This is a genomic window from Gemmatimonas sp., assembly GCF_027531815.1.
GTDB lineage: Bacteria > Gemmatimonadota > Gemmatimonadetes > Gemmatimonadales > Gemmatimonadaceae > Gemmatimonas.
Genome location: NZ_JAPZSK010000002.1, coordinates 173015 through 288357 on the forward strand (window position 1 = coordinate 173015; position 115343 = coordinate 288357).

The 115343-nt window shown below is 67.8% G+C and carries 90 protein-coding genes and 1 tRNA gene (2 of these 91 running past the window's edge); 46 read left to right on the top strand and 45 right to left on the bottom strand.

The genetic code is table 11. The annotated features are described in order from the left end of the window. Both O9271_RS01985 and O9271_RS01990 read left to right on the top strand, forming a co-directional pair. Positions 1-1803, top strand: partial view of a prolyl oligopeptidase family serine peptidase gene (locus O9271_RS01985; RefSeq protein ID WP_298265684.1) — the 3' portion only. 648 nt of this gene lie to the left of the window's left edge; only the last 1803 of its 2451 coding nucleotides appear in the window; its start codon lies beyond the left edge, outside the window; the stop codon is at positions 1801-1803. A gap of 92 nt (positions 1804-1895) precedes the next feature. After that, a complete protein-coding gene (locus tag O9271_RS01990; RefSeq protein WP_298265686.1) occupies positions 1896-3140 on the top strand; it encodes an MFS transporter in 1245 nt (414 codons plus the stop codon). A 63-nt stretch (positions 3141-3203) separates the two neighbouring features. On the opposite strand, the gene O9271_RS01995 is transcribed toward O9271_RS01990, so the two are convergent. The 11 genes from O9271_RS01995 to O9271_RS02045 form a co-directional block, all read right to left on the bottom strand. Beyond that, positions 3204-3779: a sarcosine oxidase subunit gamma family protein gene (locus O9271_RS01995; protein WP_298265688.1), complete on the bottom strand. Its 576-nt coding sequence runs from the start codon at positions 3777-3779 to the stop codon at positions 3204-3206. Further along, the gene (locus O9271_RS02000) at positions 3776-6694 is read right to left on the bottom strand and encodes a 2Fe-2S iron-sulfur cluster-binding protein (protein WP_343213858.1); all 2919 of its coding nucleotides are present in this window, start codon (positions 6692-6694) and stop codon (positions 3776-3778) included. Before O9271_RS02000 ends, O9271_RS01995 begins: the two co-directional genes overlap by 4 nt. Beyond that, positions 6607-6876 (bottom strand): sarcosine oxidase subunit delta, encoded by a 270-nt coding sequence (locus O9271_RS02005; RefSeq protein WP_298265692.1) that lies wholly within the window; start codon positions 6874-6876, stop codon positions 6607-6609. The genes O9271_RS02000 and O9271_RS02005 overlap by 88 nt, the downstream gene beginning before the upstream one ends. Position 6877: 1 nt before the next feature. Further along, positions 6878-8092 carry a sarcosine oxidase subunit beta family protein gene (locus tag O9271_RS02010; protein ID WP_298265694.1) on the bottom strand — a complete coding sequence of 405 codons (1215 nt, stop codon included), beginning with the start codon at positions 8090-8092 and terminating at the stop codon, positions 6878-6880. A 7-nt stretch (positions 8093-8099) separates the two neighbouring features. Next, positions 8100-9266 (bottom strand): alpha/beta hydrolase, encoded by a 1167-nt coding sequence (locus O9271_RS02015; protein ID WP_298265695.1) that lies wholly within the window; start codon positions 9264-9266, stop codon positions 8100-8102. Beyond that, entirely contained in the window at positions 9266-10591 is a 1326-nt protein-coding gene (locus O9271_RS02020; protein WP_298265697.1) for a dipeptidase, read from the bottom strand. The genes O9271_RS02015 and O9271_RS02020 overlap by 1 nt, the downstream gene beginning before the upstream one ends. Beyond that, on the bottom strand, positions 10588-12048 hold the full coding sequence (locus O9271_RS02025) for an alpha/beta hydrolase (protein ID WP_298265699.1): 1461 nt from the start codon (positions 12046-12048) through the stop codon (positions 10588-10590). Before O9271_RS02025 ends, O9271_RS02020 begins: the two co-directional genes overlap by 4 nt. Before the next feature lie 18 nt (positions 12049-12066). Then, on the bottom strand, positions 12067-14325 hold the full coding sequence (locus O9271_RS02030) for a DPP IV N-terminal domain-containing protein (protein ID WP_298265702.1): 2259 nt from the start codon (positions 14323-14325) through the stop codon (positions 12067-12069). Positions 14326-14441: 116 nt separating this feature from the next. Beyond that, positions 14442-16298, bottom strand: a complete 1857-nt coding sequence (locus O9271_RS02035) for a DUF885 domain-containing protein (RefSeq protein ID WP_298265704.1) — start codon at positions 16296-16298, stop codon at positions 14442-14444. Next, on the bottom strand, positions 16298-17575 hold the full coding sequence (locus O9271_RS02040; RefSeq protein ID WP_298265706.1) for a RagB/SusD family nutrient uptake outer membrane protein: 1278 nt from the start codon (positions 17573-17575) through the stop codon (positions 16298-16300). Before O9271_RS02040 ends, O9271_RS02035 begins: the two co-directional genes overlap by 1 nt. Positions 17576-17595: 20 nt before the next feature. Then, positions 17596-20616 (bottom strand): SusC/RagA family TonB-linked outer membrane protein, encoded by a 3021-nt coding sequence (locus tag O9271_RS02045; RefSeq protein ID WP_298265708.1) that lies wholly within the window; start codon positions 20614-20616, stop codon positions 17596-17598. 160 nt (positions 20617-20776) lie between these two features. On the opposite strand from O9271_RS02045, the gene O9271_RS02050 reads away from it, so the two are divergent. The 5 genes from O9271_RS02050 (at position 20777) to O9271_RS02070 (ending at position 26332) form a co-directional block, all read left to right on the top strand. Then, on the top strand, positions 20777-21955 hold the full coding sequence (locus O9271_RS02050) for a cytochrome P450 (RefSeq protein WP_298265710.1): 1179 nt from the start codon (positions 20777-20779) through the stop codon (positions 21953-21955). Between the two features lie 127 nt (positions 21956-22082). Further along, complete coding sequence (locus O9271_RS02055) at positions 22083-22913, top strand: IclR family transcriptional regulator (RefSeq protein ID WP_298265713.1); 831 nt, start codon at positions 22083-22085, stop codon at positions 22911-22913. 548 nt (positions 22914-23461) lie between these two features. Beyond that, positions 23462-24109, top strand: a complete 648-nt coding sequence (locus O9271_RS02060; protein WP_298265714.1) for a hypothetical protein — start codon at positions 23462-23464, stop codon at positions 24107-24109. 143 nt (positions 24110-24252) lie between these two features. Next, on the top strand, positions 24253-24975 hold the full coding sequence (locus tag O9271_RS02065; RefSeq protein WP_298265717.1) for a PEP-CTERM sorting domain-containing protein: 723 nt from the start codon (positions 24253-24255) through the stop codon (positions 24973-24975). A gap of 235 nt (positions 24976-25210) precedes the next feature. Next, on the top strand, positions 25211-26332 hold the full coding sequence (locus O9271_RS02070; RefSeq protein ID WP_298265719.1) for a serine hydrolase: 1122 nt from the start codon (positions 25211-25213) through the stop codon (positions 26330-26332). Between the two features lie 7 nt (positions 26333-26339). Here the strand turns inward: O9271_RS02070 and O9271_RS02075 are convergent, their stop codons facing one another. Continuing rightward, the gene (locus O9271_RS02075; protein WP_298265721.1) at positions 26340-27701 is read right to left on the bottom strand and encodes a hypothetical protein; all 1362 of its coding nucleotides are present in this window, start codon (positions 27699-27701) and stop codon (positions 26340-26342) included. A gap of 98 nt (positions 27702-27799) precedes the next feature. Between O9271_RS02075 and O9271_RS02080 the strand changes: the two genes are divergently transcribed. From O9271_RS02080 to O9271_RS02090, 3 genes are all read left to right on the top strand, one after another. Further along, positions 27800-29185 carry an FAD-linked oxidase C-terminal domain-containing protein gene (locus O9271_RS02080; protein WP_298265723.1) on the top strand — a complete coding sequence of 462 codons (1386 nt, stop codon included), beginning with the start codon at positions 27800-27802 and terminating at the stop codon, positions 29183-29185. A 217-nt stretch (positions 29186-29402) separates the two neighbouring features. Further along, positions 29403-29900 (top strand): thermonuclease family protein, encoded by a 498-nt coding sequence (locus O9271_RS02085; protein WP_298265725.1) that lies wholly within the window; start codon positions 29403-29405, stop codon positions 29898-29900. Positions 29901-30320: 420 nt separating this feature from the next. Further along, positions 30321-30596 carry a hypothetical protein gene (locus O9271_RS02090; protein WP_298265727.1) on the top strand — a complete coding sequence of 92 codons (276 nt, stop codon included), beginning with the start codon at positions 30321-30323 and terminating at the stop codon, positions 30594-30596. A gap of 694 nt (positions 30597-31290) precedes the next feature. On the opposite strand, the gene O9271_RS02095 is transcribed toward O9271_RS02090, so the two are convergent. The 6 genes from O9271_RS02095 to O9271_RS02120 all read right to left on the bottom strand — a co-directional run bounded on the left by O9271_RS02095 (position 31291) and on the right by O9271_RS02120 (position 39627). Next, a complete protein-coding gene (locus tag O9271_RS02095) occupies positions 31291-32955 on the bottom strand; it encodes a hypothetical protein (RefSeq protein ID WP_298265729.1) in 1665 nt (554 codons plus the stop codon). Between the two features lie 336 nt (positions 32956-33291). Then, the gene (locus O9271_RS02100) at positions 33292-35442 is read right to left on the bottom strand and encodes a DUF5916 domain-containing protein (RefSeq protein WP_298266282.1); all 2151 of its coding nucleotides are present in this window, start codon (positions 35440-35442) and stop codon (positions 33292-33294) included. Continuing rightward, positions 35442-35900, bottom strand: a complete 459-nt coding sequence (locus tag O9271_RS02105) for a DoxX family protein (protein WP_298265731.1) — start codon at positions 35898-35900, stop codon at positions 35442-35444. Before O9271_RS02105 ends, O9271_RS02100 begins: the two co-directional genes overlap by 1 nt. Before the next feature lie 145 nt (positions 35901-36045). Continuing rightward, on the bottom strand, positions 36046-36804 hold the full coding sequence (locus O9271_RS02110; RefSeq protein WP_298265734.1) for a LytTR family DNA-binding domain-containing protein: 759 nt from the start codon (positions 36802-36804) through the stop codon (positions 36046-36048). Beyond that, positions 36801-37895, bottom strand: coding sequence for a histidine kinase (locus O9271_RS02115; RefSeq protein ID WP_298265736.1), 1095 nt, complete (start codon positions 37893-37895; stop codon positions 36801-36803). Before O9271_RS02115 ends, O9271_RS02110 begins: the two co-directional genes overlap by 4 nt. A gap of 184 nt (positions 37896-38079) precedes the next feature. After that, on the bottom strand, positions 38080-39627 hold the full coding sequence (locus tag O9271_RS02120) for a TonB-dependent receptor (protein WP_298265738.1): 1548 nt from the start codon (positions 39625-39627) through the stop codon (positions 38080-38082). Positions 39628-40493: 866 nt separating this feature from the next. Between O9271_RS02120 and O9271_RS02125 the strand changes: the two genes are divergently transcribed. Beyond that, on the top strand, positions 40494-41057 hold the full coding sequence (locus O9271_RS02125; protein ID WP_298265741.1) for a TetR/AcrR family transcriptional regulator: 564 nt from the start codon (positions 40494-40496) through the stop codon (positions 41055-41057). Between the two features lie 233 nt (positions 41058-41290). Continuing rightward, on the top strand, positions 41291-41785 hold the full coding sequence (locus O9271_RS02130) for a thermonuclease family protein (RefSeq protein ID WP_298265743.1): 495 nt from the start codon (positions 41291-41293) through the stop codon (positions 41783-41785). Between the two features lie 85 nt (positions 41786-41870). Here the strand turns inward: O9271_RS02130 and O9271_RS02135 are convergent, their stop codons facing one another. The 3 genes from O9271_RS02135 to O9271_RS02145 are packed head-to-tail and all read right to left on the bottom strand — an operon-like array spanning position 41871 to position 44391. Further along, positions 41871-42839, bottom strand: a complete 969-nt coding sequence (locus tag O9271_RS02135) for an alpha/beta hydrolase-fold protein (protein WP_298265745.1) — start codon at positions 42837-42839, stop codon at positions 41871-41873. Next, positions 42836-43822, bottom strand: a complete 987-nt coding sequence (locus O9271_RS02140) for a hypothetical protein (RefSeq protein WP_298265747.1) — start codon at positions 43820-43822, stop codon at positions 42836-42838. Before O9271_RS02140 ends, O9271_RS02135 begins: the two co-directional genes overlap by 4 nt. 14 nt (positions 43823-43836) lie before the next feature. Further along, positions 43837-44391, bottom strand: coding sequence for a hypothetical protein (locus tag O9271_RS02145; RefSeq protein WP_298265749.1), 555 nt, complete (start codon positions 44389-44391; stop codon positions 43837-43839). Positions 44392-44871: 480 nt separating this feature from the next. Between O9271_RS02145 and O9271_RS02150 the strand changes: the two genes are divergently transcribed. Together O9271_RS02150 and O9271_RS02155 are read left to right on the top strand one after the other, a co-directional pair. Further along, entirely contained in the window at positions 44872-45099 is a 228-nt protein-coding gene (locus O9271_RS02150) for a ribbon-helix-helix protein, CopG family (RefSeq protein ID WP_298265751.1), read from the top strand. After that, positions 45100-45543 carry a TA system VapC family ribonuclease toxin gene (locus O9271_RS02155; protein ID WP_298265753.1) on the top strand — a complete coding sequence of 148 codons (444 nt, stop codon included), beginning with the start codon at positions 45100-45102 and terminating at the stop codon, positions 45541-45543. Positions 45544-45956: 413 nt separating this feature from the next. Here O9271_RS02155 and O9271_RS02160 read toward each other — a convergent pair whose 3' ends face one another. The 4 genes from O9271_RS02160 to O9271_RS02170 all read right to left on the bottom strand — a co-directional run bounded on the left by O9271_RS02160 (position 45957) and on the right by O9271_RS02170 (position 49451). Continuing rightward, a complete protein-coding gene (locus O9271_RS02160) occupies positions 45957-46433 on the bottom strand; it encodes a protein-export chaperone SecB (RefSeq protein ID WP_298265755.1) in 477 nt (158 codons plus the stop codon). After that, the gene (locus O9271_RS02165) at positions 46423-46986 is read right to left on the bottom strand and encodes a type II toxin-antitoxin system HicB family antitoxin (protein ID WP_298265757.1); all 564 of its coding nucleotides are present in this window, start codon (positions 46984-46986) and stop codon (positions 46423-46425) included. The genes O9271_RS02160 and O9271_RS02165 overlap by 11 nt, the downstream gene beginning before the upstream one ends. Next, entirely contained in the window at positions 46983-47237 is a 255-nt protein-coding gene (locus tag O9271_RS18430) for a type II toxin-antitoxin system HicA family toxin (RefSeq protein WP_343213861.1), read from the bottom strand. Before O9271_RS18430 ends, O9271_RS02165 begins: the two co-directional genes overlap by 4 nt. Before the next feature lie 447 nt (positions 47238-47684). Further along, the gene (locus tag O9271_RS02170) at positions 47685-49451 is read right to left on the bottom strand and encodes a hypothetical protein (protein ID WP_298265759.1); all 1767 of its coding nucleotides are present in this window, start codon (positions 49449-49451) and stop codon (positions 47685-47687) included. Between the two features lie 563 nt (positions 49452-50014). On the opposite strand from O9271_RS02170, the gene O9271_RS02175 reads away from it, so the two are divergent. From O9271_RS02175 to O9271_RS02240, 14 genes are all read left to right on the top strand, one after another. Further along, a complete protein-coding gene (locus O9271_RS02175) occupies positions 50015-50269 on the top strand; it encodes a hypothetical protein (protein ID WP_298265761.1) in 255 nt (84 codons plus the stop codon). 207 nt (positions 50270-50476) lie between these two features. Further along, positions 50477-51988, top strand: a complete 1512-nt coding sequence (locus O9271_RS02180) for an ATP-binding protein (RefSeq protein WP_298265763.1) — start codon at positions 50477-50479, stop codon at positions 51986-51988. A 64-nt stretch (positions 51989-52052) separates the two neighbouring features. Next, complete coding sequence (locus tag O9271_RS02185) at positions 52053-55250, top strand: helicase-related protein (protein ID WP_343213859.1); 3198 nt, start codon at positions 52053-52055, stop codon at positions 55248-55250. Continuing rightward, a complete protein-coding gene (locus O9271_RS02190) occupies positions 55247-56002 on the top strand; it encodes a DUF4391 domain-containing protein (protein WP_298265767.1) in 756 nt (251 codons plus the stop codon). The genes O9271_RS02185 and O9271_RS02190 overlap by 4 nt, the downstream gene beginning before the upstream one ends. A 17-nt stretch (positions 56003-56019) precedes the next feature. Next, entirely contained in the window at positions 56020-58005 is a 1986-nt protein-coding gene (locus O9271_RS02195; protein WP_343213862.1) for a site-specific DNA-methyltransferase, read from the top strand. Positions 58006-58018: 13 nt separating this feature from the next. Next, the gene (locus O9271_RS02200; RefSeq protein WP_298265770.1) at positions 58019-60991 is read left to right on the top strand and encodes a DEAD/DEAH box helicase family protein; all 2973 of its coding nucleotides are present in this window, start codon (positions 58019-58021) and stop codon (positions 60989-60991) included. Positions 60992-61440: 449 nt separating this feature from the next. Beyond that, positions 61441-62445, top strand: a complete 1005-nt coding sequence (locus tag O9271_RS02205) for a hypothetical protein (RefSeq protein ID WP_298265773.1) — start codon at positions 61441-61443, stop codon at positions 62443-62445. Further along, entirely contained in the window at positions 62445-63305 is an 861-nt protein-coding gene (locus O9271_RS02210; RefSeq protein ID WP_298265775.1) for a hypothetical protein, read from the top strand. The genes O9271_RS02205 and O9271_RS02210 overlap by 1 nt, the downstream gene beginning before the upstream one ends. Further along, positions 63302-63631: a hypothetical protein gene (locus tag O9271_RS02215; RefSeq protein WP_298265777.1), complete on the top strand. Its 330-nt coding sequence runs from the start codon at positions 63302-63304 to the stop codon at positions 63629-63631. The genes O9271_RS02210 and O9271_RS02215 overlap by 4 nt, the downstream gene beginning before the upstream one ends. After that, complete coding sequence (locus O9271_RS02220) at positions 63628-65115, top strand: type IV secretion system DNA-binding domain-containing protein (protein WP_298265779.1); 1488 nt, start codon at positions 63628-63630, stop codon at positions 65113-65115. Before O9271_RS02215 ends, O9271_RS02220 begins: the two co-directional genes overlap by 4 nt. Before the next feature lie 32 nt (positions 65116-65147). After that, entirely contained in the window at positions 65148-65942 is a 795-nt protein-coding gene (locus O9271_RS02225) for a helix-turn-helix domain-containing protein (RefSeq protein ID WP_298265781.1), read from the top strand. A gap of 306 nt (positions 65943-66248) precedes the next feature. Then, a complete protein-coding gene (locus O9271_RS02230; RefSeq protein WP_298265783.1) occupies positions 66249-66560 on the top strand; it encodes a hypothetical protein in 312 nt (103 codons plus the stop codon). Positions 66561-66570: 10 nt separating this feature from the next. Further along, complete coding sequence (locus O9271_RS02235) at positions 66571-67803, top strand: tyrosine-type recombinase/integrase (RefSeq protein WP_298265784.1); 1233 nt, start codon at positions 66571-66573, stop codon at positions 67801-67803. Between the two features lie 4 nt (positions 67804-67807). Next, positions 67808-68041: a hypothetical protein gene (locus O9271_RS02240; protein ID WP_298265786.1), complete on the top strand. Its 234-nt coding sequence runs from the start codon at positions 67808-67810 to the stop codon at positions 68039-68041. A gap of 65 nt (positions 68042-68106) precedes the next feature. Here the strand turns inward: O9271_RS02240 and O9271_RS02245 are convergent, their stop codons facing one another. From O9271_RS02245 to O9271_RS02265, 5 genes are all read right to left on the bottom strand, one after another. Beyond that, positions 68107-68595 carry a DUF4411 family protein gene (locus tag O9271_RS02245; protein ID WP_298265788.1) on the bottom strand — a complete coding sequence of 163 codons (489 nt, stop codon included), beginning with the start codon at positions 68593-68595 and terminating at the stop codon, positions 68107-68109. Then, on the bottom strand, positions 68595-69719 hold the full coding sequence (locus O9271_RS02250) for an XRE family transcriptional regulator (protein WP_298265790.1): 1125 nt from the start codon (positions 69717-69719) through the stop codon (positions 68595-68597). The genes O9271_RS02245 and O9271_RS02250 overlap by 1 nt, the downstream gene beginning before the upstream one ends. A gap of 353 nt (positions 69720-70072) precedes the next feature. Next, positions 70073-70156: transfer RNA gene (locus tag O9271_RS02255), tRNA-Leu, on the bottom strand. A 66-nt stretch (positions 70157-70222) separates the two neighbouring features. Beyond that, positions 70223-71110: a CoA transferase gene (locus tag O9271_RS02260; RefSeq protein ID WP_298265792.1), complete on the bottom strand. Its 888-nt coding sequence runs from the start codon at positions 71108-71110 to the stop codon at positions 70223-70225. Positions 71111-71171: 61 nt separating this feature from the next. Further along, positions 71172-72644 (bottom strand): aminotransferase class I/II-fold pyridoxal phosphate-dependent enzyme, encoded by a 1473-nt coding sequence (locus O9271_RS02265; protein WP_298265794.1) that lies wholly within the window; start codon positions 72642-72644, stop codon positions 71172-71174. 45 nt (positions 72645-72689) lie between these two features. Here O9271_RS02265 and O9271_RS02270 point away from each other — a divergent pair, with 45 nt between their 5' ends. Genes O9271_RS02270 through O9271_RS02280 form a run of 3 tightly spaced genes read left to right on the top strand, consistent with a single transcriptional unit; the run spans position 72690 to position 75797 of the window. After that, on the top strand, positions 72690-74279 hold the full coding sequence (locus O9271_RS02270) for a hypothetical protein (protein WP_298265796.1): 1590 nt from the start codon (positions 72690-72692) through the stop codon (positions 74277-74279). 43 nt (positions 74280-74322) lie between these two features. Further along, on the top strand, positions 74323-75210 hold the full coding sequence (locus O9271_RS02275) for a M55 family metallopeptidase (RefSeq protein WP_298265798.1): 888 nt from the start codon (positions 74323-74325) through the stop codon (positions 75208-75210). Between the two features lie 14 nt (positions 75211-75224). Continuing rightward, positions 75225-75797, top strand: a complete 573-nt coding sequence (locus O9271_RS02280; RefSeq protein ID WP_298265800.1) for an outer membrane beta-barrel protein — start codon at positions 75225-75227, stop codon at positions 75795-75797. 214 nt (positions 75798-76011) lie between these two features. Here O9271_RS02280 and O9271_RS02285 read toward each other — a convergent pair whose 3' ends face one another. Together O9271_RS02285 and dnaK are read right to left on the bottom strand one after the other, a co-directional pair. Continuing rightward, complete coding sequence (locus tag O9271_RS02285; RefSeq protein ID WP_298265802.1) at positions 76012-77541, bottom strand: trypsin-like peptidase domain-containing protein; 1530 nt, start codon at positions 77539-77541, stop codon at positions 76012-76014. 114 nt (positions 77542-77655) lie between these two features. After that, positions 77656-79596 (bottom strand): molecular chaperone DnaK, encoded by a 1941-nt coding sequence (gene dnaK / locus O9271_RS02290; RefSeq protein WP_298265804.1) that lies wholly within the window; start codon positions 79594-79596, stop codon positions 77656-77658. A gap of 189 nt (positions 79597-79785) precedes the next feature. On the opposite strand from dnaK, the gene O9271_RS02295 reads away from it, so the two are divergent. From O9271_RS02295 to ppk1, 4 genes are all read left to right on the top strand, one after another. Further along, a complete protein-coding gene (locus O9271_RS02295; RefSeq protein WP_298265806.1) occupies positions 79786-80556 on the top strand; it encodes a rhomboid family intramembrane serine protease in 771 nt (256 codons plus the stop codon). A gap of 201 nt (positions 80557-80757) precedes the next feature. After that, positions 80758-81369 (top strand): DUF47 family protein, encoded by a 612-nt coding sequence (locus O9271_RS02300; protein WP_298265808.1) that lies wholly within the window; start codon positions 80758-80760, stop codon positions 81367-81369. 18 nt (positions 81370-81387) lie between these two features. After that, positions 81388-82425, top strand: a complete 1038-nt coding sequence (locus O9271_RS02305; protein ID WP_298265810.1) for an inorganic phosphate transporter — start codon at positions 81388-81390, stop codon at positions 82423-82425. Positions 82426-82471: 46 nt separating this feature from the next. Beyond that, on the top strand, positions 82472-84592 hold the full coding sequence (gene ppk1, locus O9271_RS02310; protein WP_298265812.1) for a polyphosphate kinase 1: 2121 nt from the start codon (positions 82472-82474) through the stop codon (positions 84590-84592). 21 nt (positions 84593-84613) lie between these two features. Here ppk1 and O9271_RS02315 read toward each other — a convergent pair whose 3' ends face one another. The 5 genes from O9271_RS02315 to O9271_RS02335 all read right to left on the bottom strand — a co-directional run bounded on the left by O9271_RS02315 (position 84614) and on the right by O9271_RS02335 (position 92916). Further along, positions 84614-86206, bottom strand: a complete 1593-nt coding sequence (locus O9271_RS02315; protein ID WP_298265814.1) for a Ppx/GppA phosphatase family protein — start codon at positions 86204-86206, stop codon at positions 84614-84616. A gap of 76 nt (positions 86207-86282) precedes the next feature. After that, positions 86283-87416 (bottom strand): phosphate ABC transporter substrate-binding protein PstS, encoded by a 1134-nt coding sequence (pstS, locus tag O9271_RS02320; protein ID WP_298265817.1) that lies wholly within the window; start codon positions 87414-87416, stop codon positions 86283-86285. Positions 87417-87451: 35 nt separating this feature from the next. Beyond that, entirely contained in the window at positions 87452-88093 is a 642-nt protein-coding gene (locus O9271_RS02325) for a hypothetical protein (RefSeq protein ID WP_298265818.1), read from the bottom strand. A 126-nt stretch (positions 88094-88219) separates the two neighbouring features. After that, positions 88220-89962 (bottom strand): hypothetical protein, encoded by a 1743-nt coding sequence (locus O9271_RS02330; RefSeq protein WP_298265820.1) that lies wholly within the window; start codon positions 89960-89962, stop codon positions 88220-88222. A 152-nt stretch (positions 89963-90114) separates the two neighbouring features. Then, positions 90115-92916, bottom strand: a complete 2802-nt coding sequence (locus O9271_RS02335) for a TonB-dependent receptor (RefSeq protein WP_298265823.1) — start codon at positions 92914-92916, stop codon at positions 90115-90117. Between the two features lie 209 nt (positions 92917-93125). Here O9271_RS02335 and O9271_RS02340 point away from each other — a divergent pair, with 209 nt between their 5' ends. After that, complete coding sequence (locus O9271_RS02340; RefSeq protein WP_298265825.1) at positions 93126-93971, top strand: NAD-dependent deacylase; 846 nt, start codon at positions 93126-93128, stop codon at positions 93969-93971. A gap of 52 nt (positions 93972-94023) precedes the next feature. Here the strand turns inward: O9271_RS02340 and O9271_RS02345 are convergent, their stop codons facing one another. The 3 genes from O9271_RS02345 to udk are packed head-to-tail and all read right to left on the bottom strand — an operon-like array spanning position 94024 to position 96910. After that, complete coding sequence (locus O9271_RS02345) at positions 94024-95463, bottom strand: HAMP domain-containing sensor histidine kinase (protein ID WP_298265827.1); 1440 nt, start codon at positions 95461-95463, stop codon at positions 94024-94026. Continuing rightward, complete coding sequence (locus tag O9271_RS02350) at positions 95464-96186, bottom strand: response regulator transcription factor (RefSeq protein ID WP_298265829.1); 723 nt, start codon at positions 96184-96186, stop codon at positions 95464-95466. It abuts the gene before it with no gap. A 7-nt stretch (positions 96187-96193) separates the two neighbouring features. Next, positions 96194-96910 carry a uridine kinase gene (gene udk / locus O9271_RS02355; protein WP_298265831.1) on the bottom strand — a complete coding sequence of 239 codons (717 nt, stop codon included), beginning with the start codon at positions 96908-96910 and terminating at the stop codon, positions 96194-96196. A gap of 175 nt (positions 96911-97085) precedes the next feature. Between udk and O9271_RS02360 the strand changes: the two genes are divergently transcribed. Genes O9271_RS02360 through O9271_RS02375 form a run of 4 tightly spaced genes read left to right on the top strand, consistent with a single transcriptional unit; the run spans position 97086 to position 102515 of the window. Continuing rightward, positions 97086-100340, top strand: coding sequence for a 5'-nucleotidase C-terminal domain-containing protein (locus tag O9271_RS02360; protein ID WP_298265833.1), 3255 nt, complete (start codon positions 97086-97088; stop codon positions 100338-100340). Continuing rightward, positions 100340-100579 (top strand): hypothetical protein, encoded by a 240-nt coding sequence (locus O9271_RS02365; RefSeq protein WP_298265835.1) that lies wholly within the window; start codon positions 100340-100342, stop codon positions 100577-100579. The genes O9271_RS02360 and O9271_RS02365 overlap by 1 nt, the downstream gene beginning before the upstream one ends. Then, positions 100576-101673 carry an adenosine deaminase gene (gene add, locus O9271_RS02370; RefSeq protein WP_298265837.1) on the top strand — a complete coding sequence of 366 codons (1098 nt, stop codon included), beginning with the start codon at positions 100576-100578 and terminating at the stop codon, positions 101671-101673. The genes O9271_RS02365 and add overlap by 4 nt, the downstream gene beginning before the upstream one ends. Next, complete coding sequence (locus O9271_RS02375) at positions 101670-102515, top strand: purine-nucleoside phosphorylase (RefSeq protein ID WP_298265839.1); 846 nt, start codon at positions 101670-101672, stop codon at positions 102513-102515. The genes add and O9271_RS02375 overlap by 4 nt, the downstream gene beginning before the upstream one ends. Positions 102516-102517: 2 nt before the next feature. Here the strand turns inward: O9271_RS02375 and O9271_RS02380 are convergent, their stop codons facing one another. Next, entirely contained in the window at positions 102518-103372 is an 855-nt protein-coding gene (locus O9271_RS02380) for a M48 family metallopeptidase (protein WP_298265841.1), read from the bottom strand. Positions 103373-103475: 103 nt separating this feature from the next. Between O9271_RS02380 and O9271_RS02385 the strand changes: the two genes are divergently transcribed. Genes O9271_RS02385 through O9271_RS02400 form a run of 4 tightly spaced genes read left to right on the top strand, consistent with a single transcriptional unit; the run spans position 103476 to position 107863 of the window. Next, complete coding sequence (locus O9271_RS02385) at positions 103476-104261, top strand: RNA methyltransferase (RefSeq protein ID WP_298265843.1); 786 nt, start codon at positions 103476-103478, stop codon at positions 104259-104261. Between the two features lie 4 nt (positions 104262-104265). Continuing rightward, entirely contained in the window at positions 104266-105186 is a 921-nt protein-coding gene (locus O9271_RS02390) for an A24 family peptidase (RefSeq protein WP_298265845.1), read from the top strand. Between the two features lie 8 nt (positions 105187-105194). Further along, on the top strand, positions 105195-106514 hold the full coding sequence (locus O9271_RS02395) for a hypothetical protein (protein ID WP_298265848.1): 1320 nt from the start codon (positions 105195-105197) through the stop codon (positions 106512-106514). A 32-nt stretch (positions 106515-106546) separates the two neighbouring features. Then, positions 106547-107863 carry a DUF445 domain-containing protein gene (locus tag O9271_RS02400; RefSeq protein WP_298265850.1) on the top strand — a complete coding sequence of 439 codons (1317 nt, stop codon included), beginning with the start codon at positions 106547-106549 and terminating at the stop codon, positions 107861-107863. Between the two features lie 4 nt (positions 107864-107867). Here O9271_RS02400 and lon read toward each other — a convergent pair whose 3' ends face one another. Next, positions 107868-110318, bottom strand: a complete 2451-nt coding sequence (gene lon, locus O9271_RS02405; protein WP_298265852.1) for an endopeptidase La — start codon at positions 110316-110318, stop codon at positions 107868-107870. A 255-nt stretch (positions 110319-110573) separates the two neighbouring features. Between lon and ffh the strand changes: the two genes are divergently transcribed. Then, positions 110574-111932: a signal recognition particle protein gene (gene ffh / locus O9271_RS02410; protein WP_298265854.1), complete on the top strand. Its 1359-nt coding sequence runs from the start codon at positions 110574-110576 to the stop codon at positions 111930-111932. Positions 111933-112031: 99 nt separating this feature from the next. Here ffh and O9271_RS02415 read toward each other — a convergent pair whose 3' ends face one another. Genes O9271_RS02415 through O9271_RS02425 form a run of 3 tightly spaced genes read right to left on the bottom strand, consistent with a single transcriptional unit; the run spans position 112032 to position 114883 of the window. Then, entirely contained in the window at positions 112032-112514 is a 483-nt protein-coding gene (locus O9271_RS02415; protein WP_298265856.1) for a hypothetical protein, read from the bottom strand. Between the two features lie 12 nt (positions 112515-112526). Further along, positions 112527-113297, bottom strand: a complete 771-nt coding sequence (locus tag O9271_RS02420; RefSeq protein WP_298265857.1) for a carbonic anhydrase — start codon at positions 113295-113297, stop codon at positions 112527-112529. Positions 113298-113308: 11 nt separating this feature from the next. Continuing rightward, a complete protein-coding gene (locus O9271_RS02425; protein ID WP_298265859.1) occupies positions 113309-114883 on the bottom strand; it encodes a SulP family inorganic anion transporter in 1575 nt (524 codons plus the stop codon). 127 nt (positions 114884-115010) lie between these two features. Here O9271_RS02425 and O9271_RS02430 point away from each other — a divergent pair, with 127 nt between their 5' ends. Next, a protein-coding gene (locus O9271_RS02430; RefSeq protein WP_298265861.1) for a D-aminoacylase crosses the window boundary here: on the top strand, positions 115011-115343 show its start. Its footprint extends 1386 nt past the window's final position; 333 of the gene's 1719 nt are visible here — the first part of the coding sequence; it begins with the start codon at positions 115011-115013; the stop codon falls past the right edge of the window.

Below are 115343 nucleotides of genomic sequence, written 5' to 3' on the forward strand. Positions count from 1 at the left end.
GAACGGGCCGCGACCTATCAGGATCTGCTCAAGAGTCCGTACGACGAGCGGGTCTTCGAGCACTTCGCCACGAGCCAGCTGGCCCTCGTTGCGCTCGACGGAACGGTGACGCCCCTCGGCCCACCGGCCATGCGCACCGGCGTCGATCCGTCGCCCGACGGGCGCTTCCTGCTGGTGAGCACCGTCTCGCGCCCGTTTTCGTACACGGTGCCCCTGGAGTACTTCCCCACCCGCACCGACGTGTGGGCCGTGGACGGTCGGGTGGTGAAGACCGTGGCCGACCGCCCGCTCATCGAACGGGTCCCGTGGGGTGGCGGCTCAGCGCTCACCGGGCCACGTACCATCGGGTGGCGCAGCGACGCCGACGCGACCCTCGCGTGGATCGAGGCCCTCGATGGCGGCGATCCCGCCGCGAAGGTCGCGAAGCGGGACCGCGTGCTGCTGCTGCCGGCGCCCTTCGCGAGCGGAGCGACGACGCTGGTGGAGACGGAATACCGCGCGACCAGCATCACGTGGGACTCGCCGACCCGGGCGATCGCTCGCGAGCTCGACGCGCGTACGCGCCGGACCCGCACCTGGCTCATTGACCCGTCGGGTGCGGCCGCGCCGCGCCAGCTGTGGGAGCGCAGCAGCGAAGACCGGTACGGCGATCCCGGTGAGTTCCTCACCACCCGCGATGCGCGTGGCCGGGTGCGACTGCTCACCACACCGGACGGACGCCACGCCTTCCTGACCGGACCCGGGGCCAGCCCCGCGGGCGACCAACCGTTCCTCGATCGGTATGAGCTCGCCAACGGGCAATCCACGCGCCTCTTCCGCAGTGCGGCGCCGTACTTCGAGCAGGTGACCAGCGTGCTGGACGCGACCGGCACGCGCGTGGTCACGCGGCGGGAGTCCAAGTCGGAGCCGCCCAACTACTTCGTGCGCGAACTCGGGCGGAAGGGGGCGCCGCGCGCGCTCACGGCGTTCACCGATCCGGCGCCGCAGTTCGCCGGCGTCACGAGCCAGCGCATCACGTACAAGCGCAAGGATGGCGTGCAGCTGTCGGCCACCGTGCACCTCCCGCCGGGCTACGACAAGGCAAAGGACGGGGCGTTGCCATTCCTGCTGTGGGCGTACCCCCTCGAATTCCGTTCCGCCGAGGCGGCCTCGCAGGTCACGGGGTCGCCCTATCGCTTCACGCGTCCCGCCGGGATGTCGCACTTGTTCATGCTGACCCAGGGGTACGGCGTGATGGACGATCCGACGATGCCGATCGTGGCCTTCGACGGAAAGGAGCCCAACGACACGTACGTGGAGCAGCTCACCGCGAGTGCGCAGGCCGCCGTGGATACGCTCGTGGCCATGGGGGTGGCCGATCGTGATCGCATCGCCGTGGGCGGACACTCCTACGGCGCCTTCATGACGGCCAACCTGCTGGCGCACACGCGGCTGTTCAAGGCCGGCATCGCGCGCAGCGGGGCCTACAATCGTACCCTCACGCCGTTTGGCTTCCAGGGCGAGGAGCGTTCGTACTGGGAGGCGCCAGAGCTGTACGAGCGCATGTCGCCGTTCACGTATGCCAACCGGATCAAGGATCCGATCCTGCTCATTCACGGCATGGCCGACAACAACACCGGCACGTTCCCCATGCAGAGCGAGCGCATGTACCAGGCGCTCAAGGGGAACGGGGCCACCGTGCGCTATGTGCAACTCCCCGCTGAATCGCACGGCTACCTCGCGCGCGAGAGTGTGGGGCACACGCTGGCCGAGATGGCGGCGTGGCTCGACCGCTATTTGAAGAAGTCGAAGACGGCGATGTAGCCGGGTGCGTGGCGCAGCGGCGGCCCGTGCCGTATTCTCGCCGGCGTGATCTGCGCGGCCTGCCCGCGCGGTTTCCCCTCTTCCCTGCGCCAATGCCCGCCTCCGATTCCCCGCCGTCCTCGCGCCGCGTCGTCTGGTTGCTGGCCCTCATGGGGCTCGTGGCCTACGCGCTGCGCACCAACATCGCCATCGCGCAGGAGTACATGGCCCCGGAGCTGGGGCTCACCATGGTGCAGATGGGGGTGATCTCCGCGTGGGGATTCCAACTGGCCTACACGATTGGGCAAGTCCCCGGCGGCGCCATGGGCGATCGCCACGGGGCGCGGCTGGTGTTGGCGGTGGCGGGGGTGGGCTGGGCCGTGGCGTCGCTGGCGTCGGGCGCAGTCGTGGGGTCGGGTATGGTGGCATTCACGGGGCTCTTTGCCGCCCGGCTGTTGCTTGGTGCGTCGCAGGCGGCCACCTACCCGGTGTCGGCCGTGGCCGTGGCGCGCCACGTCCCCGAGGGCGGTCGCACCGCCGCCAGCGCGATCTATCTGGCGGCCTCCACGCTGGGGGCTGCGCTGGCCCCGCTGACCCTCACGCCGCTCATGGCGAAGGCCGGCTGGCGGGCGGTGTTCCTCGTCAGCGCCGCGGTCGGCATGGGAGCGGCGGGCGTGTGGTACCTGCTTGCCCCACGGGACCGGGTCATTCCGTTGGGCGTCACGGCCACGGACCACGCCCCGTCGCTCTGGCAGCAGACAGGGCGACTCCTGCAGAATCCAGCGCTCCGACGGCTGTGCGCCGCGTATCTCCTGCACTCGGCCGTGCTGTACGTGTTCTTCTTCTGGTTCTTCCGCTACCTCATCGAGGCGCGCGGCTTCACGCTGCTCGAGACTGGCGTGTGGGCCAGTCTGCCGTATCTGCTGGCCACCGTCGCGGCCCCCCTCGCCGGCATGCTGGCCGACCGGCTGGCCCGGCAGGTCGGGCTGGCCACCGCGCGCCGTCGGGTGGCCATCAGCGGGCTCACCCTCGCGTCCCTGCTGGTCCTCACGGGGGCGTGGATTCCCACCCCCACGTTGGCCATCGTCGCGCTCAGTCTGTCGGCGGCGTGCCTGATCAGCTGTGAAGCGCCCTTCTGGACCACGGCGGCGGCACTGGGGCGTGAAGGGGAAGGGGCCGCCACCGGCGTCCTCAATCTCATGGGGAACGTGGGGGGCATCCTCTCCATCTGGCTGGTGCCGCTGATGAAGGACGCCTGGGGGTGGTTCGCCATGCTGGCCTTCTGGGCGGCGGTGGCGCTCGTGGCCGCCGCCCTCTTCGCCTCCACGGGACGGGACGAACGCATGCGCTCGACCTGAGTCGCCGTCGCACGCGGCGGGCGGGTTCGGCTGCGCCCAGGGGTCAGCACCCCACAGCTGGGGCTATGCCCCCTCCATCGCGTCTGCCAGCCACTCGACCACGTACGATACGAACGACGGGCGTACCAGCAGGCGCCACGTGGGGGTGGCATCGACCAGCTGCAGCAGCACCGGTGCGCGCGCGAGCAGCGTCTGGGTGGCGTGCCCCACGGGGAAGGTGCGCGGGTGCAGGTCCAGCGTGCACACGGCCGCCAACAGGTCGCGTGCGCGCGGGCCCGACAGCTCCAGGACATGCCGGCTGGCCGACAGCTCCACCACGGCGCCGTCGGTATCCGGTGTCCCGTCGCCCACGGCCTGCGACAGCGCGGTCAGCAGCGCGTCACGCGACGCGGTTGGTGCTTCCACCAGCCACTCGTCGGGCCGGAGCCACGTCACGCGCCCCGCCGGTGACGACACCATGGGGCCGTGACCAGGCAGCGCCTCCACCGCGAGCGCGGCAGCCACGCGAGAGCAGGCGCCTCCACGGGCGCGCACACTGATCAGCAGGGTCAACGGCAACGCCCGCAGCGTGGCGGCCGGCGACGACACCGCCGCCATGCGGGCCCGGAGCGCCGGATCGACGGGGATACGGTCACTCATTGGTGATCTGCGCCATCCCGCCGCGCCCCCTCGGGATCGTAATGCACCGGGTCCACCAGGGTCACCGATGCCACCCGCCCGTCGAGGAGCGGGGCGTGCAGCACCTCGCCCAGCCGCGCGCGTCCGTCGCGCACCAGCGCGAGCCCGAGGGCACACGCCAGCGTGGGACTGTAGCGACTGCTGGACACATGCCCGTCGATGGGCATTGGCGGGGCCCCCAGCGCGCTGGTGAGGGCGACGCCTTCGGGAATCACCAGCTGCGGGTCGTTGGCGCGGAAGCCCACCAGCTGCGCCCGCCCGCCCGCCCGCGGTGCGACACGTTCCAGTGAGCGGCGCCCCACAAACGTTTTGCGCGCGGGCACCATCCACCCGAGCCCCGCGTCGTGCGGTGTGGTAAGTGCCTCGGTGTCCTGCCCCACAATGAGGTACCCCTTTTCGATGCGCAGCACCTGTAGTGCGTCGAGGCCATACGGCGTCACCCCCAGTGGCGCGCCCGCGGCCAGCAGCGCCCGCCAGAGGGCGGGCCCGTCGTGCCACGGGACGCTCACTTCGTAGGCCAGCTCGCCCGAGAAGGAGACGCGCGCCACCTGCGCGTTTGCGATGCCGGCCACCGTGGCGGTGCGCACCGCAAGAAACGGGAACGCGTCACGGTCCACCGCCAGGCCCGGGGCGACATGCGCGAGCAGCGTGCGCGAGGCGGGTCCGACCACGGCGACGGTGGTGAACTGTTCGGTGACGGGGGTCACCCAGCAGCGCTTGTCGGGCCACTCCGTCTGCAACCACTCCTCCATCCACTCGGCCACCGCGGCGGCGTGCCCGGTGGACGTGGTCACGAAGTACCGGTGCGCGCCGGTGCGCATGACCACGCCATCGTCCAGAATGGACCCGTCGAGATGACAGAGGACCGCGTAGCGCGCCTTCCCCTCGGGGAGCGACGCCAGCGGGGTGACATAGAGCTGGTCCAGCACCCAGGCGGCATCGGGGCCGCGCACGTCCAGCTTGCCCAACGTGGAGACATCGGCCAGGGCCACGCCGGTGCGCGCCGCGCGCACCTCGCGCCGCACGGTGTCGTCGATCGATTCGCCTTCGCGCGGATAGCGCGACGCGCGCAGCCATTGCCCCGCCGGTTCGAAGACGGCGCCCAGCGCCTCGTGTTCCGCATGCAGGGCGGTGGTGCGCACGGGGTCGAACCGCGTGCCCTGCGCGCGGCCGGCCACCAGGTGAAAGGGGATCGGCTCCACCGGTGGCCGGCTCCCCGATGTGCCCACCACGGCGGCCGCGTGTCCAGCGCGCGCGGCCACCAGCGCGGCCGCCAGCACCTTCGCGGCGCGTCCCTGCTCCACGCCGGTCCCGACGAGCGTGTAGCGCTTCACGTGCTCCACATGCGTGGCGCCGGCATCCACCGCGCGCACGATGCCGGCCACGGTCGCATCGCGATGCAAGTCCACGAAGCTGCGCGACTCGTCGCCATCGGGGGCGGGCACCTGCCACGTCAGTCCAGGCGGGTCCTCGTCCACGTCGTCGGTCGTTGGGGCGGCGGCCTCGCCATCCAGCCCCAACGCCGCGCGCGCCGCGGTCGCTCCCTGGGCGAGCGCATCCGCGAGTGTCAATCGACCAGTCACGGCGCCGGCGAGCCATTGCCCGGGGAGCGGCGCGGACGGCACGGCCGTGCCCAACCGTTCGTCGTACGTACTCGTGCCACCCAGATGCAGATGCAGGTGCAGGTTGGGATCCACGCCGGCGGAGGTGGCAAGCAGGTCGGTCTCGAGCGTGAGTGTGGTGTCGCCGGTCTGTACGTGAACAGCGCACAGGGTGCCGTACGCGTCGGCGTCGGTGCCCACCACCTGGGCCTTGTCGAGCACGCGGACGCCCGCCGCACGCACCGCGGACCGCAGCGGACTGGTGCCGGGAGGGCGCATGTCCACGACAGCGGCGACCGACACGCCGGCCTCGTGCCACGCCAGCGCCGTGCGATAGGCATCATCGTGCGCGGTGAACAGCACGCCGCGCGCGGGGGCGAGCGCATGCTGCCGCAGGTAGTGGCGCGCGGCGCCCGCCAGCATGATGCCGGGGCGATCGTTGTCGGGGAACACCAGCGGGCGCTCCAGCGTGCCGGTGGCCAGCACGATGGCCTGCGCGCGCACTTGCCAGAGCCGCTGCTCGGGTAGCGCGCCGCGCGCCGCCTCGGGGAGGGCGCCCCCCACGCGCTGGGCCAGCCACATGCCGTTTTGGTCGAGGGGCATGACGGCGGTGGTACCGGTGAGCACCGTGACGTCGGGCGCGGCGCGCAGTTCGTGTTCGACGGCCGCCAGCCACGCCTCGGCGGGAGCGCCATCGATACGACGCGCCTCGCGCCGCAACGCGCCGCCCACCACCGGCGCGCAGTCGGCGAGAAGGACCCGCGCGCCGGCGCGCGCGCCTTCCAGGGCCGCCGCCAGTCCCGCTGGCCCGGCGCCCACCACCAGCAGGTCGCAGTGGGCGTACCGCCAGTCGAAGCGGGAGGGGTCACGTGCGGGGACCAGCGTCCCCTTCACGATGCGACCCTGGGCCGACAGCCCCTCGTACAACGGCAGCGCCGTGGTGCGCACCAGCGGCTCCTCCACCGGCGCCCTCGCCACCTGGGCGAAACCGGTGGCTTCCTCGAGCCCCGCGCTCATGATGCCGCGCGGGCGCCCCGCCGACACGCTCGTGCCGAGCACCCGCACCCCGGCTCCGAGCAGCGCCGATGCCAGCGTGTCGCCGGCGAAGCCGCTGAGTCGTGTGCCGTTCCAGGTGAACGCGAGCGGCCGGGTGCGGTCGATGCCGAGTCCACCCGTAGCGAGGCGCTTCACGAGGTCGGCTCCGCCGGCGGCGCGCTCACCGGCCGCGTCGCCACGATCGCGTGTGTGCGGGTATCGCGCACCACGTGAAGCCATTGCCGACAGCCGTGCACGTGCACCCACTGCTCGGTCAGCGGGCCCAGCGGGGTGTCGCGCAGGTACAGCACGCGTGCCCACTCCTCGTCGGTGGCGTGCTCGGGGAGAGGCACGCCGGAGCCCGCGTGACGGAACTCCACTTCGTCGCGCGGGCCACAGTGGGGGCAGGGAATGCGCAACATCTCAGTGTGCCACTCCTGCGGCGCCGTGCTCGTCCACGAGGGCGCCGGTGGTGAAGCGTTCGAGACCGAAGGCGGCACTCAACGGGTGCGGCGTGCCCGTGGCGAGTGTGTGCGCGAAGACCACCCCCGAGCCGGGCGTGGCCTTGAAGCCACCGGTCCCCCAGCCGCAATTGAGGAAGAGTCCGTCACGCGGCGTGGCGCCGATGATGGGGGCGGCGTCGGGGGAGACATCCACCGTTCCCGCCCACACGCGCAGCAGGTGCGCGCGCGCCATGATCGGGTACAGCTCCATGGCCGCCTGGAGTTGCTGTTCGAGAATGTGCGACGAGCCGCGCTGTGCGTACGACCGATAGGGATCGCGCGCGGCGCCCATGACCAGCTCCCCCTTGTGTGCCTGGCTCACGTACATGTGCAGACGCCCCGAGAGCGCCACGCAGGGCAGGAACGGCTCGTGAATATCCGAGACGAGCGCCTGCAGCGGGTAGCTCTGCACGGGCACCTCGATGCCGGCGAGACGGGCCAGGAGCGGGGTGCGCCCCGCGCTCACGAGCCCGACGCGGCCAGCGCCAATGTCGCCGCGTGTGGTCCGCACGCCGGTGATGCGGTTGCCGCTGCGCACGAACCCGGTGACCTCGCACCCCTGCAGGAGGTGCACCCCCGCCGCATCGCAGGCGCGCGCAAGGTGGAAGACCACCGCATCGTGACGCGCAATCCCGCCGCGCGGCTGCAGCGCCGCGCCGTAGACCGGATAGCGCGGCGCGTCGGAGATATCGAGGATGGGGCAGAGACGGGGCAGGTCCTCCCGCGTGACCCAGTCGGCGTCGATGCCGGCCATGCGATTCGCGTACACCACGCGCTGCGCCGCCGCCGCTTCCGCCTGCGAGTGTGCAAGGGTCAGCAGCGAGCGCTGGTCGAAGAGGATCTCCGGGCCCAGCTCCTCCGGCCATCGCTCCCACCGGCGCACGCAAAACTCGTAGAGCGGCATGCTCTCCTCGCGCAGGTAATTGGAGCGGATGATCGTGGTGTTGCGCACCGCGTTGCCGTTGCCCAGCCAGCCGCGCTCCACCACGGCCACGTTGGTGAGGCCGTGCTCACGCGCGAGATGGTAGGCGGTGGAGAGCCCGTGCAGCCCGCCGCCCACCACCACGATGTCGTACTGGGCGCGGGGTTCGGGGTGACGCCACAGGACAGGCGGATTGCGAAAGGCGTGTTCCACGGTGGGGCTAGCGGGCGGAGTCGGGCGGCACGGCCACAGCGAGGGCACGGCGCACGGCGCCGAGCACGGTGTCCGGATACTCGTACGGGAAGTTATGCGACGCGCCGTCAGGCGGATGGATGAGTTCCGCCCGGTTCGAGACCGCAAGATAGCGCACGCGGGACCGCAGGAAGAAATTCAACGCGCGCCGCTCGAGCGCCGGCGGCAGCCGCAGCGGCCGGATCTCCGCCTCCGGGCCCCCGCGCGGGATCACCACGAACACCGGCAGGCTGTCCAGCTCCCCGTCGTAGACCACCAGATCGGGGGCTTCACGCCCCACGACCGGGGCGGTGAATTCCTCGAAGATCGACGCAGTCGCGAAGCTGTTGGCGGCACGGGCCGCTCCTGCCGACATGGCCTCTCGCACCTCGGCTAGCAGCGTATCGCGGGCGCGCACGAAGGGCGGGGCATTGGGGCCAGGGCGCGGCGGCGGCGCCCAGAGGCCGAACGCACTGCGCAGCCCCAATTCGCGCCCCAACTGCACCAGCCCCTGCGCTGCCGCCGCCCCGAATACGGGGGCGTACACGAAGGCATCGGGGGGTGTGGCGTCCAGCAGCACGACCGCTGCCGTGCGCGCGGGATAGCGCCGCGCGTAGTTGGCCGCCAACAGGCCCCCGTATGAATGCCCGACGAGCACGAAGGGCCCCGGCTCGCCCGCACGACGAAGCAGCGTCTCCAGCTCTTCCGCCTCCACCCGCGTGCGCCGCGGAAAGGGGCCGGGGTCGCTCCACCCGGTGCCCGCGCGATCGAACAGAATGGACCGGGTCTCGCCGCGCATGGCCCGATGCAGGTGGTACAGTGCGTTCCCCTGCTCGTGCGCGCCGGGGATCCACACCACCGTCGCGCCACCGCGCGCGTTCCCTTCGGCGAGCAGGTGCAGCCGGTACCCGCCGACATCCACCAGCGTCCCCGGCGCCGGCGCCGCTGCCATGGCGCGCTGCTGGTCGAGTCCCCCCTTGGTGCCCATGGCGGTGAGCACCACCCCGATCAGCACGGGAGCCAGCGCCACCAGGCGCAGCACCCGCCCGCGGCGACGCGCGGCCAGCGCCACCAGCCCGCCCAGCACCAGCAGGACGCCGCCCAACAGCGCCCCACCAAACGGCTGCGACAGCAGCGTATAGAGCCCGTTCAGCATCAGTGGCCTCCCGGCGGTGTGGCGGGACGTTTCGCCCCGTCCAGCGCCTCGATGGTGGCGGTAGAGGGCTCAAGGGTGCGCTGTAGCCGCGCTGCCACCCGCTCCACCTCGGTGAACACCCGCAGGACGTTTCCGCCGGCAAGCTTGCGGAGCTCCGCGTCGCTCCAGCCACGGCGAATCAACTCGGCAAAGAGCGCCGGATAGCGCGAGACGTCCTCGATCCCCTCCACCACATTCATCGGGCCGGTCGCGCCATAAAAGTCCGCCCCAATCCCCACATGGTCGACGCCCGCCACGCGGCGGATGTGCTCTATGTGGTCCGCCACGTCCTTGAGAGTGGCGCGCGGCATCGGGCCGTGCGTGGCGGTCCACTCGCGAAGCAGTCGCTCGGCCGCGCTGTCGCTCGTGGCCCGCTGCAACCGCGGAATGAGCGCCTCCGACCAGCGCCGCAGCGGCTCGGACACGAACACCGTGACGAAGTTCACCTGCACCACGCCACCGTTGCGCGCCATGCGCTGCAGAATCGAATCGGGCACGTTGCGCACATGGTCGGTGAGGGCGCGCGCCGACGAGTGCGAAAAAATCACCGGGGCCTCCGACCCATCCAGCACGGCGCTCATCGCCGCTGGCGACACATGCGAGATATCCACCATCATGCCGAGGCGGTTCATCTCGCGTACCACCTCGCGGCCGAAGGGGGTGAGGCCTCCGTGGCGCGGCAGCTCCGTTGCCGCGTCGGCCCAGTCGGTGGAGTGGAAGTGGGTGAGCGTCATGTAGCGCACGCCGAGGTCGTAATACGCCCGCAGCGCTCCCAGGGAGTTGGCAATGACGTGCCCGCCCTCGATTCCCAGGAGCGAGGCAATCCGTCCACTCGCGCGCACGCGCCGGATGTCGGCCGAACTCGCGGCGAACCCCAGATCGCGCGGATAGCGCGCGATGAGGCGCCGGGTCAGGTCGATCTGTTCCAGCTGGGCGCGCATGGCGTTCAGCGGTGAGAGGTCACTTGGCACGTAGACCGACCAGAACTGCGTCCCCACCCCGCCGTCCCGCAGCTTCGGCAAGTCCGTGTCGCCGGCGCCGCGCGCGCGCAGATCGCGCGCGGTGAGGTCCATGGGATGCGTGGGGTCGAGGCGCAGCACCCACGGCAGGTCGTTGTGGGTGTCCACCAGCCCCACCTCGCGCAGGAGCGCCCGCGCGCGGCGCAGCGCCGCGTCGTCGGTGGCTGCCCTCTGCGCCGGCAGGGCGGTGAATGGCGCGCTCCACAGGCCCGCGATGGTCAGACCGGCCGCGGTGATCCGTGACAAGGCGTTGCGTGGGGCGATCATGGGGCCTTCGCCGCTGGCGCCCTGGGCACTGCCGCGGCGCCCGTGGGCCAACCGCCGTCGAGGAAGGCGCGCAGCGCCGCGAGCAACTCGGCCGGGCGTTCATACTGCGGCCAGTGCCCCATGCCGGGCATCACCAGCAGGCGCCCCTGCGCCATGCCGGCTACCCACTCCTCGCTCCCGCCCAGTGGCGGATTGTCGCGGTCACCATGCACGACCAGCAGGGGCAGCCGAAAGCGGGACAGTCCTTCGCGGAAGTCAAACAGCCCCAGCTTGGCAATGAGCCGAGGCACGAAATCGTTGTAGCGCGACCCGACCTCGTTGGGGGAGTCGCACACGTCCGGCGCACGATACCACTGGGTGGAGTCGGGCCAGTTGGTGCGCAGCCCCATCCACGCCCCGTTCCGACACCGACCCACCTCGTCGCCGGCAAACTCGCCGGCGGCGACGCGGGCGGCCATCCGCTTCTGCAGTGCCGGATCCATGCGGGGCGCCGAGTTCTTGCGCATGTCTTCCCACCAGGGTGAAAAGCGCGGCCCCACCGGGGTCAGGAGCACCAGCCGCGAGACGCGCGCCGGGAACTGCTCGGCGTAGCGATAGGCCGCCAGCGCGCCGCCCGACCACCCCACCATGGTCACCTTGTCCGCGCCTACGGCCTGGCGAATCACCTCCGGGTCGATGGCATCGAATTCGAGAATTCCCATCTTGTCCGGTGGCACCGAGTCGGTACGTCCGCGTCCGCGGATGTCGTAGGTCACCACACGCCGCGTGTCGGAGGCCAGGGCGTCCAGACTGGCGGCGAAGTAGTTGGCCGCGTTCACCAGCACGACGTCGGGGCCACGCCCCACTTCGCGGTACCAGAGCCGCACGCCGTCGGGGGTCGTGGCGTATCCCGTGCGCTCCGGGGGCCCCGCCTCCACCAGCCGCTTGAGGGCCGCCAGCTCCGCGTCGAAACGCTGCGCCGAGGAGCGCTGTCCCGCCGCGGCGCGCGCCCGCGCGGTGTCCGCCGCCCCGGGCGTCAGCCCGGCCGGTAGTCGCGTTTCCGCGAAGACATCGTAGCGCACCGTGGTGCGCCCATCGTGCTCCTCGAGCGAATAGGTCGCGAACCCCATGAGCGTGCCATCCGTACCCACCAGCTTCATGGTGCGACGGCGGTAGGGCACGAGTTCCGCGTTTACCAGGTAGTAGTCCGGCGCGCCCCCGGCCGCCGGGCGTGCGGCGAATACTTCGCCGGCAGCGCCCCACGGTCCCCCCGCGTGCGTGAGACGGTTCCCTTGCTTCCACGCCGACGGCTCCACGATGTGCGGCCACACCGCCATCGCCGTGCGTGCGATGGTGATGCTGCGCTGCGCCACCAGATGGGTGGCGTCGGGCACCTGCCCGGGTGACGAGGAGGGCGCCATGGTCGCCACCACGGCGACGAACGGAAGCGTGCAACGCACGCGGCGGGCGACGGTCATGAACAAGTCAGTAAAGGGTCACGGGCGCAGGTGTCGCACGAAGAACTGCGTGCGCTGCTCGTCGTTGTAGCGGGCCGTCTGTCCAACCTGACCATGGCCCGAGTTGGCGAAGATCGACAGCTCGTGCTGGAAGCCCAGCCGCACCAGCTCCTCGGACATGCGCATCGTTTCGGGGAAGGTGGCCACATCGCTGAGGGCGCTCATGAGTCGCAGGTGGCCGCGCACCTTCGGGGCCAGCAGGATGGCGTTGGCCTGGTCGTACAGCGCTGCGTTCTGCTGCGGCAGCCCGAGATAGGTCTCGTACAGCTGGTTCCCCACGGGATCGAAGCCGGGGACCTCCACCGAGGCCGCCACGTAGAGGTCGGGGGCCTGCGCCAGCGCGCGCAGCGCGTAGTGCCCGCCCCACGAGCGTCCCCAGATGCCCACGCGGGTGAGATCCATGAAGGGGAGCCGGGCCCCCAACTGGCGAATGGCGCCCGCATGGTCGGCGATCTCGAACGTACCCCACTTCCGGAACACGACATCGTGGAACGCCTTCGATCGTCCGGGGGTCCCGCGCGCGTCGAGCGTGACCACTACGAACCCCAGATTGGCAAGTGCGCGGTTGTACTGCGCCGGTCCGGGTTCGGTGAAGGTGGTGGGGCGCACCGCGATCTGCGGCCCCGCGTAGAGGAACTCCACCACGGGATACGTGCGCGTGCTGTCGAAGTCGAAGGGGAGGTACATGGTGACCCACAGGTCGGTACTCCCGTCGGCGGCCTTCACGACGTATTCGCGCGGCGGGGTCCACCCCACGCGACGCAGGCGATCGAGGCTGGCCTCCCCCAGCGTCGTGACCAGTGTGCCGTCGGCCCGCCGCAGCGCCGTGCGCGGCGCACCCGCGGGGGACGACCACGTGTCCACGAAGCAGTCGGCCAGCGGGCACATCGTCACCTCGTGCATCCCCGACCCCTCGGTGAGGCGCTGGGCCGCGCCGCCGCCCGCGAGCGGCACCCGATACAGATGCCGATCGTACGGACGCGCCGGATCACCCTGCGCCAGGAAGTACACCCACCCGCGCGGCTGGTCCACGCGCACCACCGCGGTCACAGGAAAGCTGCCCTGCGTGAGGCGCGCCACCACGCGGCCATTCAGGTCGTAGCGGTACAGGTGGTCCCATCCGTCGCGCTCCGAGCGCCAGAGAAACCCGGTGCCGTCGGGAAGGATCGTCCACGGAAAATCGTCGCCCCACACCACCTCGTGGTGGTTGGTGAGGAAGGTGGGGGAGCGCTCGCTCATGATGACGCGGGCCTCGCCCGTGGATGGGTCCGCGGCCCATACCTCCACGCTGTGCAGCAGGCGGTCGTACTTGGCCACCAGCACGCGCGATTCGTCGGGCAGCCACCCCATGACCTCGAGGTAGCTGTCGCGGGTGTCCCCGAGCTGCAACGCCACCGGACGCCCCCACACCACATCCAGAACATACAGCGAGGGCACCTGCAGCACGCCGCCCGCCCGCGTCCACCGCGTCTCCAGCGGCTCCACGAACATCTTGAGCCATTGCGCGCCGAGCATCTTCTGCATGCCGCGCACATCGTTGCGTTGCGCCACAAAGCGCGTGCCGCTGGGGGACCACGGTTCCCAGCGGCGCGTCTCCACGGTCCACAGTGAATCGGCGGTGCCGTCGGTGGTACGCATGAGGGTGCGCCCGTCGGTCGCCGAGCGCAGGGCGATGTCATGCCCCTGCACGCCGAGGTACCAGCGGCCGTCGGGCGAGCGGCGCTCGAGATTGCGCGTTTCGCCGCCGCCGGTGAAGGACTCCTGCCAGAAGGGCTGCGGCCGCTGGCGGGTCAGTTCGCTGGTGGCCAGTCGATCGCCCTCGTTCGCGGTGGGGCGCGGTAGCCGCGTCAGCGCATAGGTGGCGAGCTCCAGCTGCCAGTTGTCCCCCTCCAGCTCGAAGCGCAGCTGCTGCGGCGCGGTGAACGCCACCTGGGCAAACGGCACCCCACGGCCGGCGGGCTCGTGGCCCAGCCGTTCGACGAGGGCGCGGCGCAGCCGCTCGGCATCCAGCAGCGGCGTCGTGCGTCCGGTGGCCAGCTCCACGCGCTGCAGCACCCGGTCGTTGGGGCCGCCGTCGGCGTACCAGAGACTCGTGCCCCCCGGGATCCACCCCGGCACCACCCGCCCGCCCTGAACGAGCTGATCGAAATCGAGGTAGGCGTCGTAGACCGCGCGACGCGCCGGGCTGATCGGGGCCGTCTGCGCCACCACTGGCGTGGCCAGCGATGATGCAGCCACGAGGGCGCCAACGAACACCGCGGCGGTACGCGCGCGGGGGGCTGCAGGACGATGAGGAGACGGTGGCACGGACACGACCGGTGGTGAGGGTGAGGGCTGGCTGGGCCCCCGGGGAATCAGCGCGCGCCCTGCTGCTGCGCCAGCCACGCGTCTACACGCTGTTCAAGCGCGAAGAAGGGCAGCGGACCGTCGGCCAGGATTACCCGGTGGAAGGCGCGCGGGTCGAAGCGCGGCCCCAACGCCTGCTCGGCGCGCGTCCGCAGGCGCTGGAACGTCAGCATGCCCATGCGGTAGCCCAGCGCCTGGCCGGGAATGTCGCAGCAGTAGCGCAACACCTCCGACGCCACTTCGGCGTCGGAGATCACCGAGTTGGCGCGCAGGTAGGCCAGCCCGCGCTCGTGGCTCCATCCGAGCAGATTGAGCCCGGTATCGAGCACCAGGCGCGCGGCGCTGTAGAGTTCCATGATGCGGCGCCCATAGCGGTCGTACGGATCCCGATAGCCCCCCATCAGCTCGGCCAGCGCGGCCGCGTATTCCCCCCACCCCTCGGTGTAGGCGGTGCTGGCGTAGTTGCGGCGCAGTGGGTGCTTGTTCGCCAGCACCTCCTGCACCAGCGCGAGGTGAAAGTGATGCCCCGGGTGGATCTCGTGGTACGCCAACCCCTCGAACCACACGGTGGTTTTCTGCGCGAGCTGCCCGCCGTTGAAGAAGTACACCCCGGTCGAGTCGGCGGCCGATGGCTGGCGGTAGTAGCCGTAGGTCATCCCCGCCTCCAGCGCCGGGTCCAGCCGGCGCACGTCGTACGGGGCGCGGGCCAAGTCGGCGAACTGCTCCCCCAACCGGGGGCGCAGAGTGGCCAGATGCCCCAGCATCTTGTCGCGCATCACGTCGGGGGAGGCGGGCACGAAGCGTGGGGCCGTGCGCAGGTACCGATGAAACGCCTCCCGGGTGCGCGTATGCTCCGCCGCCTCCCCTCCCGCATTCCCGAGCGTCTGACGGATGGAGTCCAGTTCGGCGGTGATGCGCGCGATCTCACGGAGCCCCAGCTCGTGGATCTGCTCGGGGGTCCGGTCGAAGGTGAGCGAGGCGCGCACCAGCCGACGATAGTGGGCCTCTCCCCCGGGGTACTGCGCGAGCCCCACAGTGACGGGGGCCTGCGCCAGGTACGGCCCCTCCAGCCACGATAGGAGCCGGTCGAACGCCGGGTTCACCCGCTCGACCACCTCGGCTTGCAGCTGCTCCTGAAAACGCGCCACGGCCGCGCTGTCCTGCGCGCGAAGTCCACGCAGCCGAGGCTCGGCTACGGCCAGCGGGCTGCGCGCGGGCTCGGTGCGGAACTGCCGCAGCAGCGTGACGGCCGCCGCCACCTCGGGCTTCGGCATGCGGTACCCGTGCCGCGCCTGCCCCCGCAGGTACCCGTGCACCGCGTCCACGACCCCGGCATACTGCCCGGCCAGGTCGAGGTAGCGCGTCAGGTCGTCCGGGGTCGAAAAGCGCTGGGCGCCCAGGATCGCGTGCACGCCAACGAACCCGTTGCCATAGGGGGAGACGGGGTTGCGGAACCAGAAGGCGTCCGCCTCGTCGGCCATCTCCATGGCGCGCGCCCGCGTGACCGCCGCCAGGCTCCAGGCCTCGCTCCCCACGGGGAGCGCCCCGATGCTGTCCAGCCGCGCCAGGATGCGCCGCCCGAATGCGGCATCCTGCTCCGCTTCCTCTTGCGAGGGAATCGGCAGCTGCCGCACCGGCACCCCGGTACGCAGGCGCACGCCCGCCTCCGTGGCCACGATGCGCGCCCACAGGGCGTCGGCGATGGCGGTGACGCGGGCACTGTCCCCCATCGCCACGCCACCGGACGCACGCTCCCGACCCCGTCCCTGCGCATTGGCCCGGGTCGGCAGCAGCGCCGGCGGCAGGGTAAACGCGAGCAGGAGGATGGCGGTGGCGAGCGCCCGGGGACGTGAGTGACAGGTCATTACCGGCCGTTCAGGTTGGGGTTGGTCGTGCGCTCCAGATCGGGGAGCGGGAAGCAGCGATTGGTGCCGTAGAAGCCGCCACCGAAGGGGAACGGTGCGCCCGTGGCCGGCACAAACGGAAGGGACAGGCGCTGATAGTCGCCAAGATGCTGCGACTCGAGGAACAGCTCCGCCCTGCGCTCGTAGATGAGCTGGGCCCGCACCTCGGCCGCCGACGTGGAGGCGAACGGCGGCAGGGCGGGGGTGGTGCGAGCGTGCAGCGTGTTGATGATCGCCACGGCCGCCGCCACGTTGCCTGCCGCCAACTCCGCTTCGGCGATGATCAGCTGCGCCTCCGCCCACTTGGCAATGGGAATGGGGGCGGCGAAGCTCGCGTACTTGGTTTGCACGAACAGGGAGTCCGAGTTGTTTGCCCCCGTACGGTTGGCGTTGGTCACCGGCACCCGGGGGTCGCGCACGCCGGCGAAGGTCAAGGTCCGGTACACCGGTCCCACCGTGAGCCCCGCCCCTTGGTTGTTGTTGTTGAACACCGGGTTGAAGCGGCGGGGGTCCGCGCTGGAGTACGTGGCGTTCCGCACGAAGTTCGCGGGCACCTGCCGGGCGTCAGCCGCCGCCTCCGCAAGGCGCGTCAGGTTGAGGCGGGCGCGGGCGCGGCCGAGGTAGGCCATGGCGAGAATGTCCGCGGTGTTGCTGGCCTGCGCGTCGGCGATCGCCGCCGTGAAACGCTCCTCGGCCCGCGTCCACACCTGCGCCTTGGGCAGTTCCGGGCCCGTGGCGATGGTGGCGGTGCACATCTGCTCTCCCAGCAGGAGGAGCGCATAGCCGGCGTACGCCGCGTTGGTGGCCAGCAGCTGGCGGCGATTGGTGACCTGGGTATCGGTCCATGACTCGAGCCCCTTCTGCAACTCACCGGAGAGCCAGAGCGTGACGTTGAGGGCACCGAAGGGGCCGAGCCCGCCACAGCCACCGTTGCTGATGGTGGAGCTGGTGGCGATGTCGCGGCGATCCACCTGCCAGGTGGTGTTGCCGGTGGAGGAGTTGGCGAGTTCGTCGCCCAGCGTACCGCCACTCACGACGGCGCCGCCGAAGGCGCATTCGAACTCGCCGACCACGGAGTTCATGAGGATAGCGGCGTTCGCCGGGACGATGGCGTCATCGGCGGGGACGCGGCTGGGCACGTCCACGTCCAGGAGGGAGCCGCACGCCGTAGTTGCGGCGAAGAAGGCGAGGGCGCTGGCGCGCACGGTCGCTCGCGCGGCGCGGGAACGAGGGGTCATGGAGATAGGCACCGGGCGCCTCAGAAGGTCAGGTTGAGGGAGAACCGCAGCTGCCGCGGGAGGGGCAGGTTGGCCTGCTCGCTGGCGGTGAGCTCGCCGAAGCCGCCCGGCTGTTCCGTCTCCGGGTCGAGCCCCGACCAGCGGGTCCACGTGTAGAGATTGCGGCCGGCCAGCAGCAGCGAAGCGCGCGAGGCGCGCACCTGCCGGGCGAGGGCGTCGGGGAGGTCGTAGGACACCGAGACCTCGCGCAGCTTGGCGAAGGAGGCGTCGTTGATGAATCCGCTGGTGAGCACGAGCGCACTGCCGCGCTGCGCGTACGCCACGTCACGTGGATCGAACTCCTGCGGGAAGTAGTTCTGGCGGCACAGCCGGAACACGGTGCAGCGCGCCCAGAGGTTCGTGTCGAAGCGGCGCATTCCTTCCCGGAAGTCGACCATGGTATAGAGCCGGAGCCGTTGGCCAAGGCGCACGGTGGACGTGACGGCGCCTTCGTACTTGGGGGTGGAGCGCCCCAAATAGGTGAGCGGCGCGGTGGCGCAGGGGGCAGGCCCGGTGGGGGTTTCGCACTGCAGGTTGGTGGCCTGTCCGTTGCCGTCCAGCGTGGCGCTGGTCAGCCGCTGGCCGAAGAAGGCCGCCACCGGGAACCCCACGCGGTGCTGCTGGGCGCGCGGGAAGGTGCCAACGAAGATCGGTGGCTGTCCGCCCAGATCGGTGATCTCGTTTTCGTTCGAGTTGAGCGTGGCCGTGAGATCCCAGCCGAGCCGTTCGCCCGTGAGTACGGCCACCGTGGTGCGGAGCTCGAAGCCGTCGTTGCGGATGGCGCCCAGGTTGGTGAAGCGGGTGCCAATGAACCCGCTCGAGGGGGATACCGGTGCCAGCACGATGGCGTCGCGCCGGTCCTGGCGGAACCAGGTGAACTCCAGCGCCACGCGGTCCTGGAAGAGCCCTGCATCAAAGCCCAGCTCCAGCTCGGTGCCGAGTTCCGGCTTGAGGTCGGGGTTGCCCACCGCCTGGGTGGTGAGGGCCGGTTGATCGCCGGGGCCAGTCACGGGCCCCAGCGTGCGCAGCGCTGCGAACGCATCCGGCTGCTGCCCTGCTGCGCCGTACGCGGTGCGCAGCTTGAAGGTGTTCACCACGCCCTTCTTCCACCACCCTTCCTCGCTGGCCACCCAGCTGCCGCTGATCTTCGGGTAGGTGGCCGCCTGAAAGTCGGTGCCGAAGGCGCTGTTGTTGTCCACGCGGACGGCGCCGGTCACGAAGAGCCGGTTGCGCCATCCCAGCTGCTGCTGGGCATAGGTCCCGATGGTGGTGTTCTCGATGAAGTCGTCGCCCCCGGTGCGCACCGACGTACCCAGAATGGTGCTGAGTCCCGGCGCGGGGAACTGCTGGCCGCTGACGGTGGTAAGGCGCGTGAGGCGGCCAAAGTACTGGGCGCCCACGCTGGTCTGGCTGGTCAGCCCCTCCCGGAGCGTGGCGGTGTAGGTGGCGCTGTAGTCCAGCGTGTTGGTGCGTGCGTCGCGCAGCTGCACATCCTTGCGCCCCGCCGCAACCGCCGGGCTGAAGAAGCGGGCCTGCTGCGGGGTCATGCGGCGCACAATGTTCTGGTTGTTCTCCTGCACCATGTCCGTGCCGATGTTGAGCCGCTGGGTGAGGCGGCTGCCCAACTGGTGCTGCAGCTGCGCGGAAACGGTGGTGCGCTGCAGCAGCTGGAAGACGTCGTTGACGCCGTAGAGCACCTCAGGGGGCGCGGCAAAGAAGCCGCGGCTGGGGGAGCTCGCGGTCAGCGGGTTGGCGTTGAGCGCGCTGAAGAGCGGCGCGCCGCCCCCTTCCTGCGGGGCGAAGCTGGTCTTGCCGGTCACCACGCCCAGGTCGAGACGGGCCGTCAGCGAGGGGCGCGGCAGGAACTGCAGGTTGGCGCGGAGCGACGACTGCTGCTGCCGGTTGTTGAGGTCGATGCCTTCGTCATCCTGCAGCACCCCGCCCACGCGATAGCTGACCGGCCCCGAGCCACCATCGATGCCGAGCGCATACCGCTGGAACTGGCCGGTGCGCCAGATGCTGTTGCCCAGCGTCCGCTCATTCTCCACGGCATTGAAGGAGAGGATCTGCCCCTGCGGCGAGCGCGCATAATTGGTGGGGATGCGTCCGGCCGGGTCTGCGAACTCGTTGGTTCCCTGATCTGCCGTGAAGGTGAGCCGGGCTTTCTCGCCGGCGCGCCCGGACTTGGTGATGATCTGGATCACGCCGTTGGAGGCCTCGGTACCGTAGAGCGTGGCGGCGGCGGGACCCTTGATGATCTCGATGGACTCGATGTCGGCCGGATTGATGTCGTTGAGGCGGGAGACGACGTTGGCCCCCTGGATCGCCGGGCCGGAGGCCTGCGCGGCGTCCATGCGAATACCGTCCACATAGACGAGCGGTGCGCCGGTGAGGGCGAGGCTGTTGCGGCCGCGGATGTTGACCTTGGTCCCCGCACCAGCCATGCCGGAGTTGGCGGTGAGGACCACGTTCGAGGCGCGACCGTTCATCAGCTGCGACACGTCGGTTACCGGCGCCCGCTCCAGGGTGCCGCGGGCATCGATCTTGGTGATCGCATTGCCCACCGCGCGGCGCTCGACGGTGCCCGCCGTGCCGGTGACCACCACCTCATCGAGATTCACCGACAGCTCGCTGAGCGTGAACGCGAGCGTGGCGCTCCCCGCGCCGATCGTTCGGGACTGTGCCTGGTAGCCGATGGCGGTGACCCGCACGGTCCGATCGGTGCCGCCGACGCCGGTCAGGCGGAAGCGCCCGCGGGGGTCGGTAAGTGCCGTGGTGCTGGTGCCCACGACGAGGACCCGCGCGCCTTGCACGGGACGGCCGCGGGTATCGGTCACGGTACCGCTGATGGAGTCGGCCTGCAGGCGCGGGACGACCGTTGGGGAAGCCCCCGGGGCGGCCGGCGAGGCGGCGAGGGCTGGGGCCGCGGTGGCCGCGAGGACGGCCAACCCGCCGCCCCAGAGCAGGGCGGTGACGTGGGGGTGTGGGCTGGGACGGGGCATGGGGGGAATCGGTGGGGGCGCGCGACCAAAGAATCTCATATATTGAGATCCAGTCTCATATCATGCACCATATCGTACCGATGGGGACTCACTTCGGCAAGCAAGTGTCGCCGCCCTCCACTCGGCGGCCCCGCGCGGCCTCCTTCCACCCCCGCTTCCCATGACCGCGTACCCCGCGTTCCCCATTGGGGCCACTGTCACGCTCGACCAGCTGGCCGACGATCCCTACCCCATCTTCCACCGCCTGCGGGCCACTGAGCCGGTAACCTGGGCGCCAGCCATCGGGCAGTGGCTGGTCACCAGCCGCGATCTGGTCATGGAGGTGCTGCGCGACACGATGCGCTTCCGCACCGACGATCCTCTGTCGCCTATTCGTGCGACGTTTGGGCCACAGATGCTGTCCGCCGAGGGAGCGATGCAGCGGCGCTTCAAGTCGGCGTGTGCCCCTCCGTTCAACGCCAAGGCGGTGGACGCGCTCACACCCCTCGTGCATGAGGTGGTCGCGGCACACGTCGGGGCGCTCCCGGCCACGGGCGCAGAGCTGCGGTCCACCTATGCCGCGCCGGTGGCAGTCGCCACCGTCGCGCGCGTGTTGGGGCTGGACCCGGCGGGGGATGGGCTGTTGCGCGAGTGGTACGACACCTTCGCCGACGCGCTCATCAACTACGCGGGGGACCCGGAGACGCGCACCCGTGCCGAGGCGGCCGTGCGCGCCTTTCGCGCCACGCTGCAGCCAATTCTGCACGACCCCGACGCCGCGTCGAGCGCACTCCTGCACACCCTCGCGCGGGCGCATCCGCGGTTGCTGGATGACGAGGAAATCGCTGCCAACGCGCTCATCGTACTCTTCGGTGGCATCGAAACCACCGAGGCCTCGATTGCCAACACCACTTGGGCGATCCTCGCGCATCCGACGGCGCAGGGGGTCGGCCACCTCGACGCCGACGCCGTGGACCGGTGCGTGGAGGAAACCTTCCGCTGGGAACCGGCCGTGCAGACGTGCAGCCGCTATGCACCGGAGGCGGTCCTGCTTGGCGGGGTGCCACTGCCGGCAGGAGCGATCGTGCAGTGCATGCTGGGGGCGGCCAACCGCGACCCGACCTACTTTCGCGTGCCGGACCTCTGGAATCCGGCGCGTGCGGATCCCACGCCGCATCTGGCGTTCGGATTTGGCCGGCACTTCTGCCTCGGGGCGGCCTTGGCTCGCCTGGAAGCGCGCACCGCGCTCCTCGCGCTCTTCCGCCGCCATCCGCACAGTCGCCTCGACCCCGAGCGTCCGAGCCGCCCCCACGGCCACGAATTCCGCAAACCGCGTCGCCTCGACGTGCTGTGGGCGTGACGAGTGGCCGTGTCGCGTGCGCTCGCCCCCACCGTTCCCCCGCCATTCCCCCGCCATTCCCCGCTGCTTCCCGGACCTCTAGCTTGCCTGCGCACCGCGCCTGTGCGCCGGCCTCCCATCCTCCACCATGCTCGCCACCCTCAACACGGTGCTCGCGCTGTTCAGCGAGCGCACCCCCGAGCTCGCTGCGCTCGACATCGCCGAGCGACTGGGGCGGCCCCGCAGTTCGGTCTACCGGCTGCTCCGCACCTTCGAGCAGGCCGGGTTTCTCGATTATGACGAGCGCTCCGGTCGGTATCGGCTGGGGATCCGCCTGGCCGCGCTTGGCGCACTCGCCCAGCAATCCTCGCCGCTCCAGCGGGCGTTGCATCCGGTCCTGATCCGTCTTGCCCGCGATTCGGGCGAGTGCGCCACGCTGGTTGTTCGGTCCGGTGCCATCGCGACCACGGTCGACATCGTCTACGCGCCGCAGCCGCTGGTGGTGCCGGGCGTGCTCGGGGGCCATCCGCCTTTGCACGCCTCCGCCGGTGGCAAGGTGCTCACGGCGTGGCTCGCCGGCGGGGAGCGGCGCGCGCTGCTGGGGGAGACGCTGACGCGCTACACGGCCGCGACCATCACCGACCTGCCGACGCTCATGGAGCAGCTCGACGAGGTCCGGCGGTCGGGGGTCGCCATCGCCCGCGGGGAGTGGTACGCCGACGTGTACGGTATGGGCGCGCCCGTGTGGGATCACACCGGGGGGGCCGCCGCCGCCGTCACCATTGGCTTTCCCTCGGTGCGTGCCGGCGCCGCACGGCTGCGCCAGCTGCAGCCGCTCGTGGCGCGGGCTGGCGCCGAGGGGACGGCCGTATTGGGCGGGACGCCACGGGTGACCGATGTGGAGGAGGCGCCGGCCCCGGTTGGGGCGTTGCCGCACCGGTCCGTGGCGTCAGATCGTCGCCGTCGCCGGCGCGACTGAGTCGCGCACCAGAGTCGCGCATCAGAGTCGCGCGGCGGAGTCCGACGCGGGCCGTCCCGCCCGGGAGACGCGTGCGCCGCCGCGAAAGACGACGCACGCGCGGCCCCCGGGTCGCCCGTTGCTGGGCGATGGGAGGAGGTCCCGCGTCTTGTGTTGCGGCAGTGAGTCATTGTGTTGCGTTGATGCAACTTTCGCGGTGTGCGCTGCGCCGTCGCCATAGCCCCCCCGTGGCGTCCGAATTCACCGTCGGGCAATCCATCCAGAAACGCGGCAAGCGCCAATAAATCAAGGTCTTGCGTGGGGAGTGCCATGATCAGCCGGCTGCGTGCACGCCGGCGCGTCGGCGGCGGTTGGTGTCGGGTATGGACCGGCGCGTTATTTGCGAGGGTGGAAAGTGTGGCGCTCATCCAACTGCGTCACGTGGTCCCCCCAATAACGGAGCAAGCATTGTGAACAAGCATGTCACGAGATTGGCCGCGGCCCCCTTCGCCATCCTGGCGCTGGCCGCGTGCGCCGCAGACACCCCAGCCGCTCCGGAGATGGAGCTCGTGGGCCCGGCGTTCAGCGTTTCAAATGATGTGGGATTCAACGCGATCACGAATACTGCCGGCTTCGGGACCGGTGACATGGCCGTGATTGGTGTCACTGGCAGGCCGAACGCGATCCAGGTGCGGTATGCCGACGGCTCGCAGTGGTGCCGTTCGAACGGCCCCGGCGACGACCCGGGCGCGGGGAGCCTGCGCGCAATCTACGAGGACGCGAACGGCAATCCCGCGGCGCTCGCCTACATGGGCTCCGCGCTCAAGGTGTACAGCCGCATCGCGACGGTCGGCAACTTCGTGTGCCAGAACCTGAACGCGAAGGTCGGGGGAGACGATATCAAGCTTGGTCAACTGGACCTTACGGTGGAGTGGCCGTTTGTGTATGTCGTGCAGAACGAAGCGAACGGACGCGTCGAGTTCCGGAGGAACGGTATTGCCGGCCCCATCATCGGCCGTACGAACGGCAATGGCATTGGCGCAGGCGACAACGGCAAGCTCATCGCCGGATGGATCGGTTCCGATGGCAAGCCCTACGCCCTGATTGGCCGCGGCAACGCCACCAACGGCGAATATCGCGTCATCACGCCGACGTTCGTGCAGCCGCCTGGCGTTGGCTTTTTCCCCGTGAACACGGTCGGCCGCGTCGTGCACTGAGCGCGCCGCGCCGGCTCACGGCGCAGGACGGAGGGCCGCCCTGTCGGGGCGGCCCTCACCCGGTCGCCCGCCAGGGCGAGGTGGCGGGGATGAGCCGTACGCCATTCCGGTAGCGCAATACCGTCACCCCAACCATGCGGACCATGCGATTGCGAATCTCTCTCCTTGTCGGCTCGTTGCTCCTGGCGTCCAGTGCGCTCGAGGCCCAGGGCGGTTTCTTCACCTCCGGCACGCCCGATCAGGGCGGCGGCTTCCGTATCCGGCGGGAAGGCTCAGACCGCGAAGTGCTCTACGGCACCCGGACCAGCCTGGCGGATTGCCGACCGGGGAACGGCTGCCAGTCATCGGCCGATGCGTCGGGGTTCCACAGCGTCGGGTACCAGCCGTTCTCCATTGCCTACACCGCCAGCGCCGGTGGGTCCATGTCGCTGGGCTGGGACGCGTTCGGCACTGCCAGCTACGCGCTCGCCAACACGGGCAACACCTTCAGCGCCATCATGTTCAATGTGAAGGGGTTCGGCACCAGCGAGTTCGTCGGACTGCGCAACGTCCTGTTCAACGGGCTCGCAATCCCTGCGCTCGGCGATTTCACCTCCACGGGCACCGACAGCTATTTCGCCTTCTCCGGCGTAAACGCCGCGAGCGACTTCACGATCACCGGTGAACTGGCGTTCGGTACGGCCGGGGGGAGCAACCCGGAGGGACAGCGGTTCGGGTTCTTCTACGGCAACTGCAACAACACGCAGGGAACGGCCTGCGTGCCGCTCCCCACGGCCGCCGTCCCGGAACCGGCCTCCGCGGCGCTGCTGGCCGCCGGGCTTGCCGGCCTGCTGGCCGTCGGTCGCCGTCGTCGCGTGACGGCATGAACCGGTGGTCGGCGCGGTTCGCGCCCTGAGCACTCCGCGCTGATGCACAAATCGGCGCCCCCGCCAGACTCGGTGGGGGCGCCGACGCGTTTCCGGACGTGGCGCCCTGCGCGAGCGGTGCGCGCACCACGGGTAGGGGCACGGCGCCGGCTGCGTGTCTCCCGCATGGTCTGGCCGATCGCCGTGGCCGCGAGCCCCACACGTTGCCCTGTCCATTCGCTCCCTGGAGGTCCAAATGTCGATGAGGCGCCGCGTCCCGGTGTCACGAATGCTGCGTATTGGCGGTGCCCTGCTCGGGGTGGCCCTCGTCGGTGCCGCCTGTGGCGCCTCCGGCGGTCCGGCCGCGCCCGCACCACCGGACGCCACACCACCGGCTGCCCCATCCCCGGCTGCCGGCCCCACGCCCGAGGCGATCGCCGCCGCCAAGGCGTACAGCACGTCGATGGGCGGCCAGACGTTCCTCGTGTTGCATCGTGGGCAGCTGCTCGACGAGTCGTATACGAACGGCGGAAGCGCCGACCGCATCCAACTGCTCGCCAGTGCCACCAAGGGCTTCACCGGCATGCTGGGAGCGATCGCCGCGGCCGACGGGCTGTTCGACCTCGATGAGCCAGTGGCACAACGCGCAATCACCGAATGGCGCGGTGATGCCATGAAGTCCCGCATCACCTATCGGCACTTGCTCACCATGACGAGCGGGCTCCGCGAACTGAACGATCTGTCCGGGTGGCTCGATTACCTGCCGGCACCCGTGGATTATCCGGGCGGCAGCACGTTCGTCTACAGCGGCGATCCCAACATCTTCGGCCTGGCGCTCGAGCGTCGACTCGGCGGCGAAGCCGTCGTGGACTACCTGGCGCGGCGCCTGCTGCAGCCGCTGGGCATCACCTCGCTGCGCTGGGCCTCGAACTTCACCGACGGCCGCCCCAACCTGTCGGGCAGTGCGTACGTGACCGCGCGCGACTGGGCGAAGTTCGGCGAGTTCATTCGCCTCACCATGGTTTCACGGTGGACCGGTCCCGTCATCCTGCCGCGCCCGTTCTTCGACCAGGTGTTCAGGGGTAATCCGGCGCACCCCGCCTACGGCTTCTACTGGTGGCTCAAGAAGCCGGTGCCCACGGCGCTGGCGGCGACGATCGACGCGAACAACAAGCGGCAATACTCGCTGCAGATCAAGCCGATTGTCGATCAGCCGATGATCCCGGACGACTTCGTGATGGCCAAAGGGGCCTATGGGCAGCAGTTGTACGTGATCCCCTCCCTCGAACTGACCGTCGTGCGCAACGGGCCGGCCCAGCGGAACAACTTCGACGATGTGGAGTTCCTGACGCGGCTGCTCACGGGGTTCCGGCGTTGAGGTCGCGCTACGCCCCCACGAGGTTCTTGCGCGGGTCGATGATGCGCAGCACGCCGTCGATGCCGGGCTGATTGAACCCCTTGAACCCCTCGTTGCGCTCGAGGTTCTCGAGGTGCGAGCCAATGGCCCCGTTCAGTCGGAAGTCCTCCGCCTGTTCGGCGGTCACCAGCCCCGCCCGCTCCAATGCGTCCACCCGGGCGGGATCCACGGCCCACCACTCACCTTCGGTGAGCGCCTGATACAGGTGCGGGAAGTCGGAGAATGGCGGCATAAACGACACCCCGGCCTGCTCCAGCCGCGTCTGCATGCGCACGTGGTCGTACATGCACTCGAGATGGTTGATGCCCGCCTCGAACACCGACTCGCCATGCAGGGCACACCAGAGCCCTGCGCGACGCAGGAACGGCAATGGCGCGAGGTGGAGATGCGCGAAGTCGATATCGAGCTCCTCCGGGGCGAGGTCGATGTCGGCGAAAATCACGCTGCCGAGCGCCGGCTGCTCGAGAATCTGTGACCCCCACCCGGCCGCGTGCCCGGCGTAGAAGAGTTCGCGGCACTCGAACCCCAGCGTCTCCAGCACCCCGACGCACCGGTGGAACCACTCGCGCGTGCTGTCGTAGGTGTGATGATCCTGGTTGGCCCAGCCAATGCCATGCGCATCCTGCCGCGCCTTCTGCACGCGCCCGGCGCGGCACCGCGTCTCCCAGTACTCGCGCTCGGCGCGCAGCCACAGCCAGCACGCCCACGACGCGCCGAGCCCGCCCACCGCGGCGCCCACCAGCGCGTCCGTGTGATCGTACCCGCGCCCCAGGTCATCGAACGCCCGACGACGCGCCCGGAAGGCCTGCAGCGCCAGCCGTGACTCGCGCAGCGTCACCGCCGACACCGCCTCCGGGGCAAAGCCGGTCGATCCGCGCCGTTCAATGGCCCAACACTCCACACCGTCGGCAGACCACGCCAGTACACGGCGAAACGGGGCGTGCAACGCGCCGTCCACCGGCACTGCCAGCCCCTGCGCCGTCAGGAACTCGTGCACGTACTCGACCTTGAAGCCAAGCCCCGCGCGCTCGGCGCCCGTGAGCACCGCAGGAAAGAGCCCGGTCGGATTGCGCAGGACCTCGGGATGCGCGCCCTCGGCCACCCATCCGGCCGCGCGGAACGCCGCGGCTTCGGCGTGATCGACGACCGCGACGAAGTCGAGGATGTCGAGGAGGCGAACGCCGATGTCGTCGAGCAAGCGCGCCGCGAAGGCCGCACAACCGGGCACCCGGGCCAGCCGGTCGTCGAGGGCGCGCCGGACGACCGCGGCGGCGTCGGGCTGTACGGTCCACGTCCGGTCGGCGTGGGCGGGGCGGGCAGGGGCGGGCATGCGGGGGTCCGGTCAGGGGCGGTTGGCGTCCGCTCGCGCGGCGGAGTTATCATAACAGCTGTGATGATAACCAGCCATCCCCACTGGCCCATCGGTCCATGAGTGTCTCCCCCGCGCCGGTCGAGGCCGCGATCGCCGACCTGCGTCGCCAGCTCGGTGACCGCCTGTCCACCAGCGAGTCCGTACGCGATCTCCACAGCCACGACGAGTCGTGGCACGCGCCCCACCGACCGGACGCGGTGGTCTTTCCGGAGTCCACCGAGGAGGTGGCCACGGTCGTGCGGGTGTGCGCCGCGCATGGCGTTCCCGTGGTCGCGTACGGCACCGGAACGGCGCTCGAAGGTGGCGTGATTCCGGAGCGCGGTGGCGTGGTCGTCAGTCTGCAACGCCTCGACCGGGTGTTGCGGGTGAGCGCCGAGGATCTCGATGCGACGGTGCAGGCCGGCGTCACGCACGAAACGCTGAACGCGCAGCTGCGTGATCTTGGCCTGTTCTTTCCGATCGATCCGGGTGCCGACTGCTCGTTGGGCGGCATGGCGGCCACACGCGCGTCCGGTACGAACGCCGTGCGCTATGGCACGATGCGCGAGAACGTGCTCGGGCTCACGGTCGTGCTGGCCGACGGCCGCCTCGTGCGCACCGCCCGTCGCGCCCGAAAATCCTCCGCCGGCTACGATCTCACGCGCCTGTTCGTGGGCAGCGAGGGGACACTCGGCATCATCACCGAGGTCACCGTGCGCCTCTGCGGGGTGCCGGAGACGGTCGCCGCGGCGGTGTGCTCCTTCGACTCGTTGGCGGGGGCCGTCAACACGGTCATCCGCACCATCCAGCTTGGTGTCCCCATCGCGCGCGTCGAACTGCTCGATGACGTGCAGATGGACGCCGTCAACCGGTACTCGGGGCTCACGCACCCGGTGCAGGACACGCTCTTTCTCGAGTTTCACGGGTCGGCATCGTCGGTGCGGGAAGACGCCGAGGTGGTGCAGCAGATCGCCGCGGAACTGGGCGGCGGCGCGTTCGCCTGGGCCGCCGGCCACGAGGAGCGCCGGGCGCTCTGGGCGGCGCGTCATGACGCGGCCTACGCCACCAAGGCGCTGCGCCCCGGGTGTGGCCTGTGGGCGACTGATGTGTGTGTGCCGATCTCGCGGCTGGCGGAGTGCATTCTCGAGACCAAGCAGGATTTGCGCGAAAGCTTTCTCGTGGCGCCGCTCATCGGCCACGTGGGCGACGGCAACTTCCACCTCGGCTTGCTCGTGCGGCGCGATGATCCGCGGGAAGTGGCCGAGGCGGAGCGGTTGCACGACCGGCTCGTGCAGCGCGCGCTGGCGATGGACGGCACCTGCACCGGCGAGCACGGCGTCGGCACGGGGAAGGCGCGCTACCTCGCGGCCGAGCATGGGGACGCCCTTGATGTGATGCGCGCCATCAAGCAGGCGCTCGACCCGCTCGGCATCATGAACCCGGGGAAGGTGCTGCCCCCGTAGTCGGGCGCCACCCGTCTTGGGTCGGCACCCGTGCCAGCCGTTGTCGGGGCTGGCGACGGACCGCCGTTCGCGGACTGCCCTCCGCGCCGTCGCATGCGGCGCGGGCGGCACGCGTCTCCCTCGCGTGTCACCCTCGAGTGTCGGAACCCGGCCATATGCTTCGGGGGCAATGGTCATTGGTGCTCCCCGACGCGGCGAAATGCCCGAGGTCCCATTCATGGTGATGCGCACGCTGCTTGGCGTATTGGTGCTGCTGCTGGTGTGTGGTGTGAATCCCGTGGCCCCTTTTGAGGAGTGGCAGAGCTGCCGCATCATCCGCATCGTCGACGGCGACACCGTGGACTGCGACGCGCAGCGCATTCGGCTGCTGCTCATCGACACCCCCGAGCGCGATCTGCCCCCCTTCGGCGCCCAGACCGCGGCCGCCCTGGAGCAGCTCATCCCCGTGGGGAGCGTGGGGCGGATCGAATTCGACGTGCGCCGCTCCGACCGGTACAATCGCACGCTGGCCTACCTGCACACCAAGCGCGGCGTGTTCGTGAACGAAGCGCTCACGCGCGCCGGGTATGCCGTGCCGGCGGTCTACCCACCCAACGTGCGTCATGTGGAGCGCATCCGCGCGGCCCCCGAGCAGGCCACGGAGGTGCGCGCCGGGTTGTGGACCGTTGACGGTTTTGCCCGCCTGCCTGGGGAGGCGCGGGCGGGTCGCTGTTGAGCCCCGTTGCATGCGGGCGCCCGGACTTGAACCGGGACGGATTACCCCACAGCTCCCCGGGCTAGAACGCTGGGAAGTGCAGGGGGCTAATCAGAGGGGCGCGAGACGGCAGAAGGGGGCAGGTCAGGGCGGTAGGACAGTCGGTACAACAGTCGGTACAACAGTCGGCACAACAGTCGGTACAACAGTCGGTACAACAGCACTCGGCGCTCCGCAGTCGGCTCGGTCATCCGCTCCCCGCCGACACCTTCCTTGTCGTGCCACTCCACCTGAAGTACGTTGATGACCGTGCCCGCGCACGTCCGTCCGGCGCTGGTCGATCGGCAGATGGAGCAGGCCAAGCTGCGACATCTGGCTGATTCCCCCAGAAGGCGAGCCGTCTTTCGGCTCTAGGCAGATCTCGCGAAGGACGAGCCGCTGGTGGTGGTGCTGGACGAGCTCGAGTTCCTCATGGCGATGGAAGACGACCGCGTATCGTACCTCGTGGCCGTGTGGGACCGTGTGTCGCGCGGGCGTTCACGGAAGCTGGTGTTGCGCGGGTCCGAAGTGGACACGAAGGGAATCCGCGCGCTCGCGACGTACCGCGCCCTCCTGGCGGCAGTTGCCGGCGGCAAGGCACAGCTCGAGGAACGTGCGCATAGCACAGGCCCCGGCGATCGGGGCAGTGCGGCGCGTGGTATCGCCAAACTTGAGTGACCCAGGCGCATCGCCCGCGAACGCTACTGCGATACGCATGAGTGGGCGGCGTGGCCACATCGCGTTGCCGACCGTGGCCGGTGCGTCGCGAAAGATGATCCAGATGGTACTGCAGGGGACGCACGCGGTACTGTTCGCGATGCCCCGGCCGGCGCCGTCGAGTTGCTCAGGTCGCAGGGGCAGTCCCGCGCCCTCGCTGAACAGCGCAGCCTGTAGTGGGAGCACATGAGAACAGGAGGTCGATCTTCAGACCCCTAGCCCGGATTTCTCACCACGCTGTTGCATAACGGCCGCTCCGCATGGCATAAGGTGTTTGTCGAGAGCAACCTGTGCGCACACGAGGAGACGGCCGTTGTGTCTGCAGCGTGTATCCCCAGGGCGCTGGGGTTTCACGCCGCGGCCGAGCGGCCATCGAAAGTGTCCCGGACGCCGACGCGACGTCCGCTCGGCGGGCTGCCACGACGTCGGCCGGCCGCTTTGCGTCGTTCGAGCGTGCCATCGTTGGTCGAGTTTGAGCACGGTCTACGGTCCACGAAAGTCCGGTAACTCGACCGAACTCCTGGATGCCCCACGTTACGGAAGCGCCGGAGGCCGCCTGCATGGCATGGCGCACGCCTGCGTCGCCCCACCCCGGCGGAGATGCCAATCCCGGAACGTTCGGCCACGATCGCGAGCGATGCTCCCGCGACCACGATCAGGGCGAGCGCGGCGTCACCGGTCCCCCCGGCCGGAATCGCGGCCCCGGCAGCCAGCTGTCGGAGCGCGCCCACGCGGCCTCGAACTCCCGTTGCACGCGCGCCGCGTCCGGGACCTTGCCTTGCGTCGCGAGCGCCTGCTGCAGCCCGCGCAGCGCCCAGCCGTTGCGCGGACGCCGGGCGAGATCGGCGTGCAGGACACGCTCGGCGTCGGGCGCACGTCCTGCGTCGAGCAGCACGCCCGCCAGAACGTGGCGCGGCGGCAGCAGCCACCGGTCGTGCTCCTCATACTCCAGGGAGTCCTCGCTGGCGACCGCCGCCTCGAGTGCTGCCACGGCGCTGTCCACTTGCCCCCGCGCCGCCAGGAGTTCACCCGCCAGCACGCCCCGCGCGATAGCGATCGTGTGCCGATCCTGCGCCGCGAACCGGATCGCCCATGGATCACGCCCGCTGATCACCGGTGGCGGCGCGCGTCGTGCAGCCTCCAGCGTTGCCTCGATCAGCTCAAGCTGACGGCGCGCCGGTCCCGCCTCGGCCGCGTCGAGCAGCGCCAGACCGTAGGCGGCTGCTGACATGGCCGTAGTGACGGGCGTGTCCGTGCGGGGGCGCATCGCGCGGATCTCCGTCCACCGGCCGAAGCGGGCGAGCGCGACCATCACCATCGCCTCCTCCGACGGCGCGGCCCGCGCCAGCCTCTGCAAGGCATCGATGGCGACGGCACGCTGCCCGTCCATGACGGCACCGCCGGTCAGCATCGCCACGTTGTGGAACGGATACACGCCCGGGACCCCGCCCGCCCGACCGTGCTGGTCGGCGATGATCGCGCGCTGGTTCGCCCGCACCGCATCCCCCCAGCGGCCGATCCGGTGATAGACGTGCGACGGCATGTGCAGCATGTGGCTGGCACCCGGCATCATGTCGGCGAGTTGATCGGCGCACGCCTCCGACTTGGCCGGTTCGGGGCCGGCCTCGGTCGCGTGGATGTACAGGTGACAGGCGCCCGGGTGCCGCAGGTTCCGCGCCAGCACCGTCTCGAGCGGCGCCAGCGTCGCGGCCGCGCGCGGGAGCGGGCGTCGGTCGCGGGTGTACAAGTCGTCCCATCCGGCGAGGATCAGCCGCGCCTCGCCAAGCAGGGTCTGCACCTCGTCGTCGTTGGGGAACCGGGCGGCGACCGCCGCCATCGCCAGCGCATAGGCCGTGTCGAGCGCACGTCGGCGCGCGGGATCCGGCACGGGCGCATACCGGGTCGCCATCGCGTCAATGAGGGCGCGATCGGCAGGGCGCGCCGATGCGGCGAGCTCCTGTGCCCGTCGGATCGCCACGTGCGCCGCGGCCAGGCGTGTGCTGTCGGAGGCGGGGTCATTCAGGTACGGGCCACTGGCCCACGCCACCCCCCACCAGCACATCGCACAGGTCGAGTCGGCGGCGATCCCCATCGTGAAGCTCTGGACCGCCTCGCCGTGCCCGAAGGCCCACGTCAACCGCAACCCCTGGTCGAACCACCGCTGCGCCGCAGCCGTGACGTTCCCCAACGGGCGGCTGTGGGCGCCCAGGTTGTCGAACAGGGCGATGGACGGCGCCGCCGGCGGCGGGGTGACGGCAGCCCGTGTGGTGGTCTGCGGGGCGGCGTGCTCGTGCGCCTGCGACCGAAGGTCCGCAGGCATGACGGAGAGCGAGGAGACGAGGAGCAGGAGCCGAAGGGTGCGCACGGGAGGGAACGGTTGAGGATGCGAAAGGCGGCCATGGGTGGCGCAATGGCGAAGGTGCCACGACGCGCCGCTGAACGGACACGGCTCCGCGCTTGGTGGTCGAAGGTGTCGACAGGCGGCGCGCTCGGCCGACGAACGGATTGCTGGCGTGCGTCTCTTCCTTCGGGTCACTGCGCTGCCGCCTCCAAGGCCCCACCGCGGGAGGCGGGTGCCCCGGGCGGCGGGTGGTCAGCTGTCTTCCGAGCCTCCGGGGTGTTCCCGGAGGACGCGAGGGTCCCGCAGTGCCCGGCCTCAGCGCCGCAGAAGGTACGCGAACTTGACCGAGATCTGATCGCCCCCGACTGGACGGCGCACGGCAGGCAGTCCCTGCACGGCGCGCTCCCCGTTCCAGATGACGTACAGGAAGCTCAGGGGCGCGAGCTCCCACGCGAAGCGCAGATTCATGCTGCCCCGACGCGCGGCGGTGTTGAATTGGTAGAACGTGGCCAGCTGCACGCGTGGATTGAGCGCCAGGCGCAGTTCAGGCACGAGGAGGTGGGTGGTCACCGCCGCAGCGAGGCTGTCGAATCCGCTGAGGCGGTTGGCCGAATAGCGCGCCGCGATCGCTATGCGGGGATCCGGCGTCCAGTTGAAGCGCCCGTCGAGACTCGCCAAACGCCCGTTGAAGTAGCCCCCGAGGCCACCGTCAACGCCCCACGAGACCTCGGCGGCCGGATTGCTCGCCAGGCCGGCCGTCACGCGGGGAAAGACGGTCGAGCCCGCCGAGGTGGTGGCCCCGGGCACCAGCTGGAACGGCTCGTCGAGCTGCTGCCAGTTGACCTCAAGCCCGATGTCGGCCGACGCCGCCGTCTGCGACCGGAACGACAACGGACTGACCCGCACGCGGGCCTCGAGGAAGTCGAAACGCGAGGCCGTGCGGATGACGGACACATCGAGATTGGGCTGGTAGCTGCGAACGCCCCGCGGGAGCCAGCGCGGCCGGAGGTCGAGGATCCCGCCGCCCGACATTTCGACGTAGTTCTGCCTGGCGATGAATCCCGCCTCCGGCGCAAAGCCGTCGTCGACGAACTCCACCGACATACCGCCCATCAGGGAGGAGGTGCTCTGCTGAAGGGAGACATGCCCGGCCAGCCCGTCCCCACCAACGGTCGAGCGGCGCGTGGCCGCCAGCGAGCCGTCGAGCGCCAGTGTTGGCGTCAGTTGGCTGAACCCGTCCAGCGCCATGGTCCCGTGCCACTGTGCCGCGTCGCCGACCCGCCGATCGTGACGACCAACGAGCATCGCGCCCACGCGGGAGCGCTCGCCGAGGTTGCGCGTACTTCGCGCGACGCCGATCTCCGAGCTGGCCAACGCCTCCGACGCGCCCTGTCGCACGACGAGCACCCCCGAGCTGCTCGTCGCCGTGCGCCGGATGACGCGACCCCCGAATTCGAGCGGGACGGGGACCCCATCGCTCCCCAACCCGACACGCCGAGAGAAGAACGGCTGCAGTCGGCCATCGACCCCGGTGGAGAAAAGGGCCCGGTTCTCGAGGAAGAACGGCCGACGTTCGGGAAAGAAGGGGGAGAATCGGGACAGGTTCACGACCTGACGGTCGACCTCGGCCTGCGCGAAGTCCGTGTTGACCGTGACATCGACGACCGTGCTCGCCGACGGCTGCCATTTGACCTCTCCGCCGATCGCCTGGGTCGTCCGGTTGCCTCCGGAGGCCCGCAGCCGGCCACTTTGGGCCAGCAGATAGGGTTGCAGCTGTACGGGCGAAGCCGCACGCGGCGGCTCCAGGCCATCGACGATGCCGGCGTAGTCCGTGCGCATGGTAGGAATGGCGCGCGGGACCGGCGACCACGAGCTGACCTCGTCGCGCCGACGCAGACCACGATAGAAGTTCACGCGCCACGACCGTGGTCCGTCGGGGTAGCGCAGGGCGCTCCAGGGGATGGCCAGTTCGGCCGTCCACCCGCTGTCGGTAACCACGGTCCGGGCCCGCCAGGGAGCGTCCCAGTCCTCGTCGAGCCCCTGTCCGTTGAGAAACAGCGCGTCGCGCTGGTTGCCGGCCGCTGTCACCTGGAAGAGGAAACCGGTGCGCTGATCGTCGAACGGGTCGAAGACCACGGCCACGACGTCGTTCTCGTCGAAGCGGAAGTCCCGCCGGAGGTTCCGCACGCTGGGTGCCGGCGCGCCGGCACTGTCGCGGGCGACGAACGCCACGTAGATGTGCCGGGCGTCGAACGTGATGCGGGCGTCGGTGCCGACCGTGGCCGCGGCGCCCTGGTCCGGATCGACCTGGCGCCATCCGCCGGCCACCGGCGCCGACTGCCATGCCGCCTCATCGAGCTTCCCATCCACCACCAGCGGCGTCGGGGTGCGCACCGCGGTCGTGCGAGGCGGTGCCGCCGGCGGCGGAAACACGGGGACGCTCTGGAGCAGCAGCAGGGGCCACATCACCGGCGATCAATCCCCGCATCCAACCCCAGGCGACCGCCTCCGGTGATGGTCAGAACGAGAAACCCGATCAGGTACAGGAAAGCCAGTTCGCCGCTCTCCTCGCCGGTCAGCGCCGCGCCGTGCACGAAGAAAAAGGCCACGGCCATCGTCGCGGTGGCTGCGGCGGCGGCCCATCGGGTGGCAATCCCGGCCATCACCAGCACCGGCGCGACCCCCTCGGTGAGTACCGCCAGCACCAGGGTGGGCAATTCACCCAGCTGCAGGGGATCCGCGAAACGCACCGGGCCGGGCTCGAAGAGCTGGAGCGCCTTGGACCATCCGTGCAGCAGGAGGAGTGATCCCGCCAGCAGGACGCGGAGCACGAGCAACCCCCAATCGATGCGCTGTGCCAACCGCACCGTGGGGGGGGCGGCCGCGGTGGCCGCCAGAACGTCGGAACCAGATGGAGAATTCATGGGAGTGAGGGTTGAGGTCCACCGTCGCGACGCCATGCGCGACGGATGAACCCAACCTCTCGGGGGGCGGCACCACGCCGTGAGAGCAGCCCGGCGACCGGTCGCCAACTCCGGCAAACGGTCGACAGCGCCGATCAGGGGTGTGTTACCCGAGTTGCGCCCGCACCCGCGTGGCGAACCGGCGGCTCATGACCAGCGGCGTGCTCTCCTGCCGCAGGTACACGTGAAAGCTGCCGTGACTCCACTCCTCGACCCGCTGAACCTCGTGGAGATTGACGAGTGCACCACGATGAATCTGCAGGAAATGCTGGTTCGGCAGGCGCGCCACCCACTCGCGCAGCGGCTTGCGCACGCGCCGGCGCCGACCATCGACCGTCAGGACAACGGCCTGATCCCCGTCCGCGAACACCGCACGGATCTGCGCCACCGCCAGGAACCCCATGTGATCGTCCAGCCGCAGGAATAACCGTCCCGTCCATGCGAGTGGCTCAACAGCGCTCTCCGGCTCCACGTCGCCGCGCGCCGCCGGCGCCGCCGTCCCCGACGGCCCCGGGCGCCGGCCAAGGCGCTCCAGGGCCGCCGCGAGGCGCGCCGGGGAGACCGGCTTGAGCAGGTAGTCCAGCGCATGGACCTCGAACGCCTGCACGGCAAAGCGGTCATAGGCCGTGACGAAGACCACCGCGATGTCCTCCGGCAGCCGTGGCAGGAGGTCGAACCCGCTCTCCCCCTTCAGCATGATGTCGAGGAACACGAGCGTGGCGCCCGTCAGGCGCACCTGCTCGGCGGCGGCGGCCACGGTCGACGCCTCACCCACAATCTCGACCCCGTCGTGCGCCCCCAGCAGCGTCCGCAGTTCCGCGCGCGCCAACCGTTCATCGTCCACGAGGATGGCCTGCCATGTCATGACCCGGACTCCGGAAGGTCGATCGGCAGGACGAGGCGCGCCACGACGGCATCCTGCTCCGTCGTCAACACCAACGATGCCCGATCGGCATGGAGATGCGCGAGGCGCTCGCGTACGTTCTGCAGACCGAGGCCCATCCCGGAGGGAGTGGCCGATGGCAGCGTCCCGCTATTCGTCACCTCGATGACGAGTTCCTGCCCGCGACGGTGGGCCCGCAGCGTCAGGCGCAGCGGCAGGGACGATACGGTGAAGCCGTGCGTAATGGCGTTCTCGACGAGGGGCATCAGCAGGAAGGCTGGCACACGGGCTGACAGCACCTCCGGCGCCACGTCGAAGGTCACCTGCAGCGCCTCCTCGTGGCGGACCTGCTCGATGTCCAGATAGGCGCGCACGGTGTCCACCTCCGCACCCAGCGGCACGACATCCACCGGCCGATGGATCAGCGTGTGTCGCAGAAAGGCCGACAGCTGCGTAATCATCTCTCTCGCGCGCGCCGCGTCCTCCGTCGCCAGAGCACGCACCGAGTTGAGCGCGTTGAACAGGAAGTGCGGGTTGACCTGGTACGCCAGCATCTGATACCGGGCCTCGCTGGCCAGGCGCTCGGCGCGCAGGCGTGCCTGCTCCTGCTCGGCCGCTCGCTGCAGTTCCGTCACGGCCAGAAACAGCATGCTCCACGTCAGCATCGGCCACATGTGATCGAGCAGGCACCCGACGAGGCAATCGGTGGAGAACACTTCGCGGCCAGGGTCACGCCACGGATGACTGGCGATGCGGTACAGCGGGAACCACAGACTTCCCGCGACCGCAGCCGCCAGCACGGTCAGCACACCCACGCGCCTCGCGTGGGTCCGCGCGCTGGGAAGACGCTGCAGCCGCAACGCAAGTCCACTGCTGATAACGAAACCCAGCGCGATCCGGACCGCCCGAAAGGGGATCGTCGAGAGCATGGTCGGATCCCCGACCTCCCACGCCGCAAAGTCCGAGAGGAACGATCCCGTGGCATAGAGCAGCCACCCGATCACCTGGGCCTTCCAGAACCACGCATGATGCCATGGCTCAGGGATCCGTCGGAAAGCGCGTGCCGTTTGCATCCCGCAACGATGACACTTGCGGTCGCTCGCTGACAATCCGAAACGACGAGCGGCGGGCGGTGACGCTGAGCGGCGCGTATCGGCGATGAGCGGTCCGCGGGACGGCTCAGGCACGCCCTGGGTACCGCTGCGCAGCTCGCTGCGCCGTGACGCCGGTCGTCTGGACGCCGCGCCCCCGCGCGCCTCAGAACTTGAGGTTGAGGCCCAGCACCGGCAGCAACCCGGCCTGCTCGGCCATGGCCAGGCGATTCGTTTTCGGATTCCAGTCCACACCGGCCACGTTCCGGCGATTCGTGACGTTCTGCAGGTCGAGGTAGACCGCCAGCGGGCGGCCGCCGACGGTGAAGCGGCGTTCGCCGCGCACGTCGAACCGGTGGTAGCTGGCGGCCCGGTCGGTGTAGAGCCGCTCGGCGTCGAGGACCAGCCGGCGCTGGGCGGTCGACAGGTCGGTACGGACCGGCGTCGTGGGCCGCCCCGAGGCGACGGAACCGCGCATCGACAGGTCCCACCGTGTGCCAAACCGGCGACCGGCGATCACGGTGGCGGAGAACGGGGCATCGTACGCCCCACGGCGCCAGAGCCCGTCGCCGGCCACATGGCGCACCCGGGTGTGGCTGAGCGCCACCTGCCAGTACAGCCCCTCGAACAGCTGCCGCTGCGCAAACAGCTCGATCCCGCGTACCCGACCTCGCCCCAGGCTCCGCATCGGCACGAGGGCACTCACCACATCGTAGCTGTCGCCGGCGTTGGCCAGCGTGAGTTGCGGGATCCCGGTGGCCACCGGATAGGCCGCATACCGCTTCTCGTACCCCTCCAGGGTGATCTTCAGCGCCGGGGCCGGCGTCCAGCTGACTCCCACAATCGCATGATCGGCGCGCATCGGGGATAGCGAGCGGTTGCCGTCGATGGCGGCGAGATACACGAGCGGCACCTGCTGGTGATAGCGCCCCACCGCCGCCGTCAGGTCGAGGACCGGCGACAGGCGAATGGCCGCCGCCAATCGGGGGGATACCCGAATCGCCTCGGCGAGGTCGAACCGGTCGGCGCGCACCCCCGCCGTGAGCTGGGCCGGTCCGGCATCGCGACTGATCTGCAGGTGCACCCCCTCAATGCCTGACGGCATCGTGGAGTCGATCCGGAACGGCTGCACCCGGCCACTGGGCACCAGCGGCAGGTAGCTGCCGAATGGCGCCTCCATGCGGGTCCGCGTTCCGAGCCTCCGGACGACCGCGCCGGCCGTCAGTTCCCCGAGCGCGCCCAGTTGCGCCGTCAGGTCGTACCGCACCGTCAGCTCGGCTTCACGCGATCGATTGAACCACACCCGCGCGCCGTTCAGGCGGGCTTCGGTCACATCCTCGCCGTAGCCGAGGCTCGCCCGACTGACGGTGAACCGGCCGGCCCCCTGGACACCAATGGGATGCTGCCAGCCCAGCCCCACCATGTGACGATCGCCGCGGACGCGCTCGGTGCCGGTCGGATCGATGTTGCCGACATCGTCGGGCAGGCTGACGAAGTCGATGGCGTCCCGTCCGCCAAGGGCCGAGAGCCACAGCCGATGGCCCGACCCGGATTCCCAGGCCGCGCGCAGCTGGCCGTTCGTGGTACGCGGAATGGCCGTGAGCCCGAATGGCCCTGCGAGGAGGCCGAAGTAGCCTTCGCGAGCCGACGCGATCACGGAGGCGCGACGCCCCAACGGCCCCTCGACAATGGCGCCCACGCCGGCCAGGCTCATGTCGGCCTGTGTGCGCCAGCAGTTCGTTGTGGATCATGCCGATGCCGCCACCCGACGTCCCCTGGGCGCCGAAGTGATTGATGTTCGGGACCTCGAAGCCATCGAGCAGAAAGAGATTCTCGCTCGGTGCGCCCCCCCGGACGATGATGTCGTTCCGCTGGTCATTGCCGGCGGCGACCCCGGGCAGGGCCTGCACCAGGCGACTCACGTCGGCCAGCGCCCCCGGGGCGCGGCGCACCAGGTCGGACGTCAGTGTCGTGACCGACACCGGCGCGTCGTTCGGGGGCGCGAGGGCGGCCGCATCGCGCGCCACCCGGACCGCCGTCAGCATGGCTTCGAGCCGGGCCAGTTCGAAGCGCAACACGGTCGGATATCCGGCGCTGACCGCCACGTCGGGCGCGACCCCAGGGCGGAAGCCCACTCGACTCGCCTGCACCCGGTAGCTCCCGGCCGGCACCCCGCCGATGGCGAAGGCCCCCTCGCCATCGGTCCGCGTGGCCAGTCCGGCACCGATCAGCGTAACCGTCACATCGACCACCGGACGCTGGGACAGGCGATCGACGATCCGTCCGCGGATCATCCGGTGGTGTCCGCCGGGGACACGCGTGGCGATTGGGCGGCGATCGCCGCCAGCGGCGCCCCCTCCAGGACGCCAAGGAACAGCACGAGATGGTACGGGAAGCGCATGGTCAGGCGGGTTGGGGGCGGGGGCGATTCCCGACCTGGGATTGCGCTCCGCCCGACGCGGGCAATATTTGCGAGTGATTACTCGCATACCACTCGCATCCTCACTCATGCGCGGCCGCCGCCGATCCCCTCCGGTCTCCCCTCGGAAAGCCCCGCAACAGGACCGCTCCCGGGCCCTCGTGGAGTGGATCGTCGAGGGCGCTACTCGCATTCTCGCCGCGGACGGACTCACTGGGCTGACCACGAATCGGGTCGCCGAGGTCGCTGGGATCAGCGTCGGTTCGCTGTACCAGTATTTCCCGAACAAGGACGCCATCGTGGTCGCGATCATCGAACGCGCCCAGCGCGAGACGGTCGCGGCGGTGGAGGCGGTCGCCGCGCAGGTGCAGGGCGCGCCGCTGGCCGACAGCGTGGCGGCGCTCGTGGACCTGGCGATCGCGGCGCAATACGATCGCAGCCGACTGGCCGCCGCCCTGGATCACGAGGAGCAGCGCCTCGAACTCGGGGCCGCGCTGGCGCCCGGGCACGAGCGCGTACGCGCGGCCATTGCCAGCGTGATCGGCGGGCACCTGCCCCCCGAGACACCCGACCTGGTGCTCGAGGCCGCGGATGACCTCTTCCTGCTCGTGCGGTCGATGGTCGACCATGCCGGTGCCGCGGGGCTGCCGCGCGACCAGACACGGCGACGTGTCCTGCGGGCGGCGCTCGGCTACCTCGAGGCCTGTCGCCGCACCGACCGCTGACCGCGGCAGCCGCTCTGCGGGTCAGCGCACCGGCCGCGCCAGGCAGTCGGCCCCGGCCAGGTTGGTGCTGTCCCCCCCACCGTTGGAGGTACGGGGGGAGGAGCGCTCATGCCGGGAGGCAACCATTTGCCATTGAGCGCCCATCCTCGGCGATTGTCGGACCCCTGCCGTAAGCTGGGGGATCGAGAGTTCCTGGTGACCCACGACGCGGCGATGTGCCCGAGGTTCGACCAATGACGATGCGTGCCTTGCTTGGAGTATTGCTGTTGCTGGCGTGTAGTGCCAATCCCGTGTCCTCGCTCGAGGAGCGGCAGAGCTGCCGCATTACCCGCATCGTCGACGGCGACACCGTCGACTGCGATGAGCAGCGCATTCGGCTCTTGCTCATCGACACCCCCGAGCGCAATCAGCCCCCCTTTGGCGCCCAGGCCGCGGCTGCCCTGGCGCAACTCATCCCCGTGGGGAGCGTGGTGCGGCTCGAATTCGACGTGCGCCGCACCGACCGGTACGGCCGCACCCTGGCCTATCTCCATACCGAGCGCGGCGTGTTCGTGAACGAAGCGCTCACGCGCGCCGGGTACGCCGTGCCGCTGGTGTACCCGCCCAACGTGCGCCATGTGGAGCGCATCCGCGCCGCCGCCGAACAGGCCAGGGTCGCGCGCGCCGGCCTGTGGTCGGTCGACGGCTTCGCGTGCCTGCCGGCGGATGCGCGCGCGGGTCGGTGTTGAGCCCTGCCGTCATGAAGCGAGCGTTCTTCGCGACGAGCGATAGGGACGGCCGTTCATAATCACACGTACCGGCTGCCTCGCCGCATCACGGGCCGCGGTAGAAGCTCCAGTTCCGTTCCCCGAGCGCCGCGAACAGCGCCATGGTATCGTGGTCCACGTTGGGGAGCAGAATGTACTCGTGCGCCACACCGAGCCCGCGAAGCAGCGTGCTGAATGCCGCGCTGGCCGGCGCCGTGTTGTCGGCATCGCCCACGACGATGCGGAGTCGTACGCGGGCCCCCGCGCGCTGCGCAAACGACTCCGCCACAGTGAGCGGGCTCTGCGCGCGATAGTAGGCCAGATCGTCACTGTACACCTCGCGAAAGATGCGGGCCCGCTCGGCGGGGTTGGCGCGCGCGCGCGGGCCGTCGAAGTCAAGGTCCAACGGACCGGCAGCGAGCATCGAGATGGCGCCGAAGCGTTCGGGGTAGCGCAGCCCGATGCGCGCCACGCCGTACCCGCCCATGCTGAACCCCTCGAGGATCCGCCCCTCGCGGGTGGCCACCGTGCGGAAGCGCGCGTCCACCTCGGCGACCAGGTCACGCGCCACCACCGTCTCCATGGGCGTGCGGCCGTCCTTGGAGTCGGCCCACATGCTCGACGTCATGCCGTTGGCGAACACCACCAGCATGGGCGGGATGCGTCCCGACCGGATGGCCGCGTCGAAGTGCGCGGCGACCGGCGCGATACCACCCAGCCCGCCGCCGGATCCGTGCAGCCAGTACAGCACCGGGAAACGCCGCGCCGGCTCGGCGTCATACTGCGGCGGCTGGTAGATGTGGTACGACACCGCGGTCCGCGCCGCTTCGCTCTGGAAGATGCGGTACACTACGCCAGGCGCATTGACCGTCGTCGTGACCCAGCCCGGTGTTGGCGTTGGCGGTTCGGGAGCCGGTTCCGCAGGGAGCGGCGCACTGCGCCCGCTGCACGCGATGCTCGAGGCGAGCAGTGTCGCTGCCCCGATGGTCCGGAGCGATGGCCAGAGGCCGCTGCGGCGGTGACGGTTGGGCGTCATTGTGGCCTGCCGTGCTTGCGGCGGCGGCCCTGTTCGGTGGTGCTGGCCTGCATGCCTTTCAGGCGGTCCCGCAGCGTTTCCACCAGACGCCGTTCGCCGGGACGCAGTTCGACCAGGATGGCGTCGGCCGCCTGTTCCCAGCGGTCACGATCTGCCACCCGCGCCGCCGAGTCGAGCGTCGTGAGGTGCGGCGTGATCCGACGGGCGAGGGCATCGGCCGCGTTCAGCACCGCAGGCCATGCCCGTTGCGCACCCGGGCGTCCACGTGCCAACCCGCGCCCTTCGCGACCTGTTGTCGAGTCCGTGCGTCGATGCAGCACATCGACGAGGGTGGCCACCAGCTCGAAGCGGGTCACCTCCGCCTCCGTCTGAATCCAGCAGGGATTGGGAAGCGCCCGCCCCGCGGCCATGAGCGGGAGGAAGAAGTTGTTGCCCGCGAACGGACCGTACGGCGACGGCACGAACCACACGTGCAGCATGTGCAGCGTGTTGCCGCTCCCGCCCCCGAGCCCGGGGTGGTCGTGCCATGCCGCCAGCGGGCTCTCGAAGAGCGCCGGCATCGTTGCGTCGGTCGGACCGCGAAAGGCAAAGGCCACGCCCACCAGGCTGTCCCGTCCCGCGATGCGCGTGAACAGCAGGTGATCGGGCGCGTCGGCTTGCACCGCGTCCTGCATGCGGTTCCGGCTGATCCAGTGCACGCCCATGGTGGGGATGTCACCGAATTGCGGGGTGAATCCGGCGGCCGATGCGGCATCCGTGCGGTTCAGCGTACCGGCCGAACGCACGAGCCGATCGATCATGGCGCGGTCGGATGCGGGCAGCCCCGTCCACGGTGGCGCGGCCAGCGCGCGGCAGTCGACCGGGGTGCTGGCGTGGCCCTGATGGCCGGCGTGGTCGTGCTGGGCGCGGAGTGACGCCGGCGAGGCCAGGAGGCCGACGCCGAAGACGGCAGGCAGAAGGCGTTGGAGGGACAAATCACGCATGGTGCAGGTTCCGGTCAGCGTCGCCGCGGTGTGTTGCCCCCGATCGGGACATTCGCGCCGGCGACCAGGCGAAAGCGGGCGCCGTCACGCACGAAGGTCCAGCGCCCCTCCACAAATGGCCGCACCGCGAGGCCGAGCGCCCGCGGTTCGATCCCCACCAGCAGGTTGGGCGCCGCGCGCGTCTCGCGTACGCCCGTGTCGCGGTCGTCGGTGCGCAGCAGCCCCACGCCACCGCCAACGTACACGCCGCGCAGTGGCACGGTGAGGTCCGCGTTGAGCTGCCAGTCGGTGGCGCTATCCCCAAGGAAGACGTCGCCACTTGGCACGAACGCGAGTCGTCGCGCCACGGGCAGCCGCAGTTGGGCCCCCGCGCTCCAGCGCTCGGCGACGAAATCATGGCCACCGCGAATACCAAGGGCGGCGGTGGGGGCGCCGAGGGCGCCGACCGGTAGTCGAGCCCCGCGACCGCCCTGCGTGGGGCCGCGTCGGGGACCGCGCTGCGCGTCGGCGACGTGCGGCAGCAGCGGGATCAGGCAGGCAATCACGGTCGCGTACAGTCGAATACGCATGAGGGCTCCAGAGGGGACACGCATGGGGCGAGCGTTGCCCCTGTCTCAGCGGGTTCGACGACCTGGCCGTCTGATTCGTTAACCGGTGGGAGCGGGGCCGTCGGTCGCCGGGCTGTTCAACCACGAGGACCCGGTGGCGCAGCGGAGATGCAGCATACGCACTACATACTTCACATGTGACATCGCTCGACGCGCATCGCCCGTACGACGTGCGACCGGCAGGAACGCATTGGCCCTGCCAATGCGAACGCCCGGACTCGAACCGGGATGGAGTGCCTCGCCGGCGGCCTGGACGGCATCCCGACAGGCAACGCCGCCACTCTTGCTGCGTGCGCGAACGCTTCCGCCACGGAGCGCGGGCTATGCGCGCGGTGGGACGCGAGGGCGTTGCCGTACACCGCCTGCCTGATGCGGGCGTACCCCCCGTTGCGACGGGCTCCATCCTTGATGGTTAGCCGTACATGCGGTATGGTTATCCATATGAAGACAACCCTGAACATCGACGACACGGTCATGGCCAGTTTGCGTCGCGAGGCCGCGCGCACTGGGCGCACCATGTCCGAATTGGTGGAGACGGCGCTGCGACAGCTGCTGCGACGGGCGCCGGCGGCCGCGGAGCTGCCGCCCCTGCCCAGCTTCCAGTCCGGCGGGGCGTTGGTGGATGTGTCCGACCGCGAGGCGCTGTACCGCCAGATGGAGGGGCGGTAGGTGTTCGTGGTCGACACCAACGTGCTGGTGTATGCCGCCGATGCCAACGCGCCCGAGCACCTGCGCTGCCGAGCACTGCTGGAGCGGTGGCGGCGTCAGGCCGGTGCCTGGTACCTCACATGGGGCAACTGCTACGAGTTCCTGCGCATCGTGACGCACCCGCGCGTCTTTCGGCAGCCGTGGAGCAGCGAGGCGGCGAACGAGTTCCTGACGGCGATCCAGCGGTCTCCGGGGCTGTCCATGCTGGTGCCTACCGAGCGCCATGCGGCCGTACTGGCAGAAGCGGTGGCCGAGGTCCCCGTGATTGGTGGCAATCTGTGGCACGACGCCGAAACAGCGGTGCTGATGCGTGAGCACGGCATTCGTCGGATCTGCACCCGCGATACGGACTTTGCCCGCTTTCCGTGGGTGGAGATGGTGGACCCGCTCACGGGGGAGCCGTAGGGCGGCGCCGCGTATCGCATTGCGGCACGCCCATCGCCAGTACGACGTGCGAACGCCCAGGAGCGCGCTGGTGCCGCCAATGCGAACGCCCGGACTCGAACCGGGATGGGTTGCCCCGCCAGCTCCTAAGGCTGAATCCGTAGGGAAGGCGGGGGATCCACCAGAGGGGCGTGAGCGGGCAGAACGGGTCAGGACAGGGCAGGGTGGTACGACAGTTTGTACTACATCCTGCTTCGACAAGCGGCGGTTTGGTTGATAAATCGTAGAGCCGTTGTGCTGCCGATTGTCACATGCGTCCGGATCCTCAAGACTCGTCTACAAGTTGTTCGGTTCCTGGGCATTCAGCTGGCCCTCACGAGCTGAGAGTAATCGCCCCAGCTCGTTGGTTCACGAGCTGGGGCGATTACTCTCAGTTAGTCATTTGCCTTCGGATCTCCGGAGTCCACAAGCTCCGGAAGTGCGATCTGATTTGGATCGAAGACCGATCGAAAGTTCACCACGGGCGGAAGTAACGGCGGTAACCCCGCCTTTACCACGGTGCTGACGACCGTCTCACGAATGAACGGATAGAGAATAGAAGGGCCGACCTGCGCGGCGACAAATCGAAGCTGCTGATCAGTGTCGTTCGGGTCGACGCTATCTTCGAGCTCAAAGACCGCGCGGTAGCTGGCACGGAGTGTAAGTGGCTTGAAGTCTTTGATCTCGATGCTGAGTTCAACGCCAAGAGAATGAGAAGTGATGCGGTTGAGGCCAAGGCCAAAAAGCAGTGGAGGAAACTCCGTGCTGAATGCCTCGCTCAATTCATGGCGGGTAAAGCTGAGCTGCCACAGCTCAGGGGGTGAAACCTTCAACCCTGCGCTGTGCATGTCTTTCGAGGCGTCACGAGACACTGGAGTACTCCCGTCCACGAAACGCAGTGGGCTCCTCATGTTCGGCAGCCATCAGCTGGTTAACCAACGTGAAGTTGTTTTGGCGGAACTGGTTTGGATTGCGCCCCCTCGAGCAATCAGTCCAACGCACAGCGTCGAAAGACAAGCTGCGGGGAATCTCTCGCTGATAGAACGTTTTCGCAGAGTGCCGGTCCACGATGGCAACAGTGACACGATTGACCGTCGGCTGAGGATCTATCTGCCGCTGAAAACACTGTGCCACCCAAGTGTTCAAGCTCTCGCCTGCCAGTGAAGCGGCTGTGGCAACCCGACGGTGCAGCTCAGGATCGATTCGAACGAGAAACTTTCCTGAGAACGGCTTCTCTGGGAGCTCGTTACGTGAGGCGCAAAAGTCGAGGTAATCGTCGATAGACTCCCTGAATGCAGTCCTGAGCTCATCGACGGATGTACCCTGAAAAGTGATGACATCGCGAGTGTGAAGAACCTGGCCGTGGAAAAGGCCTGCCTCGTCGTCAAACTCGACCTTCGCGATGTATCCCTTGTATTCCATCATGGGTTGACTCCTGCTGAGGAGAGAAATTGGCGGACTGACTTCACTGCGCCTTTGTCCGTCTCTTTCTCTGGATGCGGTCGGTGGAAGACCGCTCGAACGCCGTTTAGGGCAACGCGGACTCGTGATCCGTTTCCCTGCGAGATCGCTGCGCCAAGCGCTATGAAAAGACTCTCGATCTGAGTCCACTCGATGTTGGAGCGTACCGGATCTTCAAAAACGGCCTTGAGGGTGGTCCGCTGTCGATTGTTCATGTCGTCGGGGCAAGTCATTACGCTCACCAGCAACGCATGATACTACTACATGGTATCATCGGCAAGAGTTCCGAAAACATTAGGCAGCTTCAGGTTTCCACGGGCGCCTGGTGTTTTAAATGATTGTCGGATAATCGTTTAGCCGTCGATTGTGGCTTTGGGGTGGCCGTGGATCGTGAAGGTCGTCTTGCGAGAGTCGATCTGGCACCAAAGGGACTTGGCCACCAAGTCGAAGGTAGAGGACAACGGGATACCGATCGGGTTGGTGGGGCGCGTCTATTTGGTCTGGCCGCGACCTTAGGTAAATAAGTCCACTCTGAGGGGCCCGCGTCATGACGGCTGAGTTCCGAAGTCGCCAACCAAGACACCGACGCCCCCCCCGGATTTTCGGTGAGGCGTCGTCGGAGATGAACGAGCCTCGACCGACCACAGAGCGTCGCGTGCGGGTCAATCGAAGTTGATGTGGGCCCCGCAGTGGCCAATCACGATCACGCGGGCCTCAGCGTCCCACATGAAGTGGATGCGCAGCGTCTCATATTCGCTGTCTTTGACCCCGATCTTGAGATGCGGCAGCATCTCCACCGGCTGGCCCTTGTAATTGAACGTTCGAAGCTTCCGACCACGCTTGTTGTTGGCCACCGTGTCGGATTCATCGGGGGCGAATTCATTCTTCGTGAACACCTCCTTGGCCTGCGAATCAGGCTTGCCAGACGCCAGGTTCGCCCAGTAATCGCTCCCAAGGCGGCGGAGCAGATCGAAGGCCTTGCGGACCTTTCGAAATCCTTTGGCCGCATCGGCGGACTTCCACGCCGAATCGAGCACGACAAGACGATCGCCGTACAAACACGCCGCTGCCCGAAGCGCATCCACGATCGTTCCAGCGTCTCCCGCAATCGCGACGATGGAATCACGTGTCACCTCGTCCAACACCTGAGCCCCGTCACGGGGGCGATCGCGCAACTGGCTCATGCTCCCCTCAAGTCCGCGCGCCTTACTCTGGGCGGTACTGAGCTGCTCGCGCAGCTCGTCGCGCTCGAATTCCAATTGCTCGAGCTCTGAGTTCTTCTGAGCGATCTCCTGGTCTCGTTCCTCCAGGATGACCTCGAAATCCCTCACATCGGCTTGGAGTTCGTTGATGCTTGCCGTTAGGTCGGCCATCTCCGCCTGCGCGGCGGAGAATGCGGTACGATTTGCCAATGCCTGATGGCGGTCGCGCTCCTTGGCCACGCGCCGCCGAATCTGCTCCTCTCGAACCGCCTCGATGGTAATGTGACGACTGGCGTTCGTACGCGCGGTGCGGGCGGCTACACTCGCGAAGAGCCGACGCGTAGGGTCATCTCCCTCCACACGCCAATCATCGAGATCGACAGGGCGGAACGTCTGCGCCGGCACCTGATCCGCATAGGGACCGCTGGAGGCGGGGTAAAGAATTCGTACACCGCCGCCCCACGGGATCACATCGCGCCCGGCACGGTCCGCGAGCGTGTGCGTATCGACCGTGCCGGCGATTGCATATACGTCGGCAATGCCGCAGGCCAGCACACGAAGCTGTTGGACATCGACGAGCGGGACCCCGCCGGGCGGTGCGCTGATGACGACCAACGGCGCGGTGCGGCGTGGGTCGCGCAGGTGGGCAAGAAAGCTCTCGACGTTGCTGAGGTCGAGCGAGCGGGTCTCGAGACCAGGCGTCCCGACGAGCGGGGCATTCGCCGCCAACAGTCGGCCGACAACGCGTGGGCGGGTCGCGGCGACCTGAGGCAGGGCACTGCTGGCAATGTCCTGGGTGGCCAGCACCACAGTCGCCTGAATCGCGGTCGCCCCCTCTTCTGCCCTGATGCCTATTTCTGTGATCCACAGGCGCCCCGGGATCTTGGCATCAGGATGAGCATACCGAACTGCGTGCAGGTAAGGCGACTGTGAGTCGGTGTAGAGCACGTCGACCACAGCCCCGCTCGGGAGCGGGTACTTGCCGTTATGGGTGAGCGCCTCGGCCGGGATCGCTTCCCGGCGATCTGTCGCGATCCAGTTCGCAATCGAGCGCAGGATGCCAGTTGCCCCGCGGGAGGCGTCGAGGGCTAGACTGACGGCATAAGTGACGCGCAGGTGGCTGTGCGTGAGGGGCGGTTGCCGTGTACCCAACGGGCGTGGAAGGGCGGTCGATGCAGCCGAGGTGCTGGCGACAGCACGAAATGAACGCGGGGTAGGAGTCGTCATTGATTATCGGACGGTTTCAAGGGTCAGAAGGCTGGCGCCGAGGCTGCGGAGGCGCTCCCGCTCATGATGCACCCGCCCCCTGACAGTTCTGCCAGGGGGGCGGTCATGGACTACGGCAACTCACGCGGCATTGCACCCCTGACCTCAGCGCGCCAGAGAAACGTGCACGTGGGCGTCAACCTGATCGAGTACGATTTGCAACAGCGAAAGCGCGACTGCCGACGGAGCCACGAATAGGGGCTCGTCCACGGCCGAAAGCGACCCGTAATCGCCGTATAGGTCCGACGGCGGGCCGGATCCCTCCAGCCACCAGAGTGCGTCTCGGACCTCGGCCCGGAACTGCGGATCCGGCTCACGTGCTCCACCTCCCCGGGTATGTCCACCGGCCCGCCGACCGTTGGCTTGAGCTATACGAGCTGCTGCATCGACTCCCCCCTCAGGAACGGCCCTCACGGGGGCTATTCGCCAAGAACCGCGGTCAGACACTATGGGACTGGGCGTGTGGTCGGCGCGGTCTCTTCCCACCGCCTGGCCGACAGCCATGGGCAACCTTTATTGGCGGATTGCCGGTAGCGATCGTCGCGCGCCTGTTGCCCACCTGGGCGGGCATGGTCGGCTGCGCCCCCGTCGACGCTCGAACGCTGGAGGGGGCCCTCGGGCGGATCGGGATGGCGGCGGTGATCGAGGAACTCGATGCGGCTTGGCTAGACGCGCTGTCGAGCGGTGCCAAGTCCGTCCCCTTCACCCCGTTCACGTGGGTACCAGCGCAGGGGACGTGGTATGCCTTCATGAACGAGCTCGACCGATTGCAGCCGTAGCCCGAGAGGTGCTCCTCGGGCGGTGAGGGATCCGCGGCGAACGCCCGTGAGTGGTAGGGAGGTGGGTGCCCGGCGAGCCGGCGGGCTGGCAAGGCGGTAGGTTAGGGAGTCAGTCGCCCTGTGGCGTCTGGAGTATGATACGCGTGTAGCATATACTGTACGTGTTTCATATCTGCTTCGGCCAACCTTTCCCCGCCGACATCTCTCTTGCCCGCCCGCCCCACCAAGAGGCGCTCCACTGCCGGCGCCCCCGCAAGCGCCGCGCCGCCCGTCCGGCCAGAGCTGGTCGATCGTGAAACGGAGCTGGCCGAGCTGCGCCGTCTGGCCGATGAGCGCCGGCCGGTTCTTGCGCTGCTGTACGGGCGTCGGCGCGTGGGGAAGACCTTCTTGCTCGACCACGCCTGGCGGGGCCACCGGCATTTCTATTTTCTGGCCGCGGACACCACCGCCGAGCTGAACCGGCAGGAGCTGTTGCGGGAGCTGCGCGCGCAGGTGGGTGAGGGCGTCGATACCGATCCGGCCAACTACCCTAGCTGGCGGACGGTCTTTCGGCTGCTGGCCGACCTCGCCACGGACGAGCCGCTGGTGGTGGTGCTGGACGAGTTCCAGTACCTCATGGCCAAGGAAGACGACATCGTGTCGCATCTCGTGGCCGTGTGGGACCGTGAGCTGCGGGGGCGCCCGCTCATGCTGGTGTTGTGCGGCTCCGAGGTGGCCACGATGGAACGTCTCGAAGCCGGTGACGGCCCGCTCTACGGTCGGTGGACCTGGGCGGCTCGGCTGCGCCCCTTCAACTACTACGACGCCGCGGCCATGGTGCCGGACCGGTCGCCCCGCGAGGCCGCGCAGGTGTACGGCATCTTCGGGGGGACCCCGCGCTTCCTGGCGACCATCAAGCCGGGGGAATCGCTGGCCGATCGGGTTGTCGAGTCGGTACTCTCGCCGCGGGGCGAGGTGCACTTGCAGCTCGATCGCATCATCGAGCAGGAGAAGGGCATCCGCGAGCCCGCCGAGTATCGCGCCCTGTTGGCGGCGATTGCCGGCGGCAAGACGCAGCTCGAGGAGATCGTGCAGGCCACGGGGCTTGGCGATCGAGCCAATGCGGTGCGTCGTGTGGCCATTCTCGAAGGGCTTGAGCTCATCGCCCGCGAGCGCAATTTCGACGCGCATGAGAAGGCGGCGTGGCAGCATCGCATCGCAGACCCCGCCGTACGCTTCTGGTATCGCTTCGTGCAGCCGAATCGCAGCCGGCTGGAGACGGGGGGCGCCCGCCAGGTGTGGACAAAGCGCGTCGAACCACTGCTCAACGACTACATGGGGAAGGTCTTCGAAGGAATCTGTCGCGAGGCCTACACGCGCCACCACGAAACGTGGGGACTGCCCGGCGCTGTCGATTGGGCGCGATGGGAGGGAAAGGATCGCAACCGCCGCCCCATCGAGATCGACATTGTGGCACGGTTGGACGACGGCCGCATCCTGACCGGGGAGGTGAAATGGTCATCCAAGCCGGTGGACGCCGCAGTGCATACGGATCTGATGCGCGACCTCGAAGACCTTGCCGCGTCAGGGCAGGGATGGGCGAAGGATGCGCTCGCTGCTACGAAATCCGCTGGGTACATCTACTTCTCGGCGGCAGGCTTTACCGAGGACTTCACTTCGCGTGCAAGCGAGGATGCCCGGATACGATTGATCACCCTCGATGCTATGTACGAACGCTGACAAAGCGAAGTGATCACGCCACAACGTTTACGACCGCCATGCCCAATAGGGGAGTAATCCGACATTGAGACTTGTTCCGAACACGGGCAATGATCGCGTGATCGACCTCGTTCGACCGTTGATCAGCGGTGGCCATCAGCTCGACGTGGTCTCTGGGGCCTTGTCGATCTTTGCGTGCGGTGAGCTACTTGGAAGCGACGCCCTACCACCGACTTGCCGGTTGGTCCTCCCTCGCGATCTGGATGGGCACGCGCTGGTAGGGGCAAGCGAAGATCGTGCTGCGAGGAATCGCCTCGGGGGCCGCTGGCTCGCCGCCAAGCTGCGCTCCGTGATCGAGCGGCATGCCGAGGTACGCCTCGCCAAGAACGGTGTCCCGCAGGGGACGGTGGTCCTCAGGGATGCATCGGGCTCGCCGGTGCAATCGCTGATGGGGGCAGTCGCGCTGTCCTCGGACGGCCTTGGGCTTGCGCCCGGAAACCCGCTCGGCCTGATCCAGGCGACAGAGAACGCGGCGGAGGCCGGTGCACTCGCCCAATGGTTCGATACCCAGTGGGCCGCGCTACCAGATACGCCAGAGTCAAAAGCGTCGCTCTTGGCGTTGCTCGAGGAGATTGCTCGGCATCGCGACCCGCACCTTGTCTATACGACGGTGCTGCACCACCTGCTTTCGGCGCGCGGCGACGAGCTCGACGAAGAGCAGGTCATCAAGTCCGCGACCGGTATTCGGAACACGCAGGTGTGGAAGAAGCTATTCAAGTTCCAGCGCGACGGTGTCGTGGGGGCCATCGACAAGCTCAATCGCTTTGGGGGCTGCATCATCGCCGACAGTGTTGGGCTCGGAAAGACGTTTGAGGCACTCGCCATCATCAAGTACCACGAACTGCGCAACGATCGGGTCCTTGTGTTGTGCCCCAAGCGACTGCGGGACAACTGGACGCTGTACAAGGCGAACGACCGTCGTAATGTGCTCGCGGGCGACCGCTTCAACTACGATGTGCTCAACCACACGGACCTGTCGCGTGACGGGGGGCTCTCCGGCGACATCGATCTGTCGCACGTGAACTGGGGCAACTACGACCTGGTCGTCATCGACGAGTCCCACAACTTCCGGAACAAGAAGACCCCACAAGCGGGCGGAGAGACACGCTACGATCGTCTGATGCGCAAGATCATCCGCGAGGGGGTGAAGACGCGCGTATTGATGCTGTCCGCGACCCCGGTCAATAACCGCATGGCGGACCTTCGGAATCAGATCGTGTTCGCGACCGAGGGCAACGATGCTGCGTTCCTAGAGCATGGTATTGGCAGTATTGATAGCACCACGCGGCTGGCGCAAAAGCAGTTCAACCGCTGGTTGGACTTGGATGAGTCTGAGCGGACGCCCACGCGGTTAATTGAGATGTTGGGCTTCGACTATTTCACGCTCCTCGATCTCCTGACGATCGCCCGTTCGCGCCGGCATATCGAGAAGTACTACGGGCTTTCCGAAACCGGCCGGTTCCCCGACCGCATGAAGCCCATCAACATCAAGGCCGATGTGGACCGGGACCGAACATTCCCGGCTATCCACGATATCAATCTGGAGATTCGCCGCCTCAAGCTCGCGGCGTACGCCCCGCTGCGGTACGTCCTCCCGCACAAGCAGGAAGCCTACGACCGGAAGTACAGTACGCAGGTGAAGGGTGGCACCGGCTTCTTCCGACAGGTAGACCGCGAGGAGAGTCTGATTCACCTGCTCCGCGTCAATCTGCTGAAGCGCATGGAAAGCTCAGTCTTCGCGTTCGCGTTGACCGTTGAGCGCCAGCTCCAGGACGTCCAGGCGACGCTTCGTCGCATCGAAGGAGAGTCGATCGAGCTGGAAGAGATCGATATCGACGACGTTGATGTCGATGACCCGGCCTTCGAGAGCCTGATGGTGGGCCGCAAGGTCAAAGTGCTACTGCAGGACATGGACCTCGTGCGTTGGAAGCAGGACCTGATCGAGGACCGCAATCGGCTCGCTACTCTTGTTGCCGCCGCGCGTGACGTGACGGCCGAGCGCGACGCCAAGCTTGCGGCGCTGCGCGAGGTGATCGCACACAAGCATCGTAGGCCGCTCAACGAAGGGAACCGAAAGGTCCTTGTCTTCACGGCCTTCGCCGATACCGCCCGCTATCTCTACGAGCAGCTGGCGCCGTGGGCGAAGGCGCAGCTGGGTGTGGACACCGCGTTGGTCACGGGGACCGGCAGCAATCAAGCCACCTTGCCGGGGCTGCGCCGGGACTTGGCGTCCATTCTGACCGCGTTCGCGCCCCGCGCGAAGGAAAGACCAGAGGACCTTGCAGCCGAGGGTGAAATTGAACTCCTCATTGCTACCGACTGCATCTCTGAAGGGCAAAACCTCCAGGACTGCGATTGGCTCATCAACTACGACATCCACTGGAACCCGGTTCGCATCATTCAGCGATTCGGGCGCATCGATCGCATTGGCTCTCCCAACGCTCGTATCCAGCTGGTGAACTTCTGGCCCAACATGGAGCTGGAGGAATACATCAACCTGGAGCAGCGGGTCAGCGGGCGCATGGTACTCCTCGATATCTCGGCGACTGGCGAGGAGAACCTGATCGAGCAGCAGTCCGGTAACCAGATGAACGATCTGGAGTATCGCAAGAAGCAGCTGCTGAAGCTGCAGGACGCCGTGATCGACCTCGAGGACCTTTCTACGGGGGTTTCCATTGCTGATCTGACCCTGACGGACTTCCGCATCGATCTGGCCGAGTTCCGGAAGGCGAATCCGGACGTACTGGCGTCGGTCCCCATCGGGGTGTCTGCGGTGACGACGACCAGCGACGTCGAGGTCCCACCAGGGATAATTTATTGCTTGCGAGCCGAAGGCGAGGCGGCGGCACGGCTCCCAGAAGGGGGATATCCGTTGGCCCCGCACTACTTGGTGCACGTGGGGGAAGATGGCGCTGTGCTTCTGCCCTATACGCAGGCAAAACAGATCCTCGACCGACTCAAGCGCGTCTCACATGGCCGAGATCTACCTGATGCGGGGGCGTGCGCACGCCTCGATCGGGAGACGAAAGGCGGCGCTGACATGCGCCACGCCCAGCGGCTGCTTTCCGCGGCCGTCGCCTCCGTTGTGGGAAAGAGCGAAGAGCGTGCGGTTGCGAGCCTGTTCAGCCCAGGGGGGACGCACGCGCTGGCTGGGGAGTTCGCGGGCGCCGATGATTTCGAGGTGTTGGCTTATCTGGTGATCCTTCCCGAGGGCGCGACGTGACAGGCGATGAGGTGGTCGCCGCGCTGGAACTGCCAGCCGCGGCACGAGTGGATCGTCGCATCCCGAAGACGCTGCTTGGGGAGCATGGCGCCCCCACGGCCGCAGATAAGCGTCGGATCAATGAGGGGATCGAGCAGATTCAGTGGGTGGCCGCGCTCAAGCCGACCACCATCGGCGTGGGGGCCTACCACGATGCGGCGCGTGAGTACCTTGAGATAGCGGTCATCCGGGTCACGTTCCGGGGCGAAGGAAAGGCAGACCGGTTGCTCGAGCTGCTCCATCGTGCCATCCCGTACCCAGTACTCGCGGTAGCAGACGCCGACGGGCGGACCCAGGTATCGGTGGCGCATAAGCGCTGGTCGCAGAGCGAAGCGGGTAAGACGGTGCTCGACGGCGACCCCATCACGGTAGACGCACCGCGGGAGAGCGCCGCGCATCGGAGTGACTTCGCTGCTGCGCTGGCCGTAAGCCGGCAGCCGCGGACCTCCCTCCTCGCGCTCTATCACGGCTGGTTGGATGCGTTGCTGGCGCTGGACGCCGCCCGACTGTCAGGGCGCTACTCCATATTGCCCACACAAGAGGGCCGGCAGGCGCGTTGGACTGCCCTTCACGAGATCCTCCGACTCGATGCTGAGATCGCGAGGCTGCGGGCGGCGGCGGCCAAAGAGAAGCAGATGGCGCGGCAGGTGGCGCTGAATCTAGAACTCAAGCGCGCTGAGGCCGAACGGGCCGAGGCGCTCGGAAGACTTTGACGAGGGTTACGATGACGATGGAGAAGCTGACGGCGGCCGACCCCGCGACCCGGTCTCCTGATCTGGTGGCCGAAAACATTGAGCGCCTGAAGGCCATGTTTCCTGAGCTGGTGACGGAAGGCCCGAATGGCGCGGCCGTCAACGTGGATGTGCTCAAGACGCTTGTGGGCGACAAGACCGTGACGGATGCGGAGGAGAAGTTTGGCATCAACTGGCATGGTAAGCGCCGCGCACGGCAGCTGGCGCTCACCCCGTCAACCGGCACGCTGCGGCCGTGCCCAGAGGACAGCGTGGACTGGGATACCACGCAGAACCTGATGATCGAGGGCGACAACCTCGAGGTGCTCAAGCTTCTGCAGAAGAGCTATGCAGGGAAAGTGAAGCTGATCTACATCGATCCGCCCTACAACACGGGCAAGGATTTCGTGTACCCCGACAATTTCCAGGAAAGCATCAAGAACTACCTGGAGCTAACGGGACAGCTGGAGGGAGGAGCGAGAATCAGCAGCAATACGGAGGCCAGCGGGCGTTTTCATACTGACTGGTTGAACATGATGTATCCGAGGCTGAAGCTCGCACAGAGCCTGTTGTCACCCTCAGGTATCATCTTTATCTCAATCGACTCTTCTGAGGCTGCAAACCTTCGCTCTGTGATGGATGACCTCTTCGGTGCGGAGAACTTCATCGGACTCTTGCCGACGATAATGAACTTGAAGGGAAACAACGATGCATTTGCATTCGCAGATACCCACGAGTTCACGGTTGTATACTCGCGAGATAGAAGCAGTTGCTGTGTCCATGAATTGCCTGTTCCCGAAGACTCCCTTGACGACTGGCTCGAGGACGAGCGTGGTCTCTACAAGCGAGCCGACACTCTTAGGCGGACGGGGCAGGATGCCTCGCGCGAACGCCGGCCGAACGGTTGGTTCCCGGTGTTCATCGCTGCCGAGGGGAGCGTATACGCAACCGAAGATGATAAGCCCCGCTCAAAGGCTGACATTGAGCTGTGGCCGCGTAATGAGGCAGGCGAAGAGCTCTCGTGGACGTGGAGCAAGAGGAAGATTAACGAAGAGCCGTATAATCTCATCGTGGTAGACGGTCGAGGCGGGAAGACCATCTACAAGAAGCAGCGCGCATCATTAGGTGATCTTCCGACGAGCAAACCAAAGTCAGTTCTATACAAGCCGGAGTATAGTAGCAGCAATGGTACAGCGGAGCTTTCGTCTCTTCTGGGAAGCAACGTCTTTGATAGCCCTCCTAAACCTCGCTCGCTGATCCGCGACCTTGTGTTGATCGGAGCGGATCCGGATGCAGTCGTCGTCGATTTTTTTGCAGGCACAGGCACCACTGCACACGCCGTTCTCGCCCAGAACGTCGTAGATGGCGGTACGCGACGATTCATATTAGTTCAGCTTCCTCAGCCACTTGATGTAGCGAACAGAGATCAAAAGGCGGCAGCTGAATTCTGCGATAGGCTGGGGAAGCCGCGCACTATTGCGGAGATCACAAAAGAGAGGATCCGGCGCGCTGCCGCGAAGATCAAGGCGGAAAACCCGATGTTCGCTGGCGATCTTGGATTTCGCGTGTTCAAGCTTGATTCCAGCAACATTCGTTCTTGGGCGCCGGATCGCGGCGACCTTGATGGGACACTGCTCGACGCGGTGGAGCACCTCAAGCCAGGACGGACGGAGTCTGACGTCCTTTACGAATTGCTATTGAAGCTGGGCCTTGATCTCTGCGTACCGATCGATTCGAAGGCCCTGGGCGGCCATACCATCCATTCGGTTGGGGGCGGCGTGCTGATGGCTTGCCTGTCTGCACAGATCGGTCGTGAACACGTCGACCACTTGGCGCAGGCCATGGTGGAGTGGCGAGCGGCGTTGAGGCCCGCTGGCGACACCACGTGTGTCTTCAGGGACAGTGCCTTCGCGGATGACGTGGCGAAGACCAACATGGCGGCGATACTGGAGCAACACGGAATCGCAACCGTACGGAGCCTCTGACGGTGGCTTTTCGATGAAACTGCATTTTGAATCGGACCTGGATTACCAGCTCCACGCGATCGAGTCTGTTTGCGACCTGTTCCGTGGGCAGGAGATCTGCCGCACGGAGTTCACCGTCACGCGTGATCCCCATGACGCCCAGATGCGGTTGGGGTTCGCCCACACCGATCTCGGCGTAGGTAATCGGCTCACGCTGCTCGACGACGAGCTGCTGAGAAACCTGAATGTGGTGCAGATTCGAAACGGTCTGGCCCCGTCGGGGACGCTCGCCTCGGGCGACTTCACGGTCGAGATGGAGACGGGGACGGGCAAGACCTACGTGTACCTGCGCACGATCTTTGAGCTCAACAGACGGTTTGGGTTCACCAAGTTCGTGATTGTGGTGCCGTCTATTGCGATCAAGGAGGGCGTATACAAGTCGCTCCAGATCATGGAGGATCACTTCAAGGCGCTCTACTCTGGAGTGCCATTTGAGTTTTTCCTCTACGATTCAGCAAAGCTCGGTCAGGTTCGCAATTTCGCGACAAGTGCGCACATCCAGATCATGGTGGTCACCGTTGGTGCCATCAACAAGCAGGACGTCAACAACCTCTATAAGGACAGCGAGAAGACCGGCGGCGAAAAGCCCATTGATCTGATCAAGGCGACGAGCCCGGTCGTGATCGTCGACGAGCCGCAGAGCGTAGACGGTGGCCTCAAGGGAGCCGGAAAGCAGGCGCTTGGTGCCATGAGCCCGCTGTGCACGCTTCGCTACTCGGCCACGCACGCCGACAAGCACCACATGGTCTACCGGCTCGATGCGGTGGACGCGTATGAGCGTCGGCTGGTGAAGCAGATCGAGGTGGCTGCTGCGACTGTCGAAGATGGGCACAATCGGCCGTATGTCAGACTCGTATCGGTCGGCGGTCGCCGCGGGTCGATCAGCGCGGTAGTTGAACTGGACGTGCAGGGCAGGAGCGGGGTGCAGCGCCGCGAGGTCACCGTCTTTGATGGCGACGATCTCGAGCAGACCTCCGGGCGCGCTGTCTATCGGGACTGCCGCATCGGAGAAATCCGTGCGGGGCGTGGGGAGCAGTTTGTGGAGCTGCGTGTCCCCGGCGGTGAAGTGTATCTGAAGCCCGGTGAAGCCTGGGGTGACGTCGATGGGCTGTCGGTGCATCGAGAGATGATCCGGCGCACCATCAAGGAGCATTTGGACAAGGAAAAGCGCCTGCGCCCTCAGGGGATCAAGGTGTTGTCGCTGTTCTTCATCGATGAGGTAGCCCGGTACCGGCAGTACGACGCTGACGGCAATGCGGTCAAGGGCGAGTATGCCCGGATCTTCGAAGAAGAGTACCGGCGCCTGGGCAACCACCCAGACTATCGCACGCTGTTCGCAGAAGTCGATCTGAGTCGTGCCGCGCAGGAGGTGCACGAAGGCTACTTCTCCGTGGACAAGCGATCGAAGCAGCTGGTGGACACGTCTGAGAGCAATCAGGGCGGGCGCGAGGCCGCGGAGCAGGCGTACAACCTCATCATGAAGGACAAGGAGCGGCTGCTGTCATTCGAGACACCGCTCAAGTTCATCTTCTCCCATTCTGCGCTGCGTGAAGGATGGGACAACCCCAACGTCTTCCAGATCTGTTCGCTGCGGGACATGCGAACCGAGCGCGAGCGGCGGCAGACGATCGGTCGTGGATTGCGCTTGTGCGTCAATCAGGACGGGCAGCGTTTGCGCGGGTTCGATGTCAATACATTGACCGTGATCGCGACGGAGAGCTACGAGCAGTTCGCGGCGAATCTGCAGAAGGAGATCGAGGAGGACACCGGTATCCGCTTTGGCGTTGTCGAACCGCACCAGTTTGCCTCGGTCATCGTGGTGGCGGGCGACGGCAGCACGTCCGCCTTGGGCATGGAACCGTCGAAGGCCATTTGGGAGCACTTCAAGGCTCAGGGCTACATAGACGCGAGGGGTAACGTGCAGGATGCCTTGCGAGTCGCGTTGAAGGCTGGCGCGGTGAGCATCCCGGCGGAGTACGCGACCCAGGCGGCCCAGATCGAGCACATCGTGCGCAAGCTGGCGGGGCGCCTCGAAGTCAAGAACGCCGATGAACGCCGCCAGGTGCGGCCGCGGCAGGCCGTGCTCCAAAGTGCGGAGTTCAAGGCGCTCTGGGATCGCATTAAGCACAAGACGACGTACCGGGTGGAGTTTGACAACGAGAAGCTGGTGGAGGACTGCACCCGCGCGTTGCGCGACGCCCCCGCGATTCCCAAGACCCGCCTCCAGTGGCGTAAGGCCGATATCGCGATCGGGAAAGCCGGCATCGAGGCGACAGAGCGTGCTGGGGCCCAGACGGTTGTTCTGGACGAGTCCGACATCGAGTTGCCCGATCTCCTCACGCAGCTACAGGACCGCACGCAGCTCACACGTCGGACCATCTACCGCGTGCTGACGGGCAGTGGGCGGCTGGATGATTTCAAGCGAAATCCCCAGGCGTTCATCGAGCTGGCTGCCGAAGCGATCAACCGGCGTAAGCGATTAGCGATCGTGGACGGCATCAAGTACGAGCGGTTGGGCGATGCCCACTACTACGCCCAGGAACTGTTCGAGCAGGAGGAGCTGACTGGCTACCTGAAGAACATGATCGAGAGCACCACCAAGTCCGTGTATGAGCAGGTCGTGTACGACTCGGGGACTGAGGCGGCCTTCGCCAACGACCTCGAACGGAACGAAGCAATCAAGCTCTATGCGAAGCTGCCGGGCTGGTTCCGCGTCCCTACCCCCCTCGGTAGCTACAACCCCGATTGGGCGGTGCTCGTGGAGAAGGACGGTGCGGAGCGGCTGTACCTGGTGGTTGAGACGAAGAGCAGCCTGTTCGCCGAGGATCTGCGCGATAAAGAGAGCGCCAAGATCGAGTGCGGTAAGGCGCACTTCAATGCGCTGCGGGTTGGTGAAGCGCCCGCGGTGTACAAGGTCGCCCGGTCGGTCGAGGAGCTCGTGACCTGACCAGCAGTGTGGTCGAGGGCGGCGTAAAGTGCCGCCGCCAGCGTGGGGCTCCCTCAACCGGAGCCCCATGTCTTTTTCAACTGTTTGCTTGGCTCGCCCACTCGAACGGGGGCCAGCTGCCCGCACGTGGTTCGCTGGCGCTCGACTCCCCCTGTTCGGCATGCGCCCGGCCCCCGCCGCGCCAGATGGCTAGCCACTGTGACCTCGCACGCTGCTGTGCTGGCCTACGCCCTGAATCCTGAACCGGCGCGACTCACATTCTGGCGGTAGGGTTGAGGCTGGCCCAAGCCCCCCACGGCAGTACGTGAATGCTGAGATCCAGTATGCCGGGGCCGCTCGGCTTCCATGGCCCTCGCCCCGCGGATCCCTCACCGGTGCGCCGGGGGAGGGTGTCGTGGCGTGGCCGGGCGGCACCGCTAGGCTAGGGCTCCCCAAACCGGAGCCCCTCGATGTTGGCCGTTGCTTCCCCCACACGCCGTACTTCGCCGTCGCTTTCCGCTCGTGCGTGGTTTGCCGGCGCTCTGCTCGCAGTGTTCGGCCTGCGCCCGACCCCCCGCCGCGCCCGGTGGCTGGCCACCGTCACCGCGCATGCCGCTGCGCGGCAGGAGGGGACGGCCGTCGCGGAACCCGCCCGCCGCCGTCTTGCTAGCGTCACCGATGGCGCGCTGCTGAGCCATCGCGCTGGGCGCGAGAGTTCACCGCGGATCCCTCGCCTCCGCGCGGCCCTCCCCACGCTCGCGCAGCGCGCCCAAGATGCCGCTGCGCAGGTGACCCGCCTCGAGGCCATGGTGCCGCCCGGGGCCGTCGAAGAGGCGCCGAGCTGGGTGCTCCGACTGCTGCTCGTTGCGGCGTTGATAGCGGAGGCGTTCCTGGTCTTTGGTAGCCTGGGAGCCACAAGTCTCTCCGAGACGCCAATTGCGCTGTTTTGCTCCAGCCTGGCCGCGGCGCCGATCGCGGCAGCGTTGTTGTCGCGCGCCGGGTCTACGGTCCGGCGGGCTGTCGTCTGGCGTCGCCGATGGGAGGCTAGCGACGCCGCGCTGGTGCTCCTTGCGCTCGGTGTTGCCATCGTGCTCGGGGTTGGGCTCACTCTGAGCCGCGTCGCCGATGTCCAGGAGGGCCGAACGGCCGCCCTGCTCACATCGGCCGGTTTACAGGCGGTGATTCTCACCCTCCCCCTGATCGACGGCTACCTGCACGCTTCGCCGGTGCCAGGTCTCCCGAAGGCGCGACGTCTGCGCGATCGCACCATCCGCCAGTACGACGCGGCCGTCGCCGAGCTGCGCCGGCTCGAGGCCGCGCACGCCCAGCGTGAGGTGGAGCTGGTCGCAAACGCCGAGGCGACCCACGCCGAATTCGAGCGCACCTTCGTGCGCCTGGGCGGCTCAGCGCTTGCCCCGCGAGCGACGACCGGGTGTTCTGCGGCGTACCCACCGCTGATCGGGGGGCACCGCTGATGCCGCGCTGTTGGCGTGCCCTCGCCCTCGTACTGCTGCTGCCCCTTGGGCTCGCTGCCTGCAACTCCGCCGGCGTGGAAGGAGTGCACCAGCGCCTTGCCGCCGGCATGGAGGCCATCGGCCCTCGGGTCGTCCTCCTGTACACGGACGTTTCCGCCTCGGTCCCCGATACCGCCTGGCACCAATCGCTCCGCCGGCTTTCCTGGGAGCTTCGCCCTGGGGACCGTTTGACGCTCTACGCACTTGGCGGGCGGGCGCCGGATGCCCCGGTGCTCGATACGGTCGTGCCAGGTGGCGTCGCCGAACGCCTGTCGAGCGGGCTGGGGCTTTCCACGAGGATGAGTCGCAAGGAGCACGACCAGGTCGCCCGCGGGCTGTCGGATGCCCTGATCGCGGCCACCGGCAGGGCCCGGGCGTCCGATCCCGGCTCCCGTACCGCCGTGGTGGACGCGGTGTGCCACGCGGTGGCCACGAGCCAGACCATCCCCGATGGGCAGACGGTGGTGGTGCTGTTCACCGACGGGCAAGAGGAGAGCCCCCTCGCGAATGTGGCCCGTAAGCGCCCGACCGCCGCTCACGCCCGCCAGCTGGCGGTGGCGATCCGGCGGGACGGCCGCTGCCCCACAGGTGGCGCGTGGCCACTACTCCGGCTCGTCGGGCTCCGACACCCGACCGATCCCCAGGCGCTCCGTCGCTGGTGGGAGACGCTGCTCAACGACCTAGGGGCGCCGCCCACGCGCACCGATGTCACCACGCATTCGCTCACCGCGCTGCTCGACGCGCCCGTCCGCATGCCCCCCGCGGTGAGGGATCCGCGGGGAACGTCCTCGTCACGCTCGATACAGGAGGCCGCGCCATGAATACGACCATCATTCCGCGATTCAACGCGCGTTCGCTCGACCTTGTGGTGACCGGCCTCGTCGATCTTCCGACCGCAGTGCACCTCGTCGAATACCTCGATGCCGCCTGCCACTATTACTGTTACTCGCGGGTGACACTCGACGCCTCGTACGCACGCTGGCGTTCGCGCGCTGCTCAACATGTCGGGGCGGTGCTCCGTGCGGCACAGCAGGGTGGCGTGGAGGTCGATCTCAAGGCCCCGGAACCCATACGTCAGCGTCTGTTGGTCGGCGAGCCGCCGCGAGGCGGCGTGGTCCGCCCTCGGCGCGTGGGGTTCCACGGATGACCAAGCCCCTCGACCTGACAACGCCGGTCGATGTGCCCGAGCTCGCGAGTATTGGGCTCACGGTTGACCGTGCGGCTCTTACACGCGGAATCCTCGTGCTCGGTTCGACAGGCAGCGGCAAGACCGCTTCCGTGCTGGCCCCGCTGCTTTTCGGGTTGCTCCGGGAGCGAGAGGCCGCACCTCTTGAGCATCGCAGTGCCGTCGTCGTGATCGACCCCAAGCGAGAGCTCGCATCGCCGGTACTGGCGTCGTGCGCGGGCGTGCATGTGATCGCCGCTGAAGGGACACCCCCAATCGATGCGTTCGGCTCCATCGACCGTGACCGAGCCGACGCCGGGGTCTACACCGATCATCTGCTCGCGCTGGCGGGCGAGTCGTGGGAGGGTGTGCGCGATCCGTTTTGGCGGACCTCGGGTCGCGAAGTCCTTCGCGACTGCGTGGCGCTCGATCTTGAGTTTGCCGTGATCGGGGGCGGGGTAGCCGATGGTCACATCCGGCGAGCACTCTTCTGGCGTGATCTGGCCCAAACCTGCGTGAATGCCGGCCGCCTCACGGCGCCAGAGGCGCGGCTGCTCCAATCCTCGCAGCTGCCCATCAGCCGCTATCTCTGCCTACTGCGCCTGCTCGCCAGGGAACCCGGAGCGGGGCCGTTGCCAGTCAAGCCAAGTGGCGCCGATCTGGTACTCACGACGCTGACGGCGCACCTGCCGTCGTTCGCCCCCCAGGCGCTCTGGCGATTGCCGGAGCTGGCCAATGAGACGGCGACTTCAGTTGTGGCGACTGCAGCGAGTCTTGTCGGGGCGCTGTCGAGCGCGCGGGTCCAGCGTGCGGTGCGGTTGGACGTGCTGCCAGCGGTGCGGCCGACTCAGCGTTTGTCGCTGTTCGAGACCATCCGGCGCGGCGAGGTGGTGATCTACCAGCCTGCCGATTCCAGCGACGAGAGCGCAGCGATCGGCCGCGCCCTCAAGTCGGCAGTGTACAACGCCGTGTTGTACGGTGCTGCGTGCCTCCCCGACGGTCGACCGCAGCGGCTGGCCGCATTGGTGATCGACGAGTGGCCCGTCGTAGTGACCGCGGGCGGCGTGGCGGATCACGAGTACCTCGCGCTCTGCCGCGGTTTCGGGGGGGCCACCATTCTCGGCGCCCAGTCGCTGGCGGCGATTCGCGAGCGGCTACCGGGCCGGTCCACCGACGCGGTACGGGCGGCGATTACGAACACCGCGACGCGTGTGCAGCTGGCCACCACCTGTCCGGACACCGTCCAAGAGCTTCGCCATCTGGTAGGCCCCCCGCCCGTTCCGGGGCCGCACCTTTTGGACGTCCGCTCCCCCGCGCATTTCCTACCCGGTGAAGCCGTGTGGGTCGCGCCTGGCGCCTGGGGGATTGGGCGGGTAAAGCTTTGCAGTTCCTTGCCTCGATGGAACGCTCCCATGCGTCAGGAACTGACTCCGCTCCAGAGCGCCCAGCTCACCATTGAGCTCTGAATCGAGCCTGCGAAACGAAAAGATGGGACCGCATGATCCACCTCGGCGAAGTGGATTATTATAATGCTACAAATATGCCGCGCCGTTCAACGACAAAACAGTCGCAGCTACGCCAGCTCGACGAACTGGTCGTCGAGATCAAACCGTCGGCGGCCGATTGGCCGGTGCCCGACGGGGGCTGGATCGCAAGCATACGCGACGCGCTCGGGATGACCGGCGAACAGCTCGGCCGCCGTCTTGGGATCACTCGGTCATCGGTTAGAGCGCTCGAGCTTCGCGAGCGTGATGGGGGGGCCACGCTTGAGGCGCTCCGAGCCACTGCCGCTGTCTTGGGCTGTGATTTCGTGTACGCGCTTATTCCGAAAACGGGAAGCTTTGAGGCCACGCTACGTATGCAGGCCGAGCTTGCCGAGGCTGGCGGATCGGGGACCGAAACCAAGGCCCAAGATCGCGAAGAGCGCATAAGAGAGCTGATGCAGCGGCGCCCCCGCGTTCTTTGGGAGCCAACTGCCGTTGGAGATACCGATGTGGAGGCACCTCGTCGGAAGGGGAAGAAGCCTGGCCGCCCGAAGGGCAGCAAGGCAGTGGACCGCCCTGAGAGTGTGCTCCGCGAGACCGACGGTGGCCCCTCCGTGCGCCGGAGCACTCCCAAGGGGGTGGAGGAGGTCCCAGAGACGTCGGGTCGTTCTGGGGTGAATGGCGCGCCGTCGTCGCGAACTCCCCGCTCGCAACCCGTCGCGGAGGATGCGGCGGCGAAGGCCAGCCGGCGCAATCCTCGACGGATTCGACCCGCGGCGGACGCGGAGCAGTTGGATGCCTTTGGGTAGGACCGGCGGACGCCACATGATGGCGTCCGCAGCGCCCTCGTTGATGCATCGGCTTGTGTTCTGTGGCGTGGAATCTTCTCGGTCACGAAGAATTCGATGTAAATTATTGTTCGATTATAATCGTCGAAGATTCAGTATCTCGTTTCGCTCGCTAGCGCAAATTGTTGATTGACAATGCTTTTCGGTGCTTCAAGCAAAAAATCTGTCGCGGCCAGTAAAGGCCAGGACGGGGCGGGAGGGGTGCGTTGGCGCGGCGCGCCAAAGCCGTAAGAGTCTGCACGTACCCTTCAACCCTTGGAGGTTTTCGTGGCAGTAAACTCGAAGCGCCGTACGTCCAGCACCCCCGCGATCACCAGCGACGCCGGTCGCATCATCGCCAAAGCGACCCGCGAGCGGGTGGCGGAACTGGTGCGCCCAGCGCGCCGCTCCCCGAAGTCCAAGGGAGGAGATTTCCGAGTTCGCAAGCTGCTCACGCCCGTCCAGGTCCAGGAGCAGCTCGAAGTATCCGAGTCGTGGCTCAAGCGCTCCGATATCCCCTTCATCAAGCTGGGCCGCCTTCGCCGGTACGACGCCGCCGTGATCGACGCGTACCTCACCGCCCGCGACACCGCAGCCTGAGGACCTCGCAATGTCGATCAAGCTCCAGCAGCGCGGCGGTACGTTCTCGATCTACGTCCCCAACACGGTCGGCAAGGGGCGCCCCGTGCTCCGCGCCACCGGGTATGCCAACCGGACGACGGCCCTGAAGGTGGCCACCATGGTGGCCAACCTCCGCGACCGCGGCGAGTTCGAGCTCCTCAACGCGGTCGCTGAAGGGAAGACAACGCTGTTCGACCTGTACCAGGCGCAGGTGCAGAACAAACAGCAGGTGCTCAAGAAGCTGCTCAAGCGGGTCGCGATCTCCCCCTTCCTCGAGCCTTGGTTGAAGAGCTGTGCGGCCAACGGACTGTCCGACGCCAGCGTCTCGCTATACCGGAGCCGCATGGAGAAGCTGTTCGCCCCCGCGACGTTGGCGCCGATCGTGTACGTGGATCAGCTGACCGAGGGCACGATCATCAACCTGATCGCTGCCCTCGGAGTCTCCAGCGGTACGGCCCGACAGTACCTGCATGAGCTCCAGAGCCTCTGCCGCTTCCTGGTGGCGCAGGGGGTACTGAGTCACAACCCAGCCGCGAATCGGGACCTGATCCGCGTCCCAAAGAAGAACAAGGCGCGCCGCCGTTGGGTCCGGGACAATGTGGACCGCGCGATCGTGGAAGCGGCGGACCCGGAGTATCAGGGGGTGTTCGCGTTCCTGCACGGAACCAGCGCCGATCGCGGAGACGTGCCCCGCCTGCGCCGCCGGGATGTGAACCTCGATCAGCAGTACGTCGACATCGACGGCAACAACAAGGCTGCTACGCGCCGCCGCATGCGTGTTCCAGTGGAACCATGGGCGCTGCCGTACCTAGTGCGGGCGTGTGAGGGATTGGAGCCGGAGGACCTCGTGTTCGATGGGCTGTCGCTCGACGCGATCAGCCGCGCCCACAAACGGGCAACCAAGAAGGCCAAGGTGAAGAACTACTGGCTGCGCGACAGCCGGCACAGCTACGCCATTCGGGCGATTTTGCGGGGGGCTGCCATCGCCGACGTGTCGGCATGGCTCGGGCACTCTTCGCTCGCGACCACCTACGAGACATACGTGCACTTCGACGGGGAAGTGAAGCAGATCCTCGTGGCGGGCAGCGGCATTCGGGAGGGCGAAGGCGGGACGCCCTCCGCACCGTCGGCCCCGGTGTCAGCACGTCGCCGCCGCAGCCACGCCAATTCGCCGGTCGCGCCGCAGGCGACCGGCCGCCGCCGCTCACCCAAGGAGGCATGACCGCATGGAACTCTCGAACGCCCCCGATCAAGTGCTTGAGGCTCTCGCCAAGGCTGCTATGGTCCGTAATCCGCTCGGCCCCGTTTATGCGGCCATGGCACTGTCGGTCAACGCGGAGGAAAATCTCCCTCCGGAGGAAGCGGAGCGGTGGAATCGGGCCATCGAGCGGGCGTGGACGTCGCTGAGCGACGCACGGGAGTCCGGCGCGTCCGGCCACCAAGATGAAGCCGGGCCTTAGGTCGCTCGTCCATCGTAGAAGGGCGCGGGGCCGCTCACGAACAGTTCAGACGAGCTGCGGCAGGTTCAGAATTTCGCTCCGAGCTCTTCGAGCAAGGCGTAGGGATCGATCCATCTCACGCCCATCGCACTGCACGCATCCGGGATCTTAACCTTGCCGATCCTCTGTGGTTCTGGCTTCTCGTGAGTAACGACTGTGTGCTCGTGCGCGAGCGCATGGGCGACCAAAACGGAATCCGCGACGTTCAGGAACTCCGCTCGTGCGGCCGGCGTGTACTTGCGCTGTGGGTCCATCGTCCAGATCCCCAATCGCGAGAGCGCAACGCCCGTCGCTCCGTCGGGTGCTTCGAACATCACCTTAGGGCAAGCGCTTTCCACCCACTGGCTCAGATCATCTTCCTTGTTGAGGAGCTCCTTGCGAACCGAATCGACGCTGCGAAGCGCGCCGTCATTGGCACGCTGCAGCAGGTAGTCCCAGTAGCACGGGAAAGTCTTAAACCGATAATGGTCGCGCTTTGCCGCGATGAGCACATTCGCATCCAATAGGTACGCCATCAGGGCAAAATCCCAAGCTTGCGCGCGTACTCGTCAAATGTTGCGGTGCTCTTGAAGCCAAGCAGGCGAAACGCCTCGGTGTAGGGCGTGCGGCCCTCAAGAGCACTAGAAATCACAGCCGCGGCAAACCGTCCGCCAAGCCGCGCGTTCTGGGTGTTGTAGAAGTCGCCCCCATCGCCGCCACCTCTCGCGTCGATCTCTCCTACGCGATCACGTTCGGCAGCGTAGACAGCCTCGAACACGTCGTCTGCCAAGAGCCCGGCCTCACGTGCCCGAATGAGCACAACCAGCGTGCTCACTTTGAAGAGGCGCGCCAGGCGCGCCGTCAACTCTGGCAACGGAAAGGCTGGGTCCCATGCCGCACGGAACTCACTGGCTGGCGCAAGCGTCTCGGCGGCCACGGCGTTACAGAATCGCTCGGTGGCCACGTTGGTGGTGGGGTCGCCGTCGGACACGGCGGACTGCCCAAGCCACAGATGACAGAGCTCATGCACAAGCGTGAACATCTGCGCGGCCTTGCTGTCGACCGCGTTAATGAACACCAGAGGTGCATATCGATCGCTGAGTGCGAATCCCCGAAACTCCTCGATGCGCAACTTACGATGCGTGTTATTTCCCACGACCCCGTTTCGCACGACGAGCACTCCCAACTCCTCCGCGCGTTGGTAGAGGCTCCTGACGGCCTCGGTCCAATTCATGCTGAGCGGGCGGCGATCGAGCTCCAGCGCCGCCCGAATCGCGAGTGCGATCGACACGGGGGCGGTGTCCAAGTTTGCACTACCAACCCAGGTCAGGGGCTCAGCACCCTCGGCAATCAGGTGCTCACGGAACCACTGCTGGCGGAGCTGACACTGATTGACGGTATCGATCAATTCGGGGCTAGGGGGCTGGGGGCCCTCGCCCGCGACGCGACGAAAGTCGCTTATCGTAAGCTCGGTGGCCGGCGGCTCGGGAAGGAAGAAATACCCGACCGGAGTGTGTGTCTTCTCTGCCAGTCGCTCGAGGTGCTCGAACTTTAGTTCGCCGGTCTCCTCCCACGCCTCAACGCGACGCACCACCAGGCCAACCCGCTTGGCAAGCTCCGCTGGGGCCAGCGAGGCGCGCTCGCGGGCCCAGCGCAACATGCGAGGGGCAACTTGGACTAAGGTCGGCACAGAAGGTCAGCTTGGGGCGAATGCCCGATTCGGGCGCGGGCAGGGGAAATATAGGGTTGGATTTGGCGCACGGCGTGCTGTAACAATCGCGAGCAGCAGCGCCAAGAGCATCAGAACGACGATGGCGGCTGCAGCGCGTTTCGTCAGGATCGCTCAATGGTACCCCAGACCACTGGCAAAAGCGGTTGAACCGATCTAGGTGTGCGGCGGGAGGCAAAATGAATGAACGTCTGCCAGCCCGGCATTAGTACAACATTCTGTACAACATTGCCTTTTTCGGAGGCTGTGCGGCGACCCCAGATTGGGGGCCAGTTTCCCTCTGATGCGGACGGCCGGAGTCGAACCGACACGGGGGTTAGCCCACCAGCTCCTAAGGCTGGTGCGTCTACCAATTTCGCCACGTCCGCGCACTGCTCAACCAATCTAATCCGACATCGGGCACTACCAACGGTCTGACGCCCACGGCCTGACGCCTACGGCATGACCGCCACCGGCACGTCGTACTGCTGCGCCAGCGCCGCCACCTCGCGGCAGCTCCGGCCGGCAAAGTAGTCCGTCAACCAGGCAAACGCCGCCGGCTCCTGCAGCCGATCGGCCTGCTCCTCCGTCAATCCGGTCGCACGGCACAGCGCTCGCGCAAACCGCGGCTCCAGCGCCGCAACCGCCACGCGGCCATCACGGCAGGCATACAGGCGGTACCCGGCGTGAGCGCCGCCAATGGGCGAGGTGCCCTGCATCAGCCCCCACGACCGCGGCAGCGCCAGGAAGCGCGCCGCGTCGCCCAGCGCCACCTCCTCGAAGAGCAGGGCACCCGGGTCACGCTGCCGCGCCAGCACCACGCGCAGCACCGCTTCCACCACCAGCAGCGCACCGGCCATGTCGGCAAAGGGCACCACCGGCAACGCCAAATCAGGGAGCAGCCCCGCCTCGGCTTCGTACGTGAGGTCGTGCCCCGGGTGCTCGGCCTCCGCTCCGTGCTCCCCCACGATCGTCACGATGCTCAGGGCAGGGAAGCGGCGATGCAGCTCGGCGCGATCCACGCCGAGCCGCTGCAGCGCCGACGGACGGAACGAGGTGACCAGCACGTCGGCCGTGCCGAGCCGGGCGTACAGCGTCGCGCGCCCGGATTCGCTCTTGAGATCGAGCACGTCGCGGGTGACCCGACAATGCATGGCTTCGTACCCCGTTGGCGCATAGGCGGCCATGGGATCGCCGGGGGCACCGTTGGCCGACGGCGGCTCCACCTTCACGCACGTCGCACCCATGTCGGCCAGTCGCATGAGCGCGGCCGGCCCGGGCAGGTTGAGCGCCAGGCTGACGATGCGCACGCCAGTCAGCACGCCATGGGGTGGGGAAGGCACCAAAGGATCAGACTGCACACGCGGAAGATACCGCTGGTGCGCATCGCTGCCCACGGTGCCGCTACGCCGTGGCGGATTCCTCCAGCGCGAACTGCGTGATCCGTTCGAGCGTCGTCGCCATCTCGCCGGTGGTGGCGTCCCAGTGGATGGGGCAGAGCCGCAGCGCCGGTCGACCGCGCAGCAACGTGCTCATGACCGTGGCGTAGCCATCGGCGCGCAACCGGTCCACCACGCGCCCCGTGAGCGCGTCGACCGCCGAGTCATCCAGCCCCGCGCCACGCCAGCGGAAGGTCACGATCCCCATCTGCGACGGCGTCACGATCTCCCAGTGCCCACTCGCCTCCAGCCACCGCTGCGCGAAATCGGCCACGTCGAACCCCACCTGAATCGCGTCCCGAAACGCGGCCAGCCCGAAGGTGCGCAGCGACAGCCACAGCTTGAGCGCCTTGAACGAACGCGTGAGCTGAATGCCGCGCTCGAAGAAGTTCACGTCCTCCTGAATGTGCCGCGTGATATCGGCCAGGTAGTCGGGGTGATCGTCATCCTCCACGCGAAAGGCATCTTGCATGAGCCGGGCATCGCGCACCAGCAGGCACCCGATCTCGAAGGGCTGGAAGAGCCACTTGTGCGGATCGAGAGTGATGGAGTCGGCGCGCCCCAGCCCCTCCAGCGCCGCCGCTCCCCGCGGATGCAGCGCCGCCGCCGCGCCGTAGGCGCCGTCGATGTGCAGCCACAGCCCCTCGCGCGCGCAGAGGTCGGCGAGCGCGTGCAACGGGTCCACCGCCCCGGTGTTGGTCGTCCCGGCGTTGGCCACCACGCAAAAGGGGCGCATGCCGTTGTCGCGGTCCGCCCGAATGGCCTCCGCCAGCGCCGTCAGCGACAGTCGGAACTCGGCATCCGTGGCCACCATGCGCCGCTGCGCCGTGCCGAAGCCCAGCACCCGCAGCCCCTTCGACATGGACGAATGCGTCTGGTCGGAGTAGTACACGACGGCTCGTGGATCGTGACCGCCCAGCCGTGTTTCGCGCGCCACCACGATGGCCGACAGATTGGCCATGGAGCCGCCACTCACGAAGATGCCACCCGCCTCGGGCGGCAGGCCGCAGGCGCGCTGCAGCCAATCGAGCACCGTCAGCTCGATCTGCGACGCGCCACTCGAGGCCAGCCAGTGTCCGCTGAACACATTGTGCCCGCTCGTGAGGAAGTCCCCCACGGCGCTCACGAAGTTGGACGGACTCGGCACGAACGCATAGAAGCGCGGATGATCGGCGCGGAACGCGTTGGGGAACACATCGCGCGCCAGCTGCGCCAGCAACTCGGCCGGCGGCGTGGGCGCCTCGGGGAGCGGGGTGTACAGCCGCGCTGCCGCCTCCGCGCGCGAGATCGTGGTGGTGGTGGGCTGCTCGCGGATCCCCTCATGGTGGGCAATGACCATCGCGAGGGCCTGGTCACCCAGCGCCTGCATGTCGGCGCGCGAGAGCTGGAGCGGGGCACGGGGGGGCGACGGCAGGTCGTTGCTCATGGCATGGCTCATGGCGCGCAAGGTAGCAGCGGGGCACACGCGGCGGTAACGTAGCCCATGCCACACGCTCCCTCGTTTGCCTTGGCCGCCCTCGTGGCGAGCGCCTCCGTTGCGGCGGCGCAACGCACGCCCACCGTGACCTTCGTCTCTGGTGTTCCGGCGGGGAGCGCGGCGGCGGAGCAACCGCGTCACGGCATGGCCAATGGCATCCGCCTCGTCCGGCAATTCGACGGCCTGGGCGAGGGCTTCACGGGCCCGCACGGGGCAGTCACGCTGCGTAACCCATCGGACAATTCGCTCGCCGTGGGCCCCCGGCATGTGGTCCAGACGGTCAACTCGCAGTGGGCGGTGTTCCGGCGCGATGGCACGCCGGTGTACGGTCCGCTCCCCACCAATGCGGTGTTCGCGGGATTCGGTGGCCCCTGCGAAACAATGCTGAGCGGCGACGCGGTGGTGCGTTACGACCAGTTGGCGGAGCGATGGCTCCTGGTGCTGCCCATCTTCCGCCGTGTGCCAGGCGGCCACACGGCCAACGGCCCGCGCACGGCCCTGCTTCGCATACCGCCGCCGTCGGCCGATCGTGTGCCACGGCCTCTCCCGCCGCGGGCTGCCCCCGATTCCGCCACCGGCGGCTACGCCATGTGCTATGCCGTGAGTGCCACGAGCGACCCGTTGGGCGCTTGGCATCGCTACGAGTTTGCCCGCCCCCTCTTTCCCGATTACCCGCGCCCTGCCGTGTGGCCAGACGGCTACTACGTGCCCACGAGTACCGGCGACGACGTGGTGGAGAAGCATCTGTGCGTTACCGAACGGGCGCGCATGCTGCGCGGCGAGCCCGCGCGTGAGCTGTGCCGCATCGTGCCCGGGGTCAACTTCCTCAATACCGCCGATCTCGACGGACGGCGGTTGCCCCCGGCCGGAACGCCCAATCTGGTACTCGCGACCGGGGGGACACAGCTGGCGGGCATCGTGGACAGCGACGAGCTGCAGCTGTGGCGCTTCGCGGTCAATTGGCAGGACACCGCCCGTACACGGCTCACCGGTCCCGAGCGCATTCCCGTCGCGCCGTACCGCTATCTGTGCGGTGGTCAGCTCACCAGTTGCGTGCCGCAGCCGGGCACCGACCGCCGGCTCGATGCGCAGGGCGACAAGCTCATGCCGCGGCTCGTGTACCGGCAGTTCGCTAATCACGCGTCGCTCGTGGCTGCCCACAGCATCAACAGCAGTCGCGGCACGGGTGGCGTGCGCTGGTATGAGCTGCGATACGCGGCGAGTGGCACCATGACCGTGCATCAGCAGGGCACCTTCACTCCCGACAGCCTGTACCGATGGCTCCCCAGTGCGGCGATCGACCGGGTGGGCAACATCGGCATCGGGTACTCCGCCGGCGATGCCCACACGTTCCCCGGGCAGCGATTCGCCGGGCGCACACCACGGCATCCCCTTGGCACGCTCGGCTTCCGTGAGGTCGTGCTGGCCGACGGTGCCGCCGCACAGCAGACCACGTTGCGGTGGGAGGACTACACGCAGACGGCCATCGATCCCGTGGACGACTGCACCATCTGGTACGTGGGTGACTATCTGCGCGCCGGTACCACCAGCTACGCCACGCGCATCGGCGCCTTCCGCATGCCCGGTTGCCGCTGAACGATTTTCGCCCTGCATCCTGACCACCTTCACCCTGCTCCCCATGCGATCACTGTGCATCGCGCTGTCTGCGCTCATCGCCATGACGGTCTTGCCGGATACGGCGTCTTCCCAGGCACGCAAGGTCTACATCTCGGTGGACATGGAAGGCATCAGCGGCATCAACGGCGACAACCAGACGTCTGCCGCCGGCGCCGAGTACGGGCGTGCCCGCAAGCTGATGGCGGAGGATGCCAACGCGGCCATTCGCGGGGCCTTCGATGGCGGGGCCACCGAGGTGGTCGTGAACGACTCGCACGGCAGCCAACGCAACATCCTGCCGGAGGATCTCGATCCGCGGGTGCGCCTCATCAGTCACAGCTTCAAGCGCCACGGCATGATGGAGGGGCTCGACTCCACCTTCGATGCGGTCATCTTCGTGGGATACCACGCCAAGGCTGGGTCGCCACGTGGCGTCTTCGCGCACACGGGGTCGGGGGTGCTGCGCGACCTGCAGATCAACGGGCTCTCGGTTGGCGAGGGGGGCATGAATGCCTTTCTCGCGCGCTGGTACGGCGTGCCGGTGATCCTCGTCACAGGCGACGATGTGGCGGTTGAGGAACAGCAGGCTACCGTGCCCGCAGTGCGCGGCGTGGTGGTGAAGCGCGCCATCAACTCGCGGGCGGTGGAGTTGCGTCCGCTCGCCGCCGCGCGTCGGGACATTCAGGACGCGGCCAAGGCGGCGGTGGCGACGGCACGGAAGGCGCCGCCGGAACGTCTGGCCCGCTATACCGTACGTATGGAAATGCGCGACCCGACGATTCCGGAAGTGGCCGCAGCCTTCCGGGAGATTCGCCTGGTGAACGCCACGACCGTGGAATTCACCCGCGAGTCCATGCCGGACGCGTACCGTCTCATCCGCGTACTCTACCGCTTCATCAACACCGACTGACAGAAGGAGACATCATGACCCGTATGCTGCGCGCGGCTCTCGCGGCCGCCGCCCTGTCCACCGCAGCGGCCGCGTCGGCCGAGGCACAGTCCGGCAAGGGGCTGTTCGTGGGCATCCAGTACGCCGGCGCGTCCGTGAACGTGAAGGACGCCGCCGACGATCTCGAATTCGGCAGCGGCTTCGGCGTGCACGCCGGGCTGGGGCTGAGCGAGCGCTGGAGTGTCCTGGGCAACTTCGACCGCAGTGTCCTGACCGGGAACAGCGCCGACGTGCGACTCACGCAGTACGATGCGTTGCTGCGCCTGCAGCTCATCGGGGCGGCGTCGCCGGTGAAGCTCTTTGTGACGGGCGGCGCCACTGCGCGCAGCGCCAACGCGGGTCGGGACTTCGAAGGCATCGCGCCCACCGGCGGCGGCGGTGTGCAACTGTTCCTGTCGTCGGGGCTGGCGGTGCACGGTACCGCCCTGTGGACCTTCGGCAACCTGACGCGTGCCAACCAGCTGTCGGGCAACACGATCGACCAGCAGCTCACGTCGACGGGAACGCGCGTGCAGGCAGGCGCGTCGCTCTACCTCTTCGGGCGTTGACCAGCGAGAGGTAGAGCGGAAGCAGGAGAGCGTCGGTCGACAGCATGAATTGAGCCCGGAGCGCGGTGAGAACGGCGTTGTCCCGTGGTGAGAGTCGAGCGTACTTCCCTCAACTCTCACTGCGAGAACCCTCAATTCTCACGGCGATCCGGGCTCAATTCTCACTCGGGCAGCTCAACTCGAACCGCTCGCGCCTCAGCCCTCATGTCTCCCGTCACCCGCCGATACGCAGGTTCACGACGCGCTGTCCCAGCCGCGGATCGATGGACTGTACGAGCAGGCTCACGTAGTCCCCTTCCTTGAGCGTGGCAATAGCCGCCTGCAGGTCGGCCACGGTGCGCACGTCGCGGCGAGGCGTGGGATAGAGCACGGCCAGCACCACATCGCTGCCCCCGGCAATCTTGTCGCGCGCGGGCCCGTCTTCCGACACCTCGGTGACCCGCACGCCACGGCCGTTGGTGCGCAGCCGCGCCGCCAGATCGGCGGGCAATGCCTCCACCGTGAAGCCCAGCTTGCCGGCGGCGGGATTGGCGGCAGCGTCGGGGGCGTTGGGGTTGGACGCCAGGCGGGTCATGCTTTCGGCTTCCACAAGGCGCACCTCCAGTCGCTTCTTGGTACCGAAACGCATCAGCTCCACGGGAATGCGGTCACCCACACGCCGCTGGCGCACGATGCGCTGCAGTGAGCTGACGCGCTCCACCGGCTTGCCGTCAACCGTGATGATCACATCCCCCACCTCGATGCCCGCCTCCTTTGCGGGACCACCATCGGCGGGGTTGAAGCCCAGCACCTTGACGCCCGCCACACGGGAGAGGCCGTTGATGCCGGCATCCTCGGGTTCGACTCGCGTTACCGACACGCCCATCACGGGGAGCCGCACGCGCCCTTCCTTGATCAGCGCGTCGGTGACGTTCTTGACGAGCGTAATGGGAATGGCGAATCCGTACCCCGAGTAGAAGCCGGTCTGACTGGCGATCGCGCTGTTCAGGCCGATCACCTCGCCGCGCAGGTTGATGAGCGGGCCCCCCGAGTTGCCCGGGTTGATCGCCGCATCGGTCTGGATGAAATCGGAAATCGTGAAGTTGCCGGAGTTCGGCAGGTTGATCTCCTGCCCGCGCCCCTTGGCGGAGATGATCCCCGCCGTCACGGTGAAGTCGAGGCCCAGCGGGTTGCCCACGGCCAGTACCCATTCACCGATGCGCGTGGTTTCGTCGTTGCCGATGGCCAGTGAGGGGAGCCCGCGCGCGTCGATCTTCACGACGGCCACGTCGGTGGTGCTGTCGGTGCCCACGACCTTGGCCTTGAACACGCGCCCGTCGCTGAGCGTGATCGAGACCTGGTCCGCGTCGGCCACCACGTGATTGTTGGTCACGATGTAGCCGTCGGCGCTCATGATGAAACCGGAGCCCTCACCGCGCTGCTGCCGCGGCTGGGGTCCACCGAACTGCTCCAGGAAGTCTTCCATGCCCTGCGGCGCGCGGCCGCGGGGGGTGGCCCGCGGCCGCACGGACCGCGTGGTATTCACCGCCACCACGCCGGGCGTCACCCGCTCGGCGATATCGGCGAAACTGCCCATGCCGTCGATGTTGGCCGGGCCGCGCAGGGCGACGGCCGGGCGATTGCCCGTCGTGCTCTGGGCCCAGCTGATCTTCGTCCAGTCCATCCCTGAGGCGAAGAGCACGCCACCGGCAAAGCAGCCGGCCGCGGCCGTCGCGAAGCGAAAGCGAGAGAATCGTGCAGCCATGGTTCGTAGGTCGTTTGGTGTTGCGATACGCACGCGCGAGACGCGCACCTGCCATGATAAGACACCGAAGCCCCGCCGGGAGTTTCCGGCGGGGCCTGGCGTGAACGGGCGTGCTTACTTCTTGTCGTCGACGATCTCGTAGTCGGCTTCGACCACATCGTCGGCCTTGCCACCCTGCGGCTCGCCCTGGGCGCCCGGCGCCCCGGCGTCGGCCGGCGCGCCCCCTTCCGGCGCCGCCTGCTGCTGGTAGAACGCCTGACCCGCCTCACTGTACGCCTTGCTCAGCTCTTCCTGCGCGGCGCGGATCTCGTTCATGTCATCACCGCGCAGCGCCTTGCGGGCGCGCTCGATCGACGCATCGATCCGCTCCTTGAGCGGCGCGGCCACCTTGTCGCCCCACTCCTTGACGTTCTTCTCGACTTCATACGTCTGCGAGTCGAGCCGGTTGCGGGTGTCGATCTCTTCACGACGCTTCTTGTCCTCGGCCGCGTTCTTCTCGGCGTCCTTCACCATGCGGTCGATCTCGTTGTCCGACAGGCCGCTGGAGGCTTCGATGCGGATCTTCTGCTCCTTGCCGCTCGCCTTGTCGCGCGCCGTCACATGCAGGATGCCGTTCGCGTCGATGTCGAAGGTCACCTCGACCTGCGGCATGCCGCGCGGGGCGGGCGGGATACCCGTGAGCTGGAACTTGCCGATCGTGCGGTTATACACCGCCAGATCGCGCTCACCCTGCAGCACGTGGATCTCGACCGTCGTCTGGTTGTCGTCGGCGGTGGAGAACGTCTCGGCCTTCTTCGTGGGAATGGTGGTGTTGCGCGGGATGAGCACCGTCATCACGCCACCCAGCGTTTCGATGCCGAGCGAGAGCGGCGTGACGTCGAGCAGCAGCACGTCCTTCTGTTCGCCGGTGAGCACGGCGCCCTGGATGGCCGCACCCACCGCCACCACTTCGTCGGGATTCACGCCCTTGTTCGGCTCCTTGCCGAAGAAGTCCTTCACCACCTGCTGAATCTTCGGGATGCGCGTCGATCCGCCCACGAGGATCACTTCATCGACCTCGCTGGGCTGCATGCCGGCATCCTTGAGCGCCTGCTTCATGGGCTCGAGTGTGCGCTGCACGAGATCGTCCACGAGCTGCTCGAACTTGGCCCGCGTGAGCGTGTAGTTGAGGTGCTTCGGCCCCGAGGCGTCGGCGGTGATAAAAGGCAGGTTGATGTCGGTCGTGCTGGCGCTCGACAGCTCCATCTTGGCCTTCTCACCGGCCTCCTTGAGACGCTGGATGGCCATGGGGTCCTTCGAAAGGTCGATCCCCTGGTCGCGCTTGAACTCCGCCACGAGCCAGTCGATGACGCGCTGGTCGAAGTCGTCGCCGCCCAGATGGGTATCACCGTTGGTGCTCTTCACCTCGAACTGACGCGTACCGTCCACGTCGTAGAGTTCGAGAATGGAGATGTCGTACGTGCCGCCACCCAGGTCGAACACGGCGACCTTTTCGTCCTTCTTCTTGTTCTTGTCGAGTCCGTATGCCAGCGCCGCCGCCGTGGGCTCGTTCACGATGCGCAGCACTTCCAGACCGGCGATCTTGCCGGCGTCCTTGGTGGCCTGACGCTGGGCGTCATTGAAGTAGGCCGGCACGGTGATGACGGCCTTGGTCACCTGGTGGCCAAGATAGTCCTCCGCCGTCTGCTTCATCTTCTGCAGCACCATGGCCGAGATCTCAGGCGGGGTGAAACGCTTGCCCTGGACCTCCACGGCGGCCACATCGTTGGGGCCGGCGACAATCTTGTACGGAACGCGCGACTGCTCCTGCTGCGCCTCGGCCACGCGCCGGCCCATGAAGCGCTTGATGGAGAAGATCGTGTTCTGCGGGTTGGTGACCGCCTGACGCTTGGCGATCTGCCCCACGAGGCGCTCGCCGTCCTTTGTAAAGCCGACCACGGACGGGGTCGTGCGCCCGCCCTCGGCATTGGGAATCACGATGGGATCGCCACCTTCCAGCACGGACACCACGGAGTTGGTGGTGCCAAGGTCGATGCCGATAACTTTCTCAGCCATGGGGATCTCTGTGGAGGTCCTGATGTTGAAGAAGAGCAGGCGGGATCGCCGGCGCCTTCTGCTACTCGAGGAGGAGAAGGGCAAGGGCCGGGCCGGTTTTGTTCTGCCGAAGCGGCGCAATTCGCTCGAGCAGCGGTACTCTACCCGCTGCCTACGCGGCAGTCTGCCAATTTGACCGGTGGTGGTGCGATGTTTCCGATCTCCGACGACAACCCGACGCTGCGTACGCCGGTCATGACGATCCTCCTGCTCGTGGTGACATGGGCGGTGTGGCTGTTCGTCCAGGGGGGAGGCGCCCCCATGCCGCTGGCGGTCAGCGTGTGCGACCTGGGGTTCGTGCCGGGGGAGGTGAGCGGACGGGCCCCGCTCGGGCTTGGCGTCCCGCTCGGGGTGATCGACGGGCAGCCGTTGGCCTGCGTGGTGGACAACCAGGGGATCAACTGGTTCACCCCCGTGATCTCGATCTTCCTGCATGGCGGATGGGGCCACATCCTCGGCAACTCGCTCTACCTGTGGGTCTTCGGCAACAACGTCGAGGACAGCATGGGGCGCGGGCGGTTCGTCGCCTTCTACCTGCTGACCGGTGTGGCCGCGGCAATGGCGCACCTCGCCGTCGACCCGGGTTCTCCCGTGCCCACGGTGGGGGCGTCGGGGGCCATTTCGGGGATCATGGGCGCCTACCTGCTGCTCTATCCCCGGGTCCGTGTGCGCACCTTCATACCCCCCTTCTTTCTGCTGCATTTCCCGGCCTGGCTCGTGCTCATCCTGTGGTTCGGCAGCCAGGTAGTGAGCGGCTTACCCGACCTCTCTCCCCTGCGCCGGGAGATTTCGGGCGGGGTGGCCGTGTGGGCGCACGTGGGCGGTTTTGTGGCGGGGGCGTTGCTGGCGAAGCTGTTCGAAGACCCCGAGCTGGTGCGTCGACGTCGGGCGGTGGCCGACGCCAAGGTGGTTTGGTCCTGAACCATTCAGGAGGCACGCTACCGGTAAGGCATTGTCTCGCCTCTGTAACAAGGGAAATCGGGACCATGGGGTGGATGGCGGAGTTCCCTTGGTGACGTTTTCGTTACACAGCCGCAGTCACACCGGGACGCGGGGCCCGCAGTTTCTGCCAAGCCCGTCCACACTGCGGCGCCGTACACCTCCTCAAGCCAACACGCTGCCGTGAAGCTTTTCTCCAAAGACGAAACGTTCTTCGATCACTTCCGTGGTCTGGCCGTGCATATCAGTGAAGCCGCCACGTTGCTGCGCACCCTCTTCGAGAATCCGGCCAACGCGGCGCAGATCTCCGTGCAGATCAAGAAGGTGGAGACCGATGGCGACGCCATCGTGCACCTCATCAACCAGCGCATCGACACGAGCTTCGTCACGCCGCTCGATCGCGAAGACATCCACCTGCTGGCGAAGCGGCTCGACAACGTCATCGATCTCATCAATGGTGCGTCGCGCCGTGTCGTGATGTTCCGTGTGACCACGGCGCGCGACGGCGGGGTGCAGATGGCCGACGTGCTGGTGCGGTGCGGCAAGGAGATCCTTGCCTCGGTGGGGGACATCTCCAAGCGTCAGCGTATGATGGAGCACGGCCGGGCGATCAAGCTGCTCGAGGAAGAGGGCGACGTCCTGTACGCACAGTCGGTGGGTGCGCTCTTCGAGCATGAGGAGCCGGCAATCGAAGTGCTGAAGTGGAAGGAGATCTTCGATGCGCTCGAGGAAGCCATCGACGAATGCGAGGACGTGTCCAACGCCCTCGAGAGCATCGCGCTCAAGAACAGCTGACGCGCCGCTGATCGCTCCGTGGTCACCTTCGTCATCTTCATCGTCGCGGTTGCGTTGGCCTTCGACTTCATCAACGGCTTCCACGACTCCGCCAACTCGATCGCCACCATCGTCGGCACGCGCGTGCTGAGCCCGCTCGCTGCCGTCATCTGGGCGGCGGTGTTCAACTTCTCCGCGCTGTTCTTCGTGGGCACGGCCGTCGCCAAGTCGGTTGCGGCCGGCTTCATCGACCTCAACGTGGTCGATGCCAACGTCATCCTGGGCGGGTTGCTGGGCGCCATTGCGTGGAATCTCATCACGTGGTGGTTCGGCATCCCGTCGAGCTCCTCCCACGCCCTCATCGGCGGCTACGCCGGTGCCGCGGTCGCCAAGGTTGGCTTCTCCGCGCTGCTGTGGGGCAAGAAGTGGATCGAGACGCTCTCGGCCATCGTGCTGTCGCCCATGCTCGGTGCGCTCATGGGCTTCCTGCTCATGGTCCTCGTCTTCAACCTCTTCCGCAACGTGATCAACACGAAGGCGGAAAAGGTGTTCCGGGTGCTGCAGCTCACCAGTTCGGCGCTGCTCTCGCTCGCGCACGGTGGCAACGATGCGCAGAAGACGATGGGCATCATCGTGGGGTTGCTCGTGGCCACGCAGGCCACCTTCGCCAACCAGACCGGGTGGCTGACTCACTTCCACGTGACGTCGCTCGACGTCATCCCGGTGTGGGTGGAGCTGAGTGCCTACACCATGATCTCGCTGGGCACGCTCTTTGGCGGCTGGCGCATCGTGCACACCATGGGCACCCGCATCACCAAGCTGCGACCCGTGGGTGGATTCTGCGCCGAGACGGGTGGCGCCATGGTCATTCTCGCCGCCTCGAAGCTGGGTATTCCGGTGTCCACGACCCACACGATCACCGGGGCGATCGTGGGGGTGGGGGCCACCAACCGCCTGTCGGCCGTGCGCTGGGGACTGGCCAGCCGCATCGTCTGGGCGTGGGTCATTACCATTCCCGCGAGTGCGGGCATGGCGGCACTGAGCTACTGGCTGCTCGCGGCCTTCAATCCTCTCTGACGCGGAGACGGCCGGCTGTCCTGTTTGACCGCCGGCCACATGGACCATGTCCTCGGTCACGTCGCTGTCGCTGCCGTATCTGAATCGCGAGCTCTCGTGGCTCGAATTCAATGCGCGGGTGCTGGAAGAAGCCCTCGATGAACGGGTGCCGCTGCTCGAGCGCCTCAAGTTCCTGGCGATCTTCAGCACCAATCTCGACGAATTCTACATGGTGCGGGTCGCCGGACTGCGCCGAAAGGTGGCCTCCGGGGCTCCGCAATATGCCCCCGATCCGCTGGCACCGGCCGAACAGCTGGTCGCCATTCGCACGCGCGTGCGCGAGCTGCTGGCCCGTCGGCGCGGTGTACTCAAGCGCGAACTGCTTCCCGGACTCGCGCGCCACGACATCCATCTGGTGAAGATGGAGTCGCTCGACGACGCGGAGCGGGCGCGCGTGCACGAGTTCTTCGAGGCGCAGGTGTTCCCGGTGCTCACGCCGCTCGCGGTCGACCCCGGGCACCCGTTCCCCTACATCTCCAACCTGTCGCTCTCGCTGGCGGTCGACATCCGCGACCCGGTCACGGGCAAGGCGCACTTCGCGCGCGTGAAGGTGCCGCGCTCCCTACCGCGGTGGGTGCCGTTCGGGCGTGGGCACTGCTACGTGCCGCTGGAGGATGTCATTGGCGCCCATTTGGGGGCGCTGTTTCCGGGGATGGAGGTGCAGCGCTGGTTCACCTTCCGCATCACGCGCTACTCCGATCTCGACCTTGGGCAGATGGATCAGCCCGAGGATATGCTCGAAACGATCGAGCAGCAGGTGTTCCAGCGGCGCTTCGGGGAAGTGGTGCGGCTGGAGGTACAGCACGACATGCCCGAACGCATTCGCGCGCTGCTCCTGGAAGAGCTCAGCGAGAGCGAAACGCAACTGGTGGCGCCGCTGGGGCCGGACGATGTGCACGACGTGGATGATCTGCTCGAGATGGGCGACCTCATGCAGCTCGCCCTCACCGATCTCCCGGAGTTGCGCGATCCTCCGCACACGCCGCAGGTGCCCGCCCCGTTCAGGGACGGGCGCAACCTGTTTGACGTGATCCGGGAGCGGGATGTGCTCGTGCACCATCCGTTCGAATCGTTCTCGGCGTCGGTCGAGACGTTTCTCGAAGCGGCAGCCAACGATCCGCAGGTGCTGGCCATCAAGCTGACGCTGTACCGCACCTCGGGCGACATGGCCATCGTACGAGCGCTCACCGAGGCGGCCGAAGCCGGCAAGCAGGTGGCGGTGATCATCGAATTGCAGGCGCGCTTCGACGAAACCAACAACATTACCTTCGCCCGCACCATGGAAAGTGTGGGTATTCATGTGGCGTACGGTTTGCCGGGGCTCAAGACCCACGCGAAAACGGTGCTGGTCGTGCGCCGCGACGCCGACGGCATTCGTCGCTACGGGCACATTGGCACCGGCAACTACAACAGCAAGACGGCCCGGTTGTATACCGACATGGGCTTGTTCACCTGTCATCCGGAAATCGGCGCCGACCTGTCCGACCTGTTCAATTCTCTGACCGGTGTGTCGCGGCAGAAGTACTACCGACGGCTTGCCGTGGCGCCCGTCACGCTGCGGGCGCGGCTGCGTGAGCTCATTGAACGGGAAACGGCGCACGCGATCGCGGGGAGGGGAGGGCGCATCATCGCCAAGATGAATGCCCTCGTCGATCCCGAGATCATTGCGGCCCTGTACCGCGCGTCGCAGGCCGGCGTGAAGATTGACCTCATCGTGCGCGGCATCTGCTGCCTCGTGCCGGGATTGGCGGGCATGAGTGAGCATATCCGGGTGGTCAGTATCATCGGGCGCTTCCTCGAGCACTCACGCCTGGCGTTCTTCGCGAACGCCGGCAACCCGGAGTACTACATCGGCTCGGCCGACTGGATGCCGCGCAACTTTGATCGGCGTGTCGAAGTCATGACGCCCATCGAAGACCAGCTCCTGCACAAGGGGCTGGAGGCAGTGCTCGCCACCTGCCTGAACGACAACCGGCAGGCCTGGGAGCTGGGGGCCGACGGGCAGTACCGCCGGCGGGAGCCACAGGGTGAGGCGGTGCGCGCCACGCACCAGATCCTCATGAAGGAACCGTGGGGCACAGAGGCGGCGCGTCCGCCCAAGCGCAAGAAGAAGGGCGAGGCGGACTGAGCGCGTCCGCCTCGCGTCGGCTCACTCGCCGTCGGCTTCGTCGTCGGCGCTGATTTGAGTGCCGTCGGGGAGCAGGACCACGATCGGCCGCCCCAGCACCTCCTCCAGAAGCCGGCGCTTCCGGCTCGCGCCCCAGCACTCAAGACGTACGTTCGTTGCGCCTTCGGCTTCATGCACCGTCACCAGTACCGCGTCGGTGGTCCACTTCACCGTCATACCGCCCACGGCGCTCACATGCCCGCGATCCATGCCGTCGGCGAAACGCAGCAGCGCCGACAACTTCACGATGCGCTCCCGGGTGGCGCGATCGAGCGGACCGAAGCCCGCGTGCTTGGGCTTCGGCGGAGCGCCGCGATGATAGCGCGCAATGTGCGCGATCATGATCTGCTCGGCCGGCGTCATGCCCAGCAGATCGGCATGCGAGATGAGATGGAAGGAATGCTTGTGATGCTTTTCATAGTTGATGTGGTAGCCCACATCGTGCAGCAGCGCCGCATCGGACAGGATGCGACGGTCCGCCGCCGTCAGCGCGAGGCGTGACTCGAGGGCATCGAACAGCTGCAGCGACAGGGCCTGCACCTGCCGTGCGTGCGGTGCCTCGAAGTGACAGCGTTCCGCGAACTCCCGCACCGACCGGTCGCGGGCGACGCCGGGATCGGCCACTCGGGGGGTGACGCGGGCCGCTTCCAGCAAGATGCCTTCGCGAATCCCGAACGCCGAGGTGAGCAGATCGCGCGGGTCGAAGCGCGACAGCACTTCGGCGGCCACGGCGAGCCCCGCCACAATAATGTCGGCGCGTGCGGGGTTGAGCCCGGGCACCTGTTGCCGCTCCGGCGCCTCCATGCGCTGCAGCCACTCCAGCACATGTTCGAGTTCGGCCCGCGTGACGCGCGTGCCGTGCGCCGATCGCACGGTGACGCGCTGCCGCGCCAGCACGATGCCCGCGAGGTTCGTGAACGTGCCCCCCGACCCGATCACCTGCGCGCCCCGCCAGTCCTTGACCGGTACGGCCTTGCGCAGCCCCTCGCGCACATGCTCGCGGAGCGCCCGCACGCGGCGCGGCCGCACGGCGGGGGTGAGGAACTTCTCGGTGAGCCGCACGGCCCCGAAAGGGAGCGAGGCCACTCGCTCGATGAGACCATCCTTCGCGAGCACGAGTTCGAGGGAACCGCCCCCAATGTCCATGACCACGGTGCGTCCGGCGCCCAGCTCGAAGTGCGCCAGGGCGCTGCGGAAACAGAGCAGCGCCTCCTCTTCGCCGCTGAGTACCCGCACCGCCTGCCCGGTGGCGGCGGTGAGGCGCGCCGTGAACTCGCTCGAATTGCTCGCGTCACGCACCGCGCTGGTGGCCACGATTTCGATGCGCGCGGCGGCCAATTGCCGCGCCAGCGTGACCATGCGCTGCACGGCCGCCACCGCCGAGTCGATTGCGGCGGAGGACAGCGCCCCCGTGCTCTCGAGGCCATCGCCGAGACGTGGCATGGCCTTCATTTCGTCGACCACCCGAATGCCGCCCGCTGGCGAGACATCGGCGATGATCTGCCGCACCGAGTTCGACCCGATGTCGATGGCCGCGATGCGAACATCGCCGGTGCGTGCTACTGGAGCCGTCATGTGGCAGCCGGGGGCAGGAGAGCAGGTGCGGGTAAGGCCGGCCTGCGGTCCGGTTCCCCCGGTCGATCGGCAACCCTCAGCGTACCGTACCGGAAGCCGCCCCCGTCGCGCAAGGGTCGCACCGCAGCGCCCCATCAACCCGCGCCAGCACGGCGTCCGCCACGGCGGACGGAAGCGGCACATAGCCCATACTGCTGGCACTGGGCGCCCCTTCGAGAAGCGCCCAACGCAGAAAATCGGCAAGGGCAGTGCGCTTGGTTGCCGAAAGTTGCGACGGCGCGATCAACAGCCACGTGAAGGCGGCCAACGGATACGCCTGCTTGCCTTTGGCGTCCAGCAGGGACACGCGAAACCCGCTCACCCCCTCGTCATCGAACGGGGCGAGCGCGTCGAGGGTGTTGGCGGCGGCGGTCGCAATCTCGAAGGGCATGGGAGACACGAATTGCCCCGCGCGATTGCGGATGTGTGCCGCGGGCAGACGATTCTGCCGCGCATAGACCACCTCGAGGTACGCCACGGTTCCGGCCGTGGCCTTCACCTCGGCCGCGACCGCTTCGTTCCCATCGCGCACGATCACCGAATCCCCGCCTGGCCATGGGGCGTCTGCGGCCGCGGCGGCGGACGCGCCCTGCACCAGCTGCAGATAACGGGCAAAGATGCGTGCCGTGCCACTGCCGTCGCTGCGGCGCACCGGGCGCACGGCCAGGTGCGGCAGCGTCACGCCAGGGTTGATGGCGCGCAGGCGTGCGTCATCCCAGAAGGCAATGCGCCCGCGAAACAGATCGGCGACGACCTCACCCGACAGGCGCAACGGACGCGTGGTGCCGGGGACGTTGTACGTAATGGCCACGGCCCCGACCGCCATGGGGATGTGCACCACCGCGCGTCCGCGGGCCTGCATGGCGCTGTCGGATACCGGAATGTCGGTCGCGCCGAAATCTGCCGAGCCGTTGAGGGCCGCGGCGATCCCCTGCGGCGATCCCTCCGAGCGGTAGGTGATGCGCACGGGGGCGACCGCCGCATACTCGTTGAACCAGCGCGCATACAGCGGGTACGGCAGCGTGGCGCCGACGCCGGTCAGCACCAGCCGTTCGGACTCGGCCACGGGCAACGCCTCACGGGCTGCCCCCGAGTCGCGGGCGCTGTCCACGGGCTGTTTGCGCGTCCCCTCACCACACGACACCGCAGGCAGCAGGGCAACGGCAAGCACTGCCGAGAGACGTACGCCTTGTCTGCGCCGGCCCCTCATAGCGCGTTGGCGTAGCCGATGAACTTGAATCGCCCCTCGCGCTCGAGGATGGTGCCGAACCAGCGTCCTTCGGGAAGCGTGGTGGCTCCCGCTCGCAGGCGAAGCGCGCATTGTTGGTGTAGCCGGTTCTTTCCCTCCACCGTTACCGAATCGGCGCAGCGCAGCTGCACGAGCGACACCGTGGTTCCGCCAAGTCGCGCGAGCGCCTTGGGAAGACTCTCGTTGCTGCTGGTCATGATCTGTCCCCACAGGAGCTGGGGTGGTGCCTCATACGGAGGCTGGCTCATGGCCGATGTGGGGTAGTACAGATACGCAAACTCGCCCCGGTCGAGCGTGAGGGCGTTGAGTGTGGCCGTATCGCTCGTTGAGAGTGCCGTGAGAAACCGGCGCACCAACGACTCGCGATCCGGCGCTGCGTGGCGCAGCGTGTCGACCGAGTCGACACCCACCCGGAAGCGGCGCAGTTGCTCGGCAATGGGCAGGATGGAATCGACAGTGCCGCCGGCGGCGATGACCTCGGCGATGTGGGCCGCCTGGGAATCGGCCGCCGTACGTGGGCGTGCGTCGCCACACGCTGCCGCGAGGAATGTCGCGGCGGCAACGGCAAGCAGGAGAGAGAGGCGCGAAGGCTGAGGCATGAGGGGAGAACGGTGAAGAACAGGAAAACGGCCAGGGCCGCATCGCGACCCTGGCCGTTTCACGTAGCCCACGATATCACCGCGGCGGATCGTAAGCTGAAAGGTAGATGCCGGTCACGCGGTCGGTCAGTTGCGGGCGTAGTTGGTCCAGCCTTCCCACCACTTCGTGCCACCCGGGGCGGCAGCGCCGCGGTACACGGTGGGCGTGATGAACGTGCCCACGCGCGCCGCAATGCGCGGGTCGGCCGCGAACGTGGACAGTCCACCCGTGGCGATGGGCGAGTTGGCCGCCGGCGACCAGTCGAGGCTGGCGCCATTGGTCGGGGTAGCGGGCAGCGCCGTGAAGAGGCTCGCCGCCGTTACGCCCGCGCCCACCACGATGTTGGCGTTGCGCGCAGTGAACGCGCTCGCCTGGCCGAAGTTCGTGCCCGTTGCATCGAAGCCGCCGTCTGCCCCGCCATTCTCGGCGAAGTAGAGGTTGCGCACGATGAGCGAGTCCACGAGAAAACGATTGTTGGACGTGGAGTCGCGGAGCGAGATGCCCCCGCGCGGCCAGCGCGTGACCACGCCGTTCACGTAGTAGCCACCCGTACCACGGCGCAGCACGGCACCCACGCCACCGCTGCCCGGCACGGTCACGCCAGACGCCGGACCCACGAGCGTGAAGTTCGCGAAGACGTTCATGTTCCACAGCCCATCATCGCGGCCGGCACTCTGCGCATTGGCCCCCGACGGCGCCACGCAGCCACCACCGTTGCAGCCGTCCACTTCGAAGCCCTGCGGGTCGGCAGACACGGCACCGGCGCCAGGGCGCGGCGTGAGGTAGGTGCTCTGCAAGCCAATGAGGAACTGGTTGAGCCCGCGATAGCCCTCGGAACCATCGAAGTGATCGTCACCCGACTCGTACGACACCAGGTAGCGGCCGTTCACGGTGCCGCCAAACCACTCGAAGTGGTCGTCGAGGCCAGCGAGCGCCTGGACGTATTCGACCGTGGTGCCACTGCCCACCGCCGCAAACGTAAACGAGTTGAGCTCGGCGTCGGCGAGGGTGGCATAGCCGGCAAACTCCACACGCACGTAGCGCAGCGTGCCGCTGTTGTCGCTATCCACCGTGCCGCCGGTGTAGATGATGCCCGCCGGATCAGCGCCCACCACCGAGCCGTTCGAGCCTTCCACGATGACGTTGCCGACGCGGTTGGCGCGGGCATTGCCCACGATGACCAGACCGCCCCAGTCGCCCGGCGACCGGTTGCCGGCGGAGCGCTGCGAGGTGAAGACCACCGGCGCCGCCGCCGTGCCGTTGGCCACGAGGCGCGCACCGCGCAGCACGAAGAGCGCCGAGCCCAACGCCGTGGTGTCGCCCACGATGCGCGTACCCGCGTTCACTGTGAGTGTGGCACCGCTGTTGACGTACACGAAGCCGCGCAGCACGTAATTGGTGTCGGCACTGAGCGTGCGGTTGGCGGCAATGGAGCCGCTGAGCACTACAGTCGGGGTGGGCGCAACGGCGTAGGCCACCGTGACGCTGGCGGTGGCGTTGGACGCCACCGTGGCCGGTGATCCGCTGATCGTCGCATTGTAGCGGACGCTGTTGGCGGTCACCTGCGCTGCGGCGACTGTGTAGCTGCCGGGTGCCACGCTGATGGTGGTAGTCCCCGTGACCGTCTGGCTGAAGCTGCCCGGCCCGGTGACGGTGACCGCACCGTTCACACCGGTGGGGAGCCCCGACACCGTTACCGCCAGCGAACCGTTGGCAGGCGTTGGGGTGACAGGAGGCGAAATCGGGTCGTCACTACCACCGCAAGCGGCGAGCGCCAGTGCGGCAAACGACGTAAGCGCGAGTGTACGCAGGCGCACGGTCATCGTCATCGGGAGTCGAGATTGAATGGTGAACGGCATCGTCGAGACTTGGCGATCCCTATCGGAAAGAAGCGCGCGCTCTGTCGTCAAAACGTCATGACCCGGTCACGGTTGTGTCACCGAGACCGGGTCATGTGATCCCGCGCTGGGAGGTCGCGGCGCTACTGCCGCCAGCTCAACCCCATCGAGACGACGCGACCGGCGTTCCATCCCTCCCGCTCCAGATTGCCCTGCATGAAGCGGAAGCGGGCATCGAGCAGGTTGCGGGCATCCATGCGCGCCGAGAGGTTGCCGCGCACCGGGAACCGCAACGACAGGTCGAGCAGGTGGCGCGGCTTCTCCACGATGTTGGGGAGGGGCACCACACCGGCCGCGGTGATGCGTTCGCCGACCACGTTGTACAGAATCGTGGCGTTCGTGCTGCCACTCATGTTCGAGTAGGTAAGTCCCGTGTTGATCACATACGGGGCCTGGCCCACCAGTCGCCGGCTCTGGTCGGTGACCGTGAGGCCGCCGGTAGGGTCGAGTTCCACGTTCGACTGCATGAGCGTCACGTTGCCGAACCCGGTGAAGGCCTCGCCCCAGGAGCCCAGGAAGCCGAGCTGCTTGCGGGCTTCAAGCTCCACGCCCACGTTCGTGGCGCTGAGCGCATTCTGGAAGCGCGCCTGATAGGCGCCCGACGTAGCCTGCTCGAGGCGCTCGATCGGACGATCGAAGCGCTTGGCAAACACGCCCACGCTGAGCACCTCGCCGGGATTGGGGAACATCTCCCAGCGCAGGTCCACATTGTCGATGAGGGACCGCACCAGCGCCGCATTGCCAGTGACACTCACGCCGCCCAGTACATCGCGGAAGGTCACGGGGGCCAGTTCGCGGTACTCCGGGCGCGCCAGCGTGCGCGTGATGCCGAAGCGCAGATTCTGCGTGGAGGACAGCTGCGTGTTGAGCAGCAGCGAGGGAAGCACGTCGGTGTTGTCGAGCGTGGCCGTGGTCGTGAACCCGCCCTGCGTGGAGGCATCCACGGTGATGCGCGCCTGCTCGAGGCGCGCGCCGGCGATCATGCGCACCCGCGACCCCAGACCGATGTCCGACATGAGATACCCGGCCGCCGTGCGGTCGCTGGCCAGGTAGGAACCGGCCTGCCCGATGGGCTGCACGTTGATGAGGGCGCAGTTGTCACACGCCTGGGCTTCGCCGAAGATCACATCGGGTGTCTGACGCACCACGCTCTCACCGGCGCGGCTGATGAAGGCGAAGATGGGGGCATCGGCCGTGCGGTCGGTGGTCCGCAGGTAGGCGCCCACCTTGAGCGTGTTCTGCTTCGCCACGTCGCCCAGATTGATCGTGTGATCGACCTGGCCGGTGACGTTGTTCTCCTGCAGGTCGAAATAGAGGCGACGGGCGCCGTCGAGCGACGCGAGAATCTGGTAGGGCCCCTCGGGGGTGCGCGCGTACACCACGTCGGAGCGGTCGGGCTCGCGGCGGTCGGTCTGGCCGAACGTCACCGCCCAGGCGGTGCGGTTGCGATCACTCAGCTGGTGCTCACCAGAGCCGGTCATGGTGGCCACTCCCCGCTCGACGTAGCGCAGCGTGGTGCGCTGAATGCTGTCGTTCAGGTTTTCGTCGAAACCACGGTCGGAGCGTGCCTCGTTGTCGGCGCTGCGGGTAACCGTCGTATTGAGGGCGAGGCGCGAGTTGCGCCCCACGAGCGTCGAAAGGTTGGCGATACCCCCCCACGAGGCGCTGGCGCGACCGGTCTGCCCGCGCACTTCGGTCAGTGGCACGACCGTATTGTTGGCACCCTGGTTGCCAATGGCATAGCGCTCGTCGGCGCGCACTTCCTCGCTGTAGCCGTAGTTGCCGCTCAGCACGTACCCGATGCGCTTGCCCAGAATGTTGTTGCCGCCGGTGGACATTCCGAACGAGCCGTTCACACCACCATTGCGGAGCGACGGGCTCCACACGTTGCGCTGCTGACGTGCCATCTGGTTGTACTGGGACTGCGAGACGTTGCCCAGAAAGTTCGCGCCGGCAATGGCCGATGGCATACGGCGGTTCGCCGACGCATTCCCGAACAGCTCGCCGCCGGCGCGCGGGGCGAAGGGCAGCGTCTGCCCCAGCACGCGATCGCCAAAGCCGAAGCTCGTGGAATAGTTCACCTGCCGGCGAGCGGGGAACTCACGGGTGCGGATGTTCACGTTGGCGCCCGCGAAGTCACCCGGCATGTCGGGGGTGAAGGTCTTGGCCGTGGTGACGTCCTGCAGCAGGCTCGCCGGGAACAGATCGAGCGGCACGACCTTGCGTTCGGGCTCCGGGCTCGGAATGCGCGCACCATTGAGCGAGGCCGTGGTGTAGCGCTCGGAGAGGCCGCGTACCTGCAGGTACTTGCCATCCTGCACCGTCACGCCGCTCACGCGCTGCGCGGCGGCCGCCGCATCATTGTCGGGGCTGCGCGCGATCTGCTCCGCGGTGATGGCGTTCACCACGTTCGTGGCGTTCTTCTGCGCGTTGAGGGCGTCGTTCACCGACCCCTTTTCCTTGGTGGCCGTGACACTGACCGCGGCCAGTTGCACATCGGCGCTGCGCAGCGAGATGTCCTGCTCCAGCGCGCCGTTCGGCGGCAGCAGCAATCCCGTTACGGTCTTGGGGCCGTAGCCGATGCGGCGCACCTGCAGCGTGATGGTGCCCGCAGGCACGCGCAGCAACGTGTATCGGCCATCGACCGCCGTTTGCGTGCCGAAGGCGGTGCCCACCACCTGAATCTGCGCCGCAGGAATGGGCTGGCCGGTGACGGCGTCCACGATGCGCCCGGTGATCTTGCCGGTCGATGCCTCCTGCGCAGAGGCGGAGGCGGGAAGAAGCACGGAAACGGCAGCGGGAACAACGGTCACCGTGGTCGCCAGCATCGCGCGACGGGAAGCGCGACGCGCGGCACGGTAGAGCGCGTGAACGGAAATCCGCATGGGATGTTCGGAGCTTTGAGGAGACAGGTCGCGGAGTACGTGGCGCACTCCGGACGCAGGGAAAGCTCCGTGACCCAGGTTTCAGTCATCCGACAGTTGTGCAACGAAACGGTCACGGCAACGCGGTCCGGAACGGGGGGCACGCAATGGGAGGAAGCCCCTCGGGCGATCTGGTGCGAAGCAGGTCCGCGTAGTATTGTCGCCCGAGCATGGTCCCGACTGATCCCAATCTTCAGCGGCGCCGGGTCGCCTCCCCGCCGCCAACCGATCCCCAGACACGCGCCGAGGCGCTCACCGTAGCTGCCAAGGCGCTTCGCGCGGCCGAGCACGTGTGCGTACTCACGGGCGCCGGCGTGTCGGCCGAGAGTGGCATCCCCACCTTTCGCGAAGCGCAGACCGGCACCTGGGCGCAGTTCAGCCCACAGGAGCTGGCCACCCCCGACGCTTTTGCGGCCCACCCCAAACGGGTCTGGCAATGGTATGCCGCGCGTCGCGCGATGGTGCGGGCGGCACAGCCCAACCCGGCGCATGTGGCACTCGTCACGCTCGCGTCACGAGTCGCCCACTGTACTCTGGTTACCCAGAACGTGGACGACCTGCATGAGCGGGCCGGCAGCCGCGACGTTGTTCGGCTGCACGGCTCCCTCATGCACGTCCGGTGCAGCGCGGGGTGCGCCGGCTCGTTTGCCGCCACCGACGAGCAGCTCGCCGACGTGCCCACCTGTCCGCAGTGCGGGGCGCTCCTGCGCCCCGATGTGGTGTGGTTCGGGGAAACGCTCCCTATGCCCCCCTTCGAGGCCGCCCGCAACGCCGCCGTGGCGTGTGACGTGTTCATCTCGGTGGGCACATCCAACATCGTCGAGCCGGCAGCGTCGCTGCCGTGGATCTCGGCGACCCACGGGGCCACGGTCATCGTGGTGAATCCCACCATGGAAGGGCAGCGCTCAGGCCCCAGCATCCTCCCCATCGAAGGGCCGGCCGGGGTCATGCTGCCGCGGCTTATAGCCGAAGCCTTCGCCGGTCGCCGCGCCAGGCGGCAGGCGGAATCGGCCTGAACGAGACGCGCTGGCGGCCCCGCAGGACTTCGCGAGGTCGCCAGCAGTCGTGTCAGACGGGCAGCGGGGTGGGGAGCCAGACCGCAATGGTGGTGCCCACCCCAACCGTGCTCTCCGCCCGCACGCGCCCGTTATGCGCTTCCGCCAGATGGCGCACGATGGAGAGGCCGAGGCCCGTGCCGCCGGCCTCGCGGGACCGACCGGGATCGGCGCGGTAGAACCGCTCGAAGATGCGCGGCAGGTGTTCGGGGCCGATCCCCATCCCGGTATCGCGCACCCCCATCCATACCCCGTCCCCCTCGCGTTCGGCAAACACGACCACACGCCCCGCGGCCGTGTGGCGCAGGGCGTTCTCGGCGAGATTGACAAGAATCTGCCCGGCTGCGGTCGGATCGCACTGGATGAGCCGGGCGTTGGCGGCAACGTCGATGGCCAGCGAAACCCCCTTGTCGTCGGCGCGCGACTGCAACGGGGCGAGGGCATCCGCTGCGAGCTCCTCGACGCGCAACGCCACCGGCGCCGGACGCCATCCTCCCGACTCGATGCGGGAGAGGTCGAGCAGGTCATCGACGATGCGCTGCATGCGCTGCACGTTGGCCTCTGCCATGCCCAGGAACTGCCGCCGGAGGTCGGGCGGAACGTCGTCGTCCTGCAGCGTCTCCACGAACCCGCCAATGATCGTGAGCGGCGTGCGCAGCTCGTGGGACACGTTGGCCACGAAGTCGCTGCGTACCGTCTCGAGCCGGCGAACCGGGGTGAGGTCGTACATGGCAAACACGGCGCCCCCTCCACTCAGGGCGCGTACCGTGAGGGCCAGCGTGCGACCGGCGAGCTGGATTTCGCGCACGATGGGCGGGGCCCCCGACAGCACCAGTTGCAGCGCTTCCTGCAACTGCGGTTCCTGTGGCAGCTCGTTGGCGGGGAAGGGGAGCGGCTGGCGCAGATTGAGCAGCTGACGTCCGCGCTCATTGATACGCACCACCCGCTTGCGCGCGTCCACGGCCACGACGCCTTCATTGAGCGACTCGGTGAGCGCCACCAGCAGTGCTTCTTCCGACTGCATTTCCCAGAGGCGCGTTTCCATCTGCTCGGCCACACGGCGGAGCGAATCGGCCAGGTCGCCCACCTCGCCGCCGCTGATGGACCGGGACGGTCGGGCCGTGAGATCGCCGCCGGCCAGGTCCTGCGCCATGTCGCGCAACTCCTGCATGGGGCGCGTCACCTGCCCGGCGAGTGCGCGCGCCAACAGCAGAGCCACGACGAGCGCAACACCGCTGGCAATGAGCACGTCGTTGCGGATGGCCCCCAGCAGCGCCTCGTCGGCGGCCGCTTCCAGGCTGGCCCGATCGGCCGGTTGGGCCATGCCCACAGCGACGGTATCCTGCAGCTCCAGCCGGTGCCGTACCCGCCACTCCACGGCGCCCAGAATGATCGCCACGAGGAGCGTGGCGACCACGGCGCTCTGCACCAGCAGTCGCTGGGTGAGCCGCACTCAGTACGCGCGCGGCGCCGTGGCGCGCAGTCGGTAGCCGAAGCCGCGCACGGTCTCGATGAGGTCGCCGGCGGTGCCCAGCTTGGTGCGCAGTCGCTGCACGTGCATGTCGACCGTGCGGGTCTGAATGTCCGGGGCGGCTTCCCACACCGTCTCCAGCAGATGCCCGCGCCCCTGAACGCGCCCGCGGCGCTCGGCCAGGGTGAGGAGCAGCTTGAACTCGGTGGGGGTGAGATCCACGGCCTCGCCGCTCACGTTCACCGTCATGGCCGCCCGGTCGATGTGCAGCGGGCCAATCACCAGCGCATCGGTGTTGCCCGCCGGCTGCGCGGACCCGGTCCGGCGCAGGATGGCCGCCACGCGCAGCACCAGTTCGGCCGGCGAGAAGGGCTTGGTGAGATAGTCGTCGGCACCCAGCGACAGGCCGCGGATGCGATCGGGTTCTTCACGGCGGGCCGTGAGCATGATGACGGCGATGTCGCGCGTGCTCTCGTCGAGGCGCAGCTGCTCGAGCACGTCGAACCCGGACATGCCTGGCAGCATGAGGTCAAGCACGATGAGCGACGGGCGCTCACGGCGCGCCAGCTCGAGTGCGTCCTGCCCCGACGACGCCGTGGAGACGCGATAGCCGGTTTTCGCCAGGTGGTAGGCCACCAGGGCGACGATCTCGGTTTCGTCGTCCACGACGAGAATGCGATCAGCGGTACTCGGAGCAGCGTTCATGCACGGGTCAAAAGGTGCCGGCGTCGGCCGGTTCGGCGTCGGCGCGCGGCACCCGCGACTGGGCGCGGGTGTGCAGTCGACGCTGGATCTTGGCCACGATCATCTCGATCGCGACCGTATTGCTCCCTCCCCGTGGGACGATGACGTCGGCGTACCGCTTGCTGGGTTCGACGAACTGCAGATGCATCGGCTGCACGGTCGTGAGATACTGGTCGAGCACCGATTCGAGCGTGCGTCCGCGCACGGCCGTATCGCGTCGGATGCGGCGAATGAGGCGGATATCCGGATCGGCGTCGACGAACACCTTCACATCGCACTGCGCCCGGATGTTGGGGTCCGACAGAAGCAGGATGCCGTCGATCACGACGACGTCCGCCGGCTCGATGCGCCGGGTGCGACTGCTGCGGGAGTGCGTGGCAAACTCGTACACCGGCATGTCCACCGCTTCGCCGCGGGCGAGCGCCTCGAGGTGGGTCGAGAGCAACTCCACGTCGAAGGCATCGGGGTGATCCCAGTTGACGTGATGCAGCTGGTGCAGCGTCAGGTGCCGGAAATCCCGGTAGTACGCGTCCATCTCCAGGAAGGCGACGGAGGCGTCGGGCAGGGCTTCTGCCACCTTGCGAGCCACCGTCGATTTCCCCGAGCCGGTACCGCCCGCGATGCCGATGATGAGCGGTTTCATGAGCGGAGTAACCGGTTCGTCCACGAGGGATATCTCTAGCATGGACCGCCGTCGTTTCCGGACGGTTACGGCGGTGTAACGAGTAGGTATCGGCAACCGGGGCCGATCGGACCGTGCCACGGGAAGTTCGCGGCGGCAGGGGGGACCCGGCAAGGACGGATTCGGACCGCCGCCCACGCCACTCCAAACGACCGGGGGGACCGACTAGCATTCCCTGATGGGACGTCCATTGTCTTGGCTTCATGCCGTACTGCTCCCCGGCGGGGGGCTGGCCGCGCTGGCCGCGTTGATGATCGAGCCGCTGGCGGCGCAACGGGCCCCGCGCCGCGTCGAACTCACGATTGCCGCCACCACCGACGTGCACGGGCGATTGCGCGGGTGGGATTACTACGCGGGGGGCGCCGACCCGGCGCACTCCCTGGCGGCGGCCGCCACCATTGTCGACTCCGCCCGGCGGGCCAATCCCGACGGCGTCGTGCTCGTGGAAGGGGGCGACATCCTGCAGGGCAACCCGCTGCTCTACGTGGCGGCGCGCGTTCGCCCCACGCCGGTGCACCCCGTCATCGCCGCCATGAACGTCATGCGCTACGATGCCGCCGTGCTGGGGAACCACGAGTTCAACTACGGCGTGCCACTGCTGCAGAAGGCGATCGCGCAGGCGGGCTTTCCGTTCGTGGCGGCCAATGTACTGGATGCGCAGGGTAAACCCTGGGTGGCCCCGTATACCATGGTCACGCGACGCGGCGTGCGGGTGGCCATCATCGGGGGCACGACCCCTGGCTCCATGGTGTGGGATCGCGAGAATCTCAAGGCCGCGGGGCTGACGGTCACCGATATCGTGCCGGCGGTGCGCCAGCGTGTGCAGGAGGCGCGGCGCGCGAAGGCCGATGTCGTGCTCGTGCTGCTGCACTCCGGGTTGAACGAACCGGCAAGCTACGACACGGTCGCCACGGGGCTCCCGTCCGAAAACGTGGCGGCACGCATTCCACGGGAAATCGACGGCATCGACGTCGTGGTCTACGGGCACTCGCACCGCGAGCTGGTGGATTCCACCATCAACGGGGCGCTCGTCATGCAGCCCCGCAACTGGGCGGGGTCGGTGGGGCTGGGCACGCTCACCCTCGAGCGACGCCAGGGCCGCTGGAGCGTGGTGGCGCGTACCGGGCGCGCCGTGCGGGTGGCGGGGCATCGCGAGCACCCCGACGTGCTGGCGGCGGCGCGCAGCACCCACGAGGCCACCGTGGCGTGGGTCAACGAGCCGGTGGGGCGTACGACCGTGGCGTGGCGCGCCGACAGCGCGCGCGTCACCGACGCCCCCATCACGGACCTCGTCAACGAGGTCATGCGACGCACCACCGGCGCCGAACTGTCGGCCACGGCCGCATTTTCCCTGGAGGCGGCGCTCGATACGGGCGCCATCACCCAGGCCGAGCTGTCGCGGCTGTATCCCTACGACAATACGCTGCGCGCCGTACGCATCACCGGCGCGCAGCTCCGGGACTTCCTCGAACATGCGGCGCGATACTATCGCACCGTGGGGGCCGATGGCCGGGCCGCCGGGGGGATCCTCGATCCCTCGGTGCCGGGCTACAACTTCGATGTCGTGAGTGGCGCGGACTACACGATCGACCTGCGTCGCCCCGTTGGCCAGCGCATCACCCGTCTGCAGGTACGCGGGCGCGAGGTGCTCCCCACCGACAGCTTCACGATGGCGCTCAACAATTACCGGCAGGGGGGCGGCGGTGGGTTCTCCATGTTGGCCGGCGCGCCGCTGGTGTACGACCGTGACCTCGACATCCGGCAGCTGGTCATCGATGAGGTGCGCCGGGCCGGCACGCTCGATCCCGCCGCCTACGCGCAGCGAAACTGGACGCTGGAACCGGCGTCGGCCCGCGAGCAGGCCTACGCCGAGCAGCGGCCGGGGCGCGCGGCCGGCCAGTCGGGGCGCGGCACAGCAGGCGCTGCGGCTGCCGGCGGGCTCGCCGGCGCGCCGGTTGGTTCGCCGATGGTGCGGGTGATCGCCATGAGCGATTTTCACGCGGCCTTGCGTCCGCAGTTCGATCAGGGCAACGCCTCCACAGGGGGCGCCGTGGCGCTGTCCGCGGCCATTCGCCGCGCGCAGCGCGAATGCCAGCCCCCCATTTGCCAGCATGTGGTGATCGATGCCGGCGACCTGTTCAGTGGCTCGCCGGCCTCCGACTGGTACGGCGGTCGGCCAACCGTCGACGTGCTGAACCGCCTCGATGTGGCCGCCGGTGCGCTGGGCAATCATGAATTCGATTTCGGTCAGGACACCCTGCGCGCGCGCATGCGCGATCTGCGCCACGCCATTCTGGGCGCCAATGTTCGCGGCCCCGACGGCGAGCGCCCCGCCTGGCTGCGTGCCGACACGATCGTCACGCGGGGCACGGTGCGAATCGGCATTGTGGGGGCCGCCGGCACGCACACCCCCAACACCGCCAGCCGGCGCAAGGTGGGGCTGCTCACCTTCCTCGACCCGGTCCCCGTGTTTGTCGAGCGCACCCGCGCGTTGCGCGCGGCGGGGGCGCAGGTCGTGGTGGCGGTCATTCACGACGGCGGCCGCTGTGAACGCGATCGCCCCACCGACTGCAGCGGTGCCGGCATCGATATCGGCCGGCGCCTGGGCGAGATGGGGGCGGATCGCCCGGACGTGTACGTCATGGGACACGCCCACGTGAACATCACGCTCGATTTCAACGGCATGCCCGCCGTCGAACCCACATCGAGTGGCCGTGGCATCGTCGTGGTCGACGTTCCCGTGGGTGGCGGTCGGGCACGAGCCGAGGTGCGCCCGGTGCGCGGTGACGAGGTGGCCGAGGCTGCACCGGAGGTCGACTCCATTGTGCGCGTGGCCGAGGAGCGCGTGCGCCCCCGATTGCAGCAGCACGTGGCCACGCTGGCCGAGCCCATGCTGCGGGCCGGTGCGCAAAACCCGGTCGGGAACATGCTTGCCGACGCCGTCCGCGCCGCCGCCGGGAGTGACGTGGGCATGTGGAACAATGGCGGTGTGCGGGCCGACATGGCCGCCGGCCCACTGAACTACGGCGATATCCACTACGTGACGCCGTTCGGCAATCTCGTGGCACGCGTACGCCTGCGCGGGCGTACGCTGCTGCAGCTGCTCGAAGCAACGGTGGATCGCGGTCGGCCGGACGCACACGTGAGCGGAGTGACCGTCGAATACGATCCGGCCCGTCCACGCGGGGCGCGGGTCGTGCGCGCGCGTGACGCGGCAGGGCGTCCCATCGATCCCGATCGGATCTACACGGTCGCGATGAACGATTTCATGGTGGAAAACGACTTCAGCGGGTCACTCGCCGGAGCAATCGCCACCGAGTTTCTCACGGTGCGCGACATCGACGCCGTACGCGCCTTCCTCTCGCAACAGCCGCAACCGGTGCGGGGCGACCGGACCGAGCGGGTGCGTCCCATCACTTCAGGGAGCAATTGATGCCCAACGTGGAAGTCCGGGTGTTCGTGAACGAGCGCGGCGTATCGGTGCCCGCCGGAACAGCGGCACTCGATGCGGTGCGTGCCCTGTTCCCCGAAGACGCCGACGGCATCGTCGGTGGACAGCTGCGTCTCACCGACAGTCGCGGATTGCCCATCGCGGCCGACACGCCGGTGGTAGGCGGCGCGATCTTCCGCGTCGTGACGGCGCGCGAGCGGCTGAGCGACGGTGCAGCATGAGCACCACGCGCAATCCTGATTTCGTCGCCCGCGTTCGCGCGATGCCGAAGGCCGAGCTGCACTGCCATCTCGACGGCTCCCTGCGGCCAGCCACGCTACGCGAACTCTCGGCCGCGCGCGGCCTCGTGCTGCCGCATCAGCACGACGCGGCGCTGGCCCGCTGGATGCGCGTCGACGACGCGCACGACCTGGCGGAGTACCTGGCCCGGTTCGAGACCACCCTGGCGGTCATGCAGACGGCCGACGAGCTCCGGCGCATTGCGCGGGAGCGCATCGCCGATGCCGCGGCCGACGGCGTCCGCTACGTGGAGGTGCGGTTCTGCCCCGCGCTGCACACGCGCGAAGGCCTTGCGATTGATGCGGTCATGGACGCGGTGCTGGCTGGACTGCAGGCAGGAGAGGCGCAAACGGGCGTCGTTGCACGGCTCATCGTGTGCGCGCTGCGCAGCCTGCCGTGGCCCCACAGCATGGAGATGGCGGAACTCGCCGTGGCCTACCAGCGCCGCGGGGTGGTGGCCTTCGATCTGGCGGGGGGGGAACTCGGCAACCCCGCCCGGGCGCATGCCCCTGCCTTCGAGTACGTGCGCCACAACAACCTGGCCGTCACGGTGCATGCCGGTGAGGGGGACAGCGCCGCGTCCATCCACGAGGCGGTGCACCAGTGTGGAGCCAACCGCATTGGCCACGGCACGCGGCTGCGCGAAAACGCGGCGCTCGAGGCCTACGTGGTCGACCGACGCATCCCGCTCGAGGTGTGCCCCACGAGCAACGTGCAGACGCGGGTCGTGAACGCCTTCGCCGAGCACCCCATCGAACGCTATCGCCAGCTGGGAGCGCTCGTCACGGTGAACACCGACAACACCCTGATGAGCGGGGTGTCGCTCACCGACGAGTTCGTGGCTTGCGCCGTGCACCTCGATTGGAGCCACGAGACACTGGCGCAGGTGGCGCTTCAGGCCTTCGATGCCGGCTTTCTGCCGTACACGGAGCGCCTGGCGCTGCGGGCCAGCGCCGAACGCGATCTCGCGCGCATGGCATCGCCCTGGCCGGCGCTGTTTCTGCCGGCCGGCCATCAGGCGGATGGTGCCGCATGACGCCCGCCATGCGCGCGACGGGGGGCCCGGACGCGCAGGCCGCGGCGGCGTTCATTCGTGGGCGGGTCGAGGGCGACTGGGCGGCCCCCGTGGCCGGCATCGTGCTGGGGTCAGGTCTCGGGGGGTTGGCGCAGCGGCTCGAGCAGGCGCTCCCCATCCCGTTCTCCCATATCCCCGGCTTCCCGGCAGCCACGGTAGCCGGTCATGCGGGGCAAGTGCTGCTGGGACGTCTCGCGGGCAGGCCGGTCGTCATGTTGGCGGGGCGTTTCCACATGTACGAGGGGCACCCGGCCTCTCTCGCGGCGTTCCCGGTGCGTGTGCTGCACGCGCTGGGCGCGTCGGTGTACATCGCGTCGAATGCGGCCGGCGGGGTGCGCCGTACCTTCGCACCGGGCGATCTGATGCTCGTTGCCGATCACATCAACCTGATGTTCCGCAATCCCCTCATCGGGCCCACCGAGCCGGGTGACGAGCGCTTTCCCGACATGTCCGATCCGTACGATCCGGCGCTGCGTGCGCTCATGCGTGAGGCAGCCTCGGCGGTCGGTGTTTCCCTGCAGGACGGGGTGTACTGCGGGCTGCTGGGACCGACCTACGAGACGCCGGCCGAGGTGCGCATGCTCGAGCGCCTTGGCGCCGATGCCGTGGGAATGTCCACGGTACCCGAGGTCATCATGGCGCGGGCCATCGGCATGCGCGTCGTGGCCGTCTCGTGCATCACCAACAAGGCCGCGGGACTATCGGTCGAACGACTCAGTCACGCCGAGGTGATGGAGGCGGGGAAGGCCGCCGGCGGCCAGTTCGAGGCCCTGATCACCGAGTTCGTACGGCGACTCCCATAACGTTAGCGCCGCGGAGCCGGTGAGCGGGGCAGCGCTGCCAGACGTTCCTTGAAGCGCTGGAAGCTGCGCGAATCGCGCGTGAGCGAGCGCAGCACGACCGGGTCGATCCGGTCGATTTCCTCTTCGGTGGTGCGAATGCGGCTCTCCTCCACGGGGTGCGAGGCAAACCAGGCCTCCACCGACCCAGGATTGCGCTCGCGTTCGCGCAGCAGGATGCGGAACATGCTGGGCATGCCGCGCGGATCGATGCCGGCTCGCGTCACATACTTCACGCCGAAACGATCGGACTCGGTCTCATCGTCCCGGCTGAACTTGGCAAAGCCGGCCTGCGCCAGCACCGATACCCCCGTACCGGCGAGGCCCTGACAGAAGGCGGGGGCCAGAATGCACCCGATGCTGAGACCGTAGTTGGCGCGCTGCGCGGCGGCCATCTGCTTCATGCTGTGCCGCTGTGTGACGTGGGCAATCTCGTGCCCCAGCACGCCGGCAAGCTCCGACATGTTGGTGGTGCGCTCGATGAGCCCGCGGTTCACGTAGATGTGCCCCCCCGGTACCGCGAAGGCATTGATCTCGGGCTGGTCGACGACATTGAAGCGCCAGGTGAGACTGCGATCGTCCACGACCCGCGCGATGGAATCACCCAGCACGTTGATGTAGCGCACGACCTCCGGGTCGCGCACCATGGGTAGCTGCTGCTCGATCTGCTGCGCATACTGGCTGCCCATCTCCAACTCCTGGGCCGTGCCGGGAACACACGCCCCCCCGACCACCAGGGCGCCCACGGCCACACCGCGCTGCAGGCGCCTGGTGACCCTGCCGGCGTCTGCGCTGCTACCCCACGCCCCGTTTCCCGCCATATTCCCTCCGCCGTGGCACTGCCACTGTTGTGCGCGGCCCGAAGGCCGCTGCTGCGCATCCGTGACTTACTACCCGCGAACTCCGCGCGTTGTCCCCATTTTGGTGAAGCTACTCACACTCGCCCGTGACCTGCAGCGTCGGAAGGGCCGCGAACGGCAGCACCGGTTCGTGGCCGAAGGCGTGCGTACGGTGGAGGCGCTGCTCGCCTCCCCGCTCACGGTAACCGGCCTGCTGGTCACCGATGCGCTGCCAGGGCAGGCACGTGGATTGGCGCTGCTGCAGCAGGCGGAAACGCGCGGGGTGCCGGTGCAGGTGGTGACGGGGGACGAGCTGGCCAGTGCCAGCGACACCGACGCGCCGCAGGGGGTGCTGGCGGTGGCCGACATCCCCTCGGCGGCCTCCCTCGCCCCAAACGCCGGCGCGCGCTACCTGGTGCTCGACGCCCTGCAGGATCCGGGCAACGTGGGCACGGTGGTGCGTACCGCTGCCGCGCTTGGGGTCACCGCGACCATCGCCCTGCCCGGCACCGTCGATTTCTGGAACGCCAAGGTCGTGCGCAGCAGCATGGGCGCGCTCTTTCATCATCCCGTGGCCACCATGGAGTGGAACGAACTGGCGGCCTTCCTTGCGCAGCACCGGGTTGCGCTCTGGGCTGCGGACCTCGAGGGGGATCCGCTTCCCGAGGTGGCGGCCGGCGCACTCCCCGAACGGCTGGCGCTGGTGGTGAGCAACGAGGGGGCGGGGGTGTCCCCTCACGTGGCGGCCGCGGTCGAACGCCGGCTGCGCATTCCCATGGCCAAAACGGTGGAATCGTTCAACGTGGCGGCCGCTGCGGCCATCGTGCTCTACGCACTCGGCGTGGCGCAGCCGGCCGCTCGGTCGTCTTGACGGCATGCAAGGATCGCCCCCGTTCGCCCCCGCCGTTGCTGATTCGGCCGCCCTCGGCGGTCTCTTCAGCGCCCCCGCGCTCGCGCTGTTCCCACTCACGGAGCTGCTGCTGGTGCTGCTCCCGGTCTTCGTGGTGGGGGCCTGCCTCGGGTCGTTCCTCAACGTGTGCATTGCGCGCTGGCCGCTCGAACTGAGCGTGGTGCGTCCGCGGTCGCGGTGCCCGCGCTGCGAACGGCAGATCCGCTGGTTCGAGAACATCCCCGTACTCAGCTGGCTGCTCCTGCGCGGCAAATGTGGCGGCTGTGCGTTGCCCATCTCCGTCCAGTACCCGCTGATCGAAGTGATCGTGGGGCTGGTGTGGGTGGCGGCGGTGTACCACGTCGGGGTCACGCTCGAAGCCGTGCGGGTGGCCACCTTCGCCACGCTGCTCCTGGGGATCGCCGTCACCGACGCCAAGCATTACCTCATCCCCGACGGGTTCACCGTCTCGGGGCTGCTGCTCATGCTGCTCTTCGCCTTCGCCAACTTCTTCGTGGGCGAGTCCTCGCACTTCGTCTCGCCCTGGCCGGCAATCCTTGGCGCCTGTGTCGGTGCCGGCGCCATCACGATCATCGGGTGGCTGGCCGAGGTGATCATGAAGCGCGAGGCCATGGGGTTCGGGGACACGACCCTCATGGCGGTGGTGGGGGCGGCCGTGGGCGCCGAACGCTCGCTGCTCACCATCGTCGCGGGCGCCTTCGTGGGGGCCGTCACGTTCCTGCTGATCGTGGGACCCATCGTGAAGCTGCGCGCGAGTCGACGCGGTGAGGAATTCGCTTTCCCTGACGTCCCCTTTGGCGTCTTCCTTGCGCCCGGTGCAATGCTCACCTTGCTTTGGGGTGATGCGCTGATCCGCTGGTACATCGAGCGCGCATTCTCTGCCTGACCTTGCCCATGATCCATTCGCTCCGTTCGTCGCGCATTTGCGCGGTGGCATTCGTTCTGGTGGCCTCCGTCATCGCGGCCTGCGGCGACACGCCGAAGAATGGCGAGGGCCCCTATGCCGACCTTGTGGCCGAGTTCGTGCCCAAGATCGAGCGGGAAATGGGGCTACCCTTCAAGACGCCGCCCAAGGTGGAGCAGCGTTCGCGCGACGAAGTGGCGGTGTTCGTGCGCAAGCAGCTCGAAAGCGACCGTGGGCGCGCCCAGGTGGTCGGACAGGAGGCCGCATACAAGCTGCTCGGCCTCGTGCCCGATACAATGCAGCTTGGCGTACTCCTGCAGCGACTGCTGGAGGAGCAGATCGTGGGGTATTACGACCCTGCCACCAAGGTGCTCTATGTGGTGGAGGGGGCGCCCGACGCGCTGCTCAAGCAGACGGTCTCGCACGAACTGGTGCACGCATTGCAGGACCAGTACGTGAAGATCGATTCCATCCAGGCACGGGTGGACGACGGCGATCGCCAGGTGGCGGCGCAGGCGGTGCTGGAAGGGCAGGCGGTGTTCATGCAGCTGCGCATCGACGCCAACGCCGGGCCCATGCTCAGGGAGCCGGGCGGCTGGGATCGCATTCGCGACATGATCCGCGAGGGCTCGGTCGGGATGCCGGTCTTCGCGTCGGCACCACGCGCCGTGCGTGAGGGGTTGCTCTTTCCCTACCTTGGCGGGGCCGACTTCGTGCGGCGCTTCGTCACCGTGCGGCCGGAGAAGGAACTCCTGACCGACCTGCCGGTCTCCACCAAGCAGATCCTCAGCGACTCGGCCTACTTCGGTGGCGGGACGAATGGTCGTGACGTGCCCGTGCGGGTCACGTTGCCGGCGCCGAGCTCGGGAGAGGTGATGTACAGCAACACCTTCGGCGAGTTCGAAACGCGACTGGCGCTGGTGCAGCACATCAAGGACGATGAGCTCGCCCGGCGCGCCGCCACCGGCGTGGACGGAGACCGCTATGCGGTCATTCGTACCGCGCAGGGACAAGCGCTCGTCTGGGCCTCCGCGTGGGATTCCCCGGCGGATGCGGCGGAGTTTCTGGATGCCATGGGGGACGCGGCGCGTCGGCGCTATGAGCTGCCCAAGCCGGATCTCGCCGCCGGGAGTACGACCCGTCGCTTCGACGTGGCTGCGACGCCGACGCGCAGCGCGCGCACGGTGACGCTGAGTTTGGAACAGGTGAACGGAAAACCCGTAGTGCTCTACATGGACCTTCCTGCCGCTGTTTCGGCTCCCATCGATCCGTCCCGCATCGTGGTGGACAGCCCGGCCGGCGGCCGCTGACCTCTCCGACCGGGGACGGGCACGACGCGCCCATGAACAATCCTGCTCCGCTGGGGCCCCGCGCGGCCGACGACGCCCTGCCGGCAGCGCTGCGCATCACCCCCGACGACGAAGTGCGTCGCGTGCGTCTCGCGCAGATGAAGCGGGCCGCCACCATGATGCTGGTGGTGGTGGCCGGGGTGTTCGTCGCGGCCCGTGTGTACGAGGCGCAGTATCCGTGGTTGGGCTATCTGCGCGCCTTCGCTGAAGCGGCCATGGTGGGGGGCATTGCCGACTGGTTCGCGGTGACCGCCCTCTTTCGCCACCCGCTGGGCATTCCCATTCCGCACACCGCCATCGTGCCCGCGCGCAAGGATCGCATCGGGACGGCGCTGGGCAACTTTGTGCAACGCAACTTCCTTACGCGCGAAGTCGTGGCGAGCAAGCTGGGCGCCATGAAGCTGGGGGAGCGGGCGGCGGCGTGGGTGGCCCGGCCGGAGAACAGCCGCCGACTGGCGCGCGCCGCTGCGCATGGGCTGTCCGGTGCGGTCGGGGTGCTGCGCGACGACGAGGTGCAGGCGCTCGTGGACCGCGGCATCGTGGCCCGTCTGCGCCGTCTGCAGGCGGCGCCGCTGGCCGCCAAGACGTTCGAGCTGCTCACCGCGGACGGACGGCATCAGACGCTGCTCGACGATGCCCTGCGGCTCGCGGCGCGTTTCCTCGACGAGAACGAGGAGATGATCCGTGCGCGCATCCGGCAGGAGAGCCCGTGGTGGGTGCCGGGCGCCGTGGAGAACCGGTTGGGTGACAAGATCGTGAGTGGTGTGGAGGCGACGCTCGTGGCCGTGGCCGCCGATCCGGCGCACCCGCTGCGGAAGCGCTACGACGAGGCCGTCGAGCGCTTCGTGCAGAACCTGCGCGAGAATCCCGCGACCATTGCCCGTGCCGAGCAGATCAAGCTGGAGCTGCTCGACCATCCCGGCGTGGCCGAATTCTCACGGGAGGTGTGGGGCGACGTGAAGTTGCGTCTGGCGCAGTATGCCGAACGGCTGGCCACCGAAACGGAAGCCGAGCCCGATCAGCTGGAGCGATGGCTGGCGGGGCTGGGCGAAAAGGTGCTCGCCGATCCCGCCCTGGCCGACAAGGTGAATGGCTGGGTGGTGGAGCTCGTGACCTATTCGGTGGAGCAGGCGCGCGAGGAGGTGGCCGCGCTGATCGCGACTACGGTGGCCGCGTGGGACGCCGATGCGACCTCGCGCAAGATCGAACTGCAGATCGGTCGCGATCTGCAGTTCATCCGCATCAACGGCACGCTGGTTGGCGGCCTGGTGGGACTGCTGCTGTACGTGGTTGGCCAGTCGCTGGGCTGACCGGTCAGCGCAAGTCGGCGGGTACCGCCCGCGACTTGCGGCCGGTTGGCGTGGCGCGGCTCTCCACCTTGTCGGCCGGGTGCCTGGTCGGGTGCGGCAGCAGGGCGAGATGCAGTACCTCGTCCATCGTGCTGGCAAAGGTGAAGGCCATCTTCTCGCGCACCTCCTGCGGCACATCACGCACGTCCTTCTCGTTCCCCTTGGGCAGAATGACTTCGCGCAGCCCGGCACGATAGGCCGCCAGCACCTTCTCCTTCACGCCACCGATCTCCAGCACCTTGCCCCGCAGCGTGACCTCGCCGGTCAGGGCCAGGTCGCGACGTACTGGCCGCCTCGACAGGGCGCTGGCCAGGGCGAGCGTGACAGCGATGCCGGCGGACGGACCGTCCTTGGGCACGGCACCGGCGGGGAAGTGCAGGTGCATGTCGCTCTCGCGGAACTCCGACTCGGCAATGCTGAGGGTGGCGGCACGCGAGCGAACGAACGAATAGGCGGCCTCGGTGGACTCCCGCATCACATCGCCCAGCTGCCCGGTCACGGTGAGCTTGCCCACCCCCGGCATGCGCAGGGCTTCGATGGTCATCAGTTCACCGCCGGTGGCCGTCCACGCCAGGCCGGTCACGGCGCCGATCTCCGGCTCCTTCTCGGCCTCTTCCTGCGAGAAGCGCGGGGGGCCCAGCAGCTCCTCGGCACGCGCGGCACCGATCTCCCAGGTGCTCTCGTCGCCATCGGCCTTTGCGCGGGCCCGCTTGCGCATGAGGGTGGCGATGCTGCGCTCGAACGTGCGCAGCCCCGCCTCGCGTGAGTAGCGACTGGTGATGAAGCCCAGGACCGCCTCGGAGATGTGCAGGTCCTCCGGGGTGAGTCCGTGGTCGTCGAGGAGGCACGGGATGAGATACCGCTGCGCGATCTCCACCTTCTCCTCGATGGTATAGCCGGCGATGCGGATGACCTCCATGCGGTCGCGCAGGGGACCGGGAATATCGAAGAGATTATTGGCGGTGCAGATGAACAGCGTGCTCGACAGGTCGAAGGGCAGATTCAGGTAATGATCGACGAAGGTCGTGTTCTGCGACGGATCGAGCACCTCGAGCATCGCCGCCGTGGGATCACCGGAGGACCCGCCGCTCGACATCTTGTCGATCTCGTCGATCATGATGACCGGATCGCGCACCTCCACGCGCCGGAGCGCCTGGATGAGCATGCCCGGCATGGCGCCCACGTAGGTGCGACGATGGCCGCGAATCTCCGCCTCGTCACGCACGCCGCCCACGGAGATGCGGTAGAAGGCGCGGCCGATGCTCTTGGCGATCGCCTCGCCAAGCGAGGTCTTGCCCGTGCCCGGTGGCCCCACGAGACAGAGAATGGGGCCCGTGGGATCGCCGCCCCGCAGCTTGCGGACCGCGAGGTACTCGATGATGCGCTCCTTGGCCTCATCGAGGCCGTAGTGCCGCTCTTCAAGCGCCTCCTCGACCTTGGCGAGCAGGATTTCCTCGTCATTGCCGCTGCGCGTGTGCCACGGCAAGGCCAGCACCCAGTCCAGATACGTGCGCAGCACCTGGTACTCGCTCGAGGCAGGCGAGAGCATGCGCAGGCGTTCGGTCTCGCGACGTGCCTCCGCCGCGACCTTCTCCGGCAGGTGCGCCTCGTCAATGCGGCGCAGCAGGTCGACCGACTCCTTCTCGTTCGGATCCGCCTCTCCCAGCTCGGACTGAATGGCGCGCAGCTGCTGGCGCAGGTAGAACTCGCGCTGGTGCTGCTCGATCTTGATTTCCGTCTGCTTCTTTACGTCCTCCATGACGCGTGCGCGTGCCACCTCGCGCTCGAGGCGCGACAGGATGAAGCGGATGCGCTGGCCGATGTCGAGGCGCTGCAGCACCTCCTCCTTGTCGGCGATGCGCAGGTTCATGTTCGTGGCGGCGAGATCGGCGAATCGTCCCGGGTCGGAGACGTTCATCTTGAGGATCTGCGGCACCTCGTTGGGAATGCGGTCGACCAGCTCGGCGAGCGTTTCGGCGGCGGTGACCGTACGCGCCACCAGCTCGTCGAGTTCGGCGGGGTCGGGGGGCGTTTCGCGGGCGCCCTGCACCTGCGCAATGGCGAACGGTTGCACCTGATCGATGCCCTCGATCGTGATGCGGCGGAGCCCCTGCAGGGTGATCTGGACCGTTTCCCCGGGCAGGTTGATGCGTTCGTGAACACGCGCGGCCACCCCCACCCGCCCCACGAAGCGCTGCGGATCGATGGCATCGTCGCCGTCACCGGAGGCCACCACCAGGGCCACCACCAGCCCCGATTCCTCGTGCGCCCGCAGCAGCGCCAGGTTTTCGGCTGCCCCCATTTGCACGGCGATCGTTCCCAGCGGATAGACGATCGTGGAGCGCAGGGCCATGAGCGGCAGCGACGGCGGCAGCTCCGCACGGAGGATCTCCTCCTTGCGCTGTCCGCGAGGCATCGTGACGGCGGGGTACCGCGGGTTCTGTGAAGACACGGGCTGGCAGGAAGAGTGACAGCGTGATCCAGGAGCGGGCCAATCTAGGGCGCCGAAAAACGGGAGCAACGCGTGATTCCGACGCAAGTTGCGTCACCGGTGGCCCTCTCCGTCACCCCCCGGGAAAAATAGCGGTGCGCGGGGTCACGGAGGCGCCGGAAACGCATCTGGGGCGGCCAAGGGCCCGTCCGCCTTCCGGATCGATTACCTTTCCCCTCTATGTTCGACGAGCTCACAGACAAACTCGGCAACGTCTTCGCCAAGCTGCGCGGACGAGGCGTCCTGACCGAGTCCGATATCAAGGAGGGGATGCGCGAGGTTCGCCGTGTCCTGCTCGAGGCCGACGTCAACTTCGCCCTGACCCGCGAGTTCCTGGAGCGGGTGGAGAAGCAGGCGGTTGGCGTGCTGCAGCTCAAGACGGTGCAGCCGGCGCAGCAGCTGGTGAAGATCGTGCACGACGAGCTCACCGCCATGCTGGGCGAACGGCGCGAGGGGCTGCGCATGAGCACCGTGCCCCCCACCATCATCATGATGGTCGGGTTGCAGGGGTCGGGAAAAACCACCACCGCCGGCAAGCTGGCCCGCAAGCTCAAGCTCGAGGCCAAGAGCTCGCGCCTGGTGGCGGCCGACGTGTACCGGCCGGCCGCCATCGATCAGCTCGAGACGCTCGGCAAGGCACTCGACGTGCCGGTCTACGCGGACCGCACCACGCAGGATGTGGTGAAGATCGCCAGGGCGGGCATCGAGCAGGGCACCCGCAACCGTGACCGGGTGGTCATCGTGGACACCGCCGGGCGCCTGCAGATCGACGCCGACATGATGGACGAGCTCAAGCGGCTCAAGGCGGCGATCAAGCCCGACGAGATTCTCTTCGTGGCCGACGGCATGACCGGTCAGGAAGCCGTGAAAATTGCGCAGGGCTTCAACGAGGCGCTCGACATTACGGGCGTGATCCTCACCAAGCTCGACGGTGACGCCCGTGGTGGCGCCGCGCTGTCGATCTACGGCGTGCTCAAGAAGCCCATCAAGTACATCGGTGTGGGCGAGAAGCCCGACGCGCTCGAGGAGTTCCACCCCGAGCGCATGGCGGGGCGCATCCTGCAGATGGGCGACATCGTGTCGCTCGTGGAAAAGGCGCAGGAAGCCTTCGACGAAACCGAGGCCAAGAAGCTCGAGAAGAAGGTCCGCAAGGAAGGCATGGACCTCGAGGACTTCCTGTCGGCCATGCGCCAGATGCAGAAGCTGGGGCCCTTCGAGAATCTCCTCAAGCTGTTGCCCGGGGTGAACTCGAAGATGCTGAAGGACGTGAAGATGGACCCCAAGCGCATGAAACACATCGAGGCGATCGTGCTCTCCATGACGCCCCAGGAGCGGAAGAAGCCCGAGATCATCAACGGATCACGCCGCGCGCGCATCGCGAAGGGGTGCGGCCGGCCGGTGAACGAGGTAAACCGCCTGCTCGAGCAGTTCCGCGAAATGCAGAAGATGATGAAGAAGATGGGCGGCATGCAGGGCGGCGGGAAGGGCGGGATGCCCCGCCTCCCCTTCGGCGGTGGCGGCATGTTCGGGATGCGCTGAGCATGGCGCCAACCCACGACTGAAAACTCGAACCCGGAACTCACAACTGATCGGTTGTGGGTTCCGGGTTCGAGTTTGTAGTAGCGGGGTACTGCGGCGTCAGCCTTCAGCCGGCACGATAGAATCCAAGCCCGGCCACGCCGCGAGGTTGTACACCACGAGCGTACGTAGGTAATGGCGGCCGGCATCACCATGCGCCGCCAGCACCGCCTCGGCGCCGGTCTTCACGGCCGCGGCATCGGCATACGGGACCTCGAGATCCTCGGGGAGCACCCCGTTCTCATGGGCCACCCCCATGGTGTCGAGGAACGTGATCTGGTACTGCGGCTCGAGATCGACATAGAGCAGCTGCAGCAGCTCCAGTTCGTCCTGCGCGGTGAGCGCGCCCAGCCGGAGCGCTTCCTTGCCCACCTTGTCGGCGGGCCACGATACCAGGGTTGACGCACGAAAGCCGCCGCCCTTGGCGGCAATGCGTTGGGCGTACAGCGCTTTCGCGCCCTTGTGCTTGGCCAGGGCCTGCAGCACCAGCCACTGCCGGCGCTCCATCGGGAGCGCCTTGAACGGAGAAGGGATCTTGGGCATCCCCCAAAACTACTAGTGGGAGTTGCCGGACGCGCCTGTCCGTGACATGCGCTCCATCACGCGCCGGGCGATCTGGTCGGCCAGCTCGTCACCCGCCAGCACGGGGGCGGACATGCGCCCCAGAATGGGCGGCGGGCCTGCCGGCACTCCCGACTGACGACGCTGCGCCAGCGCATCGGCCGCCTCCTGACAGTCCACGCCCGTGGCGATCTCGCGCAACAGCCCCTCGTGAATGTCGTACACCAACCCGTGCAGCAGGGGGCGCTTCCCCTTGGCCCAGGCATTCTGCACGATGGGGGTCTCCGACAGGTGATAGAGCTGCTCCAGCACGTTGAGCTCCACCACCCGGTCGAAGCGTGCCTGCTCATCCTCGATCTGCTCGAGCTCCGGCCGGTTCCAGCGCACCACATTGCGGATGGGTTGCAGCCACAGGTCCACGAGCCCGTAGCTGGCGGTGCCCATGGCGGCCTTCACGCCGCCACAGTTGTAGTGGCCGGTGATGATCACGTGCTTCACATCGAGCACCTCCACAGCGTACTGCAGGACGCTCATGGCGTTGAGGTCGCTCGGCAGCACCACGTTGGCAATGTTGCGGTGCACGAAGAGCTCGCCCGGCTCGGTACCGGTGACCACGTTGGCGGGGACGCGGCTGTCGGAGCAGCCGATGTACAGGAACTGCGGTTCCTGCTTCGCCGCCCGCTTCTCGAAATACTCCGGATCGGCTGCCTTCATGGCCGCCGCCCATTCGCGGTTGTGCTGGATGATCTTGCGGAAGTTTTCCATGGTCGATCCGGTCAGTGGGCAGGCGTAAGGTCGGTCTCGGGAATGCCCACGAGCCGGTAGTCGATGTTGCGGGAACGGGCGGTTTCGCGGAACTCGAGCAGGGCCTCGAGCGCGTCGTAATCGAAGCGCGTCGTCTTGCGCCCATCGATCTCCACGCGACAGCCGGCCGGTAGCGCATCGAGCGTTTGCATGAGATTCGACTTGCTGAGGAACGTGACCTGATCGGGGAGCACGTAGCGCGTGAGCACGGCGCCCGGGGGGCTGACCTTGGTGAGGGCAGGGCGCCGCATGTGCTCCGCGACGATGAACCCGATGCCCACCACCAGCCCCACCGCGATGCCGCGCAGCAAGTCGGTGAAGAGGATCGCTACGATGGTGACGGCGAACGGAATGAAGTGCGACCATCCCAAATGCCAGGCGCTCTTCCAGAGCGACGGCGTAGTGAGCTTGAACCCCGTCACGAGCAGCACCGCCGCCAACGCCGCCAGCGGAATGCGGTTGAGCACCGGGGCCAAGGCCACTACCGCGATGATGAGCCACACGCCGTGCGCGATGGCCGACAGCCGCGAGCGCGCACCGGCATCGACGTTGGCGGAGCTGCGCACGATGACGCCGGTGACCGGCAGGCCACCGAGAAACCCCGAGAGCATGTTGCCGATCCCCTGCGCGAACAGTTCACGGTTCGCCGGGCCGTCGCGCTTCTCCGGATCGAGCTTGTTGGTGGCCTCGAGGCTGAGCAGCGACTCGAGACTGGCCACGATGCCAAGCGTGGCGGCGAGCATCCACACCTGCTGGTCGCGCAGCGCGCTCCAGTCAGGGCGCGCGATCTGCGACAGCACGCCGCCAACACCGGAGGTGGGGAGATTGACGAGGTGGGTGCCGCGAATGGCAAACGACGGTTCCAGGGCGAGCAGCAGTTCATTCAGCCCCACGCCAATCGCGACCGCCGCGAGGGGCGCCGGGAAGAGCCGCATCTTCTGCATGGGCGAGCGCGGCCACCACACCATGAGCGCCACGCCGATGAAGGCCACGGCGATGGCCCCGGGTTGCACCTGCGCCAACGCCGAGCCGATGGCATCGAAGGTGTTCTCCCCCGACGCACCCACGAAGGCGAAGTCCCCCTCGTAATCGGCATCGTATCCTACCGCATGCGGGATCTGCTTGAGAATGAGCGTCAGCCCGATGGCGGCCAGCATCCCCTTGATGACACTCGAAGGGAAGTAGTAGCCGATCACGCCGGCGCGTGCCGCGCCAAGCGCCACCTGGATGGCACCGCCCAGGATGACGGCGGGAAGAAAGCGGGGAAAGCCGCCCACCTGCGCAATGCCGGCCAACACGATGGCGGTCAGCCCCGCCGCCGGGCCGCTGACCATGAGTGGGGACCCCGACACGGCCCCCACGACGATCCCCCCCACGATGCCGGCCACCACGCCCGACAGCAGCGGGGCACCCGAGGCCAGCGCCACCCCCAGGCACAGCGGCAGCGCGACGAGAAACACGACCACGGACGCGGGAAGATCCTCGCGCCAGGTGGCCAGCAGGGCCGGACTCGCGTCGCGTGGAGCGGAGACGGCTGGAGTACGCATGACGACCGCGGGGATACGGGGAGCAGAGCAGGAGTGTATCGTGAGCCTAACGCCGGGAACGACGACGCGCCAAGTTCCGGCACCACGGCACAACCTATGGGTTTCACCCGATTCCCCCGGATTCTCGATGCATCCTCGTCATCGCCCCTCTGTGCTGCAGGCGGCCGTGTGTCGCACGTGGCACGCTGTGCTGCTGGGCAGCACGCTGCTCTTCGCCTCCGCGTGTAACGGCAAACCGGCTTACGATGTCGTGATTCGCGGCGGCACCGTCTACGACGGGTCGGGGGGAGCGCCGCGCACCGCCGACGTGGCCATTCGCGGCGACTCGATCGTCGCCGTGGGCACCGTGCCCGAGAAGGGGCAGCTGGAGGTGGATGCCACGGGGCTTGCCGTGGCGCCTGGCTTCATCAACATGCTCAGCTGGGCCACCGAATCGCTCATCGAAGACGGCCGAAGTCAG

Coding starts and splice junctions, on each gene's coding strand:
- O9271_RS02120 (WP_298265738.1), bottom strand. CDS start 39,627: ATGAGCCTGGCCGGCGTGGGCGCCATTGTCGAGGGGCCGTTGGGGCGT.
- O9271_RS02150 (WP_298265751.1), top strand. CDS start 44,872: ATGAAGACAACCCTGAACATCGACGACACGGTCATGGCCAGTTTGCGT.
- O9271_RS02400 (WP_298265850.1), top strand. CDS start 106,547: ATGAACAATCCTGCTCCGCTGGGGCCCCGCGCGGCCGACGACGCCCTG.
- O9271_RS02055 (WP_298265713.1), top strand. CDS start 22,083: ATGCTCGCCACCCTCAACACGGTGCTCGCGCTGTTCAGCGAGCGCACC.
- O9271_RS01990 (WP_298265686.1), top strand. CDS start 1,896: ATGCCCGCCTCCGATTCCCCGCCGTCCTCGCGCCGCGTCGTCTGGTTG.
- O9271_RS02330 (WP_298265820.1), bottom strand. CDS start 89,962: ATGACGATGACCGTGCGCCTGCGTACACTCGCGCTTACGTCGTTTGCC.
- O9271_RS02280 (WP_298265800.1), top strand. CDS start 75,225: ATGACCCGTATGCTGCGCGCGGCTCTCGCGGCCGCCGCCCTGTCCACC.
- ppk1 (WP_298265812.1), top strand. CDS start 82,472: ATGTCCTCGGTCACGTCGCTGTCGCTGCCGTATCTGAATCGCGAGCTC.
- O9271_RS02075 (WP_298265721.1), bottom strand. CDS start 27,701: ATGCCCGCCCCTGCCCGCCCCGCCCACGCCGACCGGACGTGGACCGTA.
- O9271_RS02215 (WP_298265777.1), top strand. CDS start 63,302: ATGAATACGACCATCATTCCGCGATTCAACGCGCGTTCGCTCGACCTT.
- O9271_RS02095 (WP_298265729.1), bottom strand. CDS start 32,955: ATGCCTGCGGACCTTCGGTCGCAGGCGCACGAGCACGCCGCCCCGCAG.
- O9271_RS02270 (WP_298265796.1), top strand. CDS start 72,690: ATGCCACACGCTCCCTCGTTTGCCTTGGCCGCCCTCGTGGCGAGCGCC.
- O9271_RS02195 (WP_343213862.1), top strand. CDS start 56,020: ATGGAGAAGCTGACGGCGGCCGACCCCGCGACCCGGTCTCCTGATCTG.
- O9271_RS02395 (WP_298265848.1), top strand. CDS start 105,195: ATGATCCATTCGCTCCGTTCGTCGCGCATTTGCGCGGTGGCATTCGTT.
- O9271_RS02020 (WP_298265697.1), bottom strand. CDS start 10,591: ATGATCGCCCCACGCAACGCCTTGTCACGGATCACCGCGGCCGGTCTG.
- udk (WP_298265831.1), bottom strand. CDS start 96,910: ATGCTAGAGATATCCCTCGTGGACGAACCGGTTACTCCGCTCATGAAA.
- O9271_RS02110 (WP_298265734.1), bottom strand. CDS start 36,804: ATGACATGGCAGGCCATCCTCGTGGACGATGAACGGTTGGCGCGCGCG.
- dnaK (WP_298265804.1), bottom strand. CDS start 79,596: ATGGCTGAGAAAGTTATCGGCATCGACCTTGGCACCACCAACTCCGTG.
- add (WP_298265837.1), top strand. CDS start 100,576: ATGAGCACCACGCGCAATCCTGATTTCGTCGCCCGCGTTCGCGCGATG.
- O9271_RS02165 (WP_298265757.1), bottom strand. CDS start 46,986: ATGATGGAATACAAGGGATACATCGCGAAGGTCGAGTTTGACGACGAG.
- O9271_RS02085 (WP_298265725.1), top strand. CDS start 29,403: ATGGTGATGCGCACGCTGCTTGGCGTATTGGTGCTGCTGCTGGTGTGT.
- O9271_RS02360 (WP_298265833.1), top strand. CDS start 97,086: ATGGGACGTCCATTGTCTTGGCTTCATGCCGTACTGCTCCCCGGCGGG.
- O9271_RS02145 (WP_298265749.1), bottom strand. CDS start 44,391: ATGCGTATTCGACTGTACGCGACCGTGATTGCCTGCCTGATCCCGCTG.
- O9271_RS02100 (WP_298266282.1), bottom strand. CDS start 35,442: ATGTGGCCCCTGCTGCTGCTCCAGAGCGTCCCCGTGTTTCCGCCGCCG.
- O9271_RS01995 (WP_298265688.1), bottom strand. CDS start 3,779: ATGAGTGACCGTATCCCCGTCGATCCGGCGCTCCGGGCCCGCATGGCG.
- O9271_RS02045 (WP_298265708.1), bottom strand. CDS start 20,616: ATGCCCCGTCCCAGCCCACACCCCCACGTCACCGCCCTGCTCTGGGGC.
- O9271_RS02365 (WP_298265835.1), top strand. CDS start 100,340: ATGCCCAACGTGGAAGTCCGGGTGTTCGTGAACGAGCGCGGCGTATCG.
- O9271_RS02005 (WP_298265692.1), bottom strand. CDS start 6,876: ATGTTGCGCATTCCCTGCCCCCACTGTGGCCCGCGCGACGAAGTGGAG.
- O9271_RS02335 (WP_298265823.1), bottom strand. CDS start 92,916: ATGCGGATTTCCGTTCACGCGCTCTACCGTGCCGCGCGTCGCGCTTCC.
- O9271_RS02250 (WP_298265790.1), bottom strand. CDS start 69,719: ATGTTGCGCTGGGCCCGCGAGCGCGCCTCGCTGGCCCCAGCGGAGCTT.
- O9271_RS02070 (WP_298265719.1), top strand. CDS start 25,211: ATGTCGATGAGGCGCCGCGTCCCGGTGTCACGAATGCTGCGTATTGGC.
- O9271_RS02115 (WP_298265736.1), bottom strand. CDS start 37,895: ATGCAAACGGCACGCGCTTTCCGACGGATCCCTGAGCCATGGCATCAT.
- O9271_RS02035 (WP_298265704.1), bottom strand. CDS start 16,298: ATGACCTGTCACTCACGTCCCCGGGCGCTCGCCACCGCCATCCTCCTG.
- O9271_RS18430 (WP_343213861.1), bottom strand. CDS start 47,237: ATGAACAATCGACAGCGGACCACCCTCAAGGCCGTTTTTGAAGATCCG.
- O9271_RS02245 (WP_298265788.1), bottom strand. CDS start 68,595: ATGGCGTACCTATTGGATGCGAATGTGCTCATCGCGGCAAAGCGCGAC.
- O9271_RS02105 (WP_298265731.1), bottom strand. CDS start 35,900: ATGAATTCTCCATCTGGTTCCGACGTTCTGGCGGCCACCGCGGCCGCC.
- O9271_RS02025 (WP_298265699.1), bottom strand. CDS start 12,048: ATGACCGTCGCCCGCCGCGTGCGTTGCACGCTTCCGTTCGTCGCCGTG.
- O9271_RS02200 (WP_298265770.1), top strand. CDS start 58,019: ATGAAACTGCATTTTGAATCGGACCTGGATTACCAGCTCCACGCGATC.
- O9271_RS02130 (WP_298265743.1), top strand. CDS start 41,291: ATGACGATGCGTGCCTTGCTTGGAGTATTGCTGTTGCTGGCGTGTAGT.
- O9271_RS02235 (WP_298265784.1), top strand. CDS start 66,571: ATGTCGATCAAGCTCCAGCAGCGCGGCGGTACGTTCTCGATCTACGTC.
- O9271_RS02340 (WP_298265825.1), top strand. CDS start 93,126: ATGGTCCCGACTGATCCCAATCTTCAGCGGCGCCGGGTCGCCTCCCCG.
- O9271_RS02425 (WP_298265859.1), bottom strand. CDS start 114,883: ATGCGTACTCCAGCCGTCTCCGCTCCACGCGACGCGAGTCCGGCCCTG.
- O9271_RS02135 (WP_298265745.1), bottom strand. CDS start 42,839: ATGACGCCCAACCGTCACCGCCGCAGCGGCCTCTGGCCATCGCTCCGG.
- O9271_RS02415 (WP_298265856.1), bottom strand. CDS start 112,514: ATGCCCAAGATCCCTTCTCCGTTCAAGGCGCTCCCGATGGAGCGCCGG.
- ffh (WP_298265854.1), top strand. CDS start 110,574: ATGTTCGACGAGCTCACAGACAAACTCGGCAACGTCTTCGCCAAGCTG.
- O9271_RS02375 (WP_298265839.1), top strand. CDS start 101,670: ATGACGCCCGCCATGCGCGCGACGGGGGGCCCGGACGCGCAGGCCGCG.
- O9271_RS02240 (WP_298265786.1), top strand. CDS start 67,808: ATGGAACTCTCGAACGCCCCCGATCAAGTGCTTGAGGCTCTCGCCAAG.
- O9271_RS02380 (WP_298265841.1), bottom strand. CDS start 103,372: ATGGCGGGAAACGGGGCGTGGGGTAGCAGCGCAGACGCCGGCAGGGTC.
- O9271_RS02065 (WP_298265717.1), top strand. CDS start 24,253: ATGCGATTGCGAATCTCTCTCCTTGTCGGCTCGTTGCTCCTGGCGTCC.
- O9271_RS02225 (WP_298265781.1), top strand. CDS start 65,148: ATGATCCACCTCGGCGAAGTGGATTATTATAATGCTACAAATATGCCG.
- O9271_RS02015 (WP_298265695.1), bottom strand. CDS start 9,266: ATGCTGAACGGGCTCTATACGCTGCTGTCGCAGCCGTTTGGTGGGGCG.
- O9271_RS02220 (WP_298265779.1), top strand. CDS start 63,628: ATGACCAAGCCCCTCGACCTGACAACGCCGGTCGATGTGCCCGAGCTC.
- O9271_RS02000 (WP_343213858.1), bottom strand. CDS start 6,694: ATGGCTTCACGTGGTGCGCGATACCCGCACACACGCGATCGTGGCGAC.
- O9271_RS02315 (WP_298265814.1), bottom strand. CDS start 86,206: ATGACGGCTCCAGTAGCACGCACCGGCGATGTTCGCATCGCGGCCATC.
- O9271_RS02420 (WP_298265857.1), bottom strand. CDS start 113,297: ATGGAAAACTTCCGCAAGATCATCCAGCACAACCGCGAATGGGCGGCG.
- O9271_RS02210 (WP_298265775.1), top strand. CDS start 62,445: ATGCCGCGCTGTTGGCGTGCCCTCGCCCTCGTACTGCTGCTGCCCCTT.
- O9271_RS02275 (WP_298265798.1), top strand. CDS start 74,323: ATGCGATCACTGTGCATCGCGCTGTCTGCGCTCATCGCCATGACGGTC.
- O9271_RS02050 (WP_298265710.1), top strand. CDS start 20,777: ATGACCGCGTACCCCGCGTTCCCCATTGGGGCCACTGTCACGCTCGAC.
- lon (WP_298265852.1), bottom strand. CDS start 110,318: ATGCCTCGCGGACAGCGCAAGGAGGAGATCCTCCGTGCGGAGCTGCCG.
- O9271_RS02140 (WP_298265747.1), bottom strand. CDS start 43,822: ATGCGTGATTTGTCCCTCCAACGCCTTCTGCCTGCCGTCTTCGGCGTC.
- O9271_RS02170 (WP_298265759.1), bottom strand. CDS start 49,451: ATGACGACTCCTACCCCGCGTTCATTTCGTGCTGTCGCCAGCACCTCG.
- O9271_RS02390 (WP_298265845.1), top strand. CDS start 104,266: ATGCAAGGATCGCCCCCGTTCGCCCCCGCCGTTGCTGATTCGGCCGCC.
- O9271_RS02325 (WP_298265818.1), bottom strand. CDS start 88,093: ATGCCTCAGCCTTCGCGCCTCTCTCTCCTGCTTGCCGTTGCCGCCGCG.
- O9271_RS02295 (WP_298265806.1), top strand. CDS start 79,786: ATGTTTCCGATCTCCGACGACAACCCGACGCTGCGTACGCCGGTCATG.
- O9271_RS02205 (WP_298265773.1), top strand. CDS start 61,441: ATGTTGGCCGTTGCTTCCCCCACACGCCGTACTTCGCCGTCGCTTTCC.
- O9271_RS02080 (WP_298265723.1), top strand. CDS start 27,800: ATGAGTGTCTCCCCCGCGCCGGTCGAGGCCGCGATCGCCGACCTGCGT.
- O9271_RS02040 (WP_298265706.1), bottom strand. CDS start 17,575: ATGACCCCTCGTTCCCGCGCCGCGCGAGCGACCGTGCGCGCCAGCGCC.
- O9271_RS02265 (WP_298265794.1), bottom strand. CDS start 72,644: ATGAGCCATGCCATGAGCAACGACCTGCCGTCGCCCCCCCGTGCCCCG.
- O9271_RS02285 (WP_298265802.1), bottom strand. CDS start 77,541: ATGGCTGCACGATTCTCTCGCTTTCGCTTCGCGACGGCCGCGGCCGGC.
- O9271_RS02350 (WP_298265829.1), bottom strand. CDS start 96,186: ATGAACGCTGCTCCGAGTACCGCTGATCGCATTCTCGTCGTGGACGAC.